Below are 114356 nucleotides of genomic sequence, written 5' to 3'. Positions count from 1 at the left end.
CTTCGGGTCCGGCTTCTCCGGCGGCGTGAAGTCCGGGTCGTACGGCAGCGACGGGTCGCACTTGACGCCGTAGTAGTTCTGGACCCGGCGCTCGGTGGGCAGCCCGTTGTCGTCCCACCCGATCGGGTAGAAGACCGACTTCCCGCGCATCCGCTGGAAGCGCGCGATCAGGTCGGTGTGGGTGTAGCTGAAGATGTGCCCGACGTGCAGCGACCCCGAGACCGTCGGCGGGGGCGTGTCGATGGAGTAGACGTCCGTGCGCTCGGCCGTCCGGTCGAACGCGTAGGTCTGCTGTTCCTTCCATACCGCAGCCCACTTCTCCTCGAGGCCTTCGAGGGTGGGCTTGTCAGGAACACGGGACGTTTCGCTCATACGGCAATCCTAGTGGTTGTCAAGGGGTGCTCACGACGGGTTATCCACAGCCCACCTAGACTGATGGCCTGATGAGCGACCTCTCCTACGCCGAGGTATCGGCACGGCTCCAGGCCCGCTGGCCGGAGCAGAAGATCGACCCCACGCTGGACCGGGTCCAGCGGCTCGTCGAGTTGCTCGGCGATCCGCAGAAGTCGTACCCGGTCGTGCACCTGACCGGGACCAACGGCAAGACCTCCACGGCCCGGATGATCGACTCCCTGCTGCAGGAGGCGGGGCTGCGGACCGGGCGGTTCACCAGCCCGCACCTGGAGTCGGTCCGCGAGCGGATCACGCTGAACGGCGAGCCGATCAGCGAGGAGCGCTTCGTCGAGACGTACGCCGAGATAGAGCCGTACCTCGACGTGGTCGACAGCGAGCAGGAGCACCCGCTGTCGTTCTTCGAGGCGATCACCGGGATGGCGTTCGCGGTCTTCGCCGACGCCCCGGTCGACGTGGCGATCATCGAGGTCGGCCTCGGCGGGACCTGGGACTCGACCAACGTCGCCGACGGGACCGTCTCGGTGATCACGCCGGTCGCGGTCGACCACGCGCACATCCTCGGCGCGGATCCGGTCACGATCGCGCGGGACAAGTCCGGAATCATCAAACCCGGCGGTACGGCGGTGGTGTCGCAGCAGAGCCTGGACGTCCTCGAGGTACTGATGGCCAAGGCGGCCCAGGTCGGCGCACCGATCGTCCGCGAGGGACTCGAGTTCGGCGTGGTCAGCCGTTCGGTCGCGGTCGGCGGTCAGCTGATCTCGCTGAAGGGCATCGCCGGCGAGTACGACGACATCTTCCTGCCGCTGCACGGTGAGTACCAGGCGCACAACGCCGCCACCGCGGTCGCGGCCGTCGAGACGCTGTTCGGCGCGACCGAGGAGACCGAAGGGCGGGTCACCACCGAGCTCCTTCAGGCCGGCTTCGCCGAAACGTCCAGCCCGGGCCGGCTCGAGGTCGTCCGGACCAGCCCGACGATCATCGTCGACGCGGCGCACAATCCGCACGGTGCGCAGGCGACCGTCGAGGCGGTCTCCGAGGCATTCGCGTTCCAGCCGCTGATCGGCGTACTGGGTTGTATGAAGGACAAGGACGTCTACGGCCTGCTCGAGGCGTACGAGCCGATCATGGAGACCGTGATCTGCACCCGGAACAGCTTTCTCGAGCGGTCGATGCCGGCCGAGGAGCTCGGTGAGCTCGCGGCCGAGATCTTCGGCGAGGAGCGGGTGCTGGTCCGTCCGCACCTGATCGACGCGATCGACGACGCCATCCGGCTCGCCGAGGAGGGCGCGATCGCGATGGGCTCCGGCGGCGTCCTGGTCACGGGATCGGTCGTCACGGCTGGCGAGGCCCGCACCTTGCTCGTCCGCAAGCCCAAAGAGGCTGAGCGCTTCACCGTGGACGGCGGCGAATGAGGTCACTCGCATCCATTGTTCTCGGCTTCGAGGCGTTGCTGCTCGCGCTCGTCACTCCGGTGATGATCTCGGTCGCGGACGTTCGCCCGGCTGTCGCGCTTCCGGTCTGTCTCGGCCTCGCCGTACTGGCGATCCTGTCGGCGGGTCTGCTGCGCAACCGGACCGGCTACATCCTCGGCTCTGTCGTCCAGGTCGGCGCCGTCGGCCTGGGCTTCGTCGTACCGGTGATGTTCGTGCTGGGGATCGCCTTCGCGGCCTTCTGGGTGGCGGCGATCGTGCTCGGCCGCCGGATCGAGGAGGCCAAGCGTGCACAGCAGGTAGGCTCTGCCGCCCCGACTACTTCTAGAGAGAGTTGACAGATGTCGCAGCGCACCCTGGTCCTGCTGAAGCCCGACACGGTCCGCCGCGGGCTGGTCGGCGAGGTCCTCGGCCGGTTCGAGGCCAAGGGACTGTCGATCGTCGCGATGGAGTTCCGCACGATCGACGGTGAGACGGCCGACCAGCACTACGCCGAGCACGTCGAGCGCGATTTCTACCCGCCGCTGCGCGCGTTCGTCACCAGCGGTCCGCTGGTCGCGCTGGTGCTCGAGGGCGACGAGGCGATCGAGGTCGTCCGCGCGCTGAACGGCGCGACCGACGGCCGCAAGGCCGCCCCGGGCACGATCCGCGGCGACCTGTCGCTGTCCAACCGCGAGAACCTGGTGCACGGTTCCGACTCCCCGGAGTCCGCCGAGCGCGAGATCAAGATCTGGTTCCCCGACCTCCCGTAGTCACCCCCGGACATTTGAACGGATATCCGTTCAGGTTGCCCCTTCTCCGTTCATATTTTGAGGGGAGAAGGAGCGCATTCAGGGGTTATCCGTTGAAATTCCTTCGGGTGGCGGGGATCGACCCGGTGGCGCTCGGGGAGTGAGGGAACAGATACGATGCGTGCTGGGCAGACGGGTCGTGTCGGTCCCCGGGTGGCGCTGGGTCCGCGTCTAGCCTGAGAGTCCCGGACCCGAGCAGGTGGAGGGCCCCCGAGATGGCGAACAGCATGCTCGGCCGCGACATGGCGGTCGACCTCGGAACGGCCAACACCCTCGTCTACGTGCGAGGGCGTGGCGTCGTCCTGAACGAACCGTCCGTGGTCGCGACCCGGACCGACGAACCGCGCGAGGCCGTCGCGTTCGGTCACGAGGCGAAGAAGATGATCGGCCGGACGCCCGGCAACATCACCGCGATCCGGCCGCTCAAGGACGGCGTGATCGCCGACTTCGACGCCGCCGAGCAGATGCTGCGCTACTTCATCCAGCGGGTGCACCGGCGCCGGTACTTCGCCAAGCCGCGGATCGTGGTCTGCGTGCCGTCGGGGATCACCGCGGTCGAGCAGCGCGCGGTCCGCGACGCCGGCTACATGGCCGGCGCCCGGAAGGTCTACATCATCGAGGAGCCGATGGCCGCGGCCCTCGGCTCGAACCTCGAGGTCCGCGACGCCACCGGCAACATGGTGGTCGACATCGGCGGCGGTACGACGGAGGTCGCGGTGATCTCGTTCGGCGGCATCGTCACCAGCCAGTCGATCCGGGTCGCCGGCGACGCCATCGACAAGGCGGTCGTGAACTACTGCAAGAAGGAGTACTCGCTGCTGCTCGGCGAGGCGACCTCGGAGCAGATCAAGATGACGATCGGCTCGGCGTTCCCGACCACCGACGGGCCGGACAGCGAGATCCGCGGCCGGGACATGATCTCCGGGCTGCCGCGCACGGTGAAGGTCTCCTCGGCCAACATCCGGCAGGCGATCGAGGAGCCGATCACCGCGATCGTCGACGCGGTGAAGGCGACCCTGGACAAGACCCCGCCGGAGCTGGCCGGTGACATCGTCGACCGCGGCATCGTGCTGACCGGCGGCGGCGCGCTGCTGAAGGGTATGGACGAGCGGCTCCGGCACGAGACCGGGATCCCGATCCATGTCGCGGACAACCCGCTGGACGCGGTCGTCCTCGGGGCCGGCAAGTGCGTCGACAACATCGAGACGCTGAACCGGATTCTCGTCACCGACAACCGGCGCTGACCATGCTCAAAGACCTCGGTGCCCCCGCGCGAGGCCTGGTCCGGTCGGCCGGGGTTCCGCGGGAGGTCCGGCGCCGCCGGACGATTCTGGTCCTGATCATCCTGGCCTGTTTCACGCTGATCGTGCTCGACGCCCGCCGCTCGGCCGGTTCGCCGGTGGAGCCGCTGCGGTCCGGCGCCGCGGCCGTCTTCGGCCCGCTGGAGTCGACCGCGAGCTCGGCCCGGCAGCCTGTGGACAACCTCCGGGACCGCTTCGCGGAAACGGATAGGTTGAAGGCAGAGAACGAAAAACTCCAAGCGGAGAACGACAAGCTCCACCAAGAGCTGAACACCACCGACTACGCACGCAACCGGGCCGGCGAGCTGGACGGCCTGCTCCGGCTGGCGCCGAAGTTCACGATGACTCCGGCGCGGGTGATCGGCATCGGCAGCCTGCAGAGCTTCAACCACACGGTCACGATCGACGCCGGCACGGCGGACGGCGTTCGAGCGGACATGACCGTGGTGAACGGCAGCGGTCTGGTCGGCCGGGTGGTGCGAACCACCGAGTCGACCGCGACCGTGCTGCTGATCGGCGACCGTAACTCGACGGTCGGTGGACGGTTGAACTCGACGCTGGCGCTGGGATTCGTCTCCGGTCGCGGCGAGCTGGCCGGGACGCTGGACTACAAGCTCGTCGACCTGAAGGCGAAGCCCCGGGTGGGGGACCGGATCGTCACCTGGGGTTCGAGCGGCAATGCGCCGTACGTGCCTGGTGTCCCGATCGGCGTCGTCACCTCGGTGTCGGCGACGGCGGGCGGCCTCGGAACGACCGCAACGATCAAGCCGTACGTCGATCCGACCCGGATCGACACTGTGGGAGTGGTGACCGGTCCGCCGGCCCGCCCGCCACGAACTCAACTGAAGCCCACAACGACAGCAGGGAAGGGGAGTTGACGTGATTGCGCTAAGGATCGGGTTGGCGACCCTGCTGCTGATGCTGGCCGTCACCATCCAGATGTCCGTGCTGACCAACATCGCGGTCGCCGGTGTGACCTGTGACCTGGTACTGATCGTGGTGATCGCGCTGGCGCTGTCGCGCGGTCCGGAGTGGGGTGCGATCGCCGGTTTCGTGGGTGGTCTGCTGCTCGACGTCGTACCGCCGGCTGACCACACGGCCGGTCGCTGGGCGCTCGCACTGGCGATCGCGGGGTACGTCGCCGGTCTGATTCGGCGGGAGACCTCAGCCGGTCCGGTCGGTCCGCTGGGTGTCGCTCTGACCGTGGTCTTCGGTGCCGGGCTGTCCCTGCTGATCTACTCGGCCACCGGCGCGCTGTTGCACGATCCCTCGGTCGACTGGGGCCAGTTCGGCGTCCGGATCGGAATCGCGGCCGGGTACGACGTCGTCGGCGCGATCGTCGTCATCCCACTCGTGATGTGGCTGATGTCCCGGTTCACCGCGACTCGGGAGCGGCGGGTGATGACGCGTGAGTTTTGACTTCTTCGAGACGCCGCTGAAGGCCCGGCTGCGGCTGTTCGTGATCGGGGTGCTGGTTTTCTCCTTGTTCTGCACGCTGTTCGCCCGGCTTTGGTACATGCAGGTGATGTCGAGCGCCGACTACAGCCAGGCGGCCACGCAGAACCACACCCGTGAGGTGCTGGTCCCCGCACCGCGCGGCATGATCGTCGACGCCAAGGGCCGGACGCTGGTCGGCAACCGGGTCTCGCTGGTGATTACCGTCGACCGCTCGGTGCTGGCGAAGCTGCCGGACAGCGAGCAGACCCAGGTGATCGCCCGGCTGGCCAAGGTGCTCGGACAGACGCCGAAGGAACTGAAGGACCGCACGATGCTGTGCGGCGAGCCAGGCGCCTCGAAGCCGCCGCGCTGCTGGAACGGCACGCCGTACCAGCCGATCCCGGTCGCCAAGGATGTCAGCGAGCAGGTCGCGATCGAGGTGATGGAGCGCCGGGAGGACTTCCCCGGTGTCGGGGCCGATTCGCAGACCCTGCGCGCGTATCCGGCGCCGTACCACGTGAACGCGGCGCACCTCCTCGGCTATCTCTCGCCGATCACCACCGAAGAGCTGGAGAAGATCGACGAGGCCGGACAGGATTCGGTCCCGCATCGCTCCGACCTGGTCGGCCGGGCCGGCGTCGAGCGCACGTACGACGCGATGCTGCGCGGCGCACCCGGCGTGAAGAACGTCATCGTCGACGCCGTCGGGTACACGACCGGGATCGAGAAGCAGACCGCGCCGACGCCGGGCGCGACCGTGGTCAGCTCGATCGACGCGCGGATCCAGGCCGCCGTCGAGACGCAGTTGCGCGGCGCCCTGTTCAACGCGCGGAAGCAGTACGACAAGATCACCAAACGCAAGTACGCCGCCGACTCCGGCGCCGCGATCGTGATGGACACCAAGACCGGCCGGATCGTCGCGATGGCGAGCTATCCCGACTACGACCCGGGCGTCTGGGTCGGTGGGATCAGCCAGCGCGAGCTCGACGCGCTCTACTCGCCGAAGTCCGGGACGCCGCTGGTCTCGCGGGCACTCCAGGCCCAGCTGGCGCCCGGCTCGACGTTCAAGCCGATCACCACCGCGGCCGCGCTCGGCGCCGGGTACAGCACGAAGACCCGGCTGGACTGCTCGTCGTTCCTCGAGGTCGGTGACCGCCGCTTCAAGAACTACGAGTCCGCGTCCTACGGCATGATCGGTTTCGACCGCGCGCTGGCGATCTCGTGCGACACCTTCTTCTACCGGATCGCCTACGCCCTGTGGCTGAAGGAGGGCGGCAACTCCGGTGACATCAACGCCAAGGACCCGCTCGTCGACATGGCCAAGAAGTTCGGCCTCGGCACCCCGACCGGGATCGACCTGCCCGGTGAGGTGAGCGGCCGGATCGCGGACCGCAAGTGGAAGAAGCAGTACTACGACTCCCAGAAGGACTACTACTGCAAGCTCGCCGCCAGCCCGCCGGCCGGGACGTCGGCGTTCCTGAAGCAGTTCTCGCGGGAGTTCTGCGTCGACGGCTACCGCTATCGCGCGGGTGACGCGGTCAACTTCTCGATCGGGCAGGGCGACACGATCATCACCCCGCTGCAGCTGGCGGTCGTCTACTCCGCCCTGTCGAACGGCGGCACCTTGTACGAACCGCGCGTCGTCGAGTCGTGGAAGGGCGCCAACGGCAAGACCCACGTGATCAAGCCGAAGGTGAAGGCCAAGCTGCCGGTCTCGGCGAACAACCTGCGCTACATCGACAAGGGCCTCAAGGAAACCGCCCGCAGCGGTACGGCGGCCTGGAAGTTCGCCGGGTTCCCGCTCGACACGATTCCGATCCGGGCGAAGACCGGGACGGCCGAGGTCTACGGCAAGCAGACCACCTCGTGGCTCGCGTCGTACACGGATCGCTATGCCGTGGTGATGATGCTCAGCCAGGCCGGTACCGGTTCGGGTGCCGGTGGTGACGCCGTCCGCAAGATCTACGAGACGCTGTACGACATCAAGCCCGCACCGCCGGCCACCGATCCGAAGAAGCCGCAGTGATGGCCACCCTGTCCCCGATCCGGACCAGGCCGCGGGCCGACCGGCGCTCGACCGTCTGGCAGCTGGACTGGATCCTCGTGCTCGGCGTCGTCGCGCTGTCGTCGATCGGTGCGCTGCTGATCTGGTCCGCGACCCACAACCGCGAGTCGCTGACCGAAGGCAACCCGCACTTCTTCCTGCTCCGGCACGCGATGAACTTCGCGATCGGGCTGATCCTCGCGGTCGGCGCCGCGGTCACCGACCCCCGTCGGCTCCGCCTGCTGGCCCCGGTTCTGTACGTCGGCGCGATCATCGGACTGATCCTCGTCCTGGTGCCCGGAGTCGGTGCGGTGATCAACGGCTCGCGGTCGTGGATCCAGCTGCCGTTCATGTCGGTCCAGCCCAGTGAGTTCGCCAAGCTCGCGGTGATTGTCGGGATGGCGCTGCTGATCGCGGAGAAGGGCGAGACCGACCGGAACGCGACCGCCCGGACGATCGACATCGCGCAGGCCGTCGGGGTCGCCGCGCTGCCGGTCCTGCTGGTGATGCTGCAACCCGACCTCGGCACGGTGATGGTGCTCGGGTCGATCGTCTTCGGGATCATCGCCGTCTCCGGGGTGCCGAAGCGCTGGATGCTCGGCCTGATCACCGCCGGCGTGGTGGTCGCGGCGCTCGCGATCCAGTTTCAGATCCTGAAGACGTACCAGATCGACCGTTTCACGGCGTTCGCGAATCCCGACGGGGACCTGCAAGGCACCGGCTACAACGTGAACCAGGCCCGGATCGCGATCGGCAACGGCGGCGTGTTCGGCCAAGGACTGTTCCATGGCAGCCAGACGCAGAACGCGTTCGTCCCCGAGCAGCACACCGACTTCGTCTTCACCGTCGCCGGCGAGGAGCTCGGCCTGATTGGGGCCGGGGCGATCATCGTGCTGTTCGCACTGATCCTGTTCCGCGGACTGCGGATCGCGATCAACGCCCGGGACGCGTTCGGTCGCCTGGTCGCCACCGGCGTCGTCTGCTGGTTCGCCTTCCAGGCCTTCGAAAACATCGGTATGACGCTCGGCATCATGCCGGTCACCGGCCTGCCGTTGCCGTTCGTCTCCTACGGTGGTTCGTCGATGTTCGCCGGCCTGCTCGCGGTCGGTCTGCTGCAGAACATCCACCTCCGCTCGCACAGTTTCTGATCCGGTACGCTGCTGCCTGCTCGGCCGCCGGGTGGACATGCTGTCCAGATGGCGGTGTGACTCCGCCACCGAGGAATTCCATGACCAGGTTCGTGTCGTCCTCCCTTGCTCTCGCCGCCGCTCTCACGTTCACGCTGTCCGCGTGCGGCGGGGGTGACGACAAGGGGTCCGCTCCGCCGACCCCGGCTCCCTCGGCGCCGAGTTCGACGCCGCCCGCAGCGGTTCCGGCGACCACCGATCCGGCGACGGGACTGGTCGTGCGCTCCGAAGCGGACCTGACCAAGGCGCTGCTCGAGCTGTCCGAGCTGCCCACCGGTTTCTCCCGTGAGCAGGACGAACCGGACGACGGCTCGAAGCCGCCGTTCTGGACGTCGAGCGGTCGCTGCACGACCTTGGTCAAGTACCTGAACGCCACGAAGGCGCCGGGATCGAAGGCGACCGTCAGCCGCTCGTTCTCCGGCGGCCAGGAAGGCCCCTACATCGAGTTCGGTTTCGACTCCCTCGGTTCGGTCGCCAAGGTCGCGAGCCTGCGCGAGAAGTACGCCGACGCGGTCTCGTCCTGCCCACGGGTCAGCATGCGCACCGAGGGCGACAGCAGTACGACGATGCAGGTCGACGAGCTCCCCGCTCCGAAGTACGGCACCGAGCCGTTCGCCTTCCGGCTGATGGGCGTCAGCGGTCCCAAGCGCGGACTTGAGTTCACCGCCCTGATCACCGGGGTGAACGACGTGATCCTGTCGGTCAGTGTGCTGGCCGGTGACGAGGCCGTGCTGGAGGCCGCCTCCGAGGCCGCGTCGACCAAAGCGCTGGCGGTACTCAAACCCGCCACGTGACCGAGGTCACCGCGCCGGCTGTCACGCCGTACGGGCGTCGTCTTGTCGAAGAGGTATGGAACAACGCAGCGACATGATGAAGGCCATGCCGGCCGGCGTGAAGGCCGTGTACGGCGTCGAAACCTACCTACAGAGCGTTCTGGACCACACGCTGCTGCACCTGATCAAGGTGCGCGCCTCGTTTCTCAACGGCTGTGGTTTCTGCATCGACATGCACACCAAGGACGCCCTCAAACAAGGCGAGACCACCCAGCGCCTGTTCGGGCTGGCGGCCTGGCGTGAGGCGGCGTTCTACACCGAGTCCGAGCGAGCGGCCCTCGCGCTGACCGACGCGGTCACCAAGCTGGGCGACCACGGTGTCCCGGACGACGTCTGGGACGACGCCGTCAAGCACTTCGGCGAGGAGGGCACGCTGAACGCGGTCCTCGCCATCGGCACCATCAACCTCTGGAACCGGCTCGCCATCACCACCCGGGCACAACCGCCGACGGCCTAGCCTTCGGGAACCCACTGGGCGATCCCGCGCCGGGAATCGACCAGAAGCTTGCGACGGGCGTTCTCGAGATGCTTCTCGACCGTCCGCACCGAACAGACTCGGCGGCGCGCGATCTGCGCGTCGCTGAGCCCCGACGCTGCCAGCCGCGCGACCTCCTGCTCGGTAGCCGTCAGGCTGGTCCAAGGACTCGTGTCCTCGGGGTCGTCCGGAGCGGCCGCGACTGGTTCCTGGTTCGCCACCAACGCTGCGAGGTCGTCATACCCGAGGGTTTGGGCAGCGGCGAAGGTCTCCGCGTAGGTCTCACGACCCAGTACGGCGACGGCCACCGACTCGGCATCTCCGTCCGCGTCCCGGAACGGTGGGAGCGCCGAGCTGGTCACGCCGTACCGCTCGCGCAGCCGACTCGCTCCACCCAGCGCGCGGCCGATCCGGAGGGCCGCATCCCGGTCGGCATGGGGAGCAGGCGCAGCTCGTTTCCTGATGGCCGCGCTGCCTGCCCAGGCCATCAGATGCATCAGGTACATGAGGCCCCAGTGGTCGCCCGGCTGCTGCCGAGGCGGAGTGATCGGGGGCAACTCGTTCGGGTCGCCGTGCCAGATCACTGCCAACCCGCAGATCAGGTGCGACCACGCGAAGGCCCACTCCGCGCCGGCGGCGGTCGTGTCGGCCACCTACTCGCCGGTGAGCTCGTGGGCTTCCTCGGACGAGCCGTACCAGTTGGCGGCCATGGCGGCGTACAGGAGTGCTGTTGAGCGCTCACCCCGGTACTGCGGTCCAGCCTTCTCGAAGGCAGTCATCGCCGTACGGAGGATGCCGATCGACTCGACCCGCCCTTCGGCGAAGAAGGCGTAAAGGCCCTCCAGCAAGGCGGTCAGGCCGACTCCGACCGCGCCGTCGACGGCAGGGCCGGTGCGGCTGAGTTCGAGCATCTCGCTCGCGGTGCCGAGATCGCCTCGGCCGAGTGCCGTCGCTCCGGCCAGCGTCACTGCCCACAGCCGTAGCTCGGGGGAGTGGGCAGCGGGAAGGCCGTTGCGTAGCCAGTCGACGAGCTCGCCCGAGTTGCCGAGGTAGTACTGCAGACGCAGCCTCCCCAGGCATACCGCGAGCTCGAGGCCCGCTTGTGCTTCATGGGGCGTCGCCGTGCTCCACGCCAGTGCGGCACGCAGGTTGGCGAGGTCGGTATGGCAGCCCTGGAGGTAGGTCAGCTCACGCGGGCTGAACCAGTCCGACGCCGCCTGGCGACCCATGGCGAGGAAGTGATCGCGATGACGGCGATGCTGCTCGGCGGGATCGCTCAGCTTGGCATACCCGTACTGACGCAGCGTCTCGAGCATGCGGTAGCGCGTCGTACGGTCGCTGCGGTCGGCGGTGACGATCGAGCTGCCGACCAGTCCGGTCAGAGTCCCGAGTACGGCGTCCGCCGGCAGATCGGGACCGGAGCCGACCGCCTCGGCCGCAGCGAGGTCCCAGCCGTTGTCGAAGACCGACAGCCGAGCCCACAGGTCGCGTTCTCGGTCACTGCACAGGCGGTAGCTCCAGTCCACGGCCGCTCGGATGCTGTGGTGCATAGGGTGCGCGCCGTGCCGCGGTCCGCCGCTCAGCAACTGGAGGTGGTCGGCGTTGTCCAGTCGGCCGAGGATTTCGCCGACCGTCTGACTGCGGAGGCCGGCAGCTGCTAGTTCGATCGCCAGCGGTAGCCCGTCGAGTCGGGTGCACAATTGTGCGGCCGCTGTCCGACTGCTCGGCTCCACGACCACACCGACCGACTTCGCTCGCTCCTCGAACAGTTGGAGTGCCTCCGACCGCCCGCCTGTCGTCGACAGGGGCGGTACTTCGAACAGCTCTTCACCCAGGCATCCGAGCGCCTCGCGACTAGTGGCCACAATCTGCACGCTTCTGGTGGTTCCCAGCACCGCACTGACCAGCGCTCCGACAGCAACCACCACGTGCTCGCAGTTGTCGAGCACGAGCACCACCGGACCGCAGCGCTCCAACTCGGCCAGATGCGCGAGGATCAGGTGGCGGATCGACTGCTCGGTCACGATCTCGACCCCGAGCGTCCCCGCCACCGCCCGCTCGACCGCCACGTCACTCGCACCACCCGGTACGCCGGCCAGCGTGCACCATCGCACTCGGGTCTTCACCGACGTCCGCGCCAGCGCCCGCATCAACCGCCCGGCCAGTCGCGTCTTCCCGACGCCGCCCGGTCCCACCATCGTCAGTAGCCGAGTGCCTTCCAGGCGCACCAGCCCGGCCCGGATCACCTCGGCCCTCCCCACGAACGAGGTGAGCTCAACCGGCGTACTGGTCGGATCGTTCGTGTCCCCCACCCGAAGGTTGTACAGCGCGACGGGGTCACAAAGTACGTACTCGGTTACGTACTGCTACGGGTGCGCGGCGGCGGTGCGGCAGACCATCCTGAGAGCTCGCCCAGCACAAGGAGAACAGATGCAGAAGAGCAAGCTCCGAGCGGTTGTCGTCGCGGTGGCAGCGGCAGTTCTGCTCGCCGCCGGCGCCGGCACCTCGAGCGCTGTTCCGGCACCTGGCAGCGGCGGTCCGGCGCCGCAGCGAGCCATCGGCAAGGCCGCCGCAGTCTTGGGACCGTTCAAGATCCAGAGCAGGCTGACCGGCAAGTGCCTGACCAATCCTGCGATGAGCCACACGCAGGGACAGGGAATGATCCAGTGGGACTGCAGCAGCGGGGCGGCTCCGGATCAGCAGTGGTTTCTCTACCAGTCGAACATCACCGGCGTCTACCAGATCGTCAACGCCGTCAGTGATCAGTGCCTCGCGGTGCCAGGTGGCAGCACCCAGAACGGCCTCCAGTTGATCCAGTGGCCGTGCGGCAACTTCCAAGACCACTTCTGGGCCAAGAGCCCGGGGTCGCAGCTCACGAACTGGGGCACTGAGCAGCAAGTGGGTCTCGGCGCGGGCTCCGGCAACGGCGTCGCCATCGTCCAGAACTACCCGTGCGGATGTGCTGATCAGTACTGGGACATCGTCAATCTGCTCTGACGCCGCACGGTCGCGGTCGACAGATACTGGTCTGGACCGGCATTCTGGTGGTCAGCGGCCAACGAAGTGGAGTCAACGTGCGGTGCACCGAACACCTGGTCAGTTGTCCGACCCCGGCTGACCCCTTCCGCGCCACCGTTGCCACACGTTCCGCCGACGAAGTTCGGCACCGCCCGGACAGCACATCCCAAGCCGGTACGGCCCCCGCCGATGACCGCGGCGTGATCGTGGCCTGCGCCTGGTAACGCCACCGGCAGGCCGTCCCCACCGACAACGAAGGAGAACGGCATGACGCTGCGTTCACGAGTGGGCTCGTTACTGCTGGCGACCACCATGGTTCTCGGATCGACGCTCGTACCGGCGCTGCCGGCCGGTGCGATCCCACCCGGTTGCACGGACGAAGACCACCGCTGGGTCGACAGTTGGCGGAAGCTGGTGCTGCGGCGCTGCCCGTCGGACCACCCGGGCTACCGCTACCAAGCGCGGCTCGAGAGCAGTAACGACGGCAATCAGATCGCCCTCTACTACATGCCGTACTACAACCATCCGAACCCGATCCAGGTCCGCGAGAACGTGACGCTGACCGTGACCGACATCTTCACCGACTACTTCTACGGCATGCCCGGCGAGCTGCAGGCCTGCTACATCGGGCCGCATGGGGTCGATACCTGCACCTGGTGAGATGCGGGCGGGATGAAGAACCGGTGCCGGGATAAGGTTTGGTGCCGCCTCGATCGACAGACCGCCCCGCCTGTCTGCAGGCGGTTCTCGTGTGGATCGAGTGAGGAGAGAAGTAGCTGTGAGGCGACGTACGCGGGCGACCAGCAAGACGATGCTGGGGGCACTGCTGCGAATTCTGGCCGACTTCGATGTTCGGGTCCGGAAAGTGCAATGACAATCTGCCGGTGAATACTGAGTCCTATGCGACTCAACTATGTAGAGACTGGCCCAACTGACGCACCGGTGGTGCTGATGGGCTCGTCACTCGGGGCGGCGCACACGATGTGGGCGCCGCAACTCGAGGCCTTGTCGGCCCGGTTTCGGGTGATCGCGTTCGACCATCGCGGACATGGCGGGTCCGAGGCGCCGGCCGGGCCGTACACGCTGGACGAGCTCGGCGGCGATGTCGTCGAGTTGCTCGACACACTGGAGATCGACCAGGCGTCGTACGTCGGGATCTCGCTCGGCGGCGCGATCGGGTTGTGGCTGGCGCAGAACGCGCCCGAGCGGTTCCACCGGTTCGCGGTGTTCTGCCCGCCGACCAACCTCGCGGCGAATCCGCAGCCGTGGCTGGACCGCGCGGCGCAGGTCCGGGCCGAGGGCACTCAGGCGATCACCGAGGCGACACTCGGCCGGTGGTTCCGGCCTGACTTCACCGATGTCGAACCGGTGCGGCAGATGCTGCTCAGTACGTCGGACGAGGGGTACGCCGCCTGCTGCGAGGCACTCGCCGGGACGAACCTGCTGCCGCGACTCGGCGAGATCAGCGCGCCGGTCCTGCTCGTGACGACCGACTCGGACACCTCGGTTCCGCCGGAGACCGTCGTACCGCTGGCCGGTCAGATCCCCGGCGCGCACCTCGAGATCATCGAGAACGCCGCCCACCTGGTCACCTATTCGCACCCCGAGATCGTCAACCCGTTGCTCTTGACGCACCTGGGCTAATCTGGTGGGCGTTCCATCCTCGACCGGAAGTGCCTGATGACCCCTCAATCGCTGTTCCCGCGCCTGGAGGCGCTGCTGCCGAGCGTGCAGAAGCCGATCCAGTACGTCGGAGGTGAGCTCAACTCGGTCAGCAAGGACTGGGACACGGCGAGCGTGCGCTGGGCGCTGATGTACCCGGACGCGTACGAGGTCGGTCTGCCCAACCAGGGCGTCCAGATCCTGTACGAAGTGCTGAACGAGCGCGACCACCTGCTGGCCGAGCGGACGTACTCCGTCTGGCCGGATATGGAGGCGGTGATGCGGGAGCACAAGATCCCGCAGTTCACGCTGGACAGCCACCGGCCGGTGCGGGCCTTCGATGTCTTCGGGCTGTCGTTCTCCACCGAGCTCGGCTACACGAACATGCTGACCGCGCTCGACCTGGCCGGCATCCCGCTGTACGCCGTCGACCGGACCGACGAGGACCCGATCGTGCTCGCGGGTGGGCACGCGGCGTTCAACCCGGAGCCGATCGCGGACTTCATCGACGCGGCGGTGCTCGGGGACGGCGAAGAGATCGTGCTGGCCATCTCCGAAGTGATCCGGGAGTGGAAGGACGAGGGCAGCCCGGGCGGCCGGGACGAGGTGCTGATGCGGCTGGCGCAGTCCGGCGGCGTCTACATCCCGAAGTTCTTCTCGGTCGACTACCTGGCCGACGGCCGGATCCAGCGCGTGGTGCCGAACCGGGCCGGCGTACCGTTCCGGACCGCGAAGCACACGGTGATGGACCTCGACGCCTGGCCGTACCCGAAGAAGCCGCTGGTGCCGCTGGCCGAGACCGTGCACGAGCGGTTCTCGGTGGAGATCTTCCGCGGCTGCACACGCGGCTGCCGGTTCTGCCAGGCCGGGATGATCACCCGGCCGGTGCGCGAGCGCAGCATCACCACGATCGGCGACATGGTCGAGAACGGCCTGAAGAAGACCGGCTTCGAGGAGGTCGGCCTGCTCAGTCTCTCGTCGGCCGACCACAGCGAGATCGCGGACGTGGCCAAGGGCCTCGGCGACCGGTACGAGGGCAGCAACGTGTCGCTGTCGTTGCCCTCGACAAGGGTCGACGCCTTCAACATCACGCTGGCCAACGAGTTCTCCCGTAACGGCCGGCGCAGCGGTCTGACGTTCGCGCCCGAGGGCGGCTCGGACCGGCTGCGCAAGGTGATCAACAAGATGGTCTCCGAGGAGGACCTGATCCGCACGGTCGCGGCGGCGTACAGCCACGGCTGGCGGCAGGTGAAGCTGTACTTCATGTGCGGCCTGCCGACCGAGACCGACGAGGACGTGCTGGCGATCGCCGATCTCGCGAAGCGGGTGATCGCGACCGGGCGCGAGGTCTCCGGCCGCAACGACGTCCGCTGCACGGTGTCGATCGGCGGTTTCGTGCCGAAGCCGCACACGCCGTTCCAGTGGGCCGCGCAGCTCGGCGTCGAGGAGACCGACGCGCGGCTGGCGAAGCTGAACGCCGCGATCCGCTCCGACAAGAAGTACGCGAAGGCGATCGGTTTCCGGTACCACGACGGCAAGCCCGGCATCATCGAGGGCCTGCTGTCGCGCGGTGACCGCCGGGTCGGCCGGATCATCGAGGAGGTCTGGCGCGACGGCGGCCGCTTCGACGGCTGGAGCGAGCACTTCTCGTACGAGCGCTGGATCGCCGCCACCGAGAAGGCCCTGGCCGACGAGCCGGTCGACCTCGCCTGGTACACGACCCGCGAGCGCGAGTACGCCGAAGTCCTGCCCTGGGACCACCTGGACTCGGGCTTGGACCGGGACTGGCTGTGGGAGGACTGGCAGGACGCGCTCGAGGAGGACGGCGCGATCGAGGTCGAGGACTGCCGCTGGACCCCGTGCTTCGACTGCGGCGTCTGCCCGCAGATGAACACCGAGATCCAGATCGGCCCGACCGGGAAGAAGCTGCTCCCGCTGTCGGTGGTCTAGGCGGTCAGCAGCAGACTCACCGTGCGGTTGCGGGCCGCGCCCGGAAGCAACGGGCGGGCCTGATCGCCGGACGCGAGCGTGAGGCGCGTGAGCGGCAGGTTGCCCGTGCGCGCGAGTTCCTGCGCGACCACGCGGGCGCGGGCGAGCGCCGTACTGGAGCCGCTGGCTTCACTGCCCGGTACGGCGACCGACTGGCCGACGACCGTGATTCCGGGGACGCGTTCCAGCTTCGGGGCGAGCTGAGTCAGTAGCTGCACGCTGCCGTCGGCGAAGGTGGTTCCAGAGGTGAACAGGCCGCGGTCGAACACGACGCGGACCGCGCCGGGCTCCCGGCGTACTGTCACTCCGGGCATGGCGACCGTGGCGGCGATGGCGTCCAGCCGAGCCGCGGCTGCCTTCTCAGCGGCGATCCGCTGCGCGAGCTCGGGCGGTGTGACCGTGACCGTCCGCGGCGAGACGGAAGGCTGAGGCTGGGGCTGGGGTTGTGCGGCAACCACTTCCGGCCGCTCCACTGCGACCGCGGTGCCGAGCGTGATGGCACCAACCGCAAGCACCGCAAGGGCTCCTGCGGCGGCTGGACGAGCGACGGGCCGCTGGCGTGATCGGCCCGCGAGCACCCGCCGAGCCAACGCACGACCGGCGAGAGCTGAATCGGCGGGTACCAGTCCATTCCAGGTGTCGTCGGCTTCTTGCCAGCGACCGAGCTGCGCAAGCACCCGAGCCCGCAGGTCGAGCGCCTCACCGGACTCCAAGCCCTCCAGCAACTGCAGGGCTCCCGCGAGCTCACCCCGGCGAGCGGTATGCGCGGCGACAGCAACAGCCAGCTGTTCCGGCGTCACGACCGCACCAGCCCGACGACCGTGCCCTGCTGAGACTGCGGCAGGAGACGAATCAGCTGCTGACAGATCAGCATCAATCCAGCTTCATCGCCCCGGGCCGCGGCGGAGCGCCCGGCGGCGATCAGACGATTCGCTTCCGACGCCGGACGCATCGCCGACGTATCGAGCGCCAGCTGGTTGAACAGGCGGATCACGAAGCCCGGCTGCCGACGCTGCAGTCCGATCAGGAACGACACAACCTGCTCGATCTCACGCTCGATCGACCGGAGGTCCTTGCGGTCAATCGCGTCCTGCGCTCGCGTCCGCAGGTCGGCGAGTTCGGCGCGGTCCGTGGCCCGGCCAACCTGCTCCACCAGTTCCTCGGCCTCGGCGAGGACCTCACGCAGCTCACGCTCCTTCGCCGGGCGTTGGGCGGCCTCGTCGATGTCGTCCAGCTGCGCCTGCACCTCCCGCAACCTGTCCTCGGCGGTCACCGCCGCCCCGGCGTCCGAAGCCGCTGCGCGGACCTGCTCGCGCGCCGTCGCGACCGTGCCCTCCTCCTGCAGCCGCGCCAGCCGCTGCTCGACCTCAGGACTCGTCGCAGCCGTCCGCTGTGCGTCCGCGATCCGTTCCTCCACCTCGGCCAGCTCATCAGCCAGTACGTCGGAGTCCGGCGTCAGCACGTCGTCGAGATCGATCTCCGCCTCGAACTGCGCCTGAATCAGCGGTACGTCGGCCACCACCGTGACGAGGTTCGATTCGTCGACCTCGAACGTGACCTCGACCTCCGTCCCCGCGGGCAGGTCGATCCGGATGTCGACCGGCCGGATCTGCAGCATGCCGACCTGCCGGTTCCGATCGGCGCGGGCTCGTTCGCCTTGCACCACAGGGATCCGGACCATCGCCTCGGGATCGGACCGGTTGAACGCATGCGACGTCCGGAACACCTCACGCACCCGAGTCGGCACCGCTGTGCCCTTGCGAACCAGCGGCGAGAACTTCTGGTCGGCCAACGCGATTCCCAGCGAATGCGTCAACCGCGCACCACCGAACTCGACGTCGCGATGCGTGATGCCGAACGTTCCGCCGGCCAACGGCAGCGGCGCGCCGTTCCCGTCGTACAGCTCGATGGTGAAGCGCGACGTCCGGTGCTCGTCGAGCTCGACCTCGGTGGCGAAGGCGCCGACCCGGTTCACCGTGACCCGGCCGGTGCGGAACGGCGGCCGGCCCTCCGGGTTCGCGATCACCACGCTGTGGCCCGACCAGTCGACGTCACCGGCCGGACCGCTCAGCCGCCCGGCCACGGTCGGCCGGGTCGTCGTCGAACTCGGTTCGTAGGCGAGCTCGACGCCGTACTCGCCGACCGCGCGCACGACCGACTCCGAGGCCGGTCGCCGCATCGTCCCGGCGAAGATCGCCGCGCCGCGAGCGACCACAGTGGTCGGATCGATCCGCGTGTCCAGCTCGATCTGCAGGCCGTGGACCGGATCGCTCAGCAACTCGCGCAGGCCGGGCGCCAGCGTGGCTCCGCCGACCAGCAGCAGCCGGTCGATCTTCTCGGCGCCGAGCCCGCTGTCGGCCAGCGCCTCGCGGCACAGGTTGACCGCGCGTGCCCAGTACGGCATCGCGACACCGTCCAGCGCCTCCTTGGTCAGCGTGAACTCGAACGTCTCCTCCGAGCCGTCGACCACCAGCTCGAGCAGCAGATCGGCCCGATCGCGACCGGACAGCTGGATCTTCGCCTGCTCGGCGGCCTGCTTCAGCCGGCCGAAGTTGCCCCGCCACAGCGGGTTGTCCCGGCGGAAGTCCTTCAATCCGAGATCGCGCGCGGCGGCCGGCGCGAGCAGTCGTTCGACGACCGCCCAGTCGATCAGCTTGCCGCCGAGGTACGGATCGCCCGCGTGGTTGAGCACCCGCAGATCGCCGTCCCGCTTGCTCACCACCGCCGCGTCGAAGGTCCCGCCGCCGAAGTCGAACACCATCCAGTACGCGCGCTCGTCCGCATCGTCGAAGCCGTACGCGAACGCGGCCGCGGTCGGTTCCTGCAGCAATGGCACCGATCCCGTGAACCCGGCCAGGCGTGCGGCCTCCAGCGTCGCCTTGTTCTGGTTCAGCGCGAACGCCGCCGGCACTGTGATCACCACCGAGTCCGGCGCGGCACCGGCGTACCGGGCGGCGTCGGCGCGCAGCGTCTTCAGAACCTCGGCCGACAGTTGCGGAGCGCTCAACGTGACCCCGGCCTTGCCGAACGTGCGGCTCGCGTCCGCCAGTCCCATCTCGAGTTTGAACTCGATGGCGACGTTCTCCGGATCCGTCTCGGCGCGGTGCCGCGCCCGCCGGCCGACCCAGACCGTGTCGGCCTTCGGCAGCCAGACCGCCGACGGCGTGATGTCGGACTGGTCGTCGTTGTTCTTCAGGATCCGTACGTCGTCGTCACCGGCCACCGCCAGTGCGCTGTTCGTGGTCCCCAGGTCGATCCCGAAATCGATCGTGTCACGCATGGTCTCCGCCCACCTTCGTGGATTCGTCTGCGGTTGGTCGGGCGACGATCACTTCGCCGCGCTGAATCTGCCGGTCGTGGTAGTAGACCGAGGGGCGCACCGTCTCGACGATCGTCTCCTCGGTCATCGCCGGATCGTCTTGGTACACCAGGACATCCAGAGCTCGGCCGGCGTTGAACGTCGTACCGTCGTGTTCCTGCACGACCAGCCCGGCCGCGGCCAAGGCCTCCGCGCAGGTGCGCAGATAGCGGCCGGTCTGCCGGTTCTCGGCCGAGCGCCCGGCCTGCGTCAGCTTCCGCTGCGCGCGCCACAGGCTGGTCGCCGCTTCGGCTAGAGGCCCCGTGTCCTCCTCCGATACAGCCGTCTGCTCCGGCACCCGATCGAGGAGCGTGAGCAGCTCAGACAGCTCCCGGCACTGCGCTTCACTGAAGCTCGGCTCCGCGATCCGGATCTCGCGATGCTGCAACCACTGCCTGAACCAGGCCTTCACCAGATCACTCCTCTTCGCCACCGCGCCAAGTCCAGCCAGTACTGCACGCGCAGATCCGGTGCCAGCACGAACGCCTGCTCCATCAACTCCACCGCTCTCTCCAGCGCTCCTGCTCCGGCTGCTTCCACTGCCTCCGCGGCCAGCTCCTGCGCGCGTTCGGCCGGAGACTTCGTCGTACGACGTCGGGCTGCCAACTGCTCGGCCAGCTCCACCGCGGACGCAGTGCGATCGCGGGGGAGCGGTGCGAGCGTGGCGAGCAGGATGCGGTCCAGCTCCTCGTCGATCCGCGGATCGAACTCGCTCGGCGGATGCAGCGGGCGGGCCTCGGACGGGAAGACTCCGGTCAGCAGCACATAGCCGATCACGCCGATCGACCACACGTCCGACGCCGTCGAGTAGCCGAAATCGCGCAGTACTTCGGGCGCCATGAACACGTAGGTGCCCTGCGCACTGGCCAGCAGCGTGACCGGGTTCGCGCTCTTGGCCAGACCGAAATCGGCGATCCGCACCCGCAGCCGCTCGTTGTCGTAGCCGTACATGACGTTCGTGAGCGTCAGGTCGCGATGCAGGATCGGCGGCGTCCGCTCGTGAGCCGCGGCGAGGCCGGAGGCGAGCTGCTCGATCACCTGTACGGCGACGTCGATCGGCAGCGCCGTGCGGTAAGCGTCGGCCAGCTGCTGCAAGGTGCCGCCCGAGACGTACTCCATGGTGAAGTAGCCGCGCTGCCCTTCGGAGGTCGGTACGACGCCGGCGTCGAAGAGCCGGACGATGTTGGGATGCCCGAGCGTCGACAGCAGCCGGGCCTCTTCCAGCAGCTCGTCGGTCCCCTTGAGCGAAGTCACCTCGCGGAACACCTTCAGTGCTTGGAGCCCCAGGTGTTCGTGCCGCACCCGGTACACCTCGCCGAACGCACCACCACCCAGCCGCCGGTCGACGACCAGCGCCTCGCCCACCCGATCACCGGGCGCCAGCAGCGCCGTCATGGCAGTGCCTGGAAGATCAGGATGATCGCGATGAACACGACGATGAAAATGATGACCGGCCAGCAGCCGCTGCCTGCTGAACTCTGGTGCACCGCTGGCGCGTGCGTCGGGCGGAGGCGTTCGATGTTCGCGAGCTGCGCCACCACGAGACGGTTCTCGGTGATCAGGCGCTTCATCTCCGCGGTCCCGGCGTACCCCTCGGCCTGCTCGAACAGCGGAGTGATCCTGGCGTCCTGGAGCGAACCCTCGTTGGCGATGCCGACAGCGCTGTTCTGGTAGATCCGCGCGATGTCGTCGCGCAGGGTCAGTGTGCGTTGGTGCTGCTCCGACGGCAGCATCACCTGCAGCCGCCGATAGACCGGCAGCACGCTGCGCTCCAGCTCACTGATCACCGGGTCGATCTGGTGGTTGCCCTGCTGCAGTCTGCGCCCCAGTGCGAGGGCGGCGTCCTCGGCTCGCTCGTACTGCGGTCGCATGGCGTCGAGCACCCAGCGCTGCGTCGACTCACGGCCGACCGGCCAGTCTGCGAGTACCTTCGCGACTCGGGCCGGGTAGTCACCAGTGGTCGCCAGGTCGAGCAGGGGACCGGTGAGAGTCGCCGGCAACTCACTGCGGAGCTGGTCGATCGCACTGGCGGCCAGCTGCCAGTCGTCGAGGGCCAGCACCCGATTGCGCAGGTGCTGCCAGAACTGCGGGTTCTGCATCGCTGTCGTCCAGCGTTTGCCCGCTCTGCGCCACATGACGTCGTACTGCTGCTTGCCAGGTGGCTGGATCAGCAGTTCGATCGCATGGGCGTGTGCGTAGACCGCCTCGTCGTGGGCCTGGTGCACGGGCACGTCACAGCCGCACTCGCCGTCCGGCCGCCCCCACTCGCCGAACACTTCGTCGACCAGTCGCCGCCGCGGATCACCGAGCAGGCGGTCGAACGCGATCCGCAGTTCGTCCGGATCGGTCGATCCGCTGGTCTCCAGATCCGCCCCCGCCTCCAGTACGGCGGTCACGTGCTGCTGGCGTCGTCGCGTCGTACGGCGGTCGACTCCGGTCGGCAGACCCGTGAGGTGAAAGGCATTGCGCTGATAGAGATCGCGGTTGGCGATCTCGCGCAGCGCACTCACAACGGCGTCGGTCACACCACGATCGTCGCGGCCGCAGACAGGCCCTGGTGATGCGTGACCTCAAGCTGACACGGGGTCCGCGGGACAACGGACCCCGGTTCAACCGCCCGTCAGCTACAGCCGAAGTTCACATCCGGCGTCGTCTCGACCTGGTCCTGCCAGTACGCGACGCCCTTCCAGTAGCCGCAGTCCGTGCCCGGACCGAACCACGCGCCGCCGCCGGCGTAGGCGTACGTCTCGTCGAACTTGGTGAACGGTCCGTTCGCGCTGTCCGCCCGGTACAGCTCGACCCGTACCTCGCTCGGGCTGGTCGAACAGCCGTCCAGCGACACAGCGACGTACAGCATGTTGGCGCTCGAGTAGACGCCCTTCGCGATGTACAGGTCACACGCCTGGGCGCCCGCCGTACTCGCCTGCGCCGGCCCTGCCACGCCCACCACAGCCGCCGCTGTCGCGACGACCGCTCCCAGAAGTTTCCTCATCCCCAGTCCCTTCGGTTAGCAATTAACAGAAGAGCAGCAGGTTAGGTCACTTGTTAACTCAGGTCGACCCTTTCGACGGCCTTGAAAGAAGCAGTTCGCCGATACGGTGGAGATGTGCGCCGAGAGCTGTCGCTTCCGTTCGAGACCCGTGGGCACCGCGGGCTGATCTCGGTGCGCGTCATTCCGAATGACGACCCCTGGGCGTCCGGTCATCAGCTGGTCGTCCCCGACCTGAATGCCGAGGCCTTCCGGGGCTTCCCGATCTGCACGGCCGGCTTGCGGTATCACGGGCAGGGGATCGAGGCGATCATGGGCTGGATCCAGGTGGTCAGCAACGGCGGCACCTCAACGGTCGACCTGGTTCCGAACCTGTCGGGTGTTGATCCGTTCTCCAGCTACGGCTACCTGCCGACCTTCTTCAACGCCCCGGCCAACCCCGGCCACCCGGATGGGCAGTGGCGAGCAGATACCTTCCTGGCCGTCGTACCGGATGTCGTCCGCTCACGCGTGGTTGAGCCGGTCGCGGCGTTCTCCTGGGGGTACGAGCTGTACTCGGGCCGGCCGGAGTTGCTCGACGTCACCCCACTGGCCGCCCGGGACTGGGCGGGTCATCGCTCGCTGCTGGAGGCCGGCCACCCGACCTGGACCTTCACCTAGGTCGCGAAGATGTCGATGCGGTTCGGGCCCCAGGAGACGATCGAGCCGGCTGGGCGGGGGCGGGTGGCGACTGGCTGGAGCCAGCCGGCGAGGGCGGCGGTGTTCATCCGGAGGATCTCGGCGGCGAGCGGCCAGTTGAGCCAGTTGAGGGTGTCGTCGGCGGAGTGGATGTGAGTATTGGCGCTGTCGCTGCCTTCGATGGTGAGGACGGCAGGGATGCCCGCGGTGATGAACGGGACGTGATCGCTCGCGAACGGGTTCAGCGAGGTCTCCACGGCGAGTCCGGTGTACGTCGCCGCGGCGGTCGCGAGGTCGTCGATCAGGCCCGAGGAGAGTTGAGCGCCTTCGAGAAGAACAGTCGGGGTGGTGCTGTTCTTGCTGGCGACCATGTCCAGGTTGAGTACGGCGCGGATGCGCGCACGCTCGGCCGCCGGCAGCGCGGCGACGTACTGTTTGCTGCCGAACAGGCCCTCCTCCTCACCGCCGAAAAGGATCAGCCGGATGTCGTGCTGCCAGGTCCGGGTCGCGAGGACACGGCCGAGCTCCAGTACGCCGGCCGCGCCGCTCGCGTTGTCGTCGGCGCCCGGTGCGGACGCGCTCGGTCCGCCCGCCAGGTTGATCGAGTCCAGGTGAGCCGTGACCAGTACGACGCCGCCTCCGGAGCCGGCGCGGTCGCCGATCAGGTTCTGCGACGGCTTCGTACCGACCGTGATCGGCTGCCGCCGGGTTTGGTAGCCGAGGGCAACCATTCGCTGCTCGGCATGCTCGACGGCGGTCACGAACGACGCGCTGTGGGAGTGCCGCGTCGGCAGGCTCGCCAACCAGGTCACCTCCGCCTGGTACGACGCGGGGTCCAGCTGCGCGAGTAATGCTGACACCGTCGGGTCGACCCGGGTAGCACCCCGCGAGGGCGAGTCCACGACCGTCCCGGCAGGCAGCGCCTCGACCCGCCAGCAATGGTTCGAACGCTTCCGCGGCTTGTCCGCTGCGGAGATCACCAGATGCCGCCCGCGATCGAGCACCGGCTTCACCTCGGGGAAGGCGTCCTGGAAGCTGCGACCCACCTGGGTCACCAAAAGCAGCCCGGGCGCTGTCCTGGCTCCCCGCCCGACCCCGTCTCCGGCGGCGCCCCACACCACACTCCGCTCCCCGAACCGCGCCACCTTCACGCCACGCCGCAGGTCGGGGTGGTCCGCCGCATCCGTCGGCACCAGGTCGGAGGTGGGGACGACGCGGTACCGGACAGATGGGCTTGGCATGGCTATTCCTCCCAGCGGATTTCCAGGCGATCAAGGGTTGCGGTGACGATGCGGCCGTTCGTGATGCGGCCGTCGGAGCTCCAGCGGCCGGCCGGGCGTTCCTCGGGGGTGTCGGCGCGGCCGAGCCCGTAGGTCAGCAGGGTTCCGTCCGGGCGGAACTGCACCCCCCGCCGGCCACGGGCCGGCGGGAAGGCGTAGTCGTCGCGGCGGTAGACGCTGATTCCGTCGTGGTCCTCTTCGAAGGAGTGCGTCCACCGGCCGGGCAAGTGAGTGGTCAGCTCAGCACCACCTCTCCGAGGGCGGGTTCGGCGGGGATGTCGGTCGGGATGGTGAGCTTGAAGTCCGAGATCGTGCCGCCGAGGGCTTCGTAGCCCGTGAGCGACGGTCCCCAGGCGTTGCCGTCCCACCACTTGTGGTAGAGCTGGCTGTCCGTGCCGGTGACGAAGACGTCCAGCCGGTTCGGTCCCCACGAGACCACGCGCGGCTCGTCGGTGCAGACGCCACCCTGGTACTCCCAGCCGGACCACGTCGAGCCGTCCCACCACTGGTGGTAGAGCGCCGAGTCGGTACCGAGCACGAAGACGTCCAGCCGGTTCGCGTCCCACGAGACGACGGTCGGCGCCGACGTACAGACTCCGCCGAGCGACTCCCAGCCGGACCACGCCGTACCGTCGAACCACTTGTGGTACAAGGCGGAATCGGTGCCGATCACGAACAGGTCGAGCCGGTTCGGTCCCCAGGCGACAGCCCGCGGCGGCGAAGCGCAGACGCCACCGAGCGACTCCCAACCCGACCACGCGTTGCCGTCCCAGTACTGGTGGTACGTCGCGTTGTCGGTGCCGAGCACGAACACGTCCAGCCGGTTGGGGCCCCAGGCAACGACTTCGGGCGGGCTCATGCAGACGCCGCCCAGATACTCGTAGCCGTCGACCGACGGTCCCCAGGCGGAACCGTCCCACCACTTGTGATAGAGCGCCCGGTCGGTCCCGAGCACGAAGGCGTCCAGCCGGTTCGGTCCCCAGGTGGCAAGACGCGGCGGACTCATGCAGACGCCGCCCAGATACTCCCAGCCGGTGACGGACGGCCCCCAGGCCGATCCGTCCCACCACTTGTGGTAGACCGCGTGATCGGTGCCCAGGACGAACGCGTCCAGCCGGTTCGGAGCCCACGAGGCGACTTCGGGCGCGCTCATGCAGGTCCCGCCCATGTACTCGTACCCCGTGACCGACGGTCCCCAGGCCGATCCGTCCCACCATTTGTGGTACGTCGCCAGATCCGTCCCAAGCACGAACGTGTCGAGCCGGTCCGAGCCCCACGAGACCACCGAGCCGGCCGGCTCGGGCATCCCGGCGCTACCGCCGGAGACCGGCAGTGTCGACCGGACCGTATCCAGACAGGCCTCCATCCGGGCGACCTGGTCGTGCGTGAACATCACCATGCCGCGGTCGTCGGTGTAGTCCATGTAGTTGACGAACAGGTCGCCGTTCGGCCCGTTGCTGCAGGACAACTTCGGGAAGGTCGGTACGCCGAAGTTCGGCCCGCCGGCGTTCGGGGTGTCGGCGCACTCGTCGGTGCCGCTGCAGCCCGTGCCGTCGTCGCCCCAGATGTGGAACAGGTTGAGGTAGTGGCCGATCTCGTGCGTCGCCGTCCGGCCGAGGTTGAACGGCGCGGCCGCCGTACCGTTGGTGCCGAACCCGGAGTGCAGGATCACGACGCCGTCGGTGTTCGCCGGGCCGCCCGGGAACTGTGCGTACCCAAGCAGTCCGCCGCCGAGCTGACCGACCCAGATGTTCAGGTAGCGGTCGGTCGGCCAGGGATCGATGCCACCGGTCGCCGACGACTTGATCCGGTCGTCGGTCCCGAACGACGCACTCGACGTCTGCGTCCGGGTGATGCCGGTGGTCGGATTGCCGGCCGGGTCCTCGGTCGCGAGGAAGAACTCGATCCGCGAGTCCGCGACCAGCCCGGCGAACGGCGCCGGCACGAAGCCGATGTCGCTGTTGGTGGCCCGGAAGTCGTGGTTCAGAACATCGATCTGGCTCTCGATCTGGGCCTGCGAGATGTTCTGCGCGGCGTTCTGCCACACCACGTGCACCACACAGGGGATCCGCACGACACCGCTGAACCGTTGCTGGCGGGCCACGTACCGCGTTGTCGCGTTCTCGAGTGCCGACCGGGCGGCGGCGTACTCCGGTGAGGTCGACAGCAGCCGACGGTGCACGTCCATCACACCGCACTGCCGTCGAGTCGGATACTCCGTGCTGCTCATACCAGCGCCGTCCGACGTGCCACCGCCACTCATCTTCGGGCTGCCGCCCGCCGCGGTACTCATCGCGCCACCACCCGGTGCCGCGTTCATTGCGGCAGCGCCCCCGCTCGCGCTGCTCATCCCCGTGGCCGGCGTGCCGTTCGCCGATGCTCTCCCATTGGCCTTGCGCGGCATGTCTTTCCCCCTAACGCAGGGGCACGTGAAGCAGGCCGGCGCACGCCGGACCGTCGAGCCATCACCCCCAGCACACCCCACGGCCGAAGACGGATCGTCCCGCCTTCTCCCGCCGAACAGTCGGCCCCCAAGGCACTGCTCTGTTTCACCATCCTCCGCTGACGGCGCGCGCACAACCCCTTACGAGACTGGTAATTCCCAACTTGTTCGCTGAGCCACCGGCCGGAAGCCGAGCTTGCTGTTGACCGCGATCATCGGTGCGTTCTCCGGCGCGTTCCACGTGTGCAGTACGGCGGGCCGCGCCACGCCGGCTTGGAGCGCCCGCAGGTTGGGCGCCTTCACCGCGAGCCCAAGTCCGTGCCCACGATGAGATCTCCGGACATACGTGTCGTACTGGCTCAACCGGCCCGGCGTCTCCGGCGTACCGCCCATCTGCGTGTACGCCGCCAGTTCGCCGGTGGCGCTGTGGATCGCGGCCGTGACATAGGTGAAGCGTCCTTGAGCAAGCCGCCGAGCCTCGGCGTCGCGGATCAGTTCGGGCGTCCAGTGCACGGTGGCGGTCGTTCGTTCGCCGGCCGGCACATCCTCGCTCATGCCGGTCTGCAGATCGGCGAACTGCTCGATCCATTCGGCTGGTGTGTGCTCACGCCACTGCACAATCTCGTACCCAGCAACGGGTTTCTCCGCAATGACGGTCGGAAGTTCGAGCACTTGATGCAATTCCGCGTGCTTGCGCACGAACCCGCCGGCGCGGGCGAACGCCGTACCGGGGCTCTCGCCGGTCACCGGATCACCGGTCAGGTCGGATCCACTCAGCACCCGCCGCCCGGCCTTGTGAGTCCGTTCGATCGCAACCTCCAGCAACCGCGACCCGACGCCACGCCGCCGCCACTGGGGAATCACGGCGATCTCCACGTCGACCGTTTCGGTGCTTCCCACCAGCCACCAGTCGAACCACGCCACCCCGACCCACACCCCGTCGACCACGGCGCCGATCCCGTCGGCACGCGCTTCGGCATGCTGACTGGTCATCAGCACCCGCGCCTCGTCGGCCCCCATCCCCACCGGGAACTCGAGCTCTCGGCGTACGCCGTACTTCACTTCGTAGAACCGCCCGAACACCTCGGCGTCCTGCCCGTCCACCGCCACGATCTCCATCAGTGGTCCGCCTTGAAGTCGTTGAGGAGGTCGGTGATGAACGGATGGGTTTTGTCGACCGGGCCGGGGCGGCGGGTGCGGTAGTAGGGGATCGCGATCATCGAGAGCGACAGTGCCCAGCCGCGGGCGCGGGCCCAGGTGGTCGGGTCCACGTCGAGGGCTTCGCGGAACGCTTGCCGGGCGTCGCCTTCGAACAGCCACCAGGCCGGCAGTACGTCGGCCGCGGGGTCGGCGGCCCACGCCGTACCGAAGTCGATCACGGCCGAGAGGTTGCCGTTGGCAACAAGTAGGTTGCCGGCCATCAGGTCGCCGTGGACCCAGCGCGCCGGACCGTCATAGGTGTCGGCGGCCAGCGACGCCTCCCAAGCGGCGAGGACGAGCTCCACGTCGAACTCGTCCCGCAACTGGTCGAGGGCCTCGCGGAACATCGCGTCGCGCGGCTTCAGCGGCGTACCGCGGCTGAAGGGGTCGTCCGGTGGGACGGGCGCGTCGGTGGTGTCGACCGTCTGCAGGCAGCGGATGAACTCGGCGAGGTCGCGCGCGGTGGCGCTCGGGTCGGCGAGCCGGTCGAGACGGAACGGTTCTCCTTCGAGCCAACGGTAGACACCCCAGGTGAACGGATAGTCCGCGCTGGGCTCGCCGAGTGCGAGCGGTTCGGGTACGGCGCGGGGGAGATGCGGGGCGAGGCGCGGCAGCCAGGTGAGGTCCTTCTCGACCTGACCCTGCGTACCGACGGTCCGGGGGAGCCGGACGGCCAGCTCAGCGCCCACCCGGAAGGTCACGTTGTCCGTGCCCGAAGCGGCGACGACCTCGATCGGAGCGCCGGCCCACTGCGGGAACTGCTCGGCGAGGAGACGCGCCACCAGGTGGGCGTCGATGTCGACTTCGTCATCGTGCAGCTTCGCGACCATAGTCCGGGAGCCTCACAGCCGGCTCGGCGACGGTCAATCGACTTTCAGGCGTCGAGGGGGTTGGTGGCGATCCGCCCGCTGAGGTCAGCCTGCATGGCGCGTGCCGGCGAGCTGTCCGGCTTGCGCTCGGCCTGCTCCCGGCGCTCCGGCGACCAGCCGGCTCCGGTGGCGAACACCCGAGCCACGTGACCACCGGCCTCTTCGAACGACACCGTGTGGCTGTCGAACACCGGGACAGGCTGATGTCGTGGAACATCGCGGCCACGAAGAGCAGTTCGGCGTCGTACGAGAGCTTCTCCTGCTCGGCCAGGGCGGCCGCCCAGAGGTAGACCCGGCGGGAGTGACTCTGCAGAGTGGGCCAAGCGGGCGCGGTCAGCGGTGCGGGCGGAGGGCTCGGTTGGCTGCCGGCTCGGCGATCTCGGCGCGGAAGGGGTGGGCGGGGTAGACGCCCAGCAGGCGGACCTCGACGGAGAAGAACGCCAGCTCTTCCATCGCCAGCGCGACGTTGGGGTCGTCGGGGTGGCCTTCGATGTCGGCGTAGAACTGGGTGGCGAAGAACCAGCCGCCTAGTTGGTAGGACTCCAGCTTGGTCATGTTGACGCCGTTGGTGGCGAAGCCGCCGAGGGCCTTGTAGAGCGCGGCCGAGACGTTTCGGACCCGGTAGACAAAGCTCGTCATGACCGGTCCGGAACCGACCGGCGGAACGACGCGTTCGCGGGCCAGCACGAGGAACCGGGTCGTGTTGTGGTGCTCGTCCTCGACGTCCTCGGCCAGCGTCTCGAGTCCGTAGAGCTCGGCCGCGGCGCGCGGTGACAGCGCCGCCACGGTCGGGTCGGCGAGCTCGGCGACCTCGCGGGCCGCGCCGGCGGTGTCGTCGGCGACGACCGTCGACCAGCCGTGCTCGCGGATGATCTTGCGGCACTGGCCGAGCGCGTGCACGTGGCTGCGCACAGTCCGGATCTGGTCGATTGACGTACCGGGCACGGCCATCAGCTGGAAGTGGATCGGCAGGAAGTGCTCACCGATGATGTGCAGCCCGGAGGTCGGGAGCAGATGGTGGATGTCGGCCACCCGGCCGGCGATCGAGTTGTCGATCGGGATCATCGCCAGCCCGGCGCGGCCGCTGCTCACCGCCTCGAGCGCGTCCTCGAACGTCGTACAGGGCAGTTGCTCGCGGTCCGGAAACATCTCGGAGCACGCCATCGCCGAGTTGGCTCCGGGCTCACCCTGGTACGCGATCGGTCCATCCACGGACCCAGGGTAGCCCTGCGTCATCTCAAGGCGCGGATCAGGTGTCCGACTTGCGGACCTTCTTCGGGGCGCCGGTGGTCGCCCGGCCCTCGAGCGCCTTGGCCTTGGTGGCGTACATGTCGAGGTACTCCTGGCCGGACAGCTCCATGATCTTGTACATGATCTCGTCGGTGACGGCGCGCAGGATGAGCCGGTCGCTCTCCATCCCCTCGTACCGCGAGAAGTCCAGCGGCTCGCCGAACTTCACCGTCGGTGAGGCGAACGACGCCACCACCTTGCCGGGCGGCGCGACCACGTCGGTGCCGATCACCCCGCACGGGATCACCGGGACCTTCGCCTCCAGCGCCAGCCGGGCCACGCCGGTCCGGCCCTTGTACAGCCGGCCGTCGTGCGAGCGGGTGCCCTCGGGATAGATACCGAACAGGTCACCGCGCTCGAGCACCTTCATCCCGGCCCGCATCGCACCTTCCGACGCCGAGCCGCCGGAGCGGTCGATCGGGACCTGGCCGGTGCCCTTGAAGAAGCCGCGCTGGAACCGGCCCTTGATCCCGGCCCCGGTGAAGTAGTCGGACTTCGCGACGAAGGTCACCCGGCGCCGCAGCGCCAGCGGCATGAAGATCCAGTCCGCGTACGAGAGGTGGTTGCTGGCGATGATCGCCGCGCCCTCGGCCGGGACGTTCTCGGCGCCGATCACGATCGGCCGGAAGAGCCGCTTCACCGGCGGTCCGACGATGACGTTCCTGAGCAGCCAGTAGATGCCCTTACCGTCACCGTCCGCTGCCGCGTCCACGACCGGATCCACCCTACGGTCAGGCTGTGGCGACTGCGCCGGTTCCGTCATCGATGTCCTCTCCTCACGTTCCCCGAACCCACATGATGCCGTACGACGGCCCGCGGCGGGAGCGAAGTCGCCACGCGGAAGGTCCTGACAGGTTCGGCCGGGCGTTCGTAAGCTGCTCACGGCAGTGTCGCCAGGGGCAGGGGAGATGTCGTGAGGACCATACGTTTGACGGCAGTGGTCGGCGTGCTCGCCGCCGCTCTAGTAGGAACCGGTACGACGGCGCAGGCCGACGAGCTGGCCCCGGAGGCGAAGGTGGTCCCGCTCCAGGTGACCGGCCCGGCCGCCTCCCGGTTCAACCTGATCGTGATGGGCGACGGCTACACCGCGACCGACCTGCCGAAGTTCCGCGAGCAGGTCGACAAGCACCTCAACGTGCTCTGGAGCATCGAGCCGTTCAAGTCGTACCGCAACTACTTCAACGTGTACGCCGTGGAGATCGCCTCACCGCAGAGCGGCGTCGACTGTGATCCGAACCTCACCTCGCCGAAGGTCGATACCCCGCTCCAGATGGGTTTCTGGGGCGGTTGCAACCCGAACAGCGTCCAGCGCCTGCTGACCGTCAGCTCGACCGCCGCGATCTCGTACGCCGACCTCGTCCCCGGCACCACGTCGGGCAACCGCCAGATTCTTGCCATCGGCAACAGCGACACGTACGGCGGCGCCGGTGGCACGTACGCGACCGCCTCGGGCGGCAATGCGCTCTCGGCCCTGATCACCCCGCACGAGCTCGGTCACTCGCTCGGCGGCCTGCAGGACGAGTACGACTACTACGCCCGAGGCGACCGCGGAGCGCCGTACGAGGGGGCGGAGCCGTCGTCGATCCACCACTCGTTGCTGACTGAGCAGCAGATGCGTGACCAGCAGCAGAAGTGGTTCCGCTGGCTGGGGGAGCGGTCGGAGTCCGGCGGGACGATCGGGCGCTACGAAGGCGGCATGTACGCCGGTTCCGGCGTCTGGCGGCCGAGCCGGCACTCGATGATGAAGACGCTCGGCTACTACTTCGACCAGATCTCGCGGGAGCGGATGACGCAGCGGATCTCGTCCCGCGCCAACCTCTTCCAGGCAAGTACGCCGGCCGGTGACGTCGCCGCGGACCAGGTCGTCTGGCTGCAGACCCTGCACCCGAGCAGTCACGAGCTCGACGTCACCTGGACCCTGGACGGGCGGACCCTGCCGACCGGCAACCGGCGGGCGGTCGACCTGGCCACGCTCGACCTCGCACCCGGCCGGCACACGCTCACCGCCAAGGTCGTCGATCCGACCGACTTCATCCGCGACCCCGCCGTCCGGCCGACCGCGTCCCGGACCTGGACGGTCGACACAGGCCTGACCGCCAGGTCCACGACCGCCGCCAAGCCCGCGACCGCCGTCGAGCCCGCGACCGCCCCGGTTGCCTTCACCGGTTCGACCGCCACCGATCATCCGGTCAGCGCCGACGAGGTCGTGTACGCCGAGACCACCCAGCCGGACACCGAGCAGCCGGCGATCAGCTGGCGGGTGGATGGTCAGCCGGCCGAGAACCCCGGGAACGACCGCGACTTCGACCTCGGCGCGCTCGGTCTGACCGGTCGCCACACGCTGACCGCGACCGTCGGGACCCAGACGCTGACCTGGCAGGTCGATGGCGTCGAGCCGACGGTCACCTCGACGCTGTCGAAGCCGCTCCTGGCGATCCAGAAGCCGACCGGGCCGGAGTACATCTACAACGACGCCTTCACGATGAAGCTGGCCGCGACCGACGACAGCACCGGGTACGTCGTACCGGAGTTCGGCGTCGACGGCGACGGCTGGTTCAACTACTTCGGCTGGCCGACCGATGCGTCCGCGCCGTGGAAGTTCACCGCGGAGGGGACGGCAATCGACCAGCTCGTCTACGGCAAGCTCGGCGTACCGCGGGTGGTGCCGTGGGACGACGTGCCGCCGGGCTACGGCCGGCACCAGGTCGAGTACCGGGCCATCGATGCCTCCGGCAACATCGGGACCCCGCGCCGGTTCGCGGTCACGCTGCTGCGGCCGGCTCCGGCCTGTACGACGACGATCACCGGGACCCGCAACGGCCCGCTGGTAGTGGGATCCGGGGTCACCTGCTTGACCGGGGCAACCGTCAACGGGCCGGTCCAGATCTCCGCCGGGGCCTCGCTGGTCGCGACCGATGCGCGCATCTCGGGACCGGTCAACGCGACGAAGGCGGCCGACGTACATCTGCTGCGTACGGCGGTGCGCGGGCCGGTCTCGCTGTCCGGAACCACGCGCAGCGCGGCGCTGATCGGCAGCACGATCAGCGGCCCGGTCTCGGTCAGTACGGCGAGCACTGGTGAGCCGGTGGCGATTGCCGGCAACTCCGTCGGCGGTCCGCTGTCGTGCTCCGGGAACACCGCCGTACCGACGAATCTGGAGGCGCCGAACCAGGTCGCCGGACCGCGCTCCGGGCAGTGCGCCAAGCTCTGAGTCACTCGGACATGGAGCTGAGTTTCGGCGACATGTCGGTGGCCGGCTGGCTGCCATAACTTCTCAGTACGGCGGGGACGACACCTCGCCGTACTGGGAGGAGTGACATGAACGGACTGCGGGTGGCGGCGCTGATGGCGGCCACGATCACGACCGGCCTGATGACCGGGGCCTACTGGGCCTACGGGACCGCCTTCATGCCCGGACTGGCGAAGGTCGACGACAAGACGTTCGTCGCGGCGTTCCAGGCGGCCGACCGGGCGATCGTGAACCCGGTCTTCCTCGGGATCGGCTTCGTCGGGACCCTGCTGCTGACCGGGCTGGCCGGGCTGCTGAGCATCAAGGAGAAGGCACTGCCGTGGATCGCGGCCGCCTTCGTGCTCTACCTGATCACGATGATCGTCACGGTCGCGGTCAACGTCCCGCTGAACGACGCCCTCAAGGCGGCCGGTGACCCGAACACCATCGACGTCACCGCCGCCCGGGCCGCCTTCGACGAGGCCCGCTGGCGCACCTTCAACAACCTCCGCACCGTGGTAGCCCTGGCCGCCTTAACCCTGCTGACCTGGGCCCTCTACCTCACCGGCAAGTCCGCCCAGCCGTAGCTCCTGACAGAATGCGGGGGTGGCACCTGTTCAAGCTCCGCCGTCGCAGCAGCTCCCCGCGGTCCAGAAACTCCGAATCCGGTTCGCCAAGCGCGGGCGGCTGCGATTCACCTCACACCGCGACTTCCAGCGGGCGTTCGAGCGCGCCGTCCGGCGCGCCGACCTCCCGGTGGCCTTCTCGCACGGCTTCAGCCCGCACCCGAAGATCTCGTACGCCGGCGCCGCGCCGACCGGCGCCGCCTCCGAGGCGGAGTACTTGGAGATCTCGCTCACACAGGAGCGGGACGCCGAGCGGGTCCGGGCCGCCCTGGACGAGGCGCTGCCGCCGGGGCTGGACGTCCTCGAGGTGGTCGTCGCCGGGCCGGGCGCGCTGGCCGACCGGCTCGAGGTCAGCGAGTGGCGGATCGCGTTGCCCGGGGTGGATCCGGAGCCGGCCGCGGCGGCGGTCGAGACGTTCCTCGCCCGGACCGAAATCACGGTCGAGCGCATGACCAAACGGGGACTTCGCTCGTTCGACTGTCGGGACGCCGTTCTCCGACTCACCGTCGGGAGTGAACCGGGGTCGGTTGAGACATGTGCGATACTGCAAGTGGTGTTACGGCACGGAACCCCGGCCGTGAGACCCGACGACGTTCTCGCCGGCTTGCTCGAAGTAGCGACGCTCCCGGTGACGGGCCCGGCTCTTCTGACCAGGCTCGCCCAGGGCCCGCTGATCGCGGCAACCGGCACAGTGGACGACCCGCTCGCTCGAGACCGCGACGCCAACCAGGCGACCGCGACCGGCCAAGCGAGTCCCCACCAGACGCATACCGCGGAGGGCGACGCCGCCGCTCCCGCTGTGCCCTGAAGCGCGGTCGGAGCGGATCCAGCAGGCTTCCGTCGCCCGGGCTCACTCGCCAGGAGCGGCGAACCGTGACCGCCAGGTGGCAGCGCCGGACCCGTGACAGGGGTGACGGGATGCGCCTCCCGGCTTGAGGAGACCGCACCACATGCTCGACAACGAGCCGACCACCGAGGCAGCCGAGGCTGCCCCCGCGTCTTCGAAGAAGACCGTCACCGCCAAGAAGACGGTGAAGAAGACCGCCGCGAAGAAGACCACCACGACCCCGCGCAAGCGGACCGCCAAGGCGGCCGCCGCCGAGGTGCCGACGCAGTCCGACGACGTGGCCGCCGATCCGGCGCCGCGCACGGCCAAGAAGGCGGTGGCCAAGAAGGCCGCCGCGAAGAAGGCCCCGGCGAAGAAGGCCGCCGCCGAGGCCCCGGCCAAGCGCACCGCGACCAAGCGCGCCGCCAAGAAGACCGCCGCCGAGCCGACGAGCACCGTCGACGCCGGCCCGGTCGTCGAGACACCCGCCCCGGTCAAGGCCACCCGCAAGCGCACCACCAAGAAGGCCGCCGCGACCCTGATCGCGACCGACAGCCCCGTCACCGACGGCCCTGTAGCCGACGCCGAGCTGCCGCCCGCCGAGGCGCCCGCCGCCCCGGCCCGCCGCACCCGCTCCCGCCGCGGCGCCGCTGGCGACACCACTGGTGCCACCACCGCGAGCGACGCCACTGGTGCGACCGCCGCCGCGGATGCGCCCGCCGCCGCTGCCCCCACCCGCCCGACCACCTTCACCGGCAGCTCCCACGTCGTGAGCAGCTCCGCGCCCTCGACCGGCACCGCAGCCTCGGCCACCGGCGACTCGGCCAACTCGAGCCGTGCGACCACCGCCGCCGATTCCAGCGCCGCCGACTCCGCCGCCGGAGCTGACTCCGCTGCGGGAACCGGCTCCGGCCGCACCACCAAGCGCACTTCGCGGCGCCGCGGCGGCCAGTCCGCCGCCGACGCGCCCGCTGCAGCTGAAGCGGCCCCGCTCTTCCCGACGGCAGACGAGACGGCGGCCGAGGCCGACGTACCCGCCGCGGAGCCCACCACCCGCCGTACGCGTCGTGGCGCCCCCGCCGCGGCGGCGGTGCTGTTCCAGGCGCCGACCGTCCCGCCGGCCGACGTACCGGCGCAGGCCGCGGCCACCAGCCCGGTCGAGGCCACCGAGGCCGCCCCGACGACCCGCAGCTCGCGGAGCCGTCGCGGTGCCAAGGCCACGCAGGTCGACGAGACCGTTCAGGCGACCGACGCTGAGGCTCCGATCGCCGAGCCGGGTGACGACGAGCAGCCGACCACCTCACGCCGCCGCCGGAGCCGTCGCGGCCGCGACGCGGAGGCTCGCGAGGAGATCGCCGAGCCGATCGTCGAAGAGCTCGAGGACGACGAAGAAGACGACGAGACCGAGGCCGACGAGACCGCCGAGGACGAGACCGGCGACGTCCAGGCCGAGGACGGCGAGGACGACGGGGACGACTCCGCCGAGGGCACCCGCCGCCGGCGTCGCCGCCGCGGTGGCCGCCGTCGCCGCAAGACCGGTGACGCCGACGACAGCGCCGACGACACCGACGAGCAGGACAGCGACGACGCCGACAGCGCCGTCGCCGACGACGAGCAGGACGGCTCGGCCGACGACGGTGAGGACAGCGGAAGCTCCTCGCGTCGCCGCCGTCGTCGCCGTCGCCGCAAGGGCGAAGAGGGCGCGACCGCGGCCGACGACCCGGAGGAGATCGTCGTCCGGGTTCGCGAGCCGCGCAGCAAGAACACGGCCAACGAGGTCACCGCGATCGAGGGCTCGACCCGGCTGGAGGCGAAGAAGCAGCGCCGCCGCGAGGGCCGCGCCGCCGGTCGTCGTCGCGCGCCGATCGTGACCGAGGCCGAGTTCCTGGCCCGGCGCGAGTCGGTCGAGCGGGCGATGGTGATCCGGTCGCGAGGCGACCTGACCCAGATCGCGGTCTCCGAGGACAACGTGCTCGTCGAGCACTACGTCACCACGGCCGAGCAGAGCTCACTGATCGGCAACGTGTACCTCGGTCGCGTGCAGAACGTGCTGCCCAGCATGGAGGCGGCGTTCATCGACATCGGCAAGGGCCGCAACGCGGTCCTGTACGCCGGTGAGGTCGACTGGGCCACGCTCGGCGGGGCCAACGGCCCGCGCAAGATCGAGCAGGTGCTGAAGTCCGGCCAGTCGGTCCTGGTCCAGGTGACCAAGGACCCGATCGGCCACAAGGGCGCCCGGCTGACCAACCAGATCAGCCTGCCCGGCCGGTACGTCGTCTACGTCCCGCGCGGCGGCAACGGCGGGATCAGCCGCAAGCTCCCCGACACCGAGCGGAACCGGCTCAAGACCATCCTCAAGGACATCATCCCGGACGAGGCCGGCGTGATCGTCCGGACCGCGGCCGAGGGCGCGACCGAGGAGGAGCTGACCTCGGACGTCACCCGCCTGCAGTCGTACTGGACGGAGATCGACAAGAAGTCGAAGGGTGGCCAGGCGCCCGCGCTGCTGCACGGTGAGCCCGACCTGCTGATCCGGGTCGTCCGCGACCTGTTCACCGAGGACTTCTCCAAGCTGGTCATCTCCGGTGACGACGCCTACGACCAGGTCAAGGACTACGTCTCGTACGTCGCCCCGCACCTGGCCGACCGGGTCGAGAAGTGGAGCTACGCCGACTCCGGCGACGTGTTCGCGAACTTCCGGATCGACGAGCAGATCAAGAAGGCGCTGGACCGCAAGGTCTGGCTGCCGTCGGGTGGTTCGCTGGTCATCGACCGGACCGAGGCGATGACGGTGGTCGACGTCAACACCGGCAAGTTCACCGGCTCCGGCGGCAACCTCGAGGAGACCGTCACCAAGAACAACCTGGAAGCGGCCGAGGAGATCGTCCGTCAGCTCCGGCTGCGCGACATCGGCGGCATCATCGTGATCGACTTCATCGACATGGTCCTGGAGTCGAACCGCGATCTGGTGATGCGCCGGCTGGTGGAGTGCCTGGGCCGGGATCGGACCAAGCACCAGGTGGCCGAGGTCACCTCGCTCGGCCTGGTCCAGATGACCCGGAAGCGGATCGGTACCGGCCTGCTCGAGGCGTTCAGCGAGAACTGCGACCACTGCGGTGGCCGCGGCCTGATCCTGCACGACGAGCCGAAGGAGTCCCGGCGCCGGGACGGTGGCCGCGGCAACCAGGGCGGCGGTAACCAGAGCAACGGTGGCAACCAGAGCAACTCTGGCAACCAGAGCAACGGCAACGGCCCGGAGCAGGCCAAGCCGGCTGCGCAGGCCGAGGACGCGGGCCGGAAGAGCTCCCGCCGCCGGCGCGGCAAGGGCCGCTCCGACGAGGAGACCGCCGAGACGGAGACCGCGCAGCACCATGCGGACGCCGCTCAGCGACTGGCCCAGATCGCTGCGGCTTCGGCGAAGAAGGAGGCCGAGGAGTCGGCCACCGGTACGCCGGAGCCGACCGGCTATCCCGTGTCCGGCCAGTCCGACGAGCCGGTGAGCCCGGAGGCGACCGGTTTCCCGCCGGCCGACGTACCGGCTGACGAGGCGGACGCCGGGCAGAACGGCGCCAAGAGCACGCGACGCCGGCGCAGCAGCCGGAGCCGCGGTAAGGCGGCCGGTGAGGCTTCGGAGACACCTTCGGAGCTGGTCTCGGCCGGGCAGTAACCCGATTTCCAGGATGCTGCGTCCGCGTAGTATCCTGGTCTTTCGGTACGCCCGAGGCGTACCGACTTGTGTGTTGTGAGTGTGTTACTGGGGCATTGCCACCGGTGACGGACCAGCACGCTGTGTACAGAACTTCCGATCCAGCAGAGAGTGAGATCCACGGTGTACGCGATCGTGCGCAGTGGCGGCACCCAGCAGAAGGTCGCCGTCGGCGATGTCATCGAGATCGACAGCCTGACGGACGCGGTGGGCGACACCGTCGCGCTGCCGGCAGTCCTGGTCGTCGATGGCGACACCGTGACGACCGATGCAGCGGCGCTGGCCAAGGTTGCCGTGTCGGCTGAGGTTCTCGGCCGCACCAAGGGACCCAAGATCCACATCCTGAAGTACAAGAACAAGACCGGTTACCGCAAGCGCCAGGGGCACCGTCAGCACTACACCCAGGTCAAGGTCACCGCGATCGACGCGAAGAAGTGAGCTGATTAGAAAATGGCACACAAAAAGGGCGCAGCCTCGACCCGCAACGGTCGTGACTCCAACGCGCAGCGGCTCGGCGTGAAGCGGTACGGCGGCCAGCTGGTCAACGCCGGCGAGATCATCGTCCGGCAGCGCGGCACGCACTTCCACCCGGGCAACCTGGTGGGCCGCGGCGGCGACGACACGCTGTTCGCACTTGCCGAGGGCAAGGTGGAGTTCGGCACCCGGCGCGGTCGTCGCGTCGTGAACATCGTCCCGGCCCCGGCGGAGTAACACCGCCACCCGGGTTTGTAACAGCTCTTTCAGGAGGGCGGGTCGCGGAATACCGCGCACCCGCCCTTTTGCTGTCTCAGTAGTACCTCAACAGGAAGTAGAGAAGCACCGATGGCGATCCCCAGCTTTGTCGACCGCGTGACGGTGCACGTCACCGCGGGCCGCGGCGGACACGGATGTGCCTCGGTGCACCGGGAGAAGTTCAAGCCCCTCGGCGGTCCCGACGGCGGCAACGGCGGTGACGGCGGCAGCGTGATCCTGCGCGTCGACCCGGACACCACCACCCTCGTCGACTACCACCGCTCCAGCCACCGTACGGCGACGAACGGTGCCCAGGGCAAGGGTGACCACCAGGCCGGCAGCAACGGCGACAGCGTGGTGCTGCCGGTTCCGGACGGCACCGTGATCAGCACCCCCGACGGTGAGATCCTCGCCGACCTCGTCGGCCCCGGCGCCGAATTCGTTGCTGCTCAAGGCGGCAAGGGCGGTCTGGGCAACGCGGCGCTGGCCAGTAGCGCCCGCAAGGCACCCGGTTTCGCGCTGCTCGGTGAGGACGGCGAGGAGCGCACGCTCGTCCTCGAACTGAAGGTCGTCGCGGACATCGGTCTGGTCGGTTTCCCGAGCGCCGGCAAGTCGTCGCTGATCGCGTCGATCAGCCGCGCCCGGCCGAAGATCGCGGACTACCCGTTCACCACCTTGATCCCGAACCTCGGCGTCGTCGTCGCCGGCGAGACCACCTTCACGGTGGCCGACGTACCGGGCCTGATCGAGGGCGCCAGCCTGGGCCGCGGGCTCGGGCACGACTTCCTGCGGCACGTCGAGCGGTGTGCGGCACTCGTGCACGTCATCGACTGCGCGACGTACGAGCCGGGCCGCGACCCGCTCAGCGACCTCGACACGATCGAGGCCGAGCTGACCGCGCACGGCGGGCTCGAGGACCGGCCGCGACTCGTTGCCCTGAACAAGATCGACGTACCGGACGCCCGTGAGATCGCGGCGATGGTGCAGGGCGAGCTGGAGCAGCGTGGACTGCGGGTGTTCCCGATCTCGACCGCGAGCCACGAGGGCCTGGAGGCGCTCAAGTTCGCGATGGCCGAGATCGTCGTCCGCCGCCGCGCGGAGCAGGAGAAGCCCGATACCACGCGGATCGTGATCCGGCCGCAGGTCCAGGGCGGGCCCGAATTCAAGGTGAAGAAGCTGCCGGAGGACGGCGGCTGGCTGGTGCAGGGCGCCAAGCCCGAGCGCTGGGTCAAGCAGACCGACTTCACCAACCCGGAGGCCGTCGGCTACCTCGCCGACCGGCTGAACCGGCTCGGCGTTGAGCGTCAGCTGCTCGAGCTCGGCGCGATGGCCGGCGACGGGGTCATCATCGGCGACGGCCCGAACGCGGTCATGTTCGACTTCGCGCCCGAGGTTCAGGCCGGTGCGGAGCTGTTGTCCCGGCGCGGCGAGGACCAGCGGCTCGAGGAGGACCGGCCCGCGCTGCAGCGCCGTCGGCGCAAGGACGAGGAGTACCACGCCCTTCGGTCGGGCGAGGCCAAGACCGACCTGTCGGAGTACGGGCAGGGCTGGGTCGAGGACGAGGTCGACCTCTCCCCGGCCGAGGCGAAGCGAGCGGCGGAGAAGGCGGAGAAGCTGGCGCGCAAGGAAGCGCGCGAGCTGGCTCTGCAGCAGGAACTCGACCAGAACGGGTAACACCTGATGGATCAGCGCGCGGAGGCCGTCGAGGCCACGCGAATCGTCGTCAAGGTCGGCTCGTCGTCGCTGACCCAGCGCGGCCGGATCGATCTGGACCGGCTCCGGCCGCTCGTCGACGCCATCGCGGCGCGCCGGGCGACCGGGACCGAGGTCGTGCTCGTCTCCTCGGGGGCGATCGCGGCCGGGCTGGCGCCGATGGGGTTGCGATCGCGACCGCGTGACCTGGCCACCCAGCAGGCGGCCGCGTCGGTAGGCCAGGGCGAGCTGATGGCCCGCTACAGCGACGCGTTCGCCACGCACAACCTGCGGGTCGGCCAGGTGCTGCTGACGGTCGACGACGTGACCCGGCGCAGCCACTACCGCAACGCGTTCCGGACGTTCGCTCGCCTGCTCGAGCTGGGCGTCGTACCGATCGTGAACGAGAACGACACCGTTGCCACCACTGAGATCCGCTTCGGCGACAACGACCGGCTGGCCGCGCTGACCAGCCACCTCGTGCACGCCGATCTGTTGCTGCTGCTCTCCGACGTCGACGGCCTGTACGACGGCGATCCGCGCAAACCCGGCACGACGATGGTCACCGAGGTCCGTGGCGCGGCCGATCTGGAGCCGCTCGCGATCGGCAAGACCGGCTCGTCCGGCGTCGGAACCGGCGGCATGCAGACCAAGGTCGAGGCAGCCGCGATCGCCACCGAGGCCGGCATCCCCGTCGTCCTGACCTCGGCTGCACTCGTCGCAGACGCCTTGCAGGGCAAGCGTGTTGGCACTCTGTTCCACCCGACTGGCCGTCGGCAGAAGACGCGCATGCTCTGGCTCGCGCACGCCACCTCCGGCGTCGGCATCCTGCGCCTCGACGAAGGCGCGGTCCGAGCCGTGACAGAGCGCCGTACGTCGCTGCTGCCGGCCGGCATCGTCGCCGTCGAAGGCATTTTCTCGGCGGGGGACCCGGTCGATCTCCTCTCGCCGTCCGGCGTCGTGGTCGCCCGCGGGCTGGTCAACTACGACGCTGTGGAGCTTCCCGGTCTGCTCGGCCGCTCGACCCGCGACCTCGCGCGCGAGCTCGGCCCGGCGTACGAACGAGAGGTCGTCCACCGAGACGACCTGGTCCTGTTGTGATCGCCGAATTTAGGATGAACACGTGAGCGAGATCATCGAACTGGCCCGGCGGGCGCGAGAAGCGTCGTACGCGTTGGCGGAAGCCTCGCGGGCGACCAAGGACGCGGCGTTGCACGCGATGGCGGCGGCGCTGCGGGCTCATAGCGATGACATCGTGGCGGCTAATGCTGTCGATGTCGCGGCGGCCCGCGAAGCCGGTACGCCGGAATCGACCGTCGACCGGCTTGCCTTGGATGCCAAGCGGGTGGATGGGATGGCGGCCGGACTGGAGCAGTTGGCCGGTCTGACCGATCCGGTCGGCGAGGTCGTGCGCGGCTACACGCTGCCCAACGGTCTGGAGCTTCGCCAGGTCCGCGTTCCGTTCGGGGTCGTCGGGATCATCTACGAGGCCCGGCCGAACGTGACGGCCGACGCGGCCGGCATCTGCCTCAAGTCGGGCAACGCCGTGCTGCTGCGTGGTTCCTCGTCGGCGGCCGCCTCCAATGTCGCGATCATCGACGTACTGCGGGAGGCCGCGGCGTCGGTGGGGTTGCCGGCCGATGTGGTGCAGGGTGTGCCGACGGATCGGGCCGCGGTCAAGGAGCTCATGCAGGCGCGCGGGCTGGTCGACGTACTGATTCCGCGCGGTGGCGCCGGGCTGATCCAGACCGTGGTCAGCGAGTCGACCGTGCCGGTGATCGAGACGGGTGTCGGCAACTGCCATGTGTACGTCGATGCCGACGCGGATCTCGGGCTGGCGCTGGCGATCCTGCTGAACTCGAAGACCCAGCGGCCGAGCGTGTGCAACGCTGCCGAATCTTTGCTGGTGCATTCTGACGTGGCCGCTGAGTTTTTGGCACTTGCCCTTCCTGCGTTGGCGTCTGCGGGTGTGACGGTGCACGGCGACCCTGCGGTGGTTGCTGCTGGCAAGGATGTTGTCGCGGCGACCGACGAGGACTTCGGAACCGAGTACAACTCACTCGACCTGTCGGCCGCGGTGGTCTCATCGCTGGAGGATGCCGTCCAGCACATTCGCCGCTACAGCTCCGGTCACACCGACGCGATCATCACCCGCTCGCAGGCGGCCGCGCGTCGCTTCGTGCAGGCGGTCGACTCGGCGGCGGTCGTGGTCAACGCGAGCACGCGGTTCACCGACGGCGGCGAGTTCGGCTTCGGCGCGGAGATCGGTATCTCGACGCAGAAGCTGCACGCGCGCGGCCCGATGGGCCTGCCGGAGATGACGTCGACCAAGTACGTCGTGACCGGCGAAGGTCAGATCCGGAACTGATTCGCAGTCACCATGAGCGGCTCTGCGCTGAGAACAGCCAGAGCCGCCACATGATCGGGGTCGGTGGGCTCACTTGTCGGCTCGCCCACCGGCAGGTCTACCAGGTGCGCCGGCCCTTCGCGCCCCTCCCACCTCACCACAGCGCCCGGCTGATCCGGGGCGCTCACCACCACGGACTGCAGCCCCGCGATCCCGTCTCCGGTCGCCTTGAGCAGCGCCTCCTTGCGCGTCCAGTACCTCGCGAATGCCCACGGCTTGTCGGACGCCTTGGCCAACTCCGCCAGCTCCTCCGGCGCCAGGCTCATCCGTGCGATGCCGTCGACATCGAGCTTCGGGTCGATCTGCTCCACGTCGAGCCCGACCGGCGCCGTACCGATCGCCAGGCCGACCCAATCGCCTGAATGCGACACCGACAACTCGATGCCCTCGGCCCGGACCTTCCCATGCGGCTTTCCGCAGTCCCGGCAGGTCCGATCCAGTGCGACGCTTGCTGGCGGCAACGACATGCGGGCTCCGAGCAACCGCCGTACCAGCGTCACTCCGAGCAGGAACCGAGCCTTGTCCTCGTCACGCCGGTACGCCGTGTAGCGCTGCTGCTCGATCGCGTTGAGATCCGCGACGAACTCCGGCTGTGCCTGGTCGATCCGCGCCCACCACACCTCGACGTTCACGCCGTCGCCAGCGCCCACTCGACTGCCTCCGCGATATCGGTCACCGGGTACTTCACTGCGTTGACCACCCGATCCGCGCCGATGACGAGAACGACTCGCTTCAGACGCTCGTATCCACCGGCTCGGAACGTCGGCAACCGTAGCGCCGCGGCCAGCTGCAGTTCCACATCCGACAGCAGGAGCTGCGGGACTTCCTCGGCCGCGGCGAACGCCTGCTGCTCATCCGTGCGCTGCGTGCTGACTCCTCGCACCGTGACGTTGTGTGCTTTGAACTCGTCGTACTTCGCTGCGAACAGCCGGTTCTCCAGCGTGCACCCCGCCGTACCGGCGATCTCCATCCACCCCTCCGGCAACGGCGTCGGCCGGCCAGTCGCGGGGTAGCCGAACAGCACCGTCGACCGCGCCTCCCCATCCACCACATCCACCGCCGTACCGGCCGTAGACGGCAACACCAACCGCGGCACCCGCCGCCCAACAAGCTCATGCACGCGCTGCGCAGGCGCCTCGCCAACCGCATTCGTCCCGGTCAGCTCGCCGTCGCCGAGCAGCCAGCGGTCGCCCCAGTCCTGCAGCGCGACCAGCACGGGCAGCAGTGCCCGTCCGCGTGGCGTCAGGCCGTAGGCATAGCGCGTCGGTCGCTCCTGGTACGCCGTCCGCTCGACGACTCCCGCGTCGACCAAGCCGCCGAGCCGCTCGGTCAGCACCTTGCGGGAGATGTGCAGCGACTCCGCCAACTGGTCGAACCGGTCGAGCCCGCGGGCGAGGTCGCGGACGATCAGCAGCTCCCAGCCGTCGCCGATCACGCCGAGGGACTGTGCGATCGCGCAGTCCGGCTCGGGCGAGAAGGTGCTCCGTCGCACGGCCGACCCCCAATCCGGTTGCCACTACGCTAGCGGGCGCAGTAAGTTCCTCTAGGGAACTCACTCTAGCTCGGGGGTAGCGATGTACTGGCGCCGGATCGCCGAACTGCCCACCTGGCTGCGCGCCGTGATGATCGGCCAACTGGTCAGTGCGGCGGGGGCGCTGGCCTGGCTCTACCTGACCCTCTACCTCGTGCAGGACCGCGGGATGTCGGCACAGCAGGCCGGGTTCGCAGCCGCGGCGTACGGGGTGGGTCTGGTTGGCGGCAATCTCAGCGGCGGGTGGTTCGGCGATCGCTTCGGTCTGCGGACTGCTGCTGTGATCAGCCAGCTGACTTGGGCGATCACCTGTGCCGCGATGCCGCTGGCCCCGAACGCGTGGCTGGCCGCGCTCGGTGCGCTGGCCGGTTTGTGCGGGGGAGCGACTCGGCCGAATCTCAGTGCGCTGGTCGCGATCTCGCTGCCGGTCGAACGTCGTCGCGAGGGGATCGCGCTGTCGCGGACCGCGAGCAACGCCGGGTTCATGATCGGACCGCCGCTGGGTGGGCTGGTCGCGGCGTACGACTTCTCGCTGGTGTTCGTGTTCGATGCGGTGACCAGTCTGGTGCTGGCGTTCGTCATCTGGCGCTGGGTTCCGGCCGCGCGGCGGGTTCCTGTCGTCGCGCGGCCGTCGGGTTCGCTGCTGAAGGACCGGTCGTTGCTGATCCTGCTCGGGATGATCGTGGTGGTCGACACCGCCTGCCGGCAGATCTACGTGACCATGCCGCTGCTGCTCCGGGACGCCGGTTCGCCGCCGGTCGCGTACGGCGTACTGATCGCGGTGAACTCGATCTTGATCGTCTGCTTCGAGGCTGCGCTCGCGGTCCGGCTGCGCGCGCATCAGGCGCTGCGCGTGATCGCGGTCGGATGTGCGCTGGTCGGTATCGGCCTCGCGGTCCTCGGGATCTGGCCGGCGTTGATCGGTGCGGTGGTCGCGGTCATCGTCATCACCGCGGGGGAGATGCTCTACAAACCGACCGCGACCGCGCATGTCGCCGACCTGGCGCCCGAGGGGATGGTCGGGCGCTACTCCAGCCTGTACGCCGCTGCTTCGGTCAGCGGGATGTTCCTCGCCCCGGCGCTCGGTGGTGTCGCGTACGAGCACGTGCCGCGGCTGCTGTTCCCTGTGGCGGCGGGCCTCGCGATCGCGGCGGGCGCCGTACTGGGGGTCACTCGTCGGGCAGCGGTGCGGGACGCCCTTCCCAGCGGGTCGACAGCACCACTGTCGTCCGGGTCCTGACCACGCCGTTCACGCGGCGCAGGGAGCCAACGACGGCCTCCAGTTGACTGACGTCGGCCACCCGGATCTTCACCACCAGCTCCTGGTCGCCCGCCACGAACCAGCAGTCCTCGACCGCGGGGATCTCGCGAACCTGATCGACGATGTCGTCGGTCTCCACGTCGTCGCGCTGGAACAGGCCGATCAACGCGCTGGTGCCGAGCCCGACCTCACTGGGCGCGACGATCGCGCGGTAGCCGAGCAGGACGCCGCGTTCCTCGAGCCGGCGGACCCGTTCCTGGACGCTCGGACCGGACAGGCCGACCACCCGGCCGAGCTCCGCCCAGCTCGAGCGGCCGTTCAGCCGTAGTGCCTCGATCAGTTGCCGATCGATCACGTCCATATCGGGTGAACCTCCTGTTCACTGCAGATTCGTAGGCATGATGCCTGATCTGCCTTTAATTCGTTTGTGTGAGCCTAGTCTTTAGCGTAGAATTTGAGGTGTCGGGGCCGGTCCGCCTCGATCTCGCCGTACAACCCAGTGAAGGAATCATGATCACCCCCGACGTCGCCCGTGCCCACATCGACGAGATGCACCGTGTCGCCGCGCAGTACCAGCGCGCAGCCGGCGTGCCCTCGCTCTGGCGCCGGCTGCTGACCCGTCACATCCGCCACAGCTGATCCACCTCTCGCGCGACCGGATGGCTCTTGGTGCCACCGGTCGCGCTCGTGCGTCCGGCCACGAGATAGGCTCTGTCCATGCTCAAGCTTGTCGTGCCGCAGCTCGCGGCCCTCGAGGAGGCCGCCGAGGCCTCCCACATCTCGCCGTGGTGGTACGGCGGGTTCGCCCTCTTCGTCCTGGTCCTGCTGCTGCTCGTCACGGTGATCATGGGCAAGGGCCGGCCGCACAGCTGATATGACTGCCGTCGAGCGGGTCCGCCGGCTGGGCGTGATGGGCGGGACGTTCGACCCGATCCACCACGGCCACCTCGTCGCCGCCAGCGAGGTGCAGGCCTACTTCGATCTGGACGAGGTCATCTTCGTCCCGACCGGCCAGCCCTGGCAGAAGCTCGACCGTGACGTCTCCGCGGCCGAGGACCGGTACCTGATGACGGTGATCGCCACCGCCTCGAACCCACGGTTCTCGGTCAGCCGGGTCGACATCGACAGGCCGGGACCGACGTACACGATCGACACGCTGCGCGACCTGTCGGCGCTCTACCCGGACGCCGAACTGTTCTTCATCACCGGTGCCGACGCGCTGGCCCAGATCCTGACCTGGCGCGACGTCGACGAGATGTTCAAACTCGCGCAGTTCGTCGGCTGTACCCGGCCCGGGACCGACAGTCTCGAGCTGCCGCTGGACAAGCTGCCGATGGACCGGATCACCTTGCTGGAAGTCCCGGCGCTGGCGATCTCGTCCACCGAATGCCGCGCCCGGGTCGCCAAGGGCAACCCGACCTGGTACCTCGTCCCGGACGGCATCGTCCAGTACATCGCCAAGCGCGAGCTCTACACCAACCGTTAGGACTGTTAATGCCAGCCTCAGAACGCGCCATCGAGCTGCTGACCGCGGCCGCCGAGGCGGCCCACGACAAGAAGGCCGAGAACGTTCTCGCCTTCGACGTCTCCGAGCAGCTCGCCATCACCGACGCCTTCCTGGTCGCCTCCGCCTCCAACGACCGGCAGGTGCGCGCCATCGTCGACGCCGTCGAGGAGAAGCTCCGCGCCGACTTCGACGCCAAGCCGGTCCGCCGCGAAGGCGCCCGCGAGGGCCGCTGGGTCCTGCTGGACTACCTGGAGATCGTCATCCACGTCCAGCACGACGAGGAGCGCAGCTTCTACTCCCTCGAGCGCCTCTGGCGCGACTGCCCGATCATCAAGCTGCCCTCCGCCGTCCCCGGCGCAGGCTCGGCCGAATGACCGCTGGCCGACTGATCGTCTGGCGGCACGGCCGGACCGAGTGGAATCTGCAGGACAAGATGCAGGGCCAGGCCGACATCCCCCTCGACGAGGTGGGTATCGGCCAGGCCCGCGCCGCCGCCGCCCGCCTCGCCGCGCTGGCCCCCACCCGCCTGTTCTCCAGCGACCTCCAGCGCGCCGCCGCCACCGCAGGCGAACTGGCCCTCCTCACCGGCCTCAAAATCGAGTACGACGAGGCCCTCCGCGAGATCGACGTCGACGACTGGGCCGGCCTCACCCAGGCCGAGTTCCGCGCCCAGTTCCCCGAAGCCGCCGCCCGCATCCGCTCCAACGCCCCCCAACGCCGCGGCACCGCCGGCGAAACCGTCGAAGAAGTAGCCACCCGCTTCGCCGCCGCCCTCCACCGCATAGCCGACCAAGGCACCGCCGAAGACACCATCGTCATAGCCACCCACGGCATGGCCGCCCGAGTAGGCATCTGCCACTTCCTAGGCATCCCCCAACCCCACTGGCCCTCCTTCGGCGCCCTCTCCAACTGCAACTGGGTCTCCCTCCTCCCCAACCGCACCCCCGGCTGGCGCATAGAGGAATGGAACGCCGGCTCCCTCCCCGAACCAGTCCTCTCCGACGACCCCCAACGCTAAGGACCCCGCCGGCACCGCAAACCGGACACCGCTCCGCCGCGGCAGTTCCTCTAGTCACCTCCGGTGACGCGCCGTGCCCGCCGCCTGTACTCCTGCCTGCATCGGGCCAACCGCTGGCACTCCCGCCGCCAGAACATCGCTCCGCAACGAACCACTTCGGCCACCTCAGCCGGACCGCCACCACTCACCAACTCACCAACCTGGGTGGCGATGGGTCGCGCTCCCGCCTGGATGCTCCAAGGCATGGCTCGCAGGTGCAGGTTAGACAGTGTCTGGAGTCCGCGAACGCAAGCCAGACACCCCCTCCACCCGTGTCACCTACCTCACCCCACCCACCACCCCCTCCCGATTTTTCTTCTCCGCCCCCCATCCGCTAAACTTCCGGAGTCGCAAGGAACTACAACACCGCGGGGCTTTGGCGCAGTTGGTAGCGCGCTTCCATGGCATGGAAGAGGTCAGGGGTTCGAATCCCCTAAGCTCCACCGCAAGAAACAGCAGGTCAGAGGGCACTTTCGCCCCCTGGCCTGTTTTCGTTAAAGGGCCCCAGTGGGAGCCGAAGGGTGCGGGTCGAAGAGAGCACAACTCGCCATCAACGCTCGCACCCTGCCGCTGTATCACCCCTCCGAACCTGAGGTCGGCAGCTGTCGGGGCGATGCGGGAGGTTTGTCCGCGCGCTTGATATCTACGTCGGCCATTTGTCCCACTAGGACGACGAGTCGATGCGCCGCGGATCTCTGCAAGTGATCAGGCGCCCAGTGCAGCCCGGACAGGTTCCTTGCTGAACCGGGAATCGGTTCCCTTGCAGACCGGATTCCGCACGCTTGACGATCTTCTTGAGTGCACCGGCTGCAGCCTGAGTAGTTCGGGCCTCCAGGGTCAGATGATCCGACTGCCGTGGGGAGAAGCCGTGAAGGATGTCGAGCTCGACAAGCTCATCCAGCAAGACCATGAAGCGTCGACAGCGTTCTGCTTGGGCGATCCCGAGCCGAAGAAGCGGCTGTACTCGCAGAGCGGCGATGCCACCTTGGCCAATCCCATCGGACCGCCGGCGCGTGGATGGCAGCAGGTCGTTGCAGTGTTGGACGCCGCGGCCGCCCTGCTGCGCGATGGCAAGCCGACGGAGTTCGAGCGTATCTCTGAGTTCGAGACAGCCGACTTGGCGTACATCATCGAGATCGAGCGGACCACGGTGAAGATCGGCGGCGCCGAAGAGCGGTCGTCGGTGGCGCTTCGCGCGACCACGATCTTCCGACGGGAGGAGGCCGGATGGAAGATCGTGCATCGTCACGCAGATCCCATCACCACACCGCGCCCCGTTCAGTCAATCGTGATGCGGTAGGGCGCGCTGCCCACGCCCGAACCGATCGTGGTCCAATCTTTGGCAATCAGGATCGCGAAAACTCCTTGTAGATAAGGGGATAGACGTCCTGCCGCGTATGCCGCCAAGGCGACCCCCAACCATGACACGGAAGCGGGTCAGGGTTCGAATCTCCTATGCTCCACAAGAAGTACAGGCCGGTCACTCTTGAGTGACCGGCCTTTGTCCTGAGGCGCCGCCTGTATGCGAGACACGGCGTACGCCTGGAGTATCAGGAACGGACTAGGTCCGCGGGGACGGTCCAGCCGGTGGAGCGGATCCACTCGGCCAGGTCCCGGGTGGTCGGCTCGATCGCCTTCACTGCTGCGACGTCTGCCGGGGATTCGGACGCCTTGGCGAACTGGCGGAACATCACCTGGTCGAGATCGTTGCCGAGGACACTCACTGGCAGGGCCTCGTAGCGTGACGGGAGTCCGGCGTGCGCGCCGAACGCGGCGGCGATCTGGGGGCCTGTGGGCTCGTCGCCGATGACCTCGATGGCTCCGCCGGGCACATCGGCGGTGCCGAGCAGGATCGCGGCGGCGACCTGGCCGATGTCCTTGATCGAGATCATCTTCAGAGGGACGTCGTTCGGCAGCGGCAGCCTCACCACGATCGTTCCGTCCTCCAGACTCGGCGCCATCACGGTTGCGAAGTTCTCCATGAAGGCGACCGGGCGAACCATCGTGGCCCTCAGGCCGGAAAGCTTCAGGTATTCCTCGATCCGGTGCTTCGAGTCGTGGTGCGGCACGCCCGTTTCGCGATCCGCTCCGGCGACCGAGTTGAACACGACGTGTGGCACGCGCGCTGCCGCCGCCGCGTCGACGAGGGCGGTGCCGACTCGGACCTCCTCCTCGATCTCCTCGAGGCTGTTCGCCTCCGGGGTCATGAAGTAGAACGCGCCGACCGCCTCCAGCGCGGCGACCGTTGACGCCGGGTCGTCGATTCGGACGGTCGCCAGCTCGACGCCTCGGGCGGCCAGCGCCTGCGATCGATCGGACTCCGGCGTGCGGACAAGGGCCCGCACCCGCGCTCCCCGGGCGAGGAGCGCGTCGACGACCGCCCCGCCCTGCTGCCCCGTCGCACCGAAGACCGCGATCGCACCGTTGTCCCGCGTGACCATGTCATCACCTCTCGCTAGGCCTGCCATGAACCCTGACTAGTTCACGACATGAACAATACTAGTTCACGTCGTGAACTGATGTCCGGCATGGGGGTGCCCAGGAGAAACTGTGCGGTAGGTCAGGACGAGGTGTTCGCCGAGACGCCCGACGTGTCCACGATGGCGGTGGCCAGCCGTTCGAGGTCGCGCTGGTCGTTGGCGTCGAGGTTCTCTGCGATGTCGGGCAGGCGCTTGGTGGTCTCGGCGAACACCGCCTCGGCGAGCACCTTCCCCGTCGGCGTCACGCTGAGCATGATGACCCGCCGGTCCTGCTCCGAAGTCACTCGCTTGACCAGGTCGCGCCGCTCGATGCGATCGACGAGCTGGCTCAGCGCGTTCTTGGTCATGCCGAGCGCGGCCGCGAGGTACGCCATCTGCCGCGGCTCGTCCTTGATCGCGCACAACAGTGTGGCCTGCAAGGAAGTCAGGTCGTACTCCGCGCAGATCTGCGCGTACCTCCGCTGGATCAGGACCGAGAGCCAGAACAGCTTATCGCCGTACTCCACGCCGCCGCCCCTCGTCTGGTGCCGAACGCCCAGTCTACCGACGCCGACCGGCGTGGCCCGACCGTCCAGCTGTCAGTGAAGTCCGCCTGCCTGACCTGGAGCGCCGCGAGCCGTTCGCGAAGTCCCGACGCTCGGCCCATCCGACCGGACCCGACGATACTGCGGTTCAGTGCGGTGAGGTCTTGTACTACGACGAGGTCGTGAAGGGGACAGTGCCCGCCGGAGGCGGCTACGCGGGCATCTGGACACCGGCGCACTTTCGTAAGGAGCTCGGCGTCGCCTTGAAGAAGAAGTTCCCTGGGCAAGCCGACGACTCCAGCTCGACGGTGTTCCGCATTGACTCCAACATGGCGCGTGTGGAGGCGGACGTCGCACCACCATCACTGCCACTACGACTTCGCCGAGGGAACCTACCGGGAAGGTGCTCGGGTCTTCAAGACGGTCGGATCCAACCTCACCAACCGTGCTCAGCAGCTTGCCAACGGGACATGACCTCCACCGCAAGAGCCTGTTTTGTATGAGAGCCGGGTGGGAGAGATCTGGGAGAACCGCCGACAGGCTCTCGAACGTTCGAGCCTTACATCGAGCGGGCGGGGAATCGTAGGGTCCGTTCATGCTGCTGTCGGTGGATGCGGGGCCTTGGCCGTTCGAGGTGGTTCCGGCGGTTCGGTACTGCAGGCTGCGGGATCGGCCGGCGTGGGAAGCGGATCTTCATCTGGACCTGCTCAGGCCGCAGGGTGGCAGCGGCGTACGGACTCCGCTGGTCGTCTACTTTCACGGCGGTGGATGGCAGGCAGGTGGACGCGAGCTGGGGATGTATCCGTGGATCAACCCTGTCCTGGCCGCGAACGGCATCGCCACAGCGAGTGTCACTTATCGCCTCACAACGAGCGATCCGTTTCCGGCTCAGCTCGAGGACGCACAGGCAGCGACCCACTGGCTCTTGGGTCACGCTGACGAGCTTGGATTCGACCCCGATCGGCTTGGTGTCTGGGGCGATTCGGCGGGCGGGCATCTGGCGCTGCTGCTCGCAACTCAGCCGGCGACGCGTGTGCGAGCCGTCGTCGCGCGCTGTGCACCCACCGACTTCCGTGATTGGCACCTCGCTGATGAGGACCAGCCGGGATCCGTCTTCTATCGCTTCTTCGGCGGACCCAACAGCGCCGACACCGCGCTCCGAGCCGCTGCCAGCCCAGCGCGATACCTCGAATCATGCGAGCCGGGCGGCGCAACCTTGCCGCCGATGCTGCTGTATCACGGCGATCGGGACGAGACGGTCCCGTATGGCCAGAGCCTCGACTTCGCCCGCACCGCCCGCTCTATCGGTGCCGATATCACCCTGCGCACGATTCGCGGCGGACATCACAACCTGACTGCGGACCAAAATGCGCCATGGACCAACCAGCCTTGGGAAACTCTCGCCTTCGAAGCCCGACGCTTCTTCATGCGTCACCTGACCAACTAGCCCTTGGGTGGAAGAGTCGATCCCGGGACACGGTGCCTGCGAACTACCTACGATCGGGAGGGGGCGCATTCCCAAGTGGCCAGGGTGTAGGTGCGTCCTTTGTCCGTGGCGCTCTCGGGCTGTGTGCTCGTGAGGTGGCCGGGCTTCAAGGATGAGCCGGGGCACACCCAGTGCCGTGAATGCGTGCTCGGCGACCGCTCGCGGCGCGAGCCGTTGGCCGCCGCGGGCCGGGATCTTTTCAGGCCCGACGCTGGTCCGATTCTGTTGTCGTTGGCAACTAATCTGAGATGGCATGATCGTCTCCCGCGGGTCCACCGGTCGGCCGGTTCGGCTGCCGGCGCAGTTCCGGAGGTACCGGTCACGAGGTGGCCGGTACCGGCGCTTGGGTGGAGGTATGAACTCACTGACAAACCGCACCGACTTCCCCGAGCCCACTGTGATCGCCGTCAACGGCGTGGAGCTGGAGGTCTTCGAAGCAGGCCGACAGAACGCCGGGAAGCCTGTCGTGCTCTGCCATGGGTGGCCGGATCTCGCGTTCACCTGGCGTCATCAGGTGCCTGCTCTGGTCGCTGCGGGCTACCACGTCATCGCCCCCAATCAGCGCGGCTACGGCAACTCGTCCCGGCCGGCCGAGGTGGGCGCCTACGACGTCGCGCAGCTGGCCGGCGATCTGGTCGCACTTCTCGATCACTACGGCTACGAGGATGCGATCTTCGTCGGCCATGACTGGGGGGCGATGGTCGTGTGGAGTCTTACGTTGTTGCATCCGGGGCGGGTGAGCGGGGTGATCTGCCTGAGCATGCCGTACCCGGTGCGCGGGGAGACGCCCTGGATCGAGTTCATGGAAGCGGTGCTCGGCAGCGACTTCTACTTCGTCCATTTCAACCGGCAGCCTGGCGTCGCCGACGCGGTGTTCGAGGAGAACCCGGCCCAGTTCCTTCGCAACCTGTACCGCAGGAACGAGCCTCTCAAGGAGCCGCAGCCAGGGATGGTGATGATCGATGTCGCCCGAGCGGAGTCTCCCTTCGGAGAACCCTTGATGAGCGACAGCGACCTGGCCGTCTACGTGTCGGCCTTCGAGAAGTCCGGGTTCACCGGCGGCATCAACTGGTACCGGAACCTGGATCGCGACTGGCACCTGCTCGCCGACGTCGACCCGATCATCCACCAGCCCGCCCTGATGATCTACGGCGACCGCGACGCTGTGGCCAAGGCCGAGAGCCTCGCAGAGTTCGTGCCCAACGTCGAAGAGGTCCACCTCGACAGTGGCCACTGGATCCAGCAGGAGAAGCCCGAAGAGACGAACCTGGCGATCCTGGACTGGCTGGCACGACACGACGTCACTCCGGCCTGAGGCCGGACCTGCTGGCCACGGTTCTGGACCGAGACCTTCACGTTTCGCGACATGTTCGCTACGGTGAGTTTGGGAGCGCTCCCAAGCGATCGACCCAGCTGTGGAGCGTCCCATCTCCGCCCATCCGCCCTAAGGAGTCTTGATGTCGAGAAGAGTCGGAAAGCGCCGCATCGCGGTCACCGCATTGGCTGCCGTGGGGGCCATGGCGTGCACGGTCCTAACGGCGGCGGTGGGTACGGCGTGGGCGGGTGACGCGAAGGCGGCCGCGTTCGCGTGTCGAGTCGACTACACGACCAATGACTGGGGCAGTGGGTTCGGTGCCGAGGTAGCCGTCTCCAACCTTGGTTCGTCGGCGGTCACGGGGTGGACGCTGACCTACAGCTACGCCGGCAATCAGACTCTTCAGCACGGCTGGAACGGCAACTGGTCCCAGTCGGGCAACAAGGTCACGGTCACCAACGCGAGCTGGAATGGCACCATCCCGGCGGGTGGACTCGTCAAGGCGGGGGCGAACTTCTCCTACAGCGGCAGCAATGCCAAGCCAACGGACTTCGCCGTCAACGGCGCCGCGTGCACTGGCACAGTTCCGCCGGTCGACGGTCCCGCGCCGGCGCTGCGTGTGGCCGGCAACAAGATCGTCACCGCGGACGGTACGCCGTACCGGCTGCTGGGGGTGAGCCGCTCTAGTGGCGAGTTTGCCTGCGTGCAGGGCAAGGGCATGTGGGACGGCGGTCCGGTGGACCAGGCGTCGGTGGACGCGATGAAGGCCTGGAACATCCATGCGGTGCGGGTCCCGTTGAACGAGGAGTGCTGGCTGGGGGTCAACGGCTCACCCGGGGGCGTCGCCTACCAGCAGGCCGTCAAGGACTACGTGGATCTGCTGGTGAAGAACGGCATCAACGTGATCCTCGACCTGCACTGGACGTGGGGCGCCTACGCGACCGGGCCGGAGTGGCACTGTAAGGACGAGCATGCGGTGTGCCAGAAGCCGATGCCGGACGCCCGGTATGCCCCGCAGTTCTGGACCGGCGTCGCCACTGCGTTCAAGGGCAACAATGCCGTCGTCTTCGACCTGTTCAACGAGCCGTACCCGGAGATCGCCAGCGACTGGAACAAAACCCTCGGCTGGCAGTGCTGGCGGGATGGGGGCACCTGTACCGGCCTGTCCTACGAAACTGCCGGCATGCAGGACTTGGTCGACGCGGTGCGAGCCACCGGCGCGACCAACATGCTCATGCTCGGCGGTCTGGAGTGGGCCAACGACATGCGCGAGTGGCTGGCTCACAAGCCGATCGACCCGTTGAACAACATCGCGGCATCCTGGCACGCCTACAGCTTCAACGCCTGCGCCGCCGAGTCCTGCTGGGACAGCCAGATCGACCCACTCGCACAGCAGGTCCCGGTCGTCATTGGTGAGTTCGGCCAGGACAACTGCGGCTTCGACTACATGCAGGGGTTGGTGGACTGGGCCGACGCGCACGACATGAGTTACCTCGCGTGGACCTGGAACCCGTGGGGGTGCAGCACGGGTGCCGTGCTGATCAAGGACTGGAACGGCACACCCGAGCCCGGCGTCGGCGAGGGCTTCAAGGCCCATCTGCTCAGCCAAGACCCTTACGATACTGTCCGATGATTGCTCCCGTTTGAGCTACGGACGCTGATCGTCCGGAATCGGGCGTACGTTGGCGGCATGGGTGACTTCACGATCAAGGGGCTGACGCCGGAGACGTTCGATGACTTCGCGGCGCTTGTCGAGCGGAACAAGGGGATGTTCGCCAGTTGCTGGTGCACGCATTTTCATCCTGACTGTGCGGAGAAGGCGCAGAGTGCCGAGGGGAATCGGGCGCTGAAGCAGCGGCTGGTGGCTGAGGGGATTGCGCACGCGGCGCTGGTGTACGACGGTGATCGGGCTGTCGCGTGGGCGGAGTACGGGTCGCCTGAGGAGTTGCCGAATATCCAGCACCGTAAGGAATATGTGGCTACTGCTGAGCGGCTACCGGACTATCGGGTGACCTGCATCCTGGTTGAGAAGAGCTATCGCGGTCAGGGATTGGCGGCGGTGGCGTTGCGTGGGGCTGTTGAGTTGATCGCGCGGGCCGGTGGTGGGGTGGTTGAGGGGTATCCGCATGACACTGGTGGGGTGCGGAAGAAGAACTCGTCGTTCCTCTACAACGGGACCCGCGCGATGTATGAACGTGAGGGGTTTAGGTATGACCGGCCCAAAGGGCTGGGCAACTGCGTGATGGTGCGCGAGGTCGCCGCCCAGCCGAAAACGAGAGCTTCAAACGTACGGCGCCCTTGACAAGCGGATTCGGGCGGGCTGGCGTGGAATCTACAACTTGGCTTGGGGGGATTACTGATGCCAGTACAAGAACGAGTTACGGATTACACCGTTGCCGTGTTGAGGAACGATGTGGTCGCCTATCAGCAAGTCGTGCGACTGACGACTGAGACCGGGCACCACGTGTTCATCGGGTTTCCGGCCGTACCGCCGTCGCAGTGGCTCACGCTCACGGGGACGGACACGACCGTGTACCTGCAGGCGGGGGAGTTCGATCGGATTCATCATCTGCTGCAGACGGAGAACCCGCTGTATTTCACGGCGCTCAGTGTCGTCGGGCTGCGAGCGTTCAACCTGACGACGGCTCAGGAGCTGCCCGGTGAGGGGCCTGCGGATGACGACGCGCTGGCTCAGCTTGCCGCCAAGCTGCGGCACGGTGGGGAGGCCGGCGACTAAACCGGGTGCGGGTGGCTGGGGTCGGGCCTTAGCCTCCGGGCATGGAGCTTCGGGAAGAGTTGCCAGGTGACCGCGAGGTTGTGCGGGATGTACAGGTGCAGGCGTTTGGTGACCATGGGCTTGTGGTGAGTGAGCTGGTCCAGACCCTGCGCGGCACCCAGGACGCGCTGTCGTTGGTCGCCGAGGCGAGTGGCGAGGTCGTCGGGCATGTGATGTTCACACGGAGCTTGCTGGATGCGCCTCGGCGGCTTGTGGACGTGCAGGTGCTCAGTCCGTTGGGAGTTCTGCCGGAGCATCAGAAGCGCGGACTCGGTACGGCGCTGGTCCGGCGCGGACTGCAGATCCTCGCGGAGCGGGGCGTGCCGGTGGTCTTCCTGGAAGGCGATCCGGGCTACTACTCCCGGCTCGGCTTTGTGCGCGGCGACGGCCTGGGCTTCCGGAAGCCGTCGCTGCGCATCCCCGATGGTGCCTTCCAGGCGCTCGCGCTGCCGTCGTACGAGCCGTGGATGACCGGCACCCTGGTCTACGCCGAGGCTTTCTGGCAGCACGACGCAGTTGGCCTCCGCGACCCCAACGTCTAGGTCACAGCCGGACTACCACTTGGGTCCGCAGTGGTGGGCTTCGCTGGTGGTGTTGGTGAGGCAGGCGCGGATGTAGAGGTTCTTGATGTTGCTCTTGACCCAGTCGCCGTCGGCGGTGGCCCAAGCTGTCCACGCGCGCTGGCTCGACGGCGGGACGTCGTAGTGGGTGTCGCCGTCGGTGCCGGTCCACTCCATGCGGATGGTCGCGCCCGCGTCGTTCGCCAACGTGTCGGTGACGTCCCAGGTGACGAAGGTGTCGTAGTAGCCGTTGCCTCGGGACTTCCAGCACAGGGTGGCGGTGACGTAGGCGCCGCCGCCGTTGTTGTCGTTGTCGGCGTAGACCGTGCGGCCGCTGGGATAGCCGGTGGCGTTGCACAGGCCGGGCGCTGCATAGGCGGGCTGGGCGACGAGTATGCCTGCTGCGGCGGCGGTCAAGGCGACCAGGGCACCGGTGAGGGCACGACGAAGCTTCATATGACGAACTCCCTAACAGTTGTGCGAGCCCTGATCTTGTCAGGTCGGGGTGGCAAAAAGACCCGCACAAAGCTCGGCGCATGGCTCAAGAGGCAGGCGGGTTGAGGCAGCCTCCGATGAAGTACAGCAGGGCGAAGGTGATGTCGCCGCCGTCGGGATGTGTGACGACCTCGGCGCCGTCTTGGGTCAGCTTGTCGGCCTTGTCCCGGAGGCCTTCGGCGTACTCCTGCCAGGCCATCGCGGGAGCGAAGCGGCTCCTCGCGGCGGATGCGATCGCGTTGAGGAGCACGCCTGATCGCATCTCGTCCGGATTGGGGATCTGGTCGACGTACGACAGTTTGACCGTGCCGGCGTTGAGGTGGTTTGTGACCACCTGTCGTTCGTCGTCTCGCATGTAGTACCGCCAGGCGAGTTCGCAGGCTGTTTCCTGCAGGACGTCCTTGCCGAAGTCCCAGATGGCATCCTTGGCATCGTCGGTCAGGACCTCGCGCCGGGTGTAGTTGATCAGCTCCGCTATCTCCTGGACGGCGGATACGCGCTTCGCCGCCATGGCGGTCGTCACCGTGTTGACCCCGTTGTAGAACGTGATCCGGGCCCGGACCCGGGCCGCGGCGGCTTGGACCTCCGCCTGAAGCTCCGGCGACATCTTCTTGATCTGCTCCGGTGGCGGCAGTTCGTCCATCGTCTTGGTCAGTGACTTGTTCGTCGTGCGGAAGACGTCGTCGCCGCCTCTGATGGTGCCCTTGATCGGATCGTCCAGCTGACCGGCCTTCCCGATCCAGCCCTTCACGGCTGCTATCTCGGCAGCGGTGGGCTCGCCGCACGACTGGAGCGGAAGTACGGCCAGTACGACGGCAACGGTCAATGCCAGCCGCCTTGTGCCAGCTGAAAACATCATGGCCCCCTGAATCTCTCCCCTTATCCGGAGAGTGATCCTCGGCGCCGCCGTCGTCCAGATCTGACGGAGGTTCGGAGCGGATTGTTACGTTGAGCTACATCCGGGCTCTCAGTACGTCGAACTCGCAGCCCGGCGTATCGGGATCGAAGCCGTGTTCGATCAGCCAGCGGGAGGCGGAGAGGCTGCGGAGGGACCACCAGGCTTCGATGACGGTGTGGTCGGCGGGGCCGTAGCCGGCCAGGAGGTGGGGGAGACACTCCTCGTGGCCGAGAGTCAGGACGGCCAGGTCGAAGAGGGGGTCGCCTTGGGCGGCTTCGGACCAGTCGATGATGCCGGTGACGGAGTCGGCTTCGGTGAAGATGTGGGTGATCTGAAGGTCGCCGTGGATGAAGGCGGGGGTGTAGGGGCGGAAGGCGGCTTCGGCGATCTCGCGGTTGCGGCGGACCAAGGCCTCGGGCAGTACGGCGTTGGCGATCAGCCAGTCGCATTCGGTGTCGAGGCGGGTTCGGATCGCGTCGAGGCTCTTGCCGGGCCAGGGTGGGAGCGGGGCGTCGTGCAGGCGGCGAACGGCGGCGCCGGCGGCGGCCCAGGCGGCGGGGGAGGCGGGCGAGGGTTCGCCCAGTACGCCGAGGGCCGTGCCGCGGACGGCGGCCAACGCCAGCGCGGGTGGGTTGTGCCACAGAATCTCGGGGGTCGGGACCGGCACGACGGCCATCGCCTCGACTTCGACGTCCAGGTTGGCCTGGTTCGCGTCGACCTTCAGGAAGACGTCACCGATTCGGAGGGTCGTGCGCTCACTGTGGGCGACGACGATCTGCACTTCATCCACACGGCGAGTATCGCGGGAAGCCTGGCGCGGCGCAGGGTATTTTCCGCTTCAGCAAGCCACACCGACCCCGACTCCTAGGACGACATGACCCTGAACTGGTTGTTCCTGATCTTCATCCCGATCGTCGTGCTGCTGGTGGTCGGCCCGATCATGATCCTCAAGGCCCAGCGCCGAGGTATCCCGGGCCCCGGCCCGGCCCAGGCCGGCCCGCAGCCGCCGGCCCTCCAGCAGGCGCCGGGAGAGACCCGCGAAGACTTCGTACGGCGCAACTGGAACCGCTCCGGTGTCGTCGCCAACGGCGAGACCCTGGTCGACCTCTACGACCGCATCCGCGCCCTCGAAGCCCGCTTGGCCGAGACTGACCTGTCGAATCAGCCCGACGCGGTTCGTTGCAGGGTTGAGGTGGCCGGGCGGCCGCCAGAAGTGAGAGGGCCGAGATGGCGAAGTACCTGATTTCGTTCGACCGTGGCGCGATGGACCACATCCCCGAGGAGGACTTCCCGCAGGTAGCTGAGGACTCGCATGCGGTTTGCCGGGAGGCCAAGGAGGCGGGGGTGCTGCTCTTCACCGGCGGCATCCACTACAGCACCGACGACCCCCTGTACGCCGCGGAGCCGGCCGTGGTCGACACCGACGGCATGATCACGGACGGGCCGTACCCGGAGACCAAGGAGCTCATCGGCGGCGTGTTCGTCATCGAGGTGCCGACCCGCGAAGAGGCCCTGAAGTGGGCCGCCAAGGTCGCCGTGGCCTGCCGGTGCGCCCAGGACGTCCGCAAGTTCATGTACGACCCAGAGGTGTGATGCCTTGACGAAACCCAAGCTCTACACGATGAGCTTCGCGCGCGTCTATCCCCTGTACGTCGCCAAGGCGGAGCGAAAGGGCCGGACCAAGGCCGAGGTGGACGAGGTCATCCGCTGGTTCACCGGCTACACCCAAGCCGGCCTGGACGCGCAGCTGAGCAAAGAGGTGGATTTCGAGACATTCCTGGCCGAGGCACCCGAGCTGAATCCTGCTCGGGTGCTCGTCAAGGGGATGATCTGCGGCATCCGCGTCGAGGAGATCGAGGAGCCGACGATGCGCGAGATCCGGTACCTCGACAAACTGGTGGACGAGCTCGCCCGCGGCAAGGCGATGGAGAAGGTGCTGCGCGCGCTGTGACAGCGCCGCGTCAGAGCTGCAAGCGCGTCGTGCAAGCCGGTACTGCGACGTTCTCCCTGTGACTCAAGGACAGGGAGAACTCATGTACGACGTGGCAATAGCCGGTGCCGGCCCGGTGGGACTGTTTCTGGCGTGTGAGCTCGGTCTGCGCGGATGCTCGGTGATCGTGCTCGAGCGTGAGCCGGAGGCCGGATCCGCGTGGCGGGCAGCGCCGCTGGGCGTGCGCGGACTGATGGCGGCGTCGATGGCCGGCTTCTACCGGCGCGGAATGCTGAGAGAACTGCTGGGCGTCGACGAACTCGCGGACCAGCCGACCGAACTGCAAGGTGTCGGTCACTTCGCCGGCATCATGATCGATCCCACCAAGATCGACGTCGCGGCGATGCCGTACCGGCTGCCCACGCCGGCGCCGGAGGCGATGATGACCGATCTCGCCCACGTCGAGGCGGTTCTCGAGGAGCGCGCGATCAAGCTCGGCGTCGAGATCCGCCGCGGTACGACGGTCACCGACCTCACCCAGTACGACGATCACGTAGCGGTCCGGGCCGGAGAGACGGAGTACACGGCGCGCTGGCTGGTCGGCACCGACGGCGGCCGCAGCACGGTACGACGCCTCGCAGGCTTCGAGTTCGTCGGAACCGAGCCGCTCTTCACCGGCTACACGATGCAGGTCGAGGTCGACGACCCCACGAAGCTCAACCCGGGCTTCAACCCCACCCCGCACGGCATGTACCTGGCGATGCGGTTCCCCGGCCACATCGGCGTACTGGACTACGACGGCGGCGCCAACCACCGGACCCCGGATCTGACCAAGGAGCACCTGCAGGAGGTTCTGCGACGGGTCTCGGGCACCGATGTGACCGTGACCGAGGTACACACCGCCTCGACCTACACCGACCGCGCGATGCAGACCACGACGTACCGGAGGGACCGCGTGCTGCTGGCAGGGGACGCCGCACACATCCACTCGCCGCTCGGCGGGCAGGGTCTCAACACAGGTCTCGGCGACGCGATGAACCTCGGCTGGAAACTCGCCGCGACCATCCAGGGGCACGCTCCCGACGGTCTGCTCGACACCTACACCACCGAGCGGCACCCGATCGGCGGGTGGGTCCTCGACTGGACCCGCGCTCAGGTGACGGTGCTCAAACCGGGTCCGCACGGTCAGGCCCTGCAAGGGCTGATGCGCGAGCTGCTCGACACCCCCGACGGCGCTCAGTACATCTACAGCAAGATTTCCGGCATGGTGAACCGCTACGACCTCGGTAGCGAACACCCGCTGGTCGGCCGCGTCGCCCCGGAGTTCCGGCTCGAGGACGGCACCCGCCTCGCCGACCTGATGGAAGACGGGCACGGCGTCCTCCTCGACTTCACGGGACAGCTCGGCGGCCTGGACCTCAACAGCCACATCCGGTACGCCGCCGGCCCAGCCACCGACGATCTTGGTCTGGACGCGGTGCTGATCCGCCCCGACGGCGTGGTCGCGTGGGCCGGCGACGCCGACCGGAACGCCTTCGAGCAGGCCGCGAAGCGGTGGTTCGCCTGACGATCACGCTCAAGCCGTTGGCCTGAACCGGTGCCGGCAGGCGTGTCAGCGCCGTGTCAGGGCGGTGTCTGACCACCTGCCGATGCTGGATGCATGAGAGAAACGGCGATTGCAGTCTCGGGACTGCGCAAGGCATTCAAGGACAAGATCGTCCTCGACGGCATCGACCTGGAGGTCCCCGCGGGCACGGTCTTCTCGCTGCTCGGCCCGAACGGCGCCGGCAAGACGACCACCGTGCACCTGCTGACCACGCTGATGCAGGCCGACGCCGGCACGCTGAAGGTCGCCGGGTACGACGTCGGCACCGACGCGAAGGCGGTCCGCAAGTCGATCGGGGTGACCGGGCAGTTCGCGGCCGTCGACGAGTTGCTCACCGGCCGCGAGAACCTGGAGCTGATGGTCGATCTGAGCCCGGGCACCGACCGCAAGGTGGTCGACGAGCTGCTGGAGCGGTTCGACCTGACCGAGTCCGCGGCGAAGCCGGCCTCGACGTACTCGGGTGGGATGAAGCGCAAACTGGACCTGGCGATGACGCTGGTCGGCAGTCCGCGGATCATCTTCCTCGACGAGCCGACGACCGGGCTCGACCCGCGCAGCCGGCGGACCATGTGGACGATCATCCGCGAACTGGTCGCCGACGGCGTGACCATCTTCCTCACCACCCAGTACCTAGACGAGGCCGATCAGCTCGCCGACCAGGTCGCCGTACTGGACCAGGGCAAGTTGGTTGCCCAAGGCACCCCGGACGAGCTCAAGCGGCAGATCCCCGGCACGCATGTCCGGCTCCGGTTCGCCGATGGCGAGCAGCTCGCCGCGGCCGCGCAACTCTTCGCTGACGCCACTCGGGACGACGAGTCCTTGACGCTTCGCATCCCCAGCGACGGCGGCACGAGCTCGCTGCGCGATCTGCTGAACCGGCTCGACGAGTACGCACTCAGCGCCGAGGAGTTCTCGGTGCACACTCCCGATCTCGATGACGTCTTCCTCGCCCTGACGGGCCACGCCACGGAGGTTCCCGCAGCATGAACTCGACCCTGACCATGGTGCGCCGCGACGTGAAGCACCTGACCCGCAACCCCGCCACGATCTTCAACGCGATCCTGATGCCGGTCGTGATGATGTTCATGTTCGTCTACCTGCTCGGTGACGCGTTCAGCGTGGGCGTCGACTACGTCGACTACGCGACCCCCGGCATGATCCTGCTGGCGGTCTGCTACGGCCTCGGCGGTACGGCGGTCGCCGCGAACGCCGACATGACCAAGGGCATCATCAACCGCTTCAAGGTGATGGACGTCCCGCGCTCGGCCGTCCTGACCGGCAAGGTCGTCTCCAGCGTGCTGATCAACCTGATCGCGATCGTCGCGCTGCTCGGCGTCGCTTTCGCGCTCGGGTTCCGGCCGTCCGCCGGCCTGGTCGACTGGCTCGCCGTCCTCGGCATCGTCCTGCTGCTCGCGATCGCGGTCGGCTGGTTCACGGTCGCGCTCGGTCTGTCGGCGAAATCGCCCGAGACGGCCGGAATGGCCGCCGTGCCGCTGATCATGCTGCCGTTCTTCAGCAGCGCGATCGTCCCGGCCGACAAGATGGGACCCGGTGTCCGGCAGTTCGCCGAGTACCAGCCCTTCACCCCGATCATCGAGACCGTGCGCGGCTTCCTCAACGGTGGCGCGCAGAACTCCGACGTCCTCCAGGCCGTTGCCTGGTGCATCGGAATCGCGATCGTCGGCTACTTCTGGGCGTCGTCGACGTTCACGAAGCGAGCGTGACCGCGGTCAGCTGGTTCCAGTCCGCTTGCGCACCTTCCGCAGCCGCCTCGGCGTACTTCTCGTCGCCGAGGCGGTTGCGCGTTTCCTGTTCGATCCGGGCCAGGTCCGGATTCGACCGATCGGGCAGCCCCCGTACGGCGGTACTTGCCGCCAGCAACCGTGCGGCGTCGACGTACTGCTCACGGCGGACCGCGTAACCGGCCACGCCGACGAGCACCGCCGCGATCATGTTGGCGTGCCCGGTCTCGGCCGCGGCCGCGCAGGCCGCCGTCCAGTGTTCCCGAGCCTCGTCGAGATCGTCGGCGATGGACCCGCGCAGTTCATGGATCAAGGCGCGAATGTTCGGCTGGTTCGCTTCCTCGCCGAGCAGGGCGGTGATCGCGTCCACCTGCGCAGCCACCTCGTCGGCGTCGCCACGCCAGCGAGCCAGCGTCGCCTTCGAGAAGGCCATCTGCGCGAGCGCACCCGGCCAGTTCACCTGCTCTGCAAGGCGTTGCGCCTCGGCGATCGCCGCCGCGCTGTGCTCGGGGTCGTCGAGCAGCCAGTACAGCTCGGCCTGGCGCGAGCGCATCCGGACCAGGTCGTCGGTGCCACCGATCTCGGCGATCACCTCGATCGCGTGCTCGTAGTGCGCGCACGCGGCTGCGAACTCACCACGGGTGGCGATCCGGTCGGACAGTTCGGAGAGCGCGAACGTGATGCCGAACCGCTCGCCGAGCGCCTCGAACTCGGTGACCGCGGCCTCGAGATACCGGTCCGCCTCGTAACCGCCGTGGCCGAGGATGGCCCGCATCTTGCCGAGTTGCAGGTGCGCGATGGCGCGGACCCACGGCTCTTCGCTGTCCAGCAAGGGTTCCCAGGCCGGCAGGAAGTCGCCGGGAGACTGCAGCATCCGCTCCAGCGGCTCGACCAGCTGCAGCATCGGGTTGACGAGCTGACTGCGTTGGCCGAGCCGGTGGATCTCGTGGATCCACTCCCGGGCCAGGTGTTCGTCACCCGGACCCGAGTTCAGGAACAGGATGAACAGCGCGTAGACCAGGGCGCGGATCTCGTCGCTCACCTCGCCCGGAATGTCGATGGCGGCCTTGATCAGGTCGTTGCCCTCGGCCTTGTGTCCGCTCAGCCACCAGTACCAGCCGGCCGCCGCCGCGAGCCGCATCGCCGGCTCGGCCTCACCGGCGGCGATCGCGCTGCGCATCGCGGCGCTGAGGTTGTCGTGCTCGGCGGCGAGCACCGCCAGCCACTCGAGCTGCTCGGCCCGGCGAAGGTGCGGGTCCGCGGTCTCGGCCAGCTCTGTGAAGTAGGCGAGATGCGCGTGCCGGATCAGTTCCGCCTCATCCGCCTCGACGAGTCGTTGCGCGGCGTACTCCTTGATCGTGCCGAGCATCCGGTACCGCGGCGCCTGGTTGCTGTCGGCAACCACGAGCGACTTCTCGGTGAGCGCCGTGAGGAGCTCCAGCGCGTCGTCGGTGCCGCAGACTTGCTCGGCCGCAGCCAGGCTGGCGCCGCCCGCGAAGACCGAGAGTCTGCGCAACACCATCCGCTCGTCATCGCTCAGCAGTTGCCAGCTCCAGTCGATCACCGCACGCAACGTGCGCTGGCGGGGGAGCGCCGTACGGCTTCCGCCCGTCAGCAACCGGAAGACGTCGTCGAGCCGATCCGCGAGCTGGTCGAGCGACATCGTGCGCAACCGCGCCGCGGCGAGCTCGATCGCCAGCGGCATCCCGTCCAGCGCCCGGCAGACCCGAGCCATCGTCGCGAGGGTGTGAGCGTCGGTCCCAAGATCCATCCGTACGGCGCTCGCCCGGTCGCGCAGCAGTTGAACGGCCGGCGACGACTCAGCGTCGGCATCGGTCGCCGGCAGAGCCAGCGGTACGACGCGCCACAGCGCCTCGCCGGTGATGCCGAGCGGCTCCCGGCTGGTCGCGAGAATCCGCAGCCGCGGGCATTGCCCGAGCACCCGCTCGGCGAACCGGGCCGCCGAGTCGATCACATGCTCGCAGTTGTCCAGGATCAGCAGCGCCTCCCGCTCGCGGAACGCGGCGATGAAACGGTCGGTCGGGTCCACCTCCGACGCGTCGCCGAGCAGGCCATCGCGCAGGCCGAGGGTCGCGATCGCCGTCTGGGCGACGTCCGCCTCGGTGCCGATCGGCGCGAGCTCCACGAACCACACACCATCAGGCAGTACGCCGCTCAGCGTGCGACCGGCCTCCGTCGACAATCTCGTCTTGCCGGCCCCGCCGGGTCCGATCAACGTGGTGAGCCGGTGCGCGGCGACCAGTTCGCGGACCTCTTTGATGTCGGCTGCCTTGCCGATGTAGCTGGTGAGTTCCGTGCGGAGGTTGGTCTCGCGCTTCGGCTCCTCACGCCGTACCGACTCGCCGCGGAGCAGCGCGACGTGCAGCTCGGACAACTCCGGCGACGGATCGACGCCGAGCGTGTCCACGAGGGCATCCCGCGTGCGCTGGTAGACGAGCAGCGCCTCGGAGTCGCGGCCGCTCATTGAGAGTGCCCGCATCAGCGCGCCGACGAGTCGCTCCCGCACCGGATGTGTCGCGACCAGGTCGGTCAGTTCGGAGACCAGCTGAGCACCCCGGCCGCGCTCGATCTCGGCGTCGAACCAGTCCTCGGCCGCGGTCAGCCGGAGGCCCTCCAACCGCGTGACTGCCGCGTCGAACGCCGTACTGTCTTGCAGGCCGACATCCTGAAGAGCGGCGCCGCGCCACAAGTCCAGTGCTTCCCGCAACCGTCCCTGGCCGACCAGCCGCTCGAAGCGGACCGCGTCGACCGCCTCTGGGTCGAGCACCAGCCGGTAGCCGTCCGGCGTACCGTCGACTGCTCCGCCGGGTAGCACCTTCCGCAACCGCGAAACCAGGCGCTGCAACGCGTTACCCGCCTCCGCCGGCGGTTGTTCGCCCCACACCCAGTCGACCAGCCGCGCTTTCGGAACCACCTGGCCCGCGTCCAGGGCCAGCGCGATCAGCACGCCCCGCAACCGCGCGCCCGGCACGTCCACGAGGACACCATCATCTCCGCGGACCTCGAACGGCCCCAACATCGCGATCTGCACCCCCAGATCCTCGCATCCGCTAGCGGAACGGCCGGATACCGGTCCTGAGGTGAAAGTGGCGTCCGGAGCTCAGGTGACTGACGAAGGCCCGCTGGAGCGTGGTGTCCTGCGGGATGCGCTTCAGATCCTCGGCGGTGAGCCCTCCGTCGGGCGGTGCGAGGTGGAGTGCCAGGCGCATCAGCTCGTGATCGCCCTCGTACGGCGTACTCGGCGGCAGCAGCGGGAGGATCGTGAACCGGCGCTGGAACGTGAGGATGTTGGAATCCGCGGGGAGGTACTCGGCCAGTTGCGGGTCGAGGAGCCACGACGGGCAGACGAACGCGGTGACGGGCTCGTCCGGGTACCACTGCGGGAAGAACTGCCGCGCCGCGGTGATCGACTGCTCCGAGACACCTGCGTCGAGCGGCCCGATCGGCGGGACGTGAACCATCAGCAGATGCCCGCTCACGCCGTCGCCGAGACCGATTTCGGTGCGCGTGAACGAGTGCCGCCCGATCTCGAAGTCCGCCCCGCGGAAGCGCAACGGCGGCCCCCACAACGGCATCAGCCCGACCCCCGACCGACCGTAGATCTCGCGGTGACTGCCCATCACCCCACCCAGCGCGCGAACCGTCGCCCGCGTCACCGCCTCCGGAACCCCGCGCCGCGCATGCACCTCCAGCAACCGCGGCAGCCCGGTCAGCAGCACCCAGGCCCACGCGAACATCCCAACCTGCGTTGACGATTCCGGCACCACCGGCCAAGCCCGGTGCCCGTCCGCCGGAAGCGGCTTCTCCAGATCCCGCTCCAGCTCGCCCGCCAACGCCGACACCAGCACCCACCACTCCGGATCTTCGTCCGGCCGCGCCGCCAGCATCTCCCGCCGATCGCTCTCCCCGACCTCGCAGTACTCAAGCAGCTCCGCCGCGTCCTCCGGAAGCCGCACGTCGCCAGACGCCGTCATCCTCCGGAACCGCGCACAAGCCTCCGCCGAAAACCCCAGCCGCTCCGCCGCCTCACCCGCATCCATCCGCCCACCCCAGCACGCCGGCCGCACCGACCGCACGACTCCTGTGACCTAGCTCACAACTTCCTCGCCGTACCGAAGGACTGTTAATACGTCATCTCGATCGCACCCAAGCCGCCCAGCCCCCACCGCGAACATCCCCCAAACCCCACCCACTAACAGTCCTTCCGTACGCCCGGCGTACCAGTCAGCTGAGGTTGGCGATGCTGGGGTGGCGTTGGCTGTAGAAGGCGCCGGAGACGATGGCGGTCTTGTACTTCGCGGCGAGGCGGCCGGTGAGGACGGCTTCGACGGGGGAGTCGTCGGGGCGGACGAACTGGATGAGGCCGTCGTGGCGGCCGAGGCTGATGCATTGATTGACGTAGCGGAACTTGAGGCCGCGGGGTTCGCGGCCGTTCAGACGGTCGGTGATGGCGCGGATGGCGTGGCCGGCCATGGGGATGCCGGTCGCGCAGGCCATGCGTAGTTCGTGTTGGCCGTCTGGGTGGACGACTGCGGAGTCGCCGATCGCGGAGACCTCTGGGTGGGAGACCGAGCGGAGTGTCGGATCGACCAGCATGCGTCCGTTGTCGTCGACCGCGAAGCCGGCCTTGCGGGCGATGTCCGGTACCTCGAAGCCGGTCGTCCACGCGACGATATCCGCGTTGACTCGGCCGCCGTCGGCGAGCTGCAGCCCGGCCTCGTCGACGGCGACCACTCGCGTGTTCTCGATCCGGGTGATCCCCAGCCGGTTGAAGGCCTTGGCCAGGTGCCGTTGGCCGCGCTGCGACAGCGCTGCTCCGAGCGTGCCCGCGGTGACGAGTTGAACCTTCCGCCCGGGATACGACTCGGCCAACTCGGTCACGGCCTCGAGGCCGGTCAACCCACCGCCCACGACCGCGATCGATCCCTCGCTCTGCAGCCGTTCGTGCAGCCGCTGAGCGCTCGCGACGTCCGCGACCGTGTAGGCGAACTCGCCGACACCCGGCACAGAATCCAGGTCCGCCCGACTCCCGAGCGCATAGACCAGTACGTCGTACGCGATCTCCTGACCCGTTAGCGCGACCACCCGGCGCTCGGCGTCGATGTGCTCAACCCGGTCGACGACGAACTCGACCCCAGTCCCCTTGAGCAGCTCGGCGATCGGCCGCGGCGGCAGCGTCTTGCCCGACGCGAGCTCGTGCATCCGGACCCGCTCGACGAACGCGTCCCGTGCGTTGACCAGCGTCACGCGGCCCTCAGTACGGCGAGCAGCCAGCTTGGCCGCGATCAGTCCGGAGTATCCGGCTCCCAGTACGACGATGTGCGGTGTCATCAGCGTCTCCTTTCGACGAACTGAGGACACGCGGGACCGACCGCCGTGTGACATGGCGTGACGGGTGTCACCTCTGGCGAGGCGCGGTCACCAGCCCCTGCTCGTAGGCGGCGATCACCAGCTGAGCGCGGTCGCGTGCCTGCAGCTTGGCGAGCAGGTTGCCGATGTGGGTCTTGACCGTGCCCATCGAGATCGTCAGCGTCTGGGTGATCTCCTGGTTCGACAGCCCGCGGCCGATCAGGGTGAGCACCTCCGACTCCCGCTCCGTGAGCAGCTCGGAGGTTGCCTTGGGCATCGATCGCCCGACGTAGTGCTCGACCAGGCGGGTCAGGATGCTCGGTGCGAACAGCGACTCGCCGGCGTGCGTCCGCCGTACTGCCTCGACGAGTCGATCAGGTTCGGCGTCCTTGAGCAGGAATCCGCTGGCACCCGCGCGCAACGCAGCATGCACATACTCGTCCAGCTCGAACATGCTGAGTACGACGACCCGAGTAGCAGGCAGCTCGCCGGCAATCCGCCGAGTCGCCTCGATCCCGTCGCCGCCGGGCATCCGAATGTCCATCAGCACAACGTCTGGCCGGAGCTCGACGGCCCGCGCCACCGCGTCCGCCCCAGTCCCCGCCTCGCCAACCACCTCGAGGTCAGCGGCGCTGTCCACGATGAGTCGCAAACTGTGCCGAATCAGCGGCTGATCGTCGACGACCAGCACCCGAACGCTCATCGCCTGTCCGGCAGCCACGCCACCACCTCATAGCCCGGCCTGCCACCCCGAGTCCCCGCTCGCAACGTCCCACCCAAAGCACCCACCCGCTCCCGCAACCCCGCCAGCCCCGCACCCCCGCCCGGATGCGGCACCCACCCAGCTCCGGCCCCTTCATCCGCAACGCTCACCACAATCGCCTCCGCCTCCCGCCGCACCACAACCGCAGCCCGCGTAGGCCCCGCATGCCGCGCAGTGTTCGCCAACGCCTCGCGCACCACCGCACAAACCGTCAACTGCACCCCACCCGAAACCTCATCAACCTCACCCACAATCAACTCGGCGCGTACGCCGCTGGTGCGGGCGAGCTCGACGATCCGCGGCAGGTCGGCGAGCGATTCGGCTGGGCGTAACGACGTGTCGTCACCCGGCCGACGCAGTACGGCGAGCATTCGGCGGAGTTCGGTGGTCGCCTGGCGGCCGGCGTGTTCGATGTCGGCTAGCGCCGCGATGCGCTCGGCGTCGCCCGCCGGCCCGGTGAGGGTGCGGGCGGAGGCCGCGCGGACGGTGACCAGGCCCAGGCCGTGGGAGGCGAGGTCGTGGAGGTCGCGGGCGATGCGGAGGCGCTCGGCGTGGGTGGCGCGTTCGGCGGCCCAGGCGGTCAGTTCGTCCTCGAACCGGCGGCGCTGGCGTCGAGTCCTGAGCAGTGCCCAGACGACGATTCCCGCCGCGCAGAGCGCGATGACAACAGTGACGACGATGGCGGCCAGCGGTGGACTCGTGCCGACGGTCGCGAGCACGAGCAGCAGTACGAACAGCAGGCCGGAGGCGATCGGCCACGCGCGTGACCGCAGCACGGGGCGATCGGTTGGTTCCACCTGGCCAGTCTAGGTTTCCGGCGTACGCCGCACATCGGACCACGGTCTGACCGACCAGAGGCCGACTAGCTCCCGACCACGGGCCGATGTGCGATCGCCGTACGGCGGCTGGGATGGTCGGCATGATTTCGATCGACCAAGTGGTCAAACGCCGTGGCTCCCGGACAGTTCTCGATCATGTCGGCTTCGCCGCCCGACCCGGCCGGGTGACCGCGTTCCTCGGCCCGAACGGCGCCGGCAAGTCGTCCACGCTCCGGATCCTGCTCGGCCTCGACCACCCCGACGAGGGGCAGGCCCTGATCGACGGCCGCCCGTACCGAGCGCTTCCCGATCCCTTACGCACAGTCGGATCCATGCTGGAGGGATCCGGCGCACACCGCTCCCGCACCGCCCGCAACCACCTCGCTTGGGTTGCCCGCAGCAACGGTATCGCCAAGCAGCGGATCAGCGAGGTGCTCGACGAGGTCGGCCTGACCCATGACGCGAAGCTGCGTGTCGGCAAGTACTCCCTCGGCATGGGCCAACGACTCGGCGTCGCCGCCGCACTCCTCGGTGACCCCGAGGTGCTCATCCTCGACGAACCGGTCAACGGTCTCGACCCGGAAGGCATCCGCTGGATCCGCGGTCTGCTCCGCCGGCACGCGGACAGCGGCGGCACTGTCCTCCTGTCCAGCCACCTGATGACCGAGGTCGCCGACGTCGCCGACGACCTGGTCGTCATCACCGAAGGCAAGGTCGTCAGCACCGGAACAGTCGCCGAAGTGACAGCCGGGTACGGCGACCTCGAGGAAGCGTTCTTCGCCCTCACCGGAGGAACCCGATGAACACGCTCAGAGCCGAACTCCGCAAGGCATCGACGCTACCGGCGGTCTGGGCCGGACTGGCCGTGACCTTCCTGGGCTCGATCGCGGTCACCGTCCTCAACGCGAGACACGGCGGCAGTACGCCGTTCGAGACCGCCTTCGGCAGCATGCCGGTCGGAACGGTCGGCTCGGTCGTCATCGGAGTCGTTGCCTTCAGCAGCGAATACACCGCCAACAACGCCGATGCCGGTGGTGGGCGTCAGATCACCACCACCCTCACGATGACGCCGCAACGGATCCGGATCCTGCTCGCGAAGGTGCTCACCATCGCGCTCCTCGCCGTCGGCTCCGCCGCGATCACCCTGCCGACGACCATCGGCATCGCAAACCTCGTCGTCGACAGCAACGCGCCCGAGGTCGGTTTCGGCGACGCGATAACCCGCTGCCTCAGCGGCACGCTCTACTGGACACTGATGGCGCTCCTCGCCTTCGCGGCCACCGTTGTCCTACGCAACGGAGTGATCCCGTTGATCGCGATGATCGTCAACAGCTCGCTGGTCTCGGTCTCCTTCCTGCTGACGAAGCTCACCTCGCTGGCGTTCTACCTTCCGGACATCGCCGGCCTCGGCCTCTTCCCGGGCGTCGCGCGCGTCGAGGGCGGCCTCGACGCCGTACCGGGCGGTCTGGTGATGGCAGGCTGGGCATTGCTGTTCTGCGCCGCCGCCGGCGTCGTCTTCACCCGCCGGGACGCCTGAGCATGCGATTCACCAACGTCGTACTCGCCGAGCTCGACAAGCTACGCACCCTGCCGATCACCATCCTCACGGTCGCCGGGACGGTCGCGGTCGCCGCCGCCATCGCCGGTGCGCAACGCCGAGCCGACGTACCGGTTGACGTCGTGCCCTACGTCCAAGCAGGCTTCGTCCTCCTCGGCATTCTGCCGGTCGGCCACGAGTACGCCGGCCGCCAGTCCCGTACGTCGCTCCTCGCCGTACCAGCTCGCGGTCGCCTGGTCGGTGCCAAAACCGCGGCCGCCCTCGTCACGATCGCCTGCACCGCGATCACCGTCGTCGCGGTGCAATACGCGCTTGCCGAAGAGGGCTCAGTCGGCGCGGCGGCGTACCTGACACTGATCGGCCTCCTTGCCTTCACCGTCGCACTGCTTGTCCGGCATCTGGTCCCGGCTCTGGTCGGCACACTCTGTCTGGTTCTGATCCTCTCGCCGCTCCTGGCCGCGGTCACCAGGCACGCCCGCTGGCTGCCCGACCGCGCCGCCACCGAGCTCTATCACCCGACCGACTCGGTCCTCACCGCCACTACCGGCACGCTCGTCGCCCTCGCCTGGATCGCAGTCCTAGGTGCCGTCGCCACTGTGAGCTTTCAGCGCCGCGACTCCTAGGGTGTTCCCCATGAGCCGTGAAGAGGATCTGATCGCTGACGGGGAGCCCGAGGCGGAGTTTCATCCGGGGATCGCGGAGATCTTGCCGCGCAAGCGGGTGTCGGGTGGGGCGCTGATTCGTGATCGGGGCGGCCGGATCCTGTTCATCGAGCCGACGTACAAGCCGTTGCTGGACATCCCCGGCGGCATCGCCGAGCCCGACGAGTCGCCGTACGACGCCTGCCGCCGCGAGGTGCTGGAGGAAGTCGGCCTCGAGCTGAACATCGGCCCGATGCTGGTCGTCGACTGGGATCCAGCGCGAGGTGTCTGGCACGACGCCCTGGCGTTCGTCTTCGACGGCGGTGTGCTGACCGGGGACGAGCAGCTCGTCCTGCAGCCGGAGGAGGTGCGCAGCGCCGCGTTCCTCACGCTCGAGGAGGCCGCGCCGCGGATGCGCCCGTCGATGCACCGCCGCCTCACCCTCGCCGTCCACGCCCTGACGACCGGCATCCCGCAGTACTCGGATTTCGGTCGGCTGCGCTAACGACACGCACTAGTGGTCACGTAGACCGCCCGGCACGCTCAGAGATCGAGCGGCCGGACGGCATGACGGGACCAGTACGTGTCCGTGGCTACAAAGGTCAGCCGAACTTGAGGCGGACGATGACGTTGTCGAGGACGGTCGGGGTGCCGCCGTTCTTGTCGTTGTTGGTGGAGGTCAGCCAGAGGCCGCCGTCGGGGGTCTTGGTGACGCTGCGCAGGCGGCCCCAGCGGCCGGAGAAGACGGCTTGCGGGGTGCCGACGCCGGTGCCGGCGGAGTTGATCTGCGTGACCCACAATTGCTCACCGGTCACGCCGGCGATGTAGATCCAGTCGTTGACGATCTCGATGCCGCTCGGTCCGGCCTGGGAGGTGGACCAGGTGCGCTTCGGTGCGATGTAGCCGGCGCAGTCGCCGATGGTTCCCTCGCAGGCGGGCCAGCCGTAGTTGCCGCCCTTCTGGATCAGGTTGAGCTCGTCCTGGCTGTTCTCACCGAACTCGGCGGCCCACAGCTGACCACGGGAGTCCCACGCGAGACCCTGCGGGTTGCGGTGCCCGCGGCTCCAGACGTACCAGGCGTTGCCGCCGGTGCTGAAGAACGGATTGTCGCTGGGCGCCGAACCGTCGGCGTTCATCCGCAGGATCTTGCCGTTCAGCGAACCGTTGTTCTGCGAGTTGCCGGAGTTCTTCGCATCGCCGACCGTCGCGTACAGCTTGCCGTCCGGACCGAACGCGATCCGCCCGCCGTTGTGGTACCGGTTCTTGGCCAGCCCGGTCAGCACCGGCGACGATGTCGTGTCCAGTACGCCGTTCTCGTACTTCATCCGCACGATCCGGTTGTCGTTCGCGGCCGTGTGGTAGAAGTACACCCAGTGGTCGGTCGCGAAGTTCGGCGAGATCGCGAGCCCCAGCAGACCGCCTTCGCCGGTGGTCGTCACCACACCGGGCACCTTGCCCAGCGTGGTCTTCGCCCCGGTCGACGTCACCCGCAGCACCTCGAACCGGTCCCGCTCGGTCACCAGCGCTGACCCGTCCGGCAGGAACGCGACACTCCAGCCGAGGTCGACCTTCGCGATGTCCCGGTCGTACGCCGGGATCCCGCCGGTGCCGGTGCTCGACGTACGGACCGTCAACGCGTTGCTCGCCGGCGACTCGTTGTTGTTGGGATCACGGGCCTTCACGGTGAACGTGTAGCTGGTGTTGGGAGTAAGCCCGGTCACGGTCGTGGTCAGCGAGCCGGTCGACGCGACCTTCGTCGTGCCCTGGTAGACGTCGTACCCGGCGATGCTGCCGCTGTCGTCGGTGGCGGCGTTCCACGCGAGCGAGACGCTGTTCGAGGTCACGGCGGTGGAGCGCAGGTTGCCCGGCGCGGTCGGCGGCTGGGTGTCGTTGCTCGGCGGTGTGGTGAAGGTGACCACGTTGCTCTGCTGCGAAGCGTTGCCTGCGGCATCGAATGCGCCGACCGAGATGTCGTACGCCGTGTTGGCCGTCAACGTGTCCACGGTCGCGCTCAGGGTGTTCGCGTCGACGACCTTGAGGACGTTGCCGCCGCGGTTGATCTCGTACCGCGTGACCGCGACGTTGTCGCTGGCCGCGGCCCAGGTGAAAGTGGCCGCGTTCGACTTGATGTTGCTGACCACCAGGTTGCTCGGCGCGGACGGCGGCGTGACGTCGTCGCTGACCGGGTTCACGGTCAGCTTGTCCGCGTTCGGGCCGCCGTCGGCGGTGGTCGCGCGGGCCCGGATCTTGTTCGTGCCGGCGGTCAGTTGGAGGCGGACGGTCTTGGTCTGCCAGGTCGTCCAAGCGCCGGTGCCGGGGTAGGTGATCCCGACGGCGCCGGAGACGCCGTTGACGGTCCAGTCCAGTGGGCGGGTGGCCGCCGTACCGTTGGCGAAGCGGAGCGTCACGTCGGCCGGCCCGGCCGGCGCGGTGACGGTCCACTCGACGTAGCTGCCGACGAGGTTGTCGTAGTTGACGAAACCCGTGCCGGTGTAGCCCGTGTGATTGGACTCGACCGCTCCTTGGGAGACAGTCGCGTCCTCGGCCTGATAGTCGGTCGGCGCAGCGGTGGCGGTCGGGGGAGCGGAGGTCAGAGCGAGCGCGGCGGCTAGTGCCGCCGCGCCCGAGACGAGCCTGCGCCGGAGCGTGCGAGGTGTCAGTGACGTCATCGGGGGGTCTCCTGGTGTTCCGGGGCGGAGGAGCAGGAACCACATATCGATAGGAAGGTTTCCTATCGATATGGAGCAGGAGACCACCGGTGAGCAAGCAGTGTCAACCGGTCAGCCGGCCAGGCTGAGCGGCGCCGGTCGATAGAGGGTTTGACCAGAGGTGTCGTCGACAACGGCGACTCGGACGGACTCCGGCGCGGAGTCGTCATGCGGTACGGCGAAGACGGCGGTGGCCGAGCGGCCGTCGTACCGGGCGGTGTAGCTGACGAACCGCCAACCCGCCTCGTCCCAATAGTCGCGGATGTCGGACCGCAGGAGTCCGGTCACCGCGCGATAGGCGGGGCTGAGCAGCAGTCGGCGATGAGTTGCCGCGAGCGGTACGGCGTTGCTCGCGGTACCGGCGAGTGGATGGCTGAGCCGGATCCGCAGCCGGCGGAGCGGCAGCAGCCAGTAGCGGTCGAGCTCGGGCGACAGTACGACGAACGCCGCCGCTTCGGCGATCAGGACGAGGGCCGCCGGTCCGGCCGACCACCATCCTTGGGTTGCGGTCAGCGCACTCGCTGACGTTGCCGTCAGCAACAATGCGCGGGCGATCGATCGTGCGCCGACCGGTTTGGCCGCCGTACCGGCGCAGCCGCAGGATGCTTCGGGGACGACGAGCTTGGCGTAGATCAGGTAGGCGGTGAAGCCGATACCGAGGATGGTTGCCGCGAGCACTTCGGCAGTCCAGACCGGTGGACTGAGTAGTGCCAGGGCAAGGACCGCCTCGATCGCGCCGACCGTGCGATAGGCGGGCATGGCCTGCTTCTCGCCGACGAGCTTCGGCAGGGCGGTCTTCTTGGCTTCCTCAGGTCGCGTCAGTTTCCCGTACGACGTCCAGAGGAGGAGTAGCCCGATCAACAGCGGCTGGGCCGCCGCGAACTGTTGCCCGGACATCTCAGTTCGCCGCGTAGATCGTCGCGATATCGATCTCGTTCGTGCCCGGCCGCCAGGCGCCGATCACCTGGACGTGCCGGCCGACCCGCAGCATCGACAGGTCGGAGATCGCCGGGGTGCCGTTGTAGACGGCCGCGGTAACGCCTTCCCGCACATGGCCGACGACCTTCTGGCCGTGGTGGTCCAGGTTCAGACCGGTCCGGCCGATCGAGTTGATCATCACGTCCAGGTTGACGATATTGAGCCAGACCGACTCGGCCGCGAGGACGCCGTTCGGCAGTTTCACGCCACGCGCGTACAGGCCGTCGCCGATCCTGGCCTGGTCGATCGTGGTCGGCTGCAGCTTCCAGACGCTTGTCACGCCGGTCAGCTGGATCTTGTGCAGCCGGCCGTCGGATCCCTGCACCTGCAGGAGATCCTGATTGCGTCCGGTGATCAGACCTTCCGCGAAGTTGGGGTCGGGAGCGCCCGGGTCAGGCGCCTGTGCCGACGCCGCGAAAGCAGCCTCCGGCGCCAGTGAACCCATTGCACTGGCCGCGACCAGTCCGGTCGCACCGAGCGCGGCGCGAGTGAGCAGAGCACGGCGATCCATCGTCGAAGTCATCTCAGCTCACCTCATCCCACGTCGATGCCGGCCGGAATCAGCCCGGCATTGAGACTGGCGATCCGCGAGAACGCCGCCGGGGTCAGATCGACCACCCGGTTCGACGCACAAGTCCCTCCGCAGCAAGCCCGCTCACCACAGAACGACCGAGTCCGCGGTCCACAGTCCGCGATCGACGTGACCACCCGCGATCCGTTGCACCGATTGGTCGTCGCATGCCGGAACCCGCAGGTCCGCCGGGCAACCCCGGTCACCCCGCACTGATCCGGCCTGGTGATCGAGTAGCAAGCGTCCGACGTGTTCGTCCACGCATGCTGCAAGTTCCCCGAATGACACGTCCCGCAAGCACCGGTCCCGGTGCTCGCACAAGGTCCCCATGCGTTCCCGCAACAGAACCACGAAGCTTCACCAACAAGTCCGAACAACACGTCCATGACGTTCCTCCAGGTCTAGGGGCGGTAAGACCTCAGAGCTTCTTTGTACTCCTCAGATCAGAAATCTCCCAGACCTCGACAGAAACGGAAACTTTTTGCCTAACGAGACTTCCCGGAGCCGTTTGGGCTGGGCTGGGCTGATTGCGGACCTGCACGCCATCACAACTGCGCCCGCCGCCACGACCCCACGCCCAGCCATCCCGCCAGCCCACCACTTGTGATGGCCTGGCGGTCCGCAAAGGAGTGCTCGGTGGCCAGTCGAGGCAGCCGACGTCGTGTGCCCGGAGGCGACCGGTGAGGCGCAGCTGAACGGCGAGAAGCTGCCGACCTTGACCGTGCACAACACGGACCAGATCAAGCTCCCCGTGGTAGCTGGGAAACGGTTCCCTCGGGTGAAGGTGCGGATGTGGGGCCTGACTGTGGGCTAGGCAGAAGATCTAGCACAGGAGACTGTATGCGGTATACGATTAGGCCGAGCGCGCCGATTGTGACCTGGTGCACGGTGGAATCCATCGGTACCGGATAGTGTTGGTGTGTTTGTGGAGGGGAGTATTCCGCAACGGCAGTGTCGTCATCACGGGAGGCCTGGGCGGCCGAACCGGTACTGCCGGCCTGGAGCGATCCAGGCGGAAGAGACCTCCGGACCAACGTAGTCTCACGCGTCCGGAGGATCACTCATGGTTTCTGTTATGCCCCCGTTGGTGTGGGTGCTCACGATCGCGGGGCTGCTCGCGATCGTGGCGTTCGACCTGATCGTGATCGCGCGGCGCAATCACACGGTGACGATCAAGGACGCGACCCGGTGGGTGCTGTTCTACGTCGGGCTGGCGGCGTTGTTCGCGGTCGGGCTGTTCGTGTTCAGCGGCGGGAAGTCCGGCGGTGAGTTCGTCGCGGGCTACATCACCGAGTACAGCCTGAGTGTCGACAACCTGTTCGTCTTCGTCATCATCATGGCCCGGTTCGCGGTGCCGACGCTGGCCCAGGACAAGGTGCTCTATATCGGCATCGTGGTGTCGATGCTGCTCCGGGCCGTCTTCATCCTGGCCGGTGCGGCCGCGATCTCGGCGGCCAGTTGGGTGTTCTACATCTTCGGCGCCTTCCTGGTCTACACCGCGGTGAAGCTCGCCATCGAGGGCGAGAACGACGAGACCGACTTCCAGGAGAACGCTGTCCTCCGTGGCATGCGCCGGATCCTCCCGCTCGGGCACGACTACGACGGCGCCAAGCTGGCGACCCGCGACGAGAAGACCGGCAAGCGCCTGCTGACCCCGCTGGTGATCGTGATCTCCGCGATCGGCATGGCGAACGTGATCTTCGCCCTCGACTCGATCCCGGCGATCTTCGGGCTCACCCAGGACGCCTACATCGTGCTGACCGCGAACGCGTTCGCGCTGATGGGACTGCGCCAGCTGTACTTCCTGATCGGCGGCCTGCTCGAGCGGATCGTCTACCTGAACGTCGGCCTGTCGGTGATCCTCGCGTTCATCGGCGTGAAGCTGATCGTCGAGGCGCTGCACGGTTCGCACATCGACGACATCGGCGCGATCCACCTCCCGCACATCGGCATCATCACCTCGCTCAGCTTCATCGCCGCGACCTTGTTCGTCACCACGGTGGTCAGCCTGATCAAATCGTCGTACGACGCCCGCCGGGTCCCGGTGAAGATCCAGGACCAGGTGGACCACCGCCGCTGACGGATTCCCGGCGCGTCTGCCGCCGATTTGCGCGGACGTGAACTCCGATCCGGAGTAGTATCGAAAGTGCCTGGCCCGGCCGTTCCCCCGTGATGGTCGGGTCAGGTCTTTTCGTTTCCGAAAGACTTTCGACAGCGGGGTTTTGCTCATCCAACCGGTGGGCTTGTTGCCAACCCAGGCGTGGGTCCATAACCGGTGATCCGGGTATTCGTCGGCGTCTCTTTCTCGAATTCCGCAAAGCGACGTACCCCTGGCCGCGGTGCTACGGCTCGACCGTCGCAGCGCAAGCCCGCCGGCCCGCGAGCTTTCGCCGAATTCACGTCTTGACATAAGTGCCCCCGGCACGGTTGACTGCGAGATAGTTCACTGAGGTAATAAATTCGACGCGGTCCGGTGGCGGTGGCTCAGAGCGACTCCGGGCGGCGGCTGCAGTGTGCCCGGCTCGATGGGATTCCCGCCATCGAGCCTACTGGTGTTTCCCCGGATAGTTGCTTTGGGCAACACTAGATTTCTCTTGTGTACAAGCCTCTTCCGCCCGCCGGGGTTCTGTGTCATCCTCCCGGTGAGTGATTCCGAGATCCTATCGGATATCGGTTTCACTCCGTTCGGTGACGGAAAGGATGCGGAGTGAGTGCAACATACGAGGTGAAGCCGGCGCCGCCAACGCCGGCCGCGGCGAAGGCGGTGACCCGGACCTCGCCACCGCCCCGGCCGAGCCGGCGGACGCAGGCTCGACGCAGTCTGCGGCGGCACTGGCAGCTCTACCTGCTGGTCGCCGTGCCGCTCGCGTACTTCGTGATCTTCAAGTACATCCCGATCAGCAACGCGGTGATCGCCTTCAAGAACTACAGCCCGGTCAAGGGGCCGTGGGGCAGTGAGTGGGTCGGCTTCAAGAACTTCGAGCTGTTCTTCGCCAACCCCGTGTTCTGGACCCTGGTGAAGAACACGTTCGTCCTCGCGGCCTACACGGTCCTGGCCAGCTTCCCGATCCCGATCATCCTGGCGATCGCGCTGAACGAGATCCGCAACGGGCGGTTCAAGAAGCTCGTGCAGCTGGTGACGTACGCGCCGTACTTCATCTCCACGGTGGTTGTGGTCTCGATGACGATCCTGGTGCTGTCGCCGCGACTCGGCTTCGTCAACGACGCGATCGGGCTGTTCGGCGTACCGGCGGTCGACTTCCTCGGGAACCCGGACTACTTCCGGCACATCTACGTCTGGTCCGACGTCTGGCAGACCACCGGGTACTCGGCCGTCATCTACCTGGCCGCGCTGGCCGGGATCGATCCGGCGTTGCACGAGTCGGCCCGGATCGACGGCGCCAGCCGGCTGCAACGGATCCGGAACGTCGACCTGCCCGGCATCATGCCGACCGCGGTGATCATCCTGATCCTCGGCGTCGGCAACATCATGTCGATCGGGTTCGAGAAGGCCTTCCTGCTGCAGAACCCGCTGAACCAGTCCCAGTCCGAGATCATCGCGACCTATGTCTACAAGACCGGTCTGCTGAACGCGGACTTCTCGATGGCGACCGCGATCGGGCTGTTCAACTCCGTCGTCAACCTCGCCCTGCTGGTGGTCGTGAACTTCGTCGCCAAGCGGATCACCGGGAACGGACTGTGGTCATGAGTCTCACCTTGCCAGGATTCCGCCGTACGACGCCGCGTCCGGAGAGCTCGAAGCGGACCGCGATCGAGGAGACCCGGACCGACAAGATCTTCCTGGCCGGAGTCCGGATCATGCTCTGGCTGGCGCTGATCGTGGTCGCCGTACCGCTGATCTATATCGTCGCGAACTCGTTCAGCAGCGCGTCGGCGGTCAGCGCCGGCCGGGTCCTGCTGTGGCCGGTCGAGCCGAGTATCAAGGCCTACCAGCAGGCCTTCAGCGATCCCCTCATCATGAAGGGCTACCTGAACTCGTTCATCTACGCGATCGGCGGCACGCTGATCAGTGTCACGCTGACGATCGCGATCGCGTACCCGTTGTCGCGACGCACGTTCTACGGGCGCAACGTGATCATGAGTCTGCTGATCTTCACCATGCTGTTCTCCGGCGGCCTGATTCCGACGTACCTGGTGGTGCAGGACCTGGGCATGCTGAACACGCGGTGGGCGATGGTGATCCCGAGCGCGATCGGGGTCTGGCAGGTGATCATCGCGCGCACGTTCTTCCGCTCGACCATCCCGGACGAGCTCTACGAGGCGGCCACCATCGACGGGGCCAGCGACCTGCGGTTCCTCTGGTCGATCGTGCTGCCGCTGTCGAAGCCGGTGATCGCGGTGATCGCGCTGATGTACGCGATCTTCCAGTGGAACAGCTACTTCGACGCTCTCATCTATCTCAAGGACCCCGGCCTCTACCCGCTGCAGATCGTGCTGCGGAACGTGCTGATCCTGAACACCCTCACCGGATCCACCACGGCCAACAACCTGGCCCAGCAGCTCGAACAGCAGCAGCTGGCCGAAGTCCTCAAGTACGCGCTCATCGTCATCTCGAGCCTGCCCGTACTGGTCATCTACCCCTTCGTCGCCCGCCACTTCACCAAGGGCGTGATGGTCGGCGCGGTCAAGGGCTAAGTCAGCCCTTCTCAGAAAGGAACACCGTAATGCGCGTATCCGTGCGCAAACTCACCGCGCTCGCCGCGGCCGGCCTGCTCGCGAGCGTCGCGGCCTGTAGTTCGGACTCGTCCGACGGGGCGGCGAACGAGACGACGGCCGACGGGAAGACGATCATCGACGTCTTCACGCCGGCCGACCAGACGACGAACCTGGACACCAACCAGGTGACCAAGATCATGAGCGACAAGTTCAAGCTCCAGTTCCGCTGGCAGACCACGACCTTCGACGCCGGACCGGCCAAGGAGAAGCGGCAGATCTCGCTGGCCAGTGCGGACTACCCGGACCTGTTCTTCCTGATTCCGTGGGTCGACGGCTTCAGCAAGGCCGAGGTGCTCAAGCTCGGTCAGCAGGGCGTGGCGCTCCCGATCGAGCAGTTGATCAAGGACAACGCCCCGAACATCCAGAAGTTCCTGGACGAGAACAAGGACTACAAGGCGGAGTCGACCGCTCCGGACGGGCACATCTACGCGTTGCCGCAGTGGGCCGAGTGCTACCACTGCAGCTTCCCGAACAAGCTGTGGATGAACTCGACCTGGCTGAAGAAGCTCAACCTGCAGCAGCCGAAGACGCCGGAGGAACTGCGCACGGTCCTCAAGGCCTTCAAGACGCAGGACCCGAACGGCAACGGCAAGGCCGACGAGGTTCCGATGACCGCGGACACCCAGGACGGCACGCTGATCTCCTACCTGATGGGCGCGTACGCGTACCCGCCGGTCGGCGCGAACAACGGCGTACAGGGCCTGATCACGCTCAACGGCGACAAGGTGACCACCCCGCTGACCACGCCGCAGTGGCGTGAGGGACTGAAGTACATCGCCTCGCTCTACAAGGACGGCCTGATCGACCAGGCGGCGTTCACCCAGAACGCGCAGGCGTTGCAGGCCCTGGGCAACGACCCGAAGGCGGTCCGGATCGGCTCCGCGCCGATGCTGCACCCGTACATCTTCGTCCAGTCCGACTCCAAGGACGGCCGGGACAAGCAGTACGACGCCGTCCCGCCGCTGACCGGTCCGGAAGGCAAGAGCTACGCCGGTGAGCAGTACCTGCCGACGCTCAACTACACCTTCATGCTGACCAACAAGGCCAGCAAGGAGGCCCAGGTCGCGGCGATCAAGATGCTCGACTACATCTTCACCGACGAGGGCCAGATCATCGCGAACAACGGTCCCGAGGGCGTCGGCTGGACCAAGCCCGCCGCTGGTGAGGTCGGGCTCGACAAGGACACCAAGCCGCTGTGGAAGCCGGTCCAGAACGCGCCGAAGAACATCAGCTGGGGCGCGCTGGCCCAGTACCACAACGTGCTCGCCTTCCGGAACGCCCAGGTCACCCCGACCGACAGCTACAGCTCCGCGGGCTACGAGCGACGGTTGTTCCAGGCAACGAAGCTGTACGACACGCACGGCGACCGCGCGCAGGTCTTCCCGCAGGCCGTCGTCTGGCCGGACCCGAGCCTGAGCGGTGAGCTCGCGACGCTGCAGACGAACCTGCAGAACTACGTCAATCAGAACCAGTTGGCGTTCATCACCGGCTCGAAGAACCTCGACACCGACTGGGACGCCTTCGTGAAGGGTCTCGACAACACCGGCATGCCGCGGTTCCTGGAGATCAACCAGCAGGCCTACGACAAGTACAAGTCCGGGAGCAAGTAACAACTCATGTCCCACGAACTGTGGTTCCGTACCCCCGCGCCGGACTGGTTCGAGGCGTTGCCGGTGGGCAACGGGCACCTCGGAGCGAAGGTGTTCGGCCGGGTCGGTGCGGAACGGATCGCCCTGAATCTCGACGACGTGTGGTCCGGCGACGGGCCGCGCGAGCTGATGGTGACGGACGGTCCGGAGACGCTGGCCGACGTACGGCGGTTGTTGCTGGCCGAGGGTGATCAGCTGGCGGCGACCGAGCGGACCCGGGCGTTACAGGGTCCGCTGGTGGAGTCGTACCAGCCGCTCGCAGACCTCCTGATCCGTACGGCGGGGGAGCCGGCCGACTATCGCCGGAGCCTCGACCTGCGGACCGGTGTGGTCGGCGTCGACTACACAGTGGCGGGGACGCGGTTCCGGCGCGAGACCTATGTGTCCGCGCCGGACCAGGTGCTCGTCTGGACGATCACGGCTGACAAGGCCGGGATGATCGATCTGGATCTGGGCCTGGAGAGTCAGCATCCGATCAGCGCAGTAGTTGCTGACGGCATCTATGGCGCGGTCGGGCACGCGCCGTCCGAGCTGACGATCGAGTATCGCGAGAGCCCGGACCCGATCCAGTACCGCGACGGTCACGGGATCGGGTTCGGAATCGCTCTTCGCATGGACCACAGCGGCGGCGAGATGGTGCTGTCCGAGGACGGTGTCACCGTCCGTGGTGCGGACAGCGTGACGGTGCTGCTCGCCGCGGCGAGCACGTTCGCCGGGTGGTCGGTGCCGCCCGGCCGGGACCCGCGCACGGCGTTGCGCGCGGCAACCGACGTACTGAAAGCTGTGGAGCTTGAGAAGGTGCGTGAACGGCACCTTGAGGACCATCAAGCGTTGTACGGGCGTGCCGAGCTGCGACTGGACAACGACGAGCGGACCGCGCTCACGTTCAATCTCGGCCGCTATCTGCTGATCGCGTCGTCGCGGCCGGGGACGCAGGCGGCCAACCTGCAAGGCATCTGGAACGAGGACCGCCGGCCGATGTGGGCCAGCGACTGGACCAACAACATCAACACCCAGATGAACTACTGGCCCGCCGACCTGACCGGGCTGGGGGAGTGCTTCGAACCGTTCATCGATCTGCTCGAGGGGCTCGCCGAGTCGGGCGCGAACACCGCGCGGATCCTGTACGACGCTCCCGGCTGGGTGTCGCATCACAACTCCGACATCTGGCGCGCGACCTGGCCGGTCGGCGAAGGTGGTGACGATCCCGTCTGGTCGATGTGCGCGACCTGCGGAGTGTGGATGGCCGCGCAGCTGATGGAGCACTACCGGTTCGGCCAGGATCTCGACGTACTGCGGGAGCGGTCCTATCCGCTGATCGCGGGCGCTGCGGAGTTCGTCCTCGCGATGCTGGTGGAGGACAGCGACGGCCGGTTGCAGTTCGTCCCGTCCACCGCTCCCGAACACCACTTCGTGCTGCCGTCCGGCGAGAAAGCTTCGGTCGACCTGACCTCGACGTACGACGTCTGGGTGATCCGCGAGTTGTTCGCCAACCTCGCCGAAACCGAAGCGGCGCTGGGACTCGACACGGAGCTCGCGAAGCGGGCGCAGGAAGCCCGGGAACGCCTGCCGCAGATCGCGATCACGCCGGACGGCCGATTGCACGAATGGCCGACCGATTGGACGCCGTCGGAGATCAACCACCGGCACCAGTCTCACCTCTACGGTCTGTACCCAGGCGCCGAGATCGACCCAACCCGTACGCCGGAGTGGGCAGAAGCGGCGCGGAGATCGCTGACCGTCCGTACCGAGGGAGCGACGAACGGCGGGTGGACGGCCGCCTGGCTGGTGGCGTTGTGGGCGCGGTTGTTCGAGGGAGACAAGGCGTACGAGGTCATCCAGGACTACCTGGCCCGGCTGGTCTCCGCGAACCTGCTGCACCGCGACGGCGACATCTTCCAGATCGACGCGAACTTCGGCATGACCGGCTGTATCCCGGAGTTGCTGATCCAGAGCCACACCGAGGTGATCCGACTGCTGCCCGCGTTGCCCAAGGCATGGCCGGACGGGTCGTTCCGCGGACTGCGCGCGCGTGGGGGACTCGTGTTCGACCTCACATGGCGCAACGGGCGGCTGACAACAGCGAAAGTCGTTGCCGACCGCACCGGAACGCACCGGATCGCCTGGCCGGACAAGGAGACCGTCGTCACCATCGCAGCCGGTCAGACGGTGGACCTGCTTAGGTAAGGTGAACCTCCGTGAAGAAACTCATGGGAGTCGTCGTCACGGCCGCCGTTCTGGCGCTGGCCGCCTGTGGTGGTAGTGACACGAAGAGTGCGAACACCGGGGCCGGGGACACCGACGTGGCGACCGGTGGGCGGCTCTTCAAGACCGCCGACGCGGAGACCGCGAAGCTCGGTTCGGACGCCCAGCCGGGGGTCTTCCCGCGGACCGTCAAGCACGCGCTCGGCGAGACCAAGCTGGACAAGAAGCCGGCCCGGGTCGTGGTGCTGGACAGCGGCGAGCTGGACGACGTGCTCGCGCTCGGCATCACCCCGGTCGGGATGGCGACGAACACCGGTCAGAACGGCGTGCCGTCGTACCTGGCGGACAAGGCGCAAGGGATCAAGACCGTCGGCGGCGTCAGCGAGCTGAACCTCGAGGCGATCGCGGCACTGAAGCCGGACCTGATCCTGGGCAGCAAACTGCGCGCCGCCACCCTGTACGACAAGCTGAACGCGATCGCCCCGACCGTGATGAGCATCCGGCCCGGGTTCCCGTGGAAGGAGAACTTCCTGCTGGTCGCCGACGCGGTCGGCGAGGAGGACAAGGCCACCCAGGCCCTGAACGACTACCAGAAGCGCGCGGACGAGGTGAAGGGCAAGGTCCAGGGTTCGCCGACGATCTCGCTGGTCCGGTTCCGCCCGGCCGAGATCCGCCTGTACGGCAACCTGTCGTTCATCGGCGTGATCCTGAAGGACGTCGGGCTGCCGCGGCCGAAGGTCCAGGACGTCGAGGACCTGGCCGTCGAGGTCTCCGAGGAGAACATCGGCCAGGCCGACGGCGACTGGATCTTCTACTCCAGCTTCGGCCCGATCACCGGCACCAAGGAGTCACAGGTTGTCAACGGCAACCTGTGGAAGGCGTTGCCGGCGGTCAAGGCCGGCCACGCCAAACGCGTCGACGACGAGGTCTGGTTCCTCGGCCTCGGCCCGATCGGCGCCATGGCCACGCTGACCGATCTCGAGAACTTCCTCAGCGGCAAGAGCTAATCGACGACTGGCAGCAGCCCGCGCTCGGCGAAGACCTTCTTGGCAACGCCGACGGCGTTGATCGCGCGCGGGAAACCGGCGTACCCGGCGGTGTGGATGAAGGTCTCGACGATCTCGGTGGGAGTGAGCCCGACGTTCAGCGAGGTTCGGACGTGAACCTCGAGCTCGGGCTCGCATCCGCCGAGTGCGGCCAGGATGCCGAGCGTGATCAGCTGCCGCTGCTTCGGTTCGAGTTGCGGTCGCGCATAGATGTCGCCGAAGCCGAAGGCGACGATGTGATGGGCGAGCGCGGGCGCGACATCGCCCAGGCTCTCCATCACAGCCGGCGCCGAGCCGCCGTCGACGGCGGCCAGTACGGCGAGGCCGCGTTCGTACCGGGCTTGTTCCTCCGGGCTGTTGATGTCTGTCATAGTCCCGAACCTAACCTCATCTGATCGGCTGCCAATCGTCGAAGGCCGCTCCGGCGGCGGCCTGGACACGATGCATGATGCGACCGTCAGCCTGGCGGATGACCAGGTCCAGCCGGTTGTCGGTACGGCGCTGTGCCACCGGATCGTCGGCGGCCGCGCCGGCCAGGTTGTCCCAACCGCCGAACGCGCCGTTGTCGGTCTGCTGCCGCGCCCACCAGATACTGCCGTCGGCAGCGCGGGCGAACATCGCCAGGCGGCCCGCGGCCTGCTCGACCAGTACGGCGTCGTTCGCGGGACCGGCGCCGAGGCTGGTCCAGGGAGTGAACCCGCTGCCCGACTGGGTGGACTGGTAGACGACGGACAGAGCGCCCTCCCAGCGGCGCGCTACGAGCACCAGCCGACCGTCAGTCTGCCGGGCCACCGATGGTCCGCCATCGAAGGCGGGGGAGCCCTCCACTACCTGCCAGCCCGTCCACGCGATCCCGGCCTGCCGGTTGAACCAAATCTGCCCACCGGCTTCTTTCGCCGCTCGAGCGAACAGCACCAGCGATCCGTCCTGGTCGGTACCGATCACAGGTTCACCGGCCGGGCTGGCGTCGAGGTCCTGCCAGGCACTTCCAAAGGCTCCGTTGGGCGCCTGCTGGACATTCACGTAGACCCGCGAACCTGGCGCTTCATTGCGCCGGGTGACGACCAACAGGCGGCCATCTGCCAGCCGCCCCACCACCGGGTCGCCCGCGCTGGCTGAGCCGGCAAACTGATTCCAGCCCGAGTAGGCACCGTTCGGCGTCGACTGCAGATTCCACCAGATCGACCCGTCGGCGGCGCGGGAGAACAACGCGTTCCGGCCGTCAGGCTGGCGTCCAGCGACGGGCCGGCCCGCCGGGCTCGCGCCGAACTTGTTCCACGATCCATAGCCGCTGCCGGCTTCCGTCGTACTCCACACGTTGGCTTCGCACCGGCTCGCGGTGTGTCCCAGCACCGACAACCGGCCGTCCTCCTGCGCGACCAGCTCCGGCTTGGTACCGCTGGTGAAAGCGAGCGGTGCCTGCGCATGAGAAAGCCGGTACGACCAGTAGCCGGACCCGCCCGCGGCGGGTTCCGTGGCGAAGTACACGTCCAGCTCGGAGCCGTCCGCGATCATGCCGTACGCGTTCCGCACGATGCCGGAGTTGTGGTTGTACCTGAACCCGCTCTGGCATTCGGACAGCCGGCTCACCACGCTCCAGGTACCGGTCCCTGACCAGATCGCGGAACCGGCGATCCGGTTGATCTCCACGTCCGGCTGGATCCGCTCGTTACCGGAGCCGGTGTCGCGCGACACCAGGAACTCGTCGCGCGCCGGGTCGTACACGAACGACGCGTTGTGCAGGAACGGCCCGCCGCCGGGCTCCGGGGTGAGGCCGTCCGCGGGGAGCTCGACGCGAGCGCCGATCTTCGGGTTGTCGGCGTCGCTGAGGTCGACCTCGCGCCGCATGACCTGGCCGACGCCGCTGTAGAACACCAGCAGCTTGCCGGCGCCGTCGATCGAGGTCACGCTCGGCTGGCCGACGCCCCAACTGCTCACCGGTCCGTCGGTGGATCGGTCGAGCAGTGCCTTCCGGCTGAGCTTCCACGGGCCCTGCGGCTGGTCGGCGTACGCGACACCGATCACGTTGATCGGGTCCGCACCGGGGTACTTCCCGCGGTCCGGATATCCCAGGACGAACATGGCCCAGCCGTAGGTGTGGCCGCCGTACCGGAACGAGCCGCGCACCACCTCGGGGTCGCAGATGTGGTTCGACGCCCAGGCCGGTGTGTCCGCCGCCTGCGGGTTGAGCGGGAACTGGACCGCTCCCCAGGCGTACGTGCCGTCGGCGCGGCGGGTGCCGTAATTCATGCCGACGTGGTCCCAGGTCTCGCCGGGAACGCGATTCGCGCAGGTGTAGACCATCCGCTCGGTCGGCGAGAGCTGCACGACCGAGGGTGCGTACATGTAGAACGGCCCGTTGCCGGGCGGCACCGGAACTCCGGCGTCCGGCGCGGCCTGCGGATTCCAGGTGCCGGCGGGCTCGGCCGCCTGGGCGGGGAGGACGAACTGGCCGGCCAGCACCAATGCGGCCACAACGATTCGGGCGAGACGCATGGGCACATCGTCCGAGGATCAGCTGGCGGTCGCCACGGTTTCGATCCAGGGCGAATGCCGTCAGTCCGGGACGCGGCCGCGGTCGGTGACCGGGATTCCCGGTGCATACCGCGCGACGGCCGCCACCAGGTCGTCGTACGGCATGGCGCGGCCGATGACCTCGTGGCTGCCGGGCCACGGCCGCGACGGGCCCCAGGCCTTCGAGCTGCGTGGAAGGGCTTCCTCGTCGTGCAGGACGACGACGAGGAACGGCTCCCACTCCTCGTCCTCGCCGCTCCCGGTCGATCGCTCGATCCGGCAGATCCCGCGGACCTCGGCCCAGCCGACCGTGCGCGGCTGCGCGCCGCCGAGATGCACTCCGACTTCGTCGATCGACAGCAGTACGTCGTCCTCGTCGGCCTGCTGCCGCTCCTCCAGCGCCGTGATCGCGCCGATGCCGAGCAGGAAGGGCATGCCGAGCGCGAAGATCAGCGGGCTGCCGCCCCAGGAGAGCCAGATCGTCTCCAGTCCTTCGCGCACCGAGTTGCCCTGGGCGCGCGAGATCAGCACGGCCAGCAGCGTGATCAGCACCTCGGCGCCGACCAGCAGTGCGCAGAACAGCAACATCGTCTTGGTGGTGCCCAGGCCATGTCGCTTGACGACGAACGGCTCCACACTTTGGTCAGGCGGCATACCCCGCATTGTCAGTGGTATCCGCCGAACGCACCAGTGCTCTCACACCTGTCTAATCACTTCGGCCCGATCGGTCCTACGCAAGGATGAAATCCCCGTACAGAAGTCTGCGCGGACTTTGGCAGAGCCGGAGAGTCCGCAACAATCGGCTCATGTCCAACAGCACTGCGACTCTCGCGCCCAAACGGCCGCCACAACGGGCCACCTCCCGTCGTGCGCGGAAGAACGGCAAGTGGCGTCGCGGCTGGTTCATCGCGGTGCTCGCGGTGCTGACCGCGGTCCCGTTGCTCTTCCACCGCTGGGTGCCGAACTCGTTCGGCAACATGGGCAGTCTGCTCGACACGTTCCTGCCCTGGGTGGGCCTCGCCGTACCGATCCTCGCAGTCGCAGCGCTGGTACGGCGTTCCGCGATCGCCGGGGTCGCGCTGCTGCTGCCGGCGGTGGTGTGGGGCGGGATGTTCGGCAACCAGCTGATTCCGCACCAGACCGGCGGCGCCTACGACCTGCGCGTGCTGTCGCACAACGTGGACGCGGCCAACCCGGATCCGGAGCGGACGGCGCGCGACCTGCTCGGCGCCGACGCGGATGTGGTCGCGCTCGAGGAGCTGACGTCGGCGGATCTCAAGGTCTACAAGGCCGCATTCGCCAAGAAGTACCCGTACCAGGTGACGCGGGACACCGTCGCGCTCTGGTCGAAGTACCCGGTCGAGGAGAGTCAGTCGGTCGATGTCGGCTTCGCCTGGACCCGCGCACTGCGGGCCGAGGTCGACACCCCGGAGGGCAAGGTCGCGGTCTACGTCGCGCACCTGGCCTCGGTCCGGGTCGGCACCAGCGGTTTCACCTCCGACCAGCGCAACAAGACGATCCGGGCCCTCGGCCGGCAGATCGCCGAGGAGAAGCTGGCCGGCGTGATCGTGATGGGCGACTTCAACGGTACGGCGACCGACCGCAGCCTGGCGCCGTTGACCACCGGACTGCGCTCGGCGCAGGGCGCGGCCGGCCACGGCTTCGGTTTCACCTGGCCGTCGAGCTTCCCGATGGCGCGGATCGACCACATCCTGATCCGCGGGGTTCAGCCCACCAAGGCGTGGGTGATGCCGCCGACCGGCAGCGATCACCGGCCGGTCGTCGCGGAGCTAAAGATCTGACCAGCGTTGATAGGCGTACCGGACCGCCTCCGCGCGGTGCCGGGCGCCGATCTTGGCGAACGTGTTGTTGATGTGCGTCTTCACGGTCGCCTCGCTGATGAAGAGCTGCGCCGCGATCTCCGGGTTGCTGAGCCCGCGCGCGATCAGCCGGAGCACCTCGGTCTCGCGTGCGGTCAGACCGTCGGTGCCGGCCGGCTCGGGAGCGAGCCCCGCCATCAGGCGACGAGTCACCTCGGGGTCGAAGGTGGACTGGCCGGCGGCGGTCGATCGCAGGGCGGCGCCGATCTCGACGCGGCCGGCATCCTTGGTCAGATAACCGCGCGCCCCGGCCCGCAAGGCGGTCGCGATCGACGCATCATCGGCGTACGTGGTCAGCACCAGTACGGCGACCGCCGGGAAGCCGGCGGTGATCCGGGCCGTCGCGCCGACGCCGTCGAGGACCGGCATCCGCAGATCCATCAGCACGACATCGACGTTGCCCTGCGCAACGAGCTCGACCGCCTCGGCGCCGTTCGCGGCAGCACCGGTGACCTCGATCCCGTCGATCAGTTCGAGCAGCGCGACCAGGCCCTCCCGCACGACCTGCTGGTCGTCCGCCACGATCACGCGGATCGTGTCAGTCATTCGGTACCTCCGCGATCACGAGCCAGTCGGCTCCGTCCGGACCCGCGGTCAGCGTGCCACCGACCAGGGCCAGTCGCTCGCGCATGCCAGTCAACCCGAAGCCCGTGCCAGTGGTCGGGCCGGCGTTCCGAACCTCGAGCCGTACGCCGTCGCCGGGCTCGAGCCGGGAGCCGTTCACTGGGCCGTAGGCGAGCTTGACGTCGATCGCTCGACCCGGGGCGTGCTTCGCGGCGTTCGTCAGCGCTTCCCGTGCCGCGTTCAGCAGCGCGACGATCGTGCCGGAGCCGAGCACGACGGGTGTGCCCTGCACCGTGAGCTGGACCGGCACGGCATGGTCTGCCTCATGCTCCTTCGCGAGCGTCCGCAGTGCGTCCGCGAACTCTGGTGCGTCATCCGCTCTGAGCGCGGCGACCGCGTTCCGAGCCTCGGTGAGCCCTTGGACGGCCAGCCGGCGGGAACGGCGTACGCGCTCCAGGGCTCCGTCGACGTCGCGGCGTTCGTCCAGGAGTGCTTCGGCGACCTCGAGCTGGACGCTCAGGGCACCCAGCGAGTGCGCGAGGACGTCGTGCAAGTCGCGCGCGATCCGGCCGCGTTCCTCCAGCGCCGCGGCGCGGGCCTGCTCGCTCTGCGCCCGGCGGGTCTGGACGAGGAGCTCGCGGGTCTGCCGCGCCTGGATCTCGTACTGCCGCCGGTTCAGGCCGAACGCGAGCAGGATCGCCGTCCACATGAGCTGCGTCAGCAACCAACTGTCGCTGCGATCGAACCACCACCTCGAGACGGCGAGACCGAGCGCAACACCGATGCCGACGGCAAGGATCGGTCGCAGGCCGGAGCGGCTGAGATCGACGACCACGATGCTGGTGATCGCCACCAGCACCAGGACCAGCGCGTTCGAGTCCGGAATGCCGGTCAGTACGGCGTTGCCGACGGCAACCACGCTGAGCAGGACGAGCGCGAGCCGCGGCCGGACGGTCATCACCAGCGTGCCGACGAGAAACACGGCCAGCCCGGCGGCGAGTGCGAACCACACCCAGCGCTCCGCCGGCCGCGACGTACCGAGGACGCCGACCGCGACCGCAGCCGTCATCACCCGGCCGAGCCAGCCGCTGTCGCCGTGCATCCCGCCCGGCAGTCGTAACCTCACTTGACGCTGTACTCCTCGGCTTCACGGTGTGCCTTGCTCTGGATCACCAGCGACTGCGTGAGCAGGTTCGCGCCGATGCTCAGCATCAGCACGCCGCCGCCCGCGGTCGCGGCTGCGCCGAGCAGGTGCCCGATGCCCGCCAGCCCGAGGCGGATGACCAGATAGCCCACCATGATGCCGAGTCCGGGGATCCCGAGCCGGAAGAACACCTTCCCGGCGCGCCGCTCGACCTGAGCGACCTGGCCCGAGGCGTATCCGGCGATCAAAGCGGTGCCGACCCCGGCCACCAGCAGAGCCACGTCGAACGGGCCGACGTGCAGGTGCTTGCCGTACAGCTGGTAGATGCCGACGCCGCAGAGGATGACCGGTCCGCGCCAGACGTCGGCGTCGGAGTTCTCCAGTTCCGACCACGACAACCGGCGGGCGATCACCGCGACGACGATCGCGATCACGACGAGGGCATTGGGCAAGGTTCCGAAGGACATGACTCGACGCTAAGTGGGCACTGACCTCTCGCAGGACCGCCCACGGGTGGAGATCCGGGTGGAGACGCGGGTCGGTGGTCCCACTGATTGAAAACAGGAGTAACGTTCCCGAGCGGTAACAACACTGTGCGTCATAACCACCGGAGGGCCGATGCTGCCACAAGACTCCGTCCTGAGACTCGATGCCTCAGCGGTCGACTACATCATCATCGCGACGTATTTCGTCTTCGTGCTCGGCATCGGGTACCTGGCCAAACGCGCGGTCTCCAGCAGTCTGGACTTCTTCCTGTCCGGGCGCTCGCTGCCGGCCTGGGTGACCGGGCTGGCCTTCATCTCGGCCAACCTCGGTGCGATCGAGATCATGGGCATGTCGGCGAACGGCGCGCAGTACGGGATGCCGACCGTGCACTACTTCTGGATCGGCGCCATCCCGGCGATGCTGTTCCTCGGTGTCGTGATGATGCCGTTCTACTACGGCTCCAAGGTCCGCAGCGTGCCGGAGTTCATGCTGCGCCGGTTCGGCAAACCCGCGCACCTGGTGAACGCGGTCAGCTTCGCCGTCGCGCAGGTGCTGATCGCGGGTGTGAACCTGTTCCTGCTCGCCACCATCGTCAACGTGCTGCTCGGCTGGCCGATCTGGGTGTCGGTGATCGTGGCCGCGGTGATCGTGCTCAGCTACATCACCCTCGGCGGTCTGTCCGCGGCGATCTACAACGAGGTGCTGCAGTTCTTCGTGATCGTCGCCGCGCTGCTGCCGCTGACCCTGGTCGGCCTGCACAAGGTCGGCGGTTACCAGGGCCTGATCGACAAGGTCACCGCGTCGACCGGCGGCGGCCAGCAGCTCCACGCCTGGCCGGGTACTGAGCTGAGCGGCTTCAGCAACAGCTTCCTGTCGGTGATCGGGCTGGTCTTCGGGCTCGGCTTCGTGCTCTCGTTCGGCTACTGGACGACGAACTTCGTCGAGGTCCAGCGGGCGATGGCGTCCAAGAACATGTCCGCGGCGCGGCGGACCCCGATCATCGGTTCGTTCCCGAAGATGTTCATCCCGTTCATCGTCATCATCCCGGGCATCATCGCGGCGGTCGCCGTACCGGAGTTGCAGCAGTTCAAGCAGGCCGGCGGCAAGGGCGGCGACGTCACCTACAACGACGCCTTGCTGCTGCTGATGCGCGACCTGCTGCCGAACGGCATGCTGGGGCTGGCGATCACCGGTCTGCTGGCCTCGTTCATGGCCGGTATGGCGGCGAACCTGAGCTCGTTCAACACGGTCATGACCTACGACCTGATCGAGCGGTACTTCATCAAGGATCGCAGCGACGACTTCTACCTGCGGACCGGCCGCTGGGTGACCGTGGGCGGCACGGTGATCGCGGTCGGCACGGCGGCGATCGCCTCCGGCTACAGCAACCTGATGGACTACCTGCAGCAGCTGTTCTCGTTCTTCAACGCACCGCTGTTCGCCACGTTCATCCTCGGTATGTTCTGGAAGCGGATGACGGCCGCGGCCGGCTGGATCGGTCTGGTCAGCGGTACGGCGACCGCGATCCTGGTGTTCATCCTGTCCGAGAGCGGCGTGATCAACCTGCCGGGGCAGGGCGCCAGCTTCGTCGGCGCCGGTGCGGCGTTCGTGGTGGACATCCTGGTCAGCGTCGTGGTCAGCTCGGTCACCCGGGCCAAGAAGGAGTCCGAGCTGGTCGGGCTGGTCTATTCGCTGACACCCAAGGAACAGCGCACCGAGGCGGCCGCCGAGGGCGATCACGGCTGGTACCGCAAGCCGGTGCTGCTGGCCGGGATCTCGCTGGCCATGGTTGTCGTCCTGAACATCGTCTTCGGCTGACGAGGAGTATCTGATGGCAGACAAGAAGAAGAAGGCCGGAGCGTTCGACATCCGGGTCGTGATCGCCGCCCTGATCGGCTTGTACGGCGTGATCCTGACGATCCTTGGGATCATCGGGAAGCAGGCGGAGATCGACAAGGCCGCCGGAATCAACATCAACCTGTGGGGCGGCATCGGGATGCTCGTCTTCGCGGGGCTGTTCGTGCTCTGGGCGCGGGTGCGGCCGATCGCCGTACCGGTGGACAAGCCCAGCGCCGAGTGAGCATGTCCGTTTGACGAACATCGGCGTCCGGTCGGGTCCTCCCGGCCGGGCGCTGGTGTTCCTAGGCTCGAAGTACCCGAACACCGAGGAGCTTCGAGATGACGATCACCCCGGCCCGGCCGGAGTTGTCGAGCCTGGCACAGCAGTACGCCGACAAGGGTTTCGTGCTGGTGAAAGGCCTGCTCAGCAAGGAGGAAGCGGCGTACTATCGCGGCCGCAGCCACGACCTGCTGGCGCAGCTGAACCGCAACGACGACCCGACCTGGCAGTCCGCGATGGGCCTGGCCGACGGCGCCACCCGGCTGCAGCACCTGCACGACGCACAGTTCTACGACGCCGAGTTCGCCAAGCTGCTGGTCGACCCGCGGTTCACCGACGTGGCCGCTGCGGTGATGGGCGTGGAGAATGTCCAGCTGCACCACACCAAGCTGTTCGTGAAGCCGCCGGAGAACGGGTCGCCGTTCCCGCTGCACCAGGACCACCCGTTCTTCCCGCACACCTATCACCGGGTCGGGGCGGCGATCTTCCACTTCGACGACGCGCCGATCGAGAAGGGCTGCGTCCGGATCATCCCGGGCAGTCATCTCGACGGACCACGGGAGCATGACCCGGAAGGCTCGTTCCATCTGCTGGAGCCGTCGTTCGACGCCGCGACACCGCAGCCGGCCGAGGCGGGTGACGTCCTGTTCTTCACCTACCTGACCGTGCACGGCTCGGGGGTGAACGTGAGTGACGAGGCCCGGACGACCTGGCTGATCCAGTACCGCGACCCGGCGGACCCGCCGACGGTCAAGACCCACGAGTGGTCGCTCGGCCAGGGCATGATGCTGCGTGGAGTCGACCCCACCGGCAGGAGCAATGTTTGAGGCTTTCGGACGTCCTTGAGGCGGACCGCTTCGTCGACCTCGCCGGACTGCTGGAGTCCTGCGAGGTCGACGGGTTCCGTGCGGACTTCCTCAGCTGGGGGCACTACCGGCCGGAGTACTGGCGCAATTACTGGCACATGCACTCGTTCCACGAGGTCTGCCTGGCCTACTCCGGTTCCGGTCGCTTCAACAACGGCACAGCGCAGTACGACGTCGCTGCTGGCTCGGTGTTCCTCGCCCGGCCCGGTGATGTCCACGAGATCGAGTCTTCGCGCGCAGAGCCGTTGGGGATCGCCTTCTGGGGCTTCACCTTCCGGCCGGGCTCGACGCAGGACGGGCGGCCGGCCGCGGCTCCGGAGCAGCCGGGCTGGTGGTCGGGGCTGACTCGTTCCGCTGGACCTGTCCTCTCCGACCGGAGCGGGTCCCTGCCTGCGCTCATCACGGCACTTGCGGCCGAGGCGGCTGCGCCCGTCGCCGGCTACAGCACCGCCCTTCAGGCGCTCGGTGCGACTCTGGTGCTTGAGACCGCACGTGCGTTCGCATTGGACGAAGACCTCGCTGTCGAGCCAGTACGCCGTGACCGCGGGCTGCTGGTGGTCGAAGCCATGCAGCGACACCTGCGGGACAACCTGTCCCGGCCGATCACGGTCCGGGACGTGGCGGCCGTCGTACACCTGTCGGAACGGCATGCGGAGCGGTTGTTCACCCAGCAGACCGGTGCGTCGATCATGGCGACGCTCTGGCGTCTCCGGCTCGAGCTGGCCGCCCAACTGCTGCTGGACCCGTCGTTGACGGTCACCGAAGTGGCTCGCGCCTGCGGGTACTCAGATGTCCGCCCGTTCTCCACCGCCTTCAAGCGCCACTACGGGCGCACACCCGGCGAGCACCGACGCTCCGGCGGGACAGAGTTCATCTAGTCTCTGGAAGATGAAAGCTCTTCTTGCCTCGAGCGGCACGATGAACGGCAGCATTCAGGACGCACTGGTCGACCTACTGGGCAAGCCAATCGCCGAGTCGAACGCACTCTTCATCCCCACTGCGATCTACTCGTTCCCTGCTGGCGGCAATTACGCCTGGAACGCGCTGCACAGCCCGCTGTGTGAGCTGGGCTGGAAGTCGCTGGGCTTGCTGGAGCTGTCAGTGCTGCCGAGCATCGAAGCGGATGCCTGGGTTCCGATGGTCCAAGACGCCGATGCACTGCTGGTGTGGGGCGGCGACCCGCTGTTCCTCGCCAACTGGATGCGGCGGTCCGGGCTGGCGGACCTGATGCCGACACTGCGTCCCGTCTACGTCGGTGTGAGTGCAGGAGCGATCGCTGCGGCGTCCACGTTCGTCGAGACGTTTCTGGACCCGCCGCGCGAGTCCGACGGAGCGGTGCAGACCGAGGACATCGTCTTCAGTACGCCGGACGGCGACGTCGACCGCATCCTGGTCACGGGACAGGGCCTGGGCCTCACCGACTTCGCAGTGATCCCGCACTACGAGAACCCGAACCATCTCGACGCATCGGCCGCGAACGCGCCCCTCTGGGCGGCCCGGATCCCGCTCCCGACGTACGCGATCGACGATCAGTCGGCGGTCCAGGTCGTCGACGGCGTGGCTTCGGTCGTCTCCGAGGGGCAGTGGAAACTGTTCCAGCCCTGATCACCCAGCGTAGTCGGATGACGTCTGGACAGCCAGGGGTGGCGTTGCTCCAATGCAGGGAGTTGTTCCGCCGTATCCCCTGTGGGAGGGGCCATAAGGAGTCGACTCGGCCGCATCATCGGAACCTGTGTGGTGACGCTCGGACTCGCGTTCGCACCGGCCTTGTCGGCCAGTGCCATCACCGGTGGCGAGCCTGACGGCAACGCACATCCGAACGTCGGCGTGATCCTGTTCTACCAACCGGACGGACGGTTCCGGTGTACGGCGACCCTGGTGTCGCCGACCGTTCTGGTGACCGCCGCGCACTGCACGATCGGCACGCTGGGCAAGACGCTGGTGACCTTCGACTCGGTGATCGCCCAGCAACCGCCGTCCCCGTTCCCGGTCGCCGCCGACCCGGCCAAGGGCTACACCCAGGCTGAGCTCGAGGCGGCCGGCTACAAGTCCGGTACCGCGTCCACGCACCCGAAGTACTCGAACTTCACCGACCTGGACAACTGGAACGACGTCGGCGTGATCGTGCTCGACCGTCCCGTCACGAACCTCGCGCCGGCGAAGATCGCGCCCGCCAACTATCTGAATGCCTACCAGCAGCCCAAGCTGAACAGCACGATCTTCACTTCGGTCGGCTACGGCACCGAGGTCCGCAAGGCGGACTCCGGCCCGCAGAAGCCCACGCCGATGTCGTACCCGCTCCTTCGGCGCTGGGCCGAGGAGCCGGGCCAGAAGCTCACTCCGCAGATTCTGCAGGTGAACGGGAACGAGCACGACAACCGCGGTACCGGCGGCACGTGCTTCGGTGACTCCGGCGGCCCGACCTTCCACGGCGGCTACCAGGTGACAGTGACCAGCTACGGCTACACGCAGAACTGCCGTTACCTCGACGGCCTGCAGCGGATCGACATCAAGGTGGTCCAGGACTGGCTGAAGACCTTCGGCGTACCGATCGGCTGACGGGAGCGCGCTGTGTCGCGACGGTGTCGGGCCGTCGTGACACGGTGCTATCCTGACCGCATGCGAGTGAGCCTGCTCCTTAGTTAGCCGTACCGGCATTCAGGCGCTTCCAGCGCCGGCCCGTACGGCGTCCCCTCCTGAGCGAGGGGCTTTTTCGTTTATAGGCTCAACACAGACACGAGCGGGAGAGTAAGACCGTGAGCGAGCAGGTGGACGACACTCCGATCGACCGGGGTGGCTACGACTTCAACGCGATGCAGGCCAAGTGGCGTCCGGTGTGGGAGAAGCTGGACCCGTTCAAGGCCAAGGACGACGGCTCGGCCGAGCGGCGCTACGCGCTCACGATGTTCTCCTACCCCTCCGGCGACCTGCACATGGGGCACGCCGAGGTGTTCGCGCTGCACGACGTGCTGTCGCGGTACTGGTTCCAGCAGGGCTACGACGTGCTGAACCCGATCGGCTGGGACTCCTTCGGGCTGCCCGCCGAGAACGCGGCGATCAAGCGCAACGAGCACCCGGCGACCTACACCTACGCCAACATCGAGACCCAGGCCGAGTCGATCCGCCGGTACGCGATGAGCTTCGACTGGTCCAAGCGGCTGCACACGTCCGACCCGGAGTACTACCGGTGGACGCAGTGGCTGTTCACGCGGTTCTACGAGCGTGGGCTGGCGTACCGCAAGGCGTCGTACGTGAACTGGTGCCCGAACGACCAGACCGTGCTGGCCAACGAGCAGGTCGTGCAGGGCCGCTGTGAGCGCTGCGGGTTCGAGGTCACCAAGCGCGAGCTGACCCAGTGGTACTTCAAGACCACCGAGTACGCGCAGCGCCTGCTGGACGACATGGACCAGCTGCAGTGGCCCGAGGAGATCCTGCTGCAGCAGCGGAACTGGATCGGCCGCTCGGAGGGTGCGTTCACCGAGTTCCAGGTCGAGGGTCGCTCCGAGCCGATCCGGGTGTTCACCACCCGGCCGGACACGCTGTTCGGCGCCACGTTCCTGGTGGTCGCTCCGGACGCTCATCTGGCCGCCGAGCTGGTGACGCCGGAGCAGCAGAGTGCCTTCGACGAGTACCTGCGCGCCGTCAAGGCGACCACCGAGATCGAGCGGCTGAGTACCGACCGCGAGAAGACCGGTGTCTTCCTGGGCTCGTACGCCGTCAACCCGGTCACCGGGCAGCGGATCCCGATCTGGGCGGCCGACTACGTGCTGGCCGACTACGGCACCGGCGCGATCATGGCCGTGCCCGGTCAGGACAGCCGGGACTGGGAGTTCGCCGAGAAGTTCGGCCTGCCGATCGTCCGGACCGTGCAGCCCGAGGAGGGCTTCGACGGCAAGGCGTTCACCGGTGACGGACCGGCGATCAACAGCTCGAACGACGAGATCAGCCTGGACGGGCTGGAGGTCGCCGAGGCCAAGTCACGGATCATCGACTGGCTGGAGAGCAAGGGTCTGGGCGAGCGGACGATCAACTACCGGCTGCGCGACTGGCTGCTGAGCCGGCAGCGCTTCTGGGGTGCGCCGATCCCGATCATCCACTGCCCCGACTGCGGCGAGGTCCCGGTTCCGGACGACCAGCTGCCGGTCGAGCTGCCCGACCTGCGCGGCGCTGACCTGGCGCCCAAGGGCGTCTCGCCGCTGGCCGCTGCTCGCGACTGGGTCGAGGTCGCCTGCCCGAAGTGCGGTGGCGCCGCCGAGCGCGACACCGACACGATGGACACCTTCGTCGACTCCTCGTGGTACTTCCTGCGCTACCTGTCGCCGGACTACACCGAGGGCCCGTTCGACCCGGGCATGGCTGACCGCTGGATGTCGGTCTACCAGTACGTCGGCGGCAAGGAGCACGCCGTACTGCACCTGCTGTACGCGCGGTTCTTCACCAAGGCGCTGCACGACATGGGCATGCTGAAGGTCACTGAGCCGTTCACCCGGCTGCTGAACCAGGGCCAGGTCGTCAACCAGGGCAAGGCGATGAGCAAGTCCCTGGGCAACGGCGTCAACCTGGGCGACCAGCTGGACGAGTTCGGCGTGGACGCGGTCCGGCTGACGATGGTCTTCGCCGGTCCGCCGGCCGACGACATCGACTGGGCGGACATGTCGCCGGGTGGTGCGCTGAAGTTCCTGCAGCGTGCCTGGCGGCTGGCCGGTGCGGTCGAGTCCCCGGTCGGGACCGACCCGGCATCGGGTGACGTGGCGCTGCGCCGGATCACCCACAAGACGGTCTCGGACGCGACCGAGCTGATCGACTCGATGCGCTTCAACGTCGTGGTCGCCCGGATCATGGAGCTGGTCAACGCGACCCGCAAGGCGATCGACTCCGGCCCCGGTGCGGCCGACCCGGCGGTGCGGGAGGCGGTCGAGACGACCGCGATCCTGCTGAGCCTGGTGGCGCCGTACACGGCCGAGGAGATGTGGGAGGAGCTGGGCCACGAGCCGACCGTCGCCAAGGCGGGCTGGCCTGTCGTCGACCCCGCCCTGCTGGTCGAGGACACCGTGACCTGCGTGGTGCAGATCGCCGGCAAGGTGAAGGCCCGGCTGGAGGTCTCGCCGCAGATCACCGACGCCGAGCTGGAGCAGCTGGCGCTGGCCTCGGACGCGGTCCAGAAGGCGCTGGACGGCCGCGGTACCCGCAAGGTCATCGTGCGGGCGCCGAAGCTGGTCAACATCGTCCCGGCCTGATTCCTGATGGATTCCGAGCTCATTGATCTTCGGACCGGTACTCGTGAGGTCGTGTTCGACCTCACGAGCCGGTGCGAGGAGTGGGTCGCCGGTCGTGGCGATGGGCTGCTTCACGTCTTCGTGCCGCACGCGACGGCCGGGGTGGCGATCCTGGAGACCGGTGCGGGCAGTGATACCGACCTGCTCGCGGTGCTCGAGGAGTTGCTGCCCCGCGACTTCGGCTGGCGGCATCGGCACGGTTCGCCCGGCCACGGCCGGGACCACGTGCTGCCGGCGATCATCCCGCCGTACGCGACGGTGCCGGTGCTCGGCGGGCGGCTGACGCTGGGCACCTGGCAGTCGATCTGCTTCGTCGACACCAACGTCGACAACCCCGACCGGCAGGTCCGGCTGTCGTTCCTGGCCGGTTAGATTGTTACGTATCGTGGTGTTGGCGGCAACGTTACGTAGGCGAAACACGGCTTCGATTCAATAGTTCTCATGGCAGCTCTCGACACCCTGCGTGACCACTGCGCCGAACTTCTGATCCGCGCGACCGAGGGTATCTGCGCGGGCAGCCGGGTCAATGCCGAGCTCGGCCACGCCGAGGCGCTGGCGCGGCGGGACGACTGGAACAGCGTGTTCGCCCTCTACGCGACCGACGACGTACCGGCTCGCGCGACGGCGTGAGACGCCTTTTCACTTTCGCTTAGTTGCCGTCCGCAACGGCCTGGTGTGATCCAGGTCGCTGTCCCGCGCGCCGGTCGGCCCGGCGCGAGCGTCCCGCTCAGGCTATGTTGTGTCGGGAACGTTTGGGGGTGACGGGCTTTGCCGGACACGGATGGCCGCGGGCTTGCCGGCCTCCTGCTCGACCTCAGGGTTCAGGCAGGACTGTCCCAGGAGGAGCTGGCCGATCAGGCCGGGCTGAGCGTGCGGACGATCCGCGAGCTCGAGGCCGGTCGCGTGGCTCGCCCCCGCAAGGACTCGGTCCGGCTGCTCAGTGAAGCCCTCGGTCTCAGTCCTCAGGACGCATCACGATTCCTCGCGGCCGCCGGGCACGGCGTCGTCGCACGGCCTGTTGTCTCGGTCGCGGACCCCGCGCCGACCGGTCTGCGCTGGCGCGGGACCCGCCCGATCCCGGACGGTCTCGTCGGTCGCGAGGACGAGTTGGCGGAGCTCGAAGGGCTGCTGCGGCAGAACCGCCTCATCACGCTGGTCGGCCCGGGCGGTGTCGGCAAGACCGAGCTCGCGCTCGCTGCGGCCGACCGGTTCTCCGGGGCCGACACGACGGTCGTGGTCGTCGACCTGACCACGGTTCAGCGCGATGCCGCCGTACCGTCGGCGATCCTGGACGCCTTCGGAACCGCCCCCGGTACGTCGGACCTGGACGACGTACTGTCCGGTCGGCAGCCGGGAGATCTGGTGATCGTCGAGGACAACGCGGAGCACGTGCTGGACGGGGTGGCGGAGGTCGCCAACCGGATGGTGCGGAGCTTCCCCGGAGTGGGCGTGCTGGTCACGTCGCGGATCCCGCTCGGGCTGCCGGACGAGGTGGTGCGGCGGGTGCAGGTGCTCGGCGTACCGTCGAACGATGACGATCTCGCGGAGATCGTGGGCAGTCCGGCGGTCGAGATGTTCAGCCGGCGGGTTGCGCGGGTGCGACCCGACTTCGCGGTGACTGCGGAGAACGCTCGTACGGTCGCTCGCTTGTGCCGTCGGCTGGACGGGCTGCCGCTCGCATTGGAGCTAGCGGCTGCGCGCGCCGGTTCGCTGTCGGTGGAGACGATCCTCGCGGCGCTGGACGATCGGTTCCGGCTGCTGTCCGGACCGCGGCGGTTCGGTGCGCCGCATCAGCGGACCTTGGCCGACACGATCGCGTGGAGCGTTGACGCGTTGTCGGACCCGGCGCGGCAGTTGCTGTATCGGACTTCGGTGCTGGGGTCGCCGTTCACGCTCGATGCGGTGGTCGGTGTCTGTACGGGCTATCCGATCGACGCGGCCGACGTACCGATGTTGCTGGCGGAGTTGGTGGACAAGTCGCTGCTGCAGCCAGTGCTCGAGTTCGAGCAGCTGTACGGCGCTCGCTACAAGATGCTCGAGACGATCCGGGAGCACGCGTACGCGGGGTTGTCCTCGCAGGGCGACGACCTGACCGAGTTCCAGGATCGAGCGATCGAGTGGTGCACGACGTACGTCGCGGGGCTGGAAGGCGCTTGGTCGTCGCCGGACCGCGATCGGCGCTACCGGGCTGCGAATGCGAACTCGGCGGTGTTCGAGGTGGCGCTGGAACGCGCCGCGGCGCTGGCGCAGTGGGACGTGGCGGCGCGGATCGTGCTCGGCTTCCGGATCGCGTGGCAGTACCAGGCGAGCGTGGCCGAGAGCGGGATCCGCTGGGCCAGTGTGTGTGCGGACAACGTGGAGGACAAGGAAGTCGCCGGGATGCTCCGGGCGATCGCGGGGCGGCTGTCCAACCTGACCGGTGACGTGCACGAGGCTCGGCGGCACTACGGCGAGGCCCGGCAGCTGATCCCCGGTGAGACCGAGATGGGGCTCGTGGCCCGTGGCGGCTGGGTGTCGTCCGGCTCGCACCTGCTGGACACCCAGAGCCTTGCCGAGATCCCGGCGCTGGTCGAGGACGCGCGCAAGCACGGCGACGTCCAGCGGTCAGCGACCGTGCAGGCGATCTGCGGGCTCGCGCTGCTGCGCTGGGGGCGACTCCCGGAAGCCAAGGAGCTCCTGCTGGCCTGGGAGGCCGCGCTGGTCAACCCGGTCGTCTATCCGGACGAGGTCGGCTACATGGCACTCAGCCGGGTCGAGCTCGAGCTGGGGAACCTCAGCGAGGCGCGGCGCTGGGCGGAGCTTGCCCGCGAGGTCCAGGCCTCCGATGACCCTGAGCGCACCAAGGTGGCCGGTTGCCTGGCCATGGTCGAGTTCCACGACGGCCGGTACGACGAGGCGCGCAGACTGCTCGAAGAGGCCGAGGCCGATATCCGCGGCCACCGGGGGTACTTCGACTACCTGGTGATGCTCTACCGCAGCCGCTTGGCCAGGGCGGCGGGGGAGCCGGAGCAGGCGCGGATCTGCATTCGGGACGCGGTCAGCCGGCTGCTGGCCGAAGGCCGGGTCGTCTACCTGCTGCAGGTCCTGCCGGAGGCAGTGGCCGTCCTGCATGCGCTGGGCAGGTCCGAGGCGGGCGACGCGCTGTGCGGCGAGCTGCTGGCCTGGCAGCGCACTATGGACCCGCCGATGCTCCCGACCGCCTGGGAGGTCCTGCAGGAGTCCTGTGAGCGCGCGGCGAAGGCCACCGGGTGGCCGGAGCCCGATCCTGCGGCCGCCGTACGTCGGCTGGCGGCCGACGTACTGGCCTCCCTTTCCTGAATCGACACTGCCTGACGCTGAATCGGTCAAGCTGCCGGGTAACTGCCGGTTGTTCTGCCTCGTCCGGACAAGCCTGCCCGGACGAGGATTACAGCCGTAGGGCAGGTTCCACGCAGCAGAGTCCGACACCGAGCAGCACAGGGCAGACGAAAGGGCGGGTGATCCGTGTGAGGCCACGGAAGCCGGCTGGTGTGCCGTCGAGCTCGGCGAAGGCGACGCGGAGGGCATCCGGCGGCCGGACGGTGGGGGCGCCGACCGGCTGTCGAGAGCTCCGGTGTGCTGCACCGTGCGGATCTGTCCTGCTCGAACCGGTTGCCGTGCACCGTCAGGGCACCGCACCCGGGGCGAGGTCCCAGCAAGTGGGCAGGCACACGACACAGGGGACGAGTGCCGGCCCAGCTGATACGGGGAAACCGGTGGGTCTGGTCACCCGCCGGCGGATCGGCTGCTGGGGCCTCCCGAGACCTCGACGGGCTCGCGGTCGAACCGGATCGATCCTGATCCGGCACGGGGAGTAGCCCGGCGAGGCACGGACTTGGCTGACATCCAGGGGGAGTCAGCACGAAGTGAGGTGAAGGCTTCCGGAGGGGTCGGCCTTCACCTCACTTGGTCTGTAGCGCCGCCTTGTCGAACGCGTACCCGACCATCCAGGCCGGCTGCAGCCGCGCGTACACGATGTCGTCGGCCCAGCTCGACGGCGAACTGCCGTAATGAGCGACCAGATGCGCCTCGATCTCGTCGAAGTCCGGATGCACCGGTGTCAGGAACTCGACCTCGCCGTGGCTGAACACGCCGATCCGCTCGCCGTCGACGTACGAGATGCTCGCCGCGGGTCTGACCTTCAAATGTCTGGCCTTGGCCGCCGATCCCGCCGTTGTGAACACCCACCGCGCATGCAAGAAGTGCCCGTCGACGGCACTGATCCGCGGCTCGCCCTTCAGCGTGACCGTGGCCAGACTGAGCGTGCGCATGCCGGTCAGCTCCCGCACCAGCTCCTCGGCGTCCAGCCGCCGCTCGTCCGTGATGATGTTCCGCAGATGCTGCGTCGACCGCCCGATCGAGCGGTCCAAAAGCGCCTGCAACTCCCTGACTTCCTCCGGTGTGTCCCTCATCTCCCTGAGTCTGACACCGCGCGCCGACAAAGGGTGTGTCTCCCGGCCACCCGCCTACTGCGCGGCACTCGGCACGGCACCTCGCCGCACGTGTGCGAAGGGCTAGATGCTCCGCATCGAACCCTCCGCCCCCGCACGCCGATGCACCGCACCGAGCACCTGCTCGCTACGGCGCGTGACCGGGAGACACACCCTAAACTCTCCGGTAACCTCGCTGCATGTCCGCCCGCGTGCACGTCGTCACCGACTCCACGGCCGGACTGTCCACGCACGAGGTCCTCAAGCACGCGCTGACCGTCGTACCGCTGCAGGTCGTGATCGGCGGAACGTCGTACGACGACGGCGCCACCTCGGCCGACGCGGTCGCCGAGGCGCTGAAAACCTTCACGCCGGTCTCCACCAGCCGCCCGGCCCCGCAGACTTTCACCGACACGTACGCCGCCTGCGCCGCGGCCGGCGCCGAATCGGTCGTCTCGATCCACCTCTCCGGTGACATGTCCGGCACCTTCGAAGCCGCGATGATCGGCGCCAAGGATTCCCCGATCCCGGTCCGCGTCGTCGACTCCCGCTCGCTCGGCATGGGCCTCGGCTTCCCCGTCCTGGCCGCCGCCACCGCAGCCGCGGCGGGGGAGGACCAAGCCGCCGTCGAAGCCGCCGCCCGAGCCCGCATGACCACCATCTCGACGTACTTCTACGTCGACACTCTCGAATACCTCCGCCGCGGCGGACGCATCGGCGCCGCCCAAGCCCTCCTCGGCACCGCCCTGGCCGTCAAACCCCTGCTGACCATCAAGGGTGGCCGCATCGTCCCCCTCGAAAAGGTCCGCACCTCCTCCCGAGCCATCGCCCGCCTGGCCGACATAGCCGTCCAACGAGCCGGCTCCGAGCCGGTCCAGATCGCGGTCCACCACCTCTCCAACCTGGAGAAGGCGCACTCCCTGGCCGACGGCCTAGCCACCCGTCTCCCGAACGCGGACCCGATAGTCCTCCGCGAAGTAGGCGCCGTCATCGGCGCCCACGTGGGCCCCGGCCTCTTGGCGGTCGTAGTCTCCCCGCTCTAACGAGCCCTCGCAGCCACCAACCCCCGCGGCCCCCGCGCCCACGCCCCTCGCGCCCACGGCCCCCGCGCCGACGCCCCCGCGCCCCTCGCGCCCACGGCCCCCGCGCCCACGGCCCCCGCGCCTCCCGTCGTCGTGCCTCGCGCGTCCCCGCACTCGCGCTTTTCCACAGGTCGCGGATTCATCGGTTCCCCGACCGCGAAAACTCGTACCTTCTCTGTCGACAACGCCCGCCCACGGCGCCCACGACCGGAGGAGAGTGACGACCCATGCCCGGCTGGATCCCCGAAACCACCCGCCTCCGAAACACCCGCTGGACTCTCTCCGCCCGCCACGTCCTAGTCCTGGCCGCAGTCCTGATGATTGGCCTCGGATGGGCAGGCTGCGCCGTCATCCGTGCCCGCCCGGGCCCCATCCCCGATACCCGCCCAACCACCCTCACCACTGGCTCACCCGTCACGCAGCCCGCCAAACCTCCGACCACTCCGCCGGCGACCCTCGTCGTCCACGTAGCCGGCAAGGTCCACCGCCCCGGCCTCGTCCGCGCCCCCACCGGCTCCCGCGTAGCCGACGCCCTCTCCCTCGCCGGCGGCCCTCTCCGCGGAGTAGACCTCAGCTCGCTCAACCTCGCCCGCCAACTCACCGACGGCGAACAAATAGTCGTAGGTCTCCCCGCCCAGCCCACCGGCACCGCCACTCCCGATGGCGCCCAACCCCCAACCACCCCACTCAACCTCAACACCGCAACCGCACCCCAGCTGGACGCCCTCCCCGGCGTCGGCCCAGTCCTAGCCCAACGAATCATCGACTACCGAACCCAGAACGGCCCCTTCACCACAGTCGACCAACTCCAAGAAGTCCCCGGCGTCGGCCCCAAGAAGTTCGACTCCCTGAAACCTCATGTCCGAATCTGACCCCGATCAGTCGGTCCCTTTGGACATCCGACTCCTGGCCCCAGCCGCAGCAGGCTGGCTAACAGCAGTAGTCCTAGTCGGCTACCGCCCGACCATCAGCCTCCTGACCGCCGCCGCAACCCTCACCCTCGCCACCACCACAGCCCTCTTCATCAACCGAACCGATACCGCCACCACCGCCTCCCGCCGCGCCTGGGCGCTCCTCGGCGTACTCGTCGTCATGACCGGCATGGCCCTCGCCGCAGCCCTCCAAACACACAGCCTCCGCGCCGGTCCCATCCGCGCGCTCGCCGCCGACTCCACCACCGTCGACGTCCACCTGAAACTCGACAGCGACCCCGTAGTCCGCCGCACGCCCGGCACCCACCGCCCGCCGTACGTCGTCCTCCAGGCAACCATCGAAGAAGTCCGCCCCCGCTCACCCACGACAAACACCACCCGCGTCCACACGCCAGTGCTCCTGATCGCCAGTGATAGCTGGCGAAACGTCCACTACGGCCAGCGAATCGCCACCACCGGCCGCCTCGACGCAGTACAAGACGGCGACGACGTAGCCGCCACCCTCACCGTACGCACCCCACCCCGCCCCATCGCCGAACCAGCCTGGTGGCTCCGCGCCGCCGAACAAGTCCGCGCCGGCCTCCGCACCGCGGTAGCCAACGAACCACCCGACGTCCGCGGCCTCGTCCCCGCGTTGGTCATGGGCGACGAATCAGCCCTCTCCGAAGACCTCGCCGAAGACTTCAAAACCACCGGCCTAACTCACCTCTCCGCAGTCTCCGGCACCAACCTCACCCTCCTGCTCGCGTTCATCGTCCCCTGCGCCCGCCTGATCGGAGTCCGCGCCCGCGGCCTCACAGCGGTCGGCGTACTGACGGTCGTCGTCTTCGTCATCCTCGCCCGCCCACAACCCAGCGTTCTCCGAGCAGCCGCCATGGGCCTGATCGCCCTAGTCGCTCTGACCAGCGGCGACGGCCGCCGACGAGCCGTCCGCAGCCTCTCGCTCGCCGTGATCGTCCTGCTTCTCCTCGACACCTCACTAGCCCGCTCAGCCGGCTTCGCCCTTTCAGTACTAGCCACGGCCGGCATAGTCCTCCTAGGTCCCGGCTGGCGCGACGCCCTCACCACCTGGCTTCCAACCTGGCTCGCCGAAGCCATCGCCTGCCCACTAGCCGCCCAACTAGCCTGTACGCCGATCGTCGCCTGGCTCTCCGGCGAGGTCTCCCTCGTCGCCGTAGCCGCCAACCTCCTGGCGGGCCCCGCCGTCGGACCAGCCACGATCCTCGGCTTCGCCGCCGCAGGCGTCGCCCTGATCAGCACCACCGCCGCGCAACTCGTCGGCTGGGCTGCAGGCTGGCCGGCCCAATGGATCATCCTGATAGCCCGCCAAGGCGCCGACCTCCCTGGAGCCGCAAACCCCTGGCCGGCAACAGCAATCGGCGTCGCCGTCCTCACCCTGCTCTGCCTCGCCCTGGTCCTCGGCCTCCACCGCCTCCTCACCCGACCGATCGCGATGCTCCTCGCCATCCTGCTGCTGGCACTCGCCGTACTGCGTCCCACCGGTTCCTTCGGCTGGCCGCCACGCGACTGGATCCTCGTCATGTGCGATGTCGGCCAAGGCGACGGCCTCGTACTGCGAGCCGGGGAGCGCACCGCGGTAGTCGTCGACACCGGCCCCGACCCCACCGCGATGAACCGCTGCCTCCGCGACCTCAAGATCGACTACATCCCCATCCTCGTGCTCACCCACTTCCACGCCGACCACGTCGGCGGCCTGGCCGGCGTCCTGAACGGACGTCGCGTCCATCAACTAGAAGTGACGCCGTACTTCTCACCACCCGCGGAATACCGCCGAGTGACCGACCTGGCAGCCAAACACCACGTCCCCGTCCGAACCGTCACCTACCAAGAGAAGCAATCAGTCGGCCCGCTCACCTGGACAACCCTCTGGCCGGCCCGCGTCCCCGCACTACCCCCGCCCGGCAAGTCCTCCGCAACCCCCACCGACGAAGGCTCTCCCGAGAACAACGCCAGCATCACGATGATGGTCGAGGCCGCCGACCTCCGCCTCCTCCTCACCGGCGACCTGGAACCCGAGTCCCAACGAGCCATCCTCGCCACCGGCGCCGACCTCCGCGCCGACGTCCTGAAGGTCCCGCACCACGGCTCAGCCCAACAAGACCCCACCTTCATCGCCGCCACCCAAGCCCGCCTCGCCCTCATCTCCGCCGGCCAGAACAACGACTACGGCCACCCCGCCCCCAGAACCCTTGACCTCCTCTCCCACCAAACCACCCGCACGGCCACCACCAGCACCACCGGCGCCCTAGCCCTAACCAACCCCCACAACCACCTAGCCCTAACCACCCACCAGCCCCGCTAGCCCCGGCCCAGGTGGTTGCTTACAGCAAGCAGTTGCCTGACTCATGCCCACGCCATGGCGGTGGAGAAATAGACCAAAGTCTGTGGATAAGTATTTCCCTTGAAAATAAGGGGTTCTGGCTTTGAAAACTGTCGGTGGGCCTGTCTAGAGTCAACGGTATGGAACTCCTCGGCGAGCGCCCGGCGTGGTCGATGAACGGCAGCGAAGCGCTGTCGGCCATCGACTCGATCGACGCCGAGATCGCCCGGCTGGAGACCTCTCGCCTGCCCTATGTCGCGCGGGTCGACGAAACCGGGCACGCCGAAGACCTCGGCGCCCGCAACACCGCCGAACTCTTGACCTTCCGGTACCGGATGGATCCTCGCAGAGCCCACGGCATGGTCCGCCTAGCACGCGCACTCCCCAAATACTCGGCCGTCACGGACGCGTTGCCCGACCCGACCGTCGCAGTGCCGGTCCCGGACGGCACCGACGAAACCCTGCCGCCCGAAGTCCCGCTCCGACCCGACCAGGCTGCGGTGATCGTGTCCATGCTCGAAAAGGTCCCGCCCACCGTCCCAGTCGAGACCCTCCGCGTCGCTGAGAAAGAGCTCGTCAAGCTCGGCCGGGACCTGTCGCCCGCCGACCTACGCAAAGCCGCCCAGCGCGCCCGCGACATCCTGGACCAGGACGGCCCCGAGCCCGACGAGCAAAAGGCCTACGCCCGCGAACGCCTGACCCTCATCCCCGACGAACACGGCGTCCGCTTCTCCGGCTACCTCGCCAACGACAACGCCGAACTGATGTGCTCCACCATCCACACCGGCGCCCGCCCCCACCGCACCATCGCCGGCGAGCTCGACCCCCGCCCCGCCGAAAAGCGCCGAGCAGACGCCCTGTCCGGCACCCTCCGCATCGCCGCCGCAGTAACCGACGCAGGCGACATCCGCACCACCACCCCCACCACCCCGACCACGCCAGACACGACAGCAAGCCCCACCGATGCACCTGCCACCGCGTCATCCGCTGCATCACGATCAGTCCCCGCACCCGCGGGAGCGCCAGCACCCGTGGCGACATCCGCACCCGCACACGAACCTGCGGCGGCGCCAGCGCCAGTGCCAGCACCGGCGTCCGCACCGGCACCCGCGGCAGCGCCAGGACCAGCATCCGCGACCGTTGCCGACCCGGCCACCCCGCAGCCCGACTCCGCTGTGCCCAATGCCGCCACGGCTGCGGACCCAGCCGCCCATATACCGCCTACTTGGCCGCCGTCCGCGAACTCACCCGCGCAGCCCGACGCTGCTGTGCCCAACGCCGCCACGGCGCCAAGCCAGCCAGGCAGCCCTGCAGAGGTGTACGCCCATGCGAACCCAGCCGCAGGCACACTCCTCGACACCGAAGCCACCGGGGGCGCAGCCACGCAGGCAGAGCGGTGCGCAACCGACGCCGCGAGCGCCACCCTCGGACCAGTAGTCGCCGACAACTGGGTTCCCGGGTTCGGCGCGAAAGCGACCCTGGTCGTCACCATCGACTGGCAGGACCTCAAGAGCGCCACCGCCGACTGCATCGGCGACACCGTGTACGGCGCCGGACTATCAGCGTCGACGGCCCGTCTCCTGGCCTGTGACGCCAAGATCATCCCCGTCGTCCTCGGCTCGAACTCCGAACCCCTGGACGTCGGCCGGTGCGAACGCCTAGTCACCAAAGGCATGCGACGTGCCCTGAACACCCGAGACCGTGGCTGCGTCGTCTGCAACGCCCCACCCGTCCAATGCGACGCCCACCACCTCATCTCCTGGATCGACGGTGGCATCACCGCCGTCAGCAACCTCGTCCTGCTCTGCCGCATCCACCACGTAGACCTGCACGCCGGCAAATGGATCATCACCATCACCGACGGCAAAGTCCACGTAGACCGCCCAAGCTGGGCCAACCCACCATCGCTCGGACGCCGCACACCCCCACCCGATCCGCCGCTCGCCATCGCGCGCGCCGACGCCGGCCGCACATCCAGCACAACCAACCTCAGCACGATGATCAAGCTCGGCGTCACCGAGCCCGACGCGACCGGGCTCGGCGCGTCCGGCGCGACCGAGCCTGGTGTGACCGAGCGCGGCGCGACCAACCCCAGCACAACCAAGTCCAGCGCGAGCATGCCCGACACGATCGACGCCGGCACGTTCCAGCCCGGCACGAGCAAGCCTGGCGCGACCGTGACCAGCACGGATGAGCTGGGAACGGATGGGGTGGGGACCTGTGGGCCTGGCGCGGGTGGGGCGCGTGCGGATGAGTCGTTCGTGGATGGCCTTGTACGGCGTGGGTCTGATGAGGGCGGGAGAGGGGGTTCGGTGCTTACGGCAACGGATGTGCGCGCGGCGACGATGCGCGCGGTCTGGGGTGAAGACCTGCCGTCGGAACCGCCTAGGCACCGCGCACGGTTGAGCGCGTCGCCCGACTTCGATCCGTGGGGAGAAGCTGGTGCGGGAGCTACAGCATCACCACCCTGCGCGCCGCAGTGACCTCGCCCCTGGCGGGCCTCGAGCGCGGAGTCAGCGGACGGCAGATGACCGAGGCGCCGACATCCAGTCGGGATGACGATGTCGCCCAGGCTGGTGCTGTCAC

General features: G+C 68.1%; 108 protein-coding genes, 1 tRNA gene and 1 pseudogene (1 of these 110 running past the window's edge). 69 read left to right on the top strand and 41 right to left on the bottom strand.

Annotated features, from left to right (window positions below; genetic code table 11):
• Window positions 1-372 carry the 5' portion of a valine--tRNA ligase gene (gene valS, locus ABZS29_RS26045; RefSeq protein ID WP_355465428.1) on the bottom strand. 2169 nt of this gene lie to the left of the window's left edge, so the window shows 372 of its 2541 coding nt (coding positions 1-372); the start codon lies at window positions 370-372; its stop codon lies off the left edge, out of view.
• A 71-nt stretch (window positions 373-443) separates the two neighbouring features.
• On the opposite strand from valS, the gene ABZS29_RS26040 reads away from it, so the two are divergent.
• The 10 genes from ABZS29_RS26040 (at window position 444) to ABZS29_RS25995 (ending at window position 9894) form a co-directional block, all read left to right on the top strand.
• Window positions 444-1826, top strand: coding sequence for a folylpolyglutamate synthase/dihydrofolate synthase family protein (locus ABZS29_RS26040; RefSeq protein ID WP_355465427.1), 1383 nt, complete (start codon window positions 444-446; stop codon window positions 1824-1826).
• The gene (locus ABZS29_RS26035; protein ID WP_355465426.1) at window positions 1823-2182 is read left to right on the top strand and encodes a DUF4233 domain-containing protein; all 360 of its coding nucleotides are present in this window, start codon (window positions 1823-1825) and stop codon (window positions 2180-2182) included. Before ABZS29_RS26040 ends, ABZS29_RS26035 begins: the two co-directional genes overlap by 4 nt.
• Window positions 2183-2185: 3 nt before the next feature.
• A complete protein-coding gene (ndk, locus tag ABZS29_RS26030) occupies window positions 2186-2596 on the top strand; it encodes a nucleoside-diphosphate kinase (RefSeq protein WP_355465425.1) in 411 nt (136 codons plus the stop codon).
• A gap of 254 nt (window positions 2597-2850) precedes the next feature.
• On the top strand, window positions 2851-3879 hold the full coding sequence (locus ABZS29_RS26025; RefSeq protein ID WP_132413477.1) for a rod shape-determining protein: 1029 nt from the start codon (window positions 2851-2853) through the stop codon (window positions 3877-3879).
• Window positions 3880-3881: 2 nt separating this feature from the next.
• On the top strand, window positions 3882-4814 hold the full coding sequence (gene mreC, locus ABZS29_RS26020; RefSeq protein ID WP_355465424.1) for a rod shape-determining protein MreC: 933 nt from the start codon (window positions 3882-3884) through the stop codon (window positions 4812-4814).
• A 1-nt stretch (window position 4815) separates the two neighbouring features.
• On the top strand, window positions 4816-5355 hold the full coding sequence (gene mreD, locus ABZS29_RS26015) for a rod shape-determining protein MreD (RefSeq protein WP_355465422.1): 540 nt from the start codon (window positions 4816-4818) through the stop codon (window positions 5353-5355).
• Window positions 5345-7399, top strand: coding sequence for a penicillin-binding protein 2 (gene mrdA, locus ABZS29_RS26010; RefSeq protein WP_355465420.1), 2055 nt, complete (start codon window positions 5345-5347; stop codon window positions 7397-7399). Before mreD ends, mrdA begins: the two co-directional genes overlap by 11 nt.
• Window positions 7399-8565 carry a rod shape-determining protein RodA gene (rodA, locus tag ABZS29_RS26005; RefSeq protein ID WP_355465418.1) on the top strand — a complete coding sequence of 389 codons (1167 nt, stop codon included), beginning with the start codon at window positions 7399-7401 and terminating at the stop codon, window positions 8563-8565. Before mrdA ends, rodA begins: the two co-directional genes overlap by 1 nt.
• An 80-nt stretch (window positions 8566-8645) precedes the next feature.
• The gene (locus ABZS29_RS26000) at window positions 8646-9398 is read left to right on the top strand and encodes a hypothetical protein (protein ID WP_355465416.1); all 753 of its coding nucleotides are present in this window, start codon (window positions 8646-8648) and stop codon (window positions 9396-9398) included.
• Between the two features lie 55 nt (window positions 9399-9453).
• The gene (locus ABZS29_RS25995; RefSeq protein ID WP_355465415.1) at window positions 9454-9894 is read left to right on the top strand and encodes a carboxymuconolactone decarboxylase family protein; all 441 of its coding nucleotides are present in this window, start codon (window positions 9454-9456) and stop codon (window positions 9892-9894) included.
• On the opposite strand, the gene ABZS29_RS25990 is transcribed toward ABZS29_RS25995, so the two are convergent.
• The gene (locus ABZS29_RS25990; RefSeq protein ID WP_355465413.1) at window positions 9891-10565 is read right to left on the bottom strand and encodes a LuxR C-terminal-related transcriptional regulator; all 675 of its coding nucleotides are present in this window, start codon (window positions 10563-10565) and stop codon (window positions 9891-9893) included. The two genes, ABZS29_RS25995 and ABZS29_RS25990, sit on opposite strands and share 4 nt — an antisense overlap.
• Window positions 10566-12224, bottom strand: coding sequence for an AAA family ATPase (locus tag ABZS29_RS25985; protein ID WP_355465411.1), 1659 nt, complete (start codon window positions 12222-12224; stop codon window positions 10566-10568).
• A 118-nt stretch (window positions 12225-12342) separates the two neighbouring features.
• Here ABZS29_RS25985 and ABZS29_RS25980 point away from each other — a divergent pair, with 118 nt between their 5' ends.
• The 4 genes from ABZS29_RS25980 (at window position 12343) to ABZS29_RS25965 (ending at window position 16542) form a co-directional block, all read left to right on the top strand.
• A complete protein-coding gene (locus ABZS29_RS25980; protein WP_355465409.1) occupies window positions 12343-12909 on the top strand; it encodes an RICIN domain-containing protein in 567 nt (188 codons plus the stop codon).
• A 288-nt stretch (window positions 12910-13197) separates the two neighbouring features.
• The gene (locus tag ABZS29_RS25975; RefSeq protein ID WP_355465407.1) at window positions 13198-13590 is read left to right on the top strand and encodes a hypothetical protein; all 393 of its coding nucleotides are present in this window, start codon (window positions 13198-13200) and stop codon (window positions 13588-13590) included.
• 240 nt (window positions 13591-13830) lie between these two features.
• Complete coding sequence (locus ABZS29_RS25970) at window positions 13831-14574, top strand: alpha/beta fold hydrolase (RefSeq protein WP_355465405.1); 744 nt, start codon at window positions 13831-13833, stop codon at window positions 14572-14574.
• 36 nt (window positions 14575-14610) lie between these two features.
• Window positions 14611-16542 carry a TIGR03960 family B12-binding radical SAM protein gene (locus ABZS29_RS25965; RefSeq protein WP_355465403.1) on the top strand — a complete coding sequence of 644 codons (1932 nt, stop codon included), beginning with the start codon at window positions 14611-14613 and terminating at the stop codon, window positions 16540-16542.
• On the opposite strand, the gene ABZS29_RS25960 is transcribed toward ABZS29_RS25965, so the two are convergent.
• The 6 genes from ABZS29_RS25960 to ABZS29_RS25935 all read right to left on the bottom strand — a co-directional run bounded on the left by ABZS29_RS25960 (window position 16539) and on the right by ABZS29_RS25935 (window position 22931).
• Window positions 16539-17381 (bottom strand): hypothetical protein, encoded by an 843-nt coding sequence (locus ABZS29_RS25960; protein WP_355465402.1) that lies wholly within the window; start codon window positions 17379-17381, stop codon window positions 16539-16541. The two genes, ABZS29_RS25965 and ABZS29_RS25960, sit on opposite strands and share 4 nt — an antisense overlap.
• Complete coding sequence (locus ABZS29_RS25955; RefSeq protein ID WP_355465400.1) at window positions 17378-19861, bottom strand: Hsp70 family protein; 2484 nt, start codon at window positions 19859-19861, stop codon at window positions 17378-17380. Before ABZS29_RS25955 ends, ABZS29_RS25960 begins: the two co-directional genes overlap by 4 nt.
• Entirely contained in the window at window positions 19854-20372 is a 519-nt protein-coding gene (locus ABZS29_RS25950) for a hypothetical protein (protein ID WP_355465398.1), read from the bottom strand. Before ABZS29_RS25950 ends, ABZS29_RS25955 begins: the two co-directional genes overlap by 8 nt.
• Window positions 20348-21334: a serine/threonine-protein kinase gene (locus ABZS29_RS25945; RefSeq protein WP_355465396.1), complete on the bottom strand. Its 987-nt coding sequence runs from the start codon at window positions 21332-21334 to the stop codon at window positions 20348-20350. The genes ABZS29_RS25950 and ABZS29_RS25945 overlap by 25 nt, the downstream gene beginning before the upstream one ends.
• A complete protein-coding gene (locus tag ABZS29_RS25940) occupies window positions 21331-22464 on the bottom strand; it encodes a hypothetical protein (RefSeq protein ID WP_355465394.1) in 1134 nt (377 codons plus the stop codon). The genes ABZS29_RS25945 and ABZS29_RS25940 overlap by 4 nt, the downstream gene beginning before the upstream one ends.
• Window positions 22465-22559: 95 nt before the next feature.
• Window positions 22560-22931 (bottom strand): hypothetical protein, encoded by a 372-nt coding sequence (locus ABZS29_RS25935; protein WP_355465392.1) that lies wholly within the window; start codon window positions 22929-22931, stop codon window positions 22560-22562.
• 114 nt (window positions 22932-23045) lie between these two features.
• Here ABZS29_RS25935 and ABZS29_RS25930 point away from each other — a divergent pair, with 114 nt between their 5' ends.
• A complete protein-coding gene (locus ABZS29_RS25930) occupies window positions 23046-23588 on the top strand; it encodes a hypothetical protein (RefSeq protein WP_355465391.1) in 543 nt (180 codons plus the stop codon).
• On the opposite strand, the gene ABZS29_RS25925 is transcribed toward ABZS29_RS25930, so the two are convergent.
• The 9 genes and pseudogenes from ABZS29_RS25925 to ABZS29_RS25885 all read right to left on the bottom strand — a co-directional run bounded on the left by ABZS29_RS25925 (window position 23585) and on the right by ABZS29_RS25885 (window position 31451).
• Window positions 23585-24847: a M28 family metallopeptidase gene (locus ABZS29_RS25925; RefSeq protein ID WP_355465389.1), complete on the bottom strand. Its 1263-nt coding sequence runs from the start codon at window positions 24845-24847 to the stop codon at window positions 23585-23587. The two genes, ABZS29_RS25930 and ABZS29_RS25925, sit on opposite strands and share 4 nt — an antisense overlap.
• Window positions 24848-24849: 2 nt before the next feature.
• Window positions 24850-25113 carry a hypothetical protein gene (locus ABZS29_RS25920; RefSeq protein WP_355465387.1) on the bottom strand — a complete coding sequence of 88 codons (264 nt, stop codon included), beginning with the start codon at window positions 25111-25113 and terminating at the stop codon, window positions 24850-24852.
• 8 nt (window positions 25114-25121) lie between these two features.
• Window positions 25122-27179, bottom strand: a complete 2058-nt coding sequence (locus tag ABZS29_RS25915) for a M43 family zinc metalloprotease (RefSeq protein ID WP_355465385.1) — start codon at window positions 27177-27179, stop codon at window positions 25122-25124.
• Between the two features lie 291 nt (window positions 27180-27470).
• The gene (locus ABZS29_RS25910) at window positions 27471-28448 is read right to left on the bottom strand and encodes a GNAT family N-acetyltransferase (RefSeq protein ID WP_355465383.1); all 978 of its coding nucleotides are present in this window, start codon (window positions 28446-28448) and stop codon (window positions 27471-27473) included.
• Window positions 28448-29359: an aminoglycoside phosphotransferase family protein gene (locus ABZS29_RS25905; protein WP_355465381.1), complete on the bottom strand. Its 912-nt coding sequence runs from the start codon at window positions 29357-29359 to the stop codon at window positions 28448-28450. The genes ABZS29_RS25910 and ABZS29_RS25905 overlap by 1 nt, the downstream gene beginning before the upstream one ends.
• Before the next feature lie 44 nt (window positions 29360-29403).
• The gene (locus tag ABZS29_RS25900) at window positions 29404-29589 is read right to left on the bottom strand and encodes a hypothetical protein (protein WP_355465379.1); all 186 of its coding nucleotides are present in this window, start codon (window positions 29587-29589) and stop codon (window positions 29404-29406) included.
• A 20-nt stretch (window positions 29590-29609) separates the two neighbouring features.
• A pseudogene (locus ABZS29_RS25895) lies at window positions 29610-29711 on the bottom strand (hypothetical protein); the annotation flags it as partial.
• Window positions 29712-29731: 20 nt separating this feature from the next.
• On the bottom strand, window positions 29732-30610 hold the full coding sequence (locus ABZS29_RS25890) for a prephenate dehydratase (protein ID WP_355465377.1): 879 nt from the start codon (window positions 30608-30610) through the stop codon (window positions 29732-29734).
• A 37-nt stretch (window positions 30611-30647) separates the two neighbouring features.
• On the bottom strand, window positions 30648-31451 hold the full coding sequence (locus ABZS29_RS25885; RefSeq protein ID WP_355465375.1) for a lysophospholipid acyltransferase family protein: 804 nt from the start codon (window positions 31449-31451) through the stop codon (window positions 30648-30650).
• 150 nt (window positions 31452-31601) lie between these two features.
• Here ABZS29_RS25885 and ABZS29_RS25880 point away from each other — a divergent pair, with 150 nt between their 5' ends.
• The 9 genes from ABZS29_RS25880 to ABZS29_RS25840 all read left to right on the top strand — a co-directional run bounded on the left by ABZS29_RS25880 (window position 31602) and on the right by ABZS29_RS25840 (window position 43867).
• Window positions 31602-33899: a M64 family metallopeptidase gene (locus tag ABZS29_RS25880; protein ID WP_355465373.1), complete on the top strand. Its 2298-nt coding sequence runs from the start codon at window positions 31602-31604 to the stop codon at window positions 33897-33899.
• Between the two features lie 107 nt (window positions 33900-34006).
• The gene (locus ABZS29_RS25875) at window positions 34007-34504 is read left to right on the top strand and encodes an anthrone oxygenase family protein (protein ID WP_355465371.1); all 498 of its coding nucleotides are present in this window, start codon (window positions 34007-34009) and stop codon (window positions 34502-34504) included.
• A gap of 19 nt (window positions 34505-34523) precedes the next feature.
• On the top strand, window positions 34524-35351 hold the full coding sequence (locus ABZS29_RS25870) for a TIGR03936 family radical SAM-associated protein (RefSeq protein WP_355465369.1): 828 nt from the start codon (window positions 34524-34526) through the stop codon (window positions 35349-35351).
• A 142-nt stretch (window positions 35352-35493) separates the two neighbouring features.
• Window positions 35494-39036 (top strand): Rne/Rng family ribonuclease, encoded by a 3543-nt coding sequence (locus ABZS29_RS25865; RefSeq protein WP_355465367.1) that lies wholly within the window; start codon window positions 35494-35496, stop codon window positions 39034-39036.
• A gap of 162 nt (window positions 39037-39198) precedes the next feature.
• Window positions 39199-39513, top strand: coding sequence for a 50S ribosomal protein L21 (rplU, locus tag ABZS29_RS25860; RefSeq protein ID WP_355465582.1), 315 nt, complete (start codon window positions 39199-39201; stop codon window positions 39511-39513).
• A 12-nt stretch (window positions 39514-39525) separates the two neighbouring features.
• Window positions 39526-39786 (top strand): 50S ribosomal protein L27, encoded by a 261-nt coding sequence (gene rpmA / locus ABZS29_RS25855; protein WP_132405181.1) that lies wholly within the window; start codon window positions 39526-39528, stop codon window positions 39784-39786.
• A 111-nt stretch (window positions 39787-39897) separates the two neighbouring features.
• The gene (gene obgE, locus ABZS29_RS25850; protein ID WP_355465365.1) at window positions 39898-41481 is read left to right on the top strand and encodes a GTPase ObgE; all 1584 of its coding nucleotides are present in this window, start codon (window positions 39898-39900) and stop codon (window positions 41479-41481) included.
• Between the two features lie 6 nt (window positions 41482-41487).
• Entirely contained in the window at window positions 41488-42600 is a 1113-nt protein-coding gene (proB, locus tag ABZS29_RS25845; RefSeq protein ID WP_355465363.1) for a glutamate 5-kinase, read from the top strand.
• 22 nt (window positions 42601-42622) lie between these two features.
• A complete protein-coding gene (locus ABZS29_RS25840) occupies window positions 42623-43867 on the top strand; it encodes a glutamate-5-semialdehyde dehydrogenase (RefSeq protein ID WP_355465361.1) in 1245 nt (414 codons plus the stop codon).
• Here the strand turns inward: ABZS29_RS25840 and ABZS29_RS25835 are convergent.
• Complete coding sequence (locus ABZS29_RS25835) at window positions 43852-44556, bottom strand: 4'-phosphopantetheinyl transferase superfamily protein (RefSeq protein WP_355465359.1); 705 nt, start codon at window positions 44554-44556, stop codon at window positions 43852-43854. The two genes, ABZS29_RS25840 and ABZS29_RS25835, sit on opposite strands and share 16 nt — an antisense overlap.
• The gene (locus ABZS29_RS25830; protein WP_355465357.1) at window positions 44535-45398 is read right to left on the bottom strand and encodes a winged helix-turn-helix transcriptional regulator; all 864 of its coding nucleotides are present in this window, start codon (window positions 45396-45398) and stop codon (window positions 44535-44537) included. The genes ABZS29_RS25835 and ABZS29_RS25830 overlap by 22 nt, the downstream gene beginning before the upstream one ends.
• A gap of 82 nt (window positions 45399-45480) precedes the next feature.
• Between ABZS29_RS25830 and ABZS29_RS25825 the strand changes: the two genes are divergently transcribed.
• On the top strand, window positions 45481-46677 hold the full coding sequence (locus ABZS29_RS25825; protein ID WP_355465355.1) for an MFS transporter: 1197 nt from the start codon (window positions 45481-45483) through the stop codon (window positions 46675-46677).
• On the opposite strand, the gene ABZS29_RS25820 is transcribed toward ABZS29_RS25825, so the two are convergent.
• Entirely contained in the window at window positions 46607-47059 is a 453-nt protein-coding gene (locus tag ABZS29_RS25820) for an Lrp/AsnC family transcriptional regulator (protein ID WP_355465353.1), read from the bottom strand. The genes ABZS29_RS25825 and ABZS29_RS25820 overlap by 71 nt on opposite strands.
• A gap of 98 nt (window positions 47060-47157) precedes the next feature.
• On the opposite strand from ABZS29_RS25820, the gene ABZS29_RS25815 reads away from it, so the two are divergent.
• The 7 genes from ABZS29_RS25815 to ABZS29_RS25785 all read left to right on the top strand — a co-directional run bounded on the left by ABZS29_RS25815 (window position 47158) and on the right by ABZS29_RS25785 (window position 50562).
• Window positions 47158-47337, top strand: a complete 180-nt coding sequence (locus ABZS29_RS25815) for a hypothetical protein (protein ID WP_355465351.1) — start codon at window positions 47158-47160, stop codon at window positions 47335-47337.
• 78 nt (window positions 47338-47415) lie between these two features.
• Window positions 47416-47571, top strand: a complete 156-nt coding sequence (locus tag ABZS29_RS25810) for a hypothetical protein (protein ID WP_355465349.1) — start codon at window positions 47416-47418, stop codon at window positions 47569-47571.
• Window position 47572: 1 nt separating this feature from the next.
• A complete protein-coding gene (nadD, locus tag ABZS29_RS25805; RefSeq protein ID WP_355465347.1) occupies window positions 47573-48184 on the top strand; it encodes a nicotinate-nucleotide adenylyltransferase in 612 nt (203 codons plus the stop codon).
• An 8-nt stretch (window positions 48185-48192) separates the two neighbouring features.
• Window positions 48193-48579 (top strand): ribosome silencing factor, encoded by a 387-nt coding sequence (gene rsfS / locus ABZS29_RS25800; RefSeq protein WP_355465345.1) that lies wholly within the window; start codon window positions 48193-48195, stop codon window positions 48577-48579.
• Complete coding sequence (locus tag ABZS29_RS25795) at window positions 48576-49223, top strand: histidine phosphatase family protein (protein WP_355465343.1); 648 nt, start codon at window positions 48576-48578, stop codon at window positions 49221-49223. Before rsfS ends, ABZS29_RS25795 begins: the two co-directional genes overlap by 4 nt.
• Window positions 49224-49632: 409 nt before the next feature.
• Window positions 49633-49705, top strand: a tRNA-Ala gene (locus ABZS29_RS25790).
• A gap of 425 nt (window positions 49706-50130) precedes the next feature.
• Window positions 50131-50562, top strand: coding sequence for a nuclear transport factor 2 family protein (locus ABZS29_RS25785; RefSeq protein WP_355465341.1), 432 nt, complete (start codon window positions 50131-50133; stop codon window positions 50560-50562).
• 250 nt (window positions 50563-50812) lie between these two features.
• Here the strand turns inward: ABZS29_RS25785 and ABZS29_RS25780 are convergent, their stop codons facing one another.
• Entirely contained in the window at window positions 50813-51703 is an 891-nt protein-coding gene (locus ABZS29_RS25780) for an NmrA/HSCARG family protein (RefSeq protein ID WP_355465339.1), read from the bottom strand.
• Window positions 51704-51822: 119 nt separating this feature from the next.
• Window positions 51823-52248, bottom strand: a complete 426-nt coding sequence (locus tag ABZS29_RS25775) for a MarR family transcriptional regulator (RefSeq protein WP_355465337.1) — start codon at window positions 52246-52248, stop codon at window positions 51823-51825.
• A 613-nt stretch (window positions 52249-52861) separates the two neighbouring features.
• On the opposite strand from ABZS29_RS25775, the gene ABZS29_RS25770 reads away from it, so the two are divergent.
• The 6 genes from ABZS29_RS25770 (at window position 52862) to ABZS29_RS25745 (ending at window position 58385) form a co-directional block, all read left to right on the top strand.
• Window positions 52862-53713: an alpha/beta hydrolase gene (locus ABZS29_RS25770; protein ID WP_355465336.1), complete on the top strand. Its 852-nt coding sequence runs from the start codon at window positions 52862-52864 to the stop codon at window positions 53711-53713.
• 394 nt (window positions 53714-54107) lie between these two features.
• On the top strand, window positions 54108-55067 hold the full coding sequence (locus tag ABZS29_RS25765) for an alpha/beta hydrolase (protein WP_355465334.1): 960 nt from the start codon (window positions 54108-54110) through the stop codon (window positions 55065-55067).
• A gap of 142 nt (window positions 55068-55209) precedes the next feature.
• Window positions 55210-56700, top strand: coding sequence for a cellulase family glycosylhydrolase (locus tag ABZS29_RS25760; protein WP_355465332.1), 1491 nt, complete (start codon window positions 55210-55212; stop codon window positions 56698-56700).
• Window positions 56701-56757: 57 nt separating this feature from the next.
• Complete coding sequence (locus ABZS29_RS25755) at window positions 56758-57369, top strand: GNAT family N-acetyltransferase (RefSeq protein ID WP_355465330.1); 612 nt, start codon at window positions 56758-56760, stop codon at window positions 57367-57369.
• Between the two features lie 132 nt (window positions 57370-57501).
• A complete protein-coding gene (locus tag ABZS29_RS25750; protein WP_355465328.1) occupies window positions 57502-57804 on the top strand; it encodes a hypothetical protein in 303 nt (100 codons plus the stop codon).
• Between the two features lie 41 nt (window positions 57805-57845).
• Window positions 57846-58385 (top strand): N-acetyltransferase, encoded by a 540-nt coding sequence (locus ABZS29_RS25745; RefSeq protein WP_355465326.1) that lies wholly within the window; start codon window positions 57846-57848, stop codon window positions 58383-58385.
• 12 nt (window positions 58386-58397) lie between these two features.
• On the opposite strand, the gene ABZS29_RS25740 is transcribed toward ABZS29_RS25745, so the two are convergent.
• From ABZS29_RS25740 to ABZS29_RS25730, 3 genes are all read right to left on the bottom strand, one after another.
• Complete coding sequence (locus tag ABZS29_RS25740; protein ID WP_355465324.1) at window positions 58398-58859, bottom strand: hypothetical protein; 462 nt, start codon at window positions 58857-58859, stop codon at window positions 58398-58400.
• Between the two features lie 85 nt (window positions 58860-58944).
• A complete protein-coding gene (locus ABZS29_RS25735) occupies window positions 58945-59754 on the bottom strand; it encodes a hypothetical protein (protein WP_355465322.1) in 810 nt (269 codons plus the stop codon).
• A gap of 97 nt (window positions 59755-59851) precedes the next feature.
• Window positions 59852-60586: a phosphotransferase gene (locus tag ABZS29_RS25730; RefSeq protein WP_355465320.1), complete on the bottom strand. Its 735-nt coding sequence runs from the start codon at window positions 60584-60586 to the stop codon at window positions 59852-59854.
• Between the two features lie 84 nt (window positions 60587-60670).
• Here ABZS29_RS25730 and ABZS29_RS25725 point away from each other — a divergent pair, with 84 nt between their 5' ends.
• From ABZS29_RS25725 to ABZS29_RS25700, 6 genes are all read left to right on the top strand, one after another.
• Window positions 60671-61039, top strand: coding sequence for a hypothetical protein (locus ABZS29_RS25725; RefSeq protein ID WP_355465318.1), 369 nt, complete (start codon window positions 60671-60673; stop codon window positions 61037-61039).
• On the top strand, window positions 61024-61389 hold the full coding sequence (locus ABZS29_RS25720; protein WP_355465316.1) for a YciI family protein: 366 nt from the start codon (window positions 61024-61026) through the stop codon (window positions 61387-61389). The genes ABZS29_RS25725 and ABZS29_RS25720 overlap by 16 nt, the downstream gene beginning before the upstream one ends.
• Before the next feature lie 4 nt (window positions 61390-61393).
• Complete coding sequence (locus ABZS29_RS25715; RefSeq protein ID WP_355465314.1) at window positions 61394-61747, top strand: DUF2200 domain-containing protein; 354 nt, start codon at window positions 61394-61396, stop codon at window positions 61745-61747.
• A gap of 82 nt (window positions 61748-61829) precedes the next feature.
• A complete protein-coding gene (locus ABZS29_RS25710; RefSeq protein ID WP_355465312.1) occupies window positions 61830-63293 on the top strand; it encodes an FAD-dependent oxidoreductase in 1464 nt (487 codons plus the stop codon).
• Between the two features lie 93 nt (window positions 63294-63386).
• Entirely contained in the window at window positions 63387-64319 is a 933-nt protein-coding gene (locus tag ABZS29_RS25705; protein ID WP_355465310.1) for an ATP-binding cassette domain-containing protein, read from the top strand.
• Window positions 64316-65056 (top strand): ABC transporter permease, encoded by a 741-nt coding sequence (locus ABZS29_RS25700; RefSeq protein ID WP_355465309.1) that lies wholly within the window; start codon window positions 64316-64318, stop codon window positions 65054-65056. Before ABZS29_RS25705 ends, ABZS29_RS25700 begins: the two co-directional genes overlap by 4 nt.
• Here the strand turns inward: ABZS29_RS25700 and ABZS29_RS25695 are convergent.
• The 5 genes from ABZS29_RS25695 to ABZS29_RS25675 all read right to left on the bottom strand — a co-directional run bounded on the left by ABZS29_RS25695 (window position 65040) and on the right by ABZS29_RS25675 (window position 72004).
• On the bottom strand, window positions 65040-68126 hold the full coding sequence (locus ABZS29_RS25695; RefSeq protein ID WP_355465307.1) for a BTAD domain-containing putative transcriptional regulator: 3087 nt from the start codon (window positions 68124-68126) through the stop codon (window positions 65040-65042). The genes ABZS29_RS25700 and ABZS29_RS25695 overlap by 17 nt on opposite strands.
• A gap of 19 nt (window positions 68127-68145) precedes the next feature.
• Entirely contained in the window at window positions 68146-69069 is a 924-nt protein-coding gene (locus ABZS29_RS25690; protein WP_355465305.1) for an acyltransferase domain-containing protein, read from the bottom strand.
• Window positions 69070-69319: 250 nt separating this feature from the next.
• The gene (locus ABZS29_RS25685; RefSeq protein ID WP_355465303.1) at window positions 69320-70426 is read right to left on the bottom strand and encodes an FAD-dependent oxidoreductase; all 1107 of its coding nucleotides are present in this window, start codon (window positions 70424-70426) and stop codon (window positions 69320-69322) included.
• A 67-nt stretch (window positions 70427-70493) separates the two neighbouring features.
• Complete coding sequence (locus ABZS29_RS25680) at window positions 70494-71165, bottom strand: response regulator transcription factor (protein ID WP_355465301.1); 672 nt, start codon at window positions 71163-71165, stop codon at window positions 70494-70496.
• Window positions 71144-72004, bottom strand: coding sequence for a histidine kinase (locus tag ABZS29_RS25675; protein ID WP_355465299.1), 861 nt, complete (start codon window positions 72002-72004; stop codon window positions 71144-71146). The genes ABZS29_RS25680 and ABZS29_RS25675 overlap by 22 nt, the downstream gene beginning before the upstream one ends.
• 122 nt (window positions 72005-72126) lie before the next feature.
• On the opposite strand from ABZS29_RS25675, the gene ABZS29_RS25670 reads away from it, so the two are divergent.
• The 4 genes from ABZS29_RS25670 to ABZS29_RS25655 are packed head-to-tail and all read left to right on the top strand — an operon-like array spanning window position 72127 to window position 74729.
• The gene (locus ABZS29_RS25670; RefSeq protein WP_355465297.1) at window positions 72127-72828 is read left to right on the top strand and encodes an ATP-binding cassette domain-containing protein; all 702 of its coding nucleotides are present in this window, start codon (window positions 72127-72129) and stop codon (window positions 72826-72828) included.
• Entirely contained in the window at window positions 72825-73562 is a 738-nt protein-coding gene (locus tag ABZS29_RS25665) for a hypothetical protein (RefSeq protein WP_355465295.1), read from the top strand. Before ABZS29_RS25670 ends, ABZS29_RS25665 begins: the two co-directional genes overlap by 4 nt.
• A gap of 2 nt (window positions 73563-73564) precedes the next feature.
• Window positions 73565-74206 carry a hypothetical protein gene (locus ABZS29_RS25660; RefSeq protein ID WP_355465293.1) on the top strand — a complete coding sequence of 214 codons (642 nt, stop codon included), beginning with the start codon at window positions 73565-73567 and terminating at the stop codon, window positions 74204-74206.
• Window positions 74207-74216: 10 nt separating this feature from the next.
• A complete protein-coding gene (locus tag ABZS29_RS25655) occupies window positions 74217-74729 on the top strand; it encodes an NUDIX hydrolase (RefSeq protein ID WP_355465291.1) in 513 nt (170 codons plus the stop codon).
• A gap of 97 nt (window positions 74730-74826) precedes the next feature.
• Here ABZS29_RS25655 and ABZS29_RS25650 read toward each other — a convergent pair whose 3' ends face one another.
• The 3 genes from ABZS29_RS25650 to ABZS29_RS25640 form a co-directional block, all read right to left on the bottom strand.
• A complete protein-coding gene (locus ABZS29_RS25650; protein WP_355465290.1) occupies window positions 74827-76893 on the bottom strand; it encodes a PQQ-dependent sugar dehydrogenase in 2067 nt (688 codons plus the stop codon).
• 111 nt (window positions 76894-77004) lie between these two features.
• Window positions 77005-77829 carry a MauE/DoxX family redox-associated membrane protein gene (locus ABZS29_RS25645; RefSeq protein ID WP_355465288.1) on the bottom strand — a complete coding sequence of 275 codons (825 nt, stop codon included), beginning with the start codon at window positions 77827-77829 and terminating at the stop codon, window positions 77005-77007.
• 1 nt (window position 77830) lies between these two features.
• Window positions 77831-78433, bottom strand: coding sequence for a cell wall protein (locus tag ABZS29_RS25640; protein WP_355465286.1), 603 nt, complete (start codon window positions 78431-78433; stop codon window positions 77831-77833).
• Between the two features lie 1123 nt (window positions 78434-79556).
• On the opposite strand from ABZS29_RS25640, the gene ABZS29_RS25635 reads away from it, so the two are divergent.
• The 6 genes from ABZS29_RS25635 (at window position 79557) to ABZS29_RS25610 (ending at window position 88079) form a co-directional block, all read left to right on the top strand.
• A complete protein-coding gene (locus tag ABZS29_RS25635) occupies window positions 79557-80561 on the top strand; it encodes a TerC/Alx family metal homeostasis membrane protein (protein WP_355465284.1) in 1005 nt (334 codons plus the stop codon).
• A 627-nt stretch (window positions 80562-81188) separates the two neighbouring features.
• The gene (locus ABZS29_RS25630; protein WP_355465282.1) at window positions 81189-82190 is read left to right on the top strand and encodes an ABC transporter permease subunit; all 1002 of its coding nucleotides are present in this window, start codon (window positions 81189-81191) and stop codon (window positions 82188-82190) included.
• Window positions 82187-83137 carry a carbohydrate ABC transporter permease gene (locus ABZS29_RS25625; protein WP_355465280.1) on the top strand — a complete coding sequence of 317 codons (951 nt, stop codon included), beginning with the start codon at window positions 82187-82189 and terminating at the stop codon, window positions 83135-83137. Before ABZS29_RS25630 ends, ABZS29_RS25625 begins: the two co-directional genes overlap by 4 nt.
• A gap of 29 nt (window positions 83138-83166) precedes the next feature.
• Window positions 83167-84828 (top strand): ABC transporter substrate-binding protein, encoded by a 1662-nt coding sequence (locus ABZS29_RS25620; protein ID WP_355465278.1) that lies wholly within the window; start codon window positions 83167-83169, stop codon window positions 84826-84828.
• 6 nt (window positions 84829-84834) lie between these two features.
• Window positions 84835-87054 carry a glycoside hydrolase family 95 protein gene (locus tag ABZS29_RS25615; protein ID WP_355465276.1) on the top strand — a complete coding sequence of 740 codons (2220 nt, stop codon included), beginning with the start codon at window positions 84835-84837 and terminating at the stop codon, window positions 87052-87054.
• Window positions 87055-87065: 11 nt separating this feature from the next.
• Window positions 87066-88079, top strand: a complete 1014-nt coding sequence (locus ABZS29_RS25610; RefSeq protein WP_355465274.1) for an iron-siderophore ABC transporter substrate-binding protein — start codon at window positions 87066-87068, stop codon at window positions 88077-88079.
• Here ABZS29_RS25610 and ABZS29_RS25605 read toward each other — a convergent pair.
• Genes ABZS29_RS25605 through ABZS29_RS25595 form a run of 3 tightly spaced genes read right to left on the bottom strand, consistent with a single transcriptional unit; the run spans window position 88076 to window position 91286 of the window.
• A complete protein-coding gene (locus ABZS29_RS25605; protein ID WP_355465272.1) occupies window positions 88076-88489 on the bottom strand; it encodes a carboxymuconolactone decarboxylase family protein in 414 nt (137 codons plus the stop codon). The two genes, ABZS29_RS25610 and ABZS29_RS25605, sit on opposite strands and share 4 nt — an antisense overlap.
• 16 nt (window positions 88490-88505) lie before the next feature.
• Window positions 88506-90614 (bottom strand): hypothetical protein, encoded by a 2109-nt coding sequence (locus tag ABZS29_RS25600; RefSeq protein WP_355465270.1) that lies wholly within the window; start codon window positions 90612-90614, stop codon window positions 88506-88508.
• A gap of 60 nt (window positions 90615-90674) precedes the next feature.
• Window positions 90675-91286, bottom strand: a complete 612-nt coding sequence (locus ABZS29_RS25595) for a hypothetical protein (RefSeq protein ID WP_355465269.1) — start codon at window positions 91284-91286, stop codon at window positions 90675-90677.
• Between the two features lie 152 nt (window positions 91287-91438).
• On the opposite strand from ABZS29_RS25595, the gene ABZS29_RS25590 reads away from it, so the two are divergent.
• Window positions 91439-92434, top strand: a complete 996-nt coding sequence (locus ABZS29_RS25590) for an endonuclease/exonuclease/phosphatase family protein (protein WP_355465267.1) — start codon at window positions 91439-91441, stop codon at window positions 92432-92434.
• On the opposite strand, the gene ABZS29_RS25585 is transcribed toward ABZS29_RS25590, so the two are convergent.
• Genes ABZS29_RS25585 through ABZS29_RS25575 form a run of 3 tightly spaced genes read right to left on the bottom strand, consistent with a single transcriptional unit; the run spans window position 92423 to window position 94687 of the window.
• Window positions 92423-93058 (bottom strand): response regulator transcription factor, encoded by a 636-nt coding sequence (locus ABZS29_RS25585; RefSeq protein ID WP_355465265.1) that lies wholly within the window; start codon window positions 93056-93058, stop codon window positions 92423-92425. The two genes, ABZS29_RS25590 and ABZS29_RS25585, sit on opposite strands and share 12 nt — an antisense overlap.
• Entirely contained in the window at window positions 93051-94202 is a 1152-nt protein-coding gene (locus ABZS29_RS25580) for a histidine kinase (protein ID WP_355465263.1), read from the bottom strand. Before ABZS29_RS25580 ends, ABZS29_RS25585 begins: the two co-directional genes overlap by 8 nt.
• Window positions 94199-94687 carry a hypothetical protein gene (locus ABZS29_RS25575; RefSeq protein ID WP_355465261.1) on the bottom strand — a complete coding sequence of 163 codons (489 nt, stop codon included), beginning with the start codon at window positions 94685-94687 and terminating at the stop codon, window positions 94199-94201. The genes ABZS29_RS25580 and ABZS29_RS25575 overlap by 4 nt, the downstream gene beginning before the upstream one ends.
• A gap of 154 nt (window positions 94688-94841) precedes the next feature.
• On the opposite strand from ABZS29_RS25575, the gene ABZS29_RS25570 reads away from it, so the two are divergent.
• The 10 genes from ABZS29_RS25570 to ABZS29_RS25525 all read left to right on the top strand — a co-directional run bounded on the left by ABZS29_RS25570 (window position 94842) and on the right by ABZS29_RS25525 (window position 106285).
• Window positions 94842-96524 (top strand): sodium:solute symporter family protein, encoded by a 1683-nt coding sequence (locus ABZS29_RS25570; RefSeq protein ID WP_355465580.1) that lies wholly within the window; start codon window positions 94842-94844, stop codon window positions 96522-96524.
• A gap of 13 nt (window positions 96525-96537) precedes the next feature.
• The gene (locus ABZS29_RS25565) at window positions 96538-96786 is read left to right on the top strand and encodes a hypothetical protein (protein WP_355465259.1); all 249 of its coding nucleotides are present in this window, start codon (window positions 96538-96540) and stop codon (window positions 96784-96786) included.
• Between the two features lie 98 nt (window positions 96787-96884).
• Window positions 96885-97652 carry a phytanoyl-CoA dioxygenase family protein gene (locus ABZS29_RS25560; RefSeq protein WP_355465257.1) on the top strand — a complete coding sequence of 256 codons (768 nt, stop codon included), beginning with the start codon at window positions 96885-96887 and terminating at the stop codon, window positions 97650-97652.
• Window positions 97649-98569 (top strand): AraC family transcriptional regulator, encoded by a 921-nt coding sequence (locus tag ABZS29_RS25555; RefSeq protein WP_355465256.1) that lies wholly within the window; start codon window positions 97649-97651, stop codon window positions 98567-98569. The genes ABZS29_RS25560 and ABZS29_RS25555 overlap by 4 nt, the downstream gene beginning before the upstream one ends.
• A gap of 10 nt (window positions 98570-98579) precedes the next feature.
• On the top strand, window positions 98580-99296 hold the full coding sequence (locus tag ABZS29_RS25550) for a Type 1 glutamine amidotransferase-like domain-containing protein (RefSeq protein WP_355465254.1): 717 nt from the start codon (window positions 98580-98582) through the stop codon (window positions 99294-99296).
• A gap of 132 nt (window positions 99297-99428) precedes the next feature.
• A complete protein-coding gene (locus ABZS29_RS25545) occupies window positions 99429-100250 on the top strand; it encodes a trypsin-like serine protease (RefSeq protein ID WP_355465252.1) in 822 nt (273 codons plus the stop codon).
• Window positions 100251-100447: 197 nt separating this feature from the next.
• A complete protein-coding gene (gene leuS, locus ABZS29_RS25540; protein WP_355465250.1) occupies window positions 100448-102928 on the top strand; it encodes a leucine--tRNA ligase in 2481 nt (826 codons plus the stop codon).
• Between the two features lie 6 nt (window positions 102929-102934).
• A complete protein-coding gene (locus ABZS29_RS25535) occupies window positions 102935-103339 on the top strand; it encodes a YjbQ family protein (protein ID WP_355465248.1) in 405 nt (134 codons plus the stop codon).
• 69 nt (window positions 103340-103408) lie between these two features.
• Window positions 103409-103597 carry a hypothetical protein gene (locus ABZS29_RS25530; protein ID WP_355465246.1) on the top strand — a complete coding sequence of 63 codons (189 nt, stop codon included), beginning with the start codon at window positions 103409-103411 and terminating at the stop codon, window positions 103595-103597.
• A 138-nt stretch (window positions 103598-103735) separates the two neighbouring features.
• Window positions 103736-106285: a helix-turn-helix domain-containing protein gene (locus tag ABZS29_RS25525; RefSeq protein ID WP_355465244.1), complete on the top strand. Its 2550-nt coding sequence runs from the start codon at window positions 103736-103738 to the stop codon at window positions 106283-106285.
• Window positions 106286-106887: 602 nt separating this feature from the next.
• Here the strand turns inward: ABZS29_RS25525 and ABZS29_RS25520 are convergent.
• Window positions 106888-107397 carry a pyridoxamine 5'-phosphate oxidase family protein gene (locus ABZS29_RS25520; protein WP_355465242.1) on the bottom strand — a complete coding sequence of 170 codons (510 nt, stop codon included), beginning with the start codon at window positions 107395-107397 and terminating at the stop codon, window positions 106888-106890.
• A 218-nt stretch (window positions 107398-107615) separates the two neighbouring features.
• On the opposite strand from ABZS29_RS25520, the gene ABZS29_RS25515 reads away from it, so the two are divergent.
• The 4 genes from ABZS29_RS25515 to ABZS29_RS25500 all read left to right on the top strand — a co-directional run bounded on the left by ABZS29_RS25515 (window position 107616) and on the right by ABZS29_RS25500 (window position 114253).
• Entirely contained in the window at window positions 107616-108458 is an 843-nt protein-coding gene (locus ABZS29_RS25515; RefSeq protein ID WP_355465240.1) for a DegV family protein, read from the top strand.
• Window positions 108459-108724: 266 nt separating this feature from the next.
• Window positions 108725-109369 carry a ComEA family DNA-binding protein gene (locus tag ABZS29_RS25510; protein ID WP_355465238.1) on the top strand — a complete coding sequence of 215 codons (645 nt, stop codon included), beginning with the start codon at window positions 108725-108727 and terminating at the stop codon, window positions 109367-109369.
• A gap of 19 nt (window positions 109370-109388) precedes the next feature.
• Window positions 109389-111752 carry a ComEC/Rec2 family competence protein gene (locus ABZS29_RS25505; protein WP_355465236.1) on the top strand — a complete coding sequence of 788 codons (2364 nt, stop codon included), beginning with the start codon at window positions 109389-109391 and terminating at the stop codon, window positions 111750-111752.
• Between the two features lie 158 nt (window positions 111753-111910).
• Window positions 111911-114253, top strand: coding sequence for a DUF222 domain-containing protein (locus ABZS29_RS25500; RefSeq protein ID WP_355465234.1), 2343 nt, complete (start codon window positions 111911-111913; stop codon window positions 114251-114253).
• Window positions 114254-114356: the final 103 nt, after the last annotated feature.

This window comes from Kribbella sp. NPDC005582, assembly GCF_040605415.1.
GTDB lineage: Bacteria > Actinomycetota > Actinomycetes > Propionibacteriales > Kribbellaceae > Kribbella.
Note: the sequence above shows the minus strand (reverse complement) of the source record. Positions and strands in the feature narration are given on the sequence as shown.

What these genes read in the sequence shown, in the direction of transcription:
- ABZS29_RS26040 (WP_355465427.1), top strand. Translation starts at nt 444, where the DNA reads ATGAGCGACCTCTCCTACGCCGAGGTATCGGCACGGCTCCAGGCCCGC.
- ABZS29_RS26035 (WP_355465426.1), top strand. Translation starts at nt 1,823, where the DNA reads ATGAGGTCACTCGCATCCATTGTTCTCGGCTTCGAGGCGTTGCTGCTC.
- ndk (WP_355465425.1), top strand. Translation starts at nt 2,186, where the DNA reads ATGTCGCAGCGCACCCTGGTCCTGCTGAAGCCCGACACGGTCCGCCGC.
- ABZS29_RS26025 (WP_132413477.1), top strand. Translation starts at nt 2,851, where the DNA reads ATGGCGAACAGCATGCTCGGCCGCGACATGGCGGTCGACCTCGGAACG.
- mreC (WP_355465424.1), top strand. Translation starts at nt 3,882, where the DNA reads ATGCTCAAAGACCTCGGTGCCCCCGCGCGAGGCCTGGTCCGGTCGGCC.
- rodA (WP_355465418.1), top strand. Translation starts at nt 7,399, where the DNA reads ATGGCCACCCTGTCCCCGATCCGGACCAGGCCGCGGGCCGACCGGCGC.
- ABZS29_RS26000 (WP_355465416.1), top strand. Translation starts at nt 8,646, where the DNA reads ATGACCAGGTTCGTGTCGTCCTCCCTTGCTCTCGCCGCCGCTCTCACG.
- ABZS29_RS25995 (WP_355465415.1), top strand. Translation starts at nt 9,454, where the DNA reads ATGGAACAACGCAGCGACATGATGAAGGCCATGCCGGCCGGCGTGAAG.
- ABZS29_RS25980 (WP_355465409.1), top strand. Translation starts at nt 12,343, where the DNA reads ATGCAGAAGAGCAAGCTCCGAGCGGTTGTCGTCGCGGTGGCAGCGGCA.
- ABZS29_RS25975 (WP_355465407.1), top strand. Translation starts at nt 13,198, where the DNA reads ATGACGCTGCGTTCACGAGTGGGCTCGTTACTGCTGGCGACCACCATG.
- ABZS29_RS25970 (WP_355465405.1), top strand. Translation starts at nt 13,831, where the DNA reads ATGCGACTCAACTATGTAGAGACTGGCCCAACTGACGCACCGGTGGTG.
- ABZS29_RS25965 (WP_355465403.1), top strand. Translation starts at nt 14,611, where the DNA reads ATGACCCCTCAATCGCTGTTCCCGCGCCTGGAGGCGCTGCTGCCGAGC.
- ABZS29_RS25955 (WP_355465400.1), bottom strand. Translation starts at nt 19,861, where the DNA reads ATGCGTGACACGATCGATTTCGGGATCGACCTGGGGACCACGAACAGC.
- ABZS29_RS25945 (WP_355465396.1), bottom strand. Translation starts at nt 21,334, where the DNA reads ATGACGGCGCTGCTGGCGCCCGGTGATCGGGTGGGCGAGGCGCTGGTC.
- ABZS29_RS25935 (WP_355465392.1), bottom strand. Translation starts at nt 22,931, where the DNA reads ATGAGGAAACTTCTGGGAGCGGTCGTCGCGACAGCGGCGGCTGTGGTG.
- ABZS29_RS25925 (WP_355465389.1), bottom strand. Translation starts at nt 24,847, where the DNA reads ATGCCAAGCCCATCTGTCCGGTACCGCGTCGTCCCCACCTCCGACCTG.
- ABZS29_RS25915 (WP_355465385.1), bottom strand. Translation starts at nt 27,179, where the DNA reads ATGAGTACCGCGGCGGGCGGCAGCCCGAAGATGAGTGGCGGTGGCACG.
- ABZS29_RS25910 (WP_355465383.1), bottom strand. Translation starts at nt 28,448, where the DNA reads ATGGAGATCGTGGCGGTGGACGGGCAGGACGCCGAGGTGTTCGGGCGG.
- ABZS29_RS25905 (WP_355465381.1), bottom strand. Translation starts at nt 29,359, where the DNA reads ATGGTCGCGAAGCTGCACGATGACGAAGTCGACATCGACGCCCACCTG.
- ABZS29_RS25885 (WP_355465375.1), bottom strand. Translation starts at nt 31,451, where the DNA reads ATGACGGAACCGGCGCAGTCGCCACAGCCTGACCGTAGGGTGGATCCG.
- ABZS29_RS25875 (WP_355465371.1), top strand. Translation starts at nt 34,007, where the DNA reads ATGAACGGACTGCGGGTGGCGGCGCTGATGGCGGCCACGATCACGACC.
- ABZS29_RS25865 (WP_355465367.1), top strand. Translation starts at nt 35,494, where the DNA reads ATGCTCGACAACGAGCCGACCACCGAGGCAGCCGAGGCTGCCCCCGCG.
- rpmA (WP_132405181.1), top strand. Translation starts at nt 39,526, where the DNA reads ATGGCACACAAAAAGGGCGCAGCCTCGACCCGCAACGGTCGTGACTCC.
- obgE (WP_355465365.1), top strand. Translation starts at nt 39,898, where the DNA reads ATGGCGATCCCCAGCTTTGTCGACCGCGTGACGGTGCACGTCACCGCG.
- proB (WP_355465363.1), top strand. Translation starts at nt 41,488, where the DNA reads ATGGATCAGCGCGCGGAGGCCGTCGAGGCCACGCGAATCGTCGTCAAG.
- ABZS29_RS25825 (WP_355465355.1), top strand. Translation starts at nt 45,481, where the DNA reads ATGTACTGGCGCCGGATCGCCGAACTGCCCACCTGGCTGCGCGCCGTG.
- ABZS29_RS25820 (WP_355465353.1), bottom strand. Translation starts at nt 47,059, where the DNA reads ATGGACGTGATCGATCGGCAACTGATCGAGGCACTACGGCTGAACGGC.
- ABZS29_RS25810 (WP_355465349.1), top strand. Translation starts at nt 47,416, where the DNA reads ATGCTCAAGCTTGTCGTGCCGCAGCTCGCGGCCCTCGAGGAGGCCGCC.
- nadD (WP_355465347.1), top strand. Translation starts at nt 47,573, where the DNA reads ATGACTGCCGTCGAGCGGGTCCGCCGGCTGGGCGTGATGGGCGGGACG.
- rsfS (WP_355465345.1), top strand. Translation starts at nt 48,193, where the DNA reads ATGCCAGCCTCAGAACGCGCCATCGAGCTGCTGACCGCGGCCGCCGAG.
- ABZS29_RS25795 (WP_355465343.1), top strand. Translation starts at nt 48,576, where the DNA reads ATGACCGCTGGCCGACTGATCGTCTGGCGGCACGGCCGGACCGAGTGG.
- ABZS29_RS25780 (WP_355465339.1), bottom strand. Translation starts at nt 51,703, where the DNA reads ATGGTCACGCGGGACAACGGTGCGATCGCGGTCTTCGGTGCGACGGGG.
- ABZS29_RS25770 (WP_355465336.1), top strand. Translation starts at nt 52,862, where the DNA reads ATGCTGCTGTCGGTGGATGCGGGGCCTTGGCCGTTCGAGGTGGTTCCG.
- ABZS29_RS25765 (WP_355465334.1), top strand. Translation starts at nt 54,108, where the DNA reads ATGAACTCACTGACAAACCGCACCGACTTCCCCGAGCCCACTGTGATC.
- ABZS29_RS25760 (WP_355465332.1), top strand. Translation starts at nt 55,210, where the DNA reads ATGTCGAGAAGAGTCGGAAAGCGCCGCATCGCGGTCACCGCATTGGCT.
- ABZS29_RS25755 (WP_355465330.1), top strand. Translation starts at nt 56,758, where the DNA reads ATGGGTGACTTCACGATCAAGGGGCTGACGCCGGAGACGTTCGATGAC.
- ABZS29_RS25745 (WP_355465326.1), top strand. Translation starts at nt 57,846, where the DNA reads ATGGAGCTTCGGGAAGAGTTGCCAGGTGACCGCGAGGTTGTGCGGGAT.
- ABZS29_RS25740 (WP_355465324.1), bottom strand. Translation starts at nt 58,859, where the DNA reads ATGAAGCTTCGTCGTGCCCTCACCGGTGCCCTGGTCGCCTTGACCGCC.
- ABZS29_RS25735 (WP_355465322.1), bottom strand. Translation starts at nt 59,754, where the DNA reads ATGTTTTCAGCTGGCACAAGGCGGCTGGCATTGACCGTTGCCGTCGTA.
- ABZS29_RS25725 (WP_355465318.1), top strand. Translation starts at nt 60,671, where the DNA reads ATGACCCTGAACTGGTTGTTCCTGATCTTCATCCCGATCGTCGTGCTG.
- ABZS29_RS25720 (WP_355465316.1), top strand. Translation starts at nt 61,024, where the DNA reads ATGGCGAAGTACCTGATTTCGTTCGACCGTGGCGCGATGGACCACATC.
- ABZS29_RS25710 (WP_355465312.1), top strand. Translation starts at nt 61,830, where the DNA reads ATGTACGACGTGGCAATAGCCGGTGCCGGCCCGGTGGGACTGTTTCTG.
- ABZS29_RS25705 (WP_355465310.1), top strand. Translation starts at nt 63,387, where the DNA reads ATGAGAGAAACGGCGATTGCAGTCTCGGGACTGCGCAAGGCATTCAAG.
- ABZS29_RS25700 (WP_355465309.1), top strand. Translation starts at nt 64,316, where the DNA reads ATGAACTCGACCCTGACCATGGTGCGCCGCGACGTGAAGCACCTGACC.
- ABZS29_RS25690 (WP_355465305.1), bottom strand. Translation starts at nt 69,069, where the DNA reads ATGACGGCGTCTGGCGACGTGCGGCTTCCGGAGGACGCGGCGGAGCTG.
- ABZS29_RS25685 (WP_355465303.1), bottom strand. Translation starts at nt 70,426, where the DNA reads ATGACACCGCACATCGTCGTACTGGGAGCCGGATACTCCGGACTGATC.
- ABZS29_RS25670 (WP_355465297.1), top strand. Translation starts at nt 72,127, where the DNA reads ATGATTTCGATCGACCAAGTGGTCAAACGCCGTGGCTCCCGGACAGTT.
- ABZS29_RS25665 (WP_355465295.1), top strand. Translation starts at nt 72,825, where the DNA reads ATGAACACGCTCAGAGCCGAACTCCGCAAGGCATCGACGCTACCGGCG.
- ABZS29_RS25660 (WP_355465293.1), top strand. Translation starts at nt 73,565, where the DNA reads ATGCGATTCACCAACGTCGTACTCGCCGAGCTCGACAAGCTACGCACC.
- ABZS29_RS25655 (WP_355465291.1), top strand. Translation starts at nt 74,217, where the DNA reads ATGAGCCGTGAAGAGGATCTGATCGCTGACGGGGAGCCCGAGGCGGAG.
- ABZS29_RS25650 (WP_355465290.1), bottom strand. Translation starts at nt 76,893, where the DNA reads ATGACGTCACTGACACCTCGCACGCTCCGGCGCAGGCTCGTCTCGGGC.
- ABZS29_RS25645 (WP_355465288.1), bottom strand. Translation starts at nt 77,829, where the DNA reads ATGTCCGGGCAACAGTTCGCGGCGGCCCAGCCGCTGTTGATCGGGCTA.
- ABZS29_RS25640 (WP_355465286.1), bottom strand. Translation starts at nt 78,433, where the DNA reads ATGACTTCGACGATGGATCGCCGTGCTCTGCTCACTCGCGCCGCGCTC.
- ABZS29_RS25635 (WP_355465284.1), top strand. Translation starts at nt 79,557, where the DNA reads ATGCCCCCGTTGGTGTGGGTGCTCACGATCGCGGGGCTGCTCGCGATC.
- ABZS29_RS25625 (WP_355465280.1), top strand. Translation starts at nt 82,187, where the DNA reads ATGAGTCTCACCTTGCCAGGATTCCGCCGTACGACGCCGCGTCCGGAG.
- ABZS29_RS25620 (WP_355465278.1), top strand. Translation starts at nt 83,167, where the DNA reads ATGCGCGTATCCGTGCGCAAACTCACCGCGCTCGCCGCGGCCGGCCTG.
- ABZS29_RS25615 (WP_355465276.1), top strand. Translation starts at nt 84,835, where the DNA reads ATGTCCCACGAACTGTGGTTCCGTACCCCCGCGCCGGACTGGTTCGAG.
- ABZS29_RS25605 (WP_355465272.1), bottom strand. Translation starts at nt 88,489, where the DNA reads ATGACAGACATCAACAGCCCGGAGGAACAAGCCCGGTACGAACGCGGC.
- ABZS29_RS25600 (WP_355465270.1), bottom strand. Translation starts at nt 90,614, where the DNA reads ATGCGTCTCGCCCGAATCGTTGTGGCCGCATTGGTGCTGGCCGGCCAG.
- ABZS29_RS25595 (WP_355465269.1), bottom strand. Translation starts at nt 91,286, where the DNA reads ATGCCGCCTGACCAAAGTGTGGAGCCGTTCGTCGTCAAGCGACATGGC.
- ABZS29_RS25590 (WP_355465267.1), top strand. Translation starts at nt 91,439, where the DNA reads ATGTCCAACAGCACTGCGACTCTCGCGCCCAAACGGCCGCCACAACGG.
- ABZS29_RS25585 (WP_355465265.1), bottom strand. Translation starts at nt 93,058, where the DNA reads ATGACTGACACGATCCGCGTGATCGTGGCGGACGACCAGCAGGTCGTG.
- ABZS29_RS25575 (WP_355465261.1), bottom strand. Translation starts at nt 94,687, where the DNA reads ATGTCCTTCGGAACCTTGCCCAATGCCCTCGTCGTGATCGCGATCGTC.
- ABZS29_RS25565 (WP_355465259.1), top strand. Translation starts at nt 96,538, where the DNA reads ATGGCAGACAAGAAGAAGAAGGCCGGAGCGTTCGACATCCGGGTCGTG.
- ABZS29_RS25560 (WP_355465257.1), top strand. Translation starts at nt 96,885, where the DNA reads ATGACGATCACCCCGGCCCGGCCGGAGTTGTCGAGCCTGGCACAGCAG.
- ABZS29_RS25550 (WP_355465254.1), top strand. Translation starts at nt 98,580, where the DNA reads ATGAAAGCTCTTCTTGCCTCGAGCGGCACGATGAACGGCAGCATTCAG.
- ABZS29_RS25535 (WP_355465248.1), top strand. Translation starts at nt 102,935, where the DNA reads ATGGATTCCGAGCTCATTGATCTTCGGACCGGTACTCGTGAGGTCGTG.
- ABZS29_RS25530 (WP_355465246.1), top strand. Translation starts at nt 103,409, where the DNA reads ATGGCAGCTCTCGACACCCTGCGTGACCACTGCGCCGAACTTCTGATC.
- ABZS29_RS25520 (WP_355465242.1), bottom strand. Translation starts at nt 107,397, where the DNA reads ATGAGGGACACACCGGAGGAAGTCAGGGAGTTGCAGGCGCTTTTGGAC.
- ABZS29_RS25515 (WP_355465240.1), top strand. Translation starts at nt 107,616, where the DNA reads ATGTCCGCCCGCGTGCACGTCGTCACCGACTCCACGGCCGGACTGTCC.
- ABZS29_RS25510 (WP_355465238.1), top strand. Translation starts at nt 108,725, where the DNA reads ATGCCCGGCTGGATCCCCGAAACCACCCGCCTCCGAAACACCCGCTGG.
- ABZS29_RS25500 (WP_355465234.1), top strand. Translation starts at nt 111,911, where the DNA reads ATGGAACTCCTCGGCGAGCGCCCGGCGTGGTCGATGAACGGCAGCGAA.